A 110,572-nucleotide genomic window follows, 5' to 3' on the forward strand; every position below is an offset into this window, starting at 1 on the left:
GTCCTCGGTGACCACTGCACAGCTCCAACAAGCGCCCGGCGAGCGGACCTTTGTTCGACTTCGCCTCATGTCTGCGGCTGGTGGGAAGCGGAAAGGCCGCTTTCAGGCTCCAACACAAAGAAAGCAGACGCGGATGAGCGCCGGAGCTAGTTCCCACGCAACCCGCGAGACATGAGCATAGACCGATGCAGACTGCGCCGAAAAGACGCTGGCGCAACGTTGCAGACTCCCTTCCGACCACCGGCGATGGGTCTTGACCAGCTTGGTTTTGCGGCAAAGGCAAGCCACAAGAGCAGGATGAGCTTGCTCCTTCAGATCCTCGCCGCCATTTCGCCCCAGGCTCCCTCCGCCAAGGCCCCCATCGCCAAGGCCCCCATCGCCATGCCGGCACCAGCTGCCACCCAAACGAGGTGGCCCGCTCGTGAAGCCGATTTCCTGATCCGGGACTTCCGTTTCGGCACCGGTGAGCGCCTCTCTAATCTGCGCACTCATTATACCACCCTGGGGAGTCCACACCGGAACGCCGAGGGCGAAATCGACAATGCGGTGATGGTCCTCCATGGTACTGGCGGCACCGGGAAGCAGTTTCTTCAGCCGCAGTTTGCTGATGAACTCTATGGCCCAGGCCAGCCGCTCGACATCAATCGCTACTGGATCATTCTTCCAGACAACATCGGGCATGGCGGCTCTTCGAAGCCGTCCGATGGTATGCGCATGCGCTTTCCAAGGTATGACTACGCTGACATGGTCCGAGCGCAGCATCTGCTTCTGACCAAGGGGCTCGGCGTCCGGCGGATGCGGCTGATTATGGGCACGTCCATGGGCTGCATGCATAGCTTCCTGTGGGGCGAAACCTGGCCTGATTTCGCCCACGCGCTCATGCCGCTGGCCTGCGAACCGATAGAGATCGCAGGGCTCAATCGTGTTTGGCGCCAGCTTCTGATCGACGGCATCAAGGCTGACCCGGCTTGGGCTGGCGGCGAGTACAAGACCCAGCCATTGCATGGCCTGCGGACCGCCGCGTCTATGCTGCTGGTGGCAGGCGCAGCACCGCTCAACCTCCAGGAAGTCTATCCCACGCGTGAGGCAGCGACCCGATACGCACGCCAGCGGATCACCGCATCATTGAAAGGTTTGGACGCCAATGACTTGATCTATCAGGTTGAGGCATCACGGACCTACAATCCATGGCCGAAGCTTGAAAGTATCAAGGCGCCGCTGACATGGGTCAATTCAGCAGACGACTTCATCAATCCGCGTAACCTCAACATCCCCCAGCGAGCTATCATCCGAATGCCGAATGCTCGCTTCCGGCTGATCCCCGAGACAGATGAAACACGTGGACACGGCACTCATACATGGGCTCGGTTCTGGAAATCAGACCTTACCGATCTGCTCAAGCGATCCGAGAGGCCAGCGCGGGTCCAAAGGTGAGCGGCGGCGCCCTTCGCAGCATGTGACGCCGCCAACGTCTGCGATTGGTGGAAAGCGGAACGGCGGGTTTTGGGAGCAGGCAAATCTATAGCAGACGTTCGCCCAGACGAAGTTTCAGCCGGCTCAAGCGCAAAGCAGCCAGTTCGCCCCGCAGCTCGCGGAGCAATCGACTGCACTTATCGAAGTGGACGCGAGCACGCTCAACAAGTTACCTCGCTTATCATGAAGCACGAGCAGGAAGCGGACCTCCCCTATCTGAAGAAGGTCGTTGGAGCGTCGATGGCCGGTACGGTGGTCGAGTGGTACGAATTTTTTCTCTACGGCACCGCCGCAACGTTGGTGTTTGGCAAGCTGTTCTTCCCTGCAACGGGCAACGAGTTAGATGGCGTCATCGCCGCCTTTGCGACCTATGCAGTGGGCTTTGTTGCGCGCCCGCTCGGGGGGGTGGTATTCGGACACATCGGCGACAAGATCGGCCGCAAGTCGCTGCTCCAATTTAGCTTGGTTCTGATCGGCATCTCGACCTTCTTGATGGGCTGCCTACCAAGCTTCGCCACCATTGGTTACTGGGCTCCGGCTCTGCTTGTCCTGCTTCGCTTCGTTCAAGGCTTCGCGCTGGGCGGCGAATGGGGCGGCGCGGTTCTGCTGGTTACCGAGCATAGTCCCAACCGCAGCCGGGCTTTCTGGGGTAGTTGGCCGCAGGCGGGCGTGCCCCTTGGAAACCTGCTTGCGACGGCGATCCTGCTCGTGTTGTCGGCAACCCTTAGCGAGGAAGCTTTCCTATCCTGGGGATGGCGCATCGGCTTCTGGCTCTCAGTCGTGATCGTGGCTATTGGCTACTACATCCGGACCCAGGTCTCGGACTCGCCAATTTTCAAAGCCGCTCGAAAGGAAGTCGAGCAGGAGGCGGTGGCTGGTTATGGGCTGACCGAAGTCTTCCGGCGCTATCCGCGGGGGGTATTCACGGCGATGGGCCTGCGGTTCGGCGAAAACATCCTCTACTACATGGTGGTAACCTTCTCGATCACCTATCTCGCCCATCGACAGGTGGACACGACACGCATTCTGACGCTGCTGTTTGCAGCTCACATTCTGCACGTAACCGCCATTCCCCTGGTTGGAGCACTCGCGGACCGGGTCGGCCGCAAACCGGTCTACATCGCTGGCGCGCTGCTCACCATGGCTTGGCCGTTCATCGCCTTTCCCATGTTTGACACTGGAGCCACTGCGTCCATCCTGGGCGCCATCATGCTCGGGCTGGCCATCCACTCGCTGATGTACGCTTCCCAACCGGCGATCATGGCTGAGATGTTCCCAACCCGCATGCGCTACTCGGGCGTGTCGCTTGGTTATCAAGTTACTGCCATTGTGGCCGGCAGCTGGGCGCCGCTGATCGGCACCGCGCTTCTACGCGAGTACGAGGCTTGGCAGCCTATCGCCTTCTACATTCTCGCTTCCGCGGCCGTGAGTCTCGCCGCAGCCCTCATAATGAGGGAAAGCAAAGGAGCTTCGCTGGAAGCGATCGACGAGGAAGACCGCAGGAAGCTACAGGCAGCATAATCAATGCTGCGCCCGATGTTGGCTCCGTGTCGCGCGAGGTCTCCTGAGCTGTGAGCCGTGTCTTGGCGGCCTTGTCACAGCGGCAAGTGTAGAGCAGCGATACGGCTCAACACGAGAATGCCAGTGGTGGCGGCTCTCACTGGACTTCTATCCCGTATGCGATAAGCCTACACTCGTCAAAAGGGGGAAAGCTCATGGGTCCGGTTCTGCGCGGCATAATAGCAGTTCTTGCGACCTTACCGTTCATCAGTTCGCCCCTGAGTGCGAGAACTCCTGATCGCTCGCAAATGGAAACTGCCGTTAAGTCCGAGCATTCCGCGAACATCAAACGGCTTCAGGACTGGATCGCAAACCCTACGATTGCGGCCGAGAAACTAAATGTCGACAAGGGCGCTGAATACATGCGCCAGATGCTGCTCGACGCGGGTTTTCAGCAGGCGAAAATCGTACCGACCAGCGGTGTTCCGGGCGTCTTTGCGACCCTTGATGCGGGGGCCCCGAGGACGCTCGGCATCTACTTCATGTACGACGTCAAGCAGTTCGATCCCAAGGAATGGTCCTCGCCGCCGCTCGAAGGTAGGATCGTTGATCGGCCAGAGGGCAAGGCGATCATGGGTCGGGGTGCGGTGAACCAGAAGGGGCCAGAGATGGCGTTTCTGGCCGCGCTCCGATCTTTCAAGCAGACTGGACGCAAGCTACCGGTCAACATCGTCCTCGTTGCAGAAGGGGAGGAAGAGATTGCTTCCCCGAACTTCAACCAGGTCATAGCGAGCCCGGATGTGCGCGCCGCTATGAGCAAGGCGGTGGGCGTCTTCATCCCGATGGCCGGGCAGGAGACGAACGGCGCAACGTCGATTGACCTGGGCGCGAAGGGCGCGATTGAACTGCAGCTCATCTCGAGCAGTGAAACTTGGGGCAGAGGGCCTGCCAAAGACATTCACTCGAGCATGATGGCCGTTGTGGAGAGCCCTGCCTGGCGACTGGTGAAGGCTTTGGACACACTGGTGGCGGATGACGGATATACTCCGGCGATCGATGGCTGGTTCGAAAATGTGACGCCGCTCACGGCTCGGCAGAAGGAGCTGATTGCCGAAGGCATTCGCAACTCCAACGAGGCGGAGATCAAGCAGCAGCTCGGCGTGAAGCATTGGATCAAGGACGAGGGTTTCCTCACCAGCGCCATCCGCTTGGCCCAGCAGCCGACAGTGAACATCCAAGGCCTTGTGAGCGGCTACACTGGACCAGGCGGAAAGACGGTCCTGCCCGGTCGTGCTGAAGCCAAGATCGACCTCCGGCTGGTGCCGAACATGACCAAGGATGAAGCAGTATCAAAGCTGAAGGCTCACTTGGCCAAGCGCGGGTTCAGCGACATCGTCGTCAATGTCAGTGGTGGGTACGGCCCGACCGAGACCGACGAGAATAGCCTTTTGGTGCGATCGCAGACTGCTGCTCTGAAGAAGGCCGGAGTCACCTATGCACTTAGCCCGCGCTTGGCGGGATCTTGGCCAGGAGTGACCTTCACTGGTCCCCCGCTGAAGCTGCCTGCAGTCGGGTTCGGTCTGGGCACCGGCGGCGCCGCGCACGCGCCCAACGAATGGTATCTCGTCGAAAGCAAGAACCCGAAGGTAGCGGGCTTCGACGAAGCAGCGATGTTCTATGTCGACTACCTTTACGAACTTGCCGAGGCAGCAGGCACCGCAGCGCGATAGGGCTCAAGGGCCTTCGGTCGCTCTGCCCCATACGTTTTCTTTCTGCCCCGTAGCGGACATCCAGGCTGAGCGTCTGACTTCAACGCGGCCGATCAGCTTGCACCTTCGTAGGGTGGCTTGATGGTGGAAGGCGGCTCGGCAGGCTTCGGGTCAGCGGCATCGAAAAGCCGACGCTCGCTCATGCGGATAGCTGGCGGCTACATTCTGCGCCTGACTGGTGTCCTGTTTCGATCACCGTCCAAGCTCCAAGTCTAGCTCGTCGGAACTCATTACCCCTGCATGAGCCTCCGCTGTACAGAACCGGACGTTCTCCAAGCGCCCGTGGGCCGATGCTCAAGCTGGCCTACCCGAACGCCTGTTTCTGGTGGTAAGCGGAACGGCTGCTTTCGGGTAAGTTGAGGCGAATAGCCGACAGTCGTTCATGTGGAGCAGGCGCCGGCTTAGCGTCCGTCCTGGACTTTCCGGTGCACCTCAGGGCTTTGATTCTCAGCACGTTGAAGGAAGACGGCCCGGTTCACCCTCCCGGCCCCGTCACCTTCGGGCAAGTAGTTCCCCTTGCTTGATCGCCAGTCTGGGCCGGCGAAGGGCACTGAGGTCCTCCAGTGGGTTGCCTTCCAAGGCCACCAGACTTGCTTCGGCACCCTCCACGAAGGTGCCGATGGCGCGATCGGGAAAGAGAACGCGTGCGCTGTCCTGCGTCGCAATCCGGAGCAGCTCATTCCTAGGAATAACGTTCAGCCGGTCCACGCTCTCGATCTCGCCCACGACGGACCCGCCGACATCATCTGAGCCAAAGACGATCTTGACTCCCGCCGCCCTCAAACGCCGAATGTTATCGACATAGTTGCCGCGAATGACAGGCGCGAGTTTGGGTGACTTCTCCAGAGCAAAGCGGGAGATGGCCGTCGTGGTGATGATTGTGACCCGTTGCTTTGCCGCGCCTGCGATCGACACATCGGAAAGACGATAATCCGCTGCCGCCTTGCCCCTGCCGATTTTGTATCCCGGCAGATGCGCGATGATGTCCGCGCCTCCGGCAACTGCCTTGGCGAAATCGTCTGCGGTCTCCGCGTGGGCAACTAGGCGAGCTCCGATCGCGTGAGTACGCTTGGCAATCTCGGGCACGAGGGCGGGATCCATGCCGTTCCTGCCGAACAGGGCCGGGTTCCTGCGATTGGCAGCGTAGTTAGCGCTGTCGATCAGCATGACCTTCACCAAGGCCGGTTTGGCTTTAGCGATCCGGTCCCACCGAGCGTCGAGATCGGCAAGGCTGTCGACAGCCCAATAAGCCTGATCCCGGATGTCTTCGGGCTTGGCCTCCATGCCCGCCGCCTTGTAGGAGTCGAGGGCCATGCCGAGCGGGTGGCCATCGGAGGCGGAGATAAGCGCTTCCACATACATTACGTCGACGGAACCTGGCGTCCCCAGGAAGCTGCGGAACGGACGGATGTCCTCGGGGTTGGCGCCCATCTGACCGCTGTAGAAAATGCCGCTGGCAAGATAGCCGGGAGCGATGCGGCCGGCTAGGAAGGCATTCTGGAGATCGTGGTTGTGCGCTTCGGCGAGCGGCGGGATGACATGGCGACCGCTAAGGTCGACCACCACATCCACCCGAGCAGGCCGGCGGCTCGTGAGCTTTCCTCCAACGGCGTACCACTCCATGGGCCCGAAACTCGACCCATCGAACCAGAACCCGCCTTTTAGGTGCAGGTTGGGCGCAGGCAGCGAACTGGGTGCTGACGTTGCATCATGGCTATAGCTAGGTGCCCCGTGCACCGCTGAGATCGGCAGGAGCAATCCCGCAAGGGCTGCGGCAAGGACCGAGCAATAGGACAAGGAGCGCATCGAAGTTCCTCACGATTATCGTGCGACTGTTCAGCCTCATCCCGGCGGCGCCGGAAAGGGGCTTGGCCTAGGCCGTGCCTTCGATGTCGTGAGCCGGGCTCGGCTAGCGACGTGCCAGGGCGAGCCGCTTCTCGAGCTCGGGACGGTAACTTCGACTCAGCGGGACACGCGCGCCGCTCTTCAGCTTCACGTCACCATCACCATTGCGGCGATCATCGATGTGGCTGACCTGGTCGACCCGCACCAGGGCCGACCGATGCACCCGCAGGAAAGCGGGACCGAGCCGCTGGGTCAGTTCGCCGATGGGCATTCGAAGCAGGTGGACGCTTCCGGCCGCATGGATGCATAGATAATGGCCGGCCGCGTCGACATGGTCGATCGAGGCCAGCGGCACGAAGGTGGTGCGACCTCCATCGCGAACCTCGATGTGATCGGGAACGGCGGGCGGGGGCACTTGAGGAGGACGGCCCAGCGATCGGCGGACCCGATCCAGCGCCCGAGCGAGTCCCTCGGGGCTTGCCGGCTTCAGGAGATAATCGAGCGCCTCCACCTCGAATGCCGGCAAGGCGTGCTGGGGAAAGGCCGTGAGGAAAACGAGCGCCGGGCGCGGCTTCGGCAGCCGCCTTGCAAGCTCGAGGCCATCCATGTCCGGTAGCTGAATATCGAGGAGGGCGAAATCGGGCGTGGCCGCGCCGATGAGCTCGATGCCTTGCGCGCCAGTAGCCGCTTCACCAAGGACTTCAATATCAGCATGGGCACCGAGCAAGCGCACGAGCGCCTCGCGGGCGAGGCTCGCATCCTCGACGATGACGGTCCGGATCATGGACCGCGTTCCGGAGCCTCGGTGAGCGGAAGCTCGAGCGCCACCTCGAAGCGGCCGTACTCGTCCGACGTGTTGAGCTTCGCCGCAGGACCATAGGAGGCGGCAAGGCGCTCACGCACGTTCCGCAGGCCCAATCCCAAGCCGGCGGACCTTGCGCTCCCCGCCGGCCGCGCGTTCGACACCAGCAAGGCCAGCCGCCCTTCCTCGACCTTCGCCGTGATCGACAGCCAGAGACCCGAGCTCATTCGGCTGAGGCCATGCGTGACCGCATTCTCGACGAGTGGCTGAAGTATCATGGCCGGAACCTCCGCCTGCCTGGCTCCGGGATCGATGGAGAGGCGGAGGTCGACTGGTGCAGGCAGCAGAATCCGATGCAACTCGAGGTGGTGCATTATCGTCCCGATCTCCTCGGACAAGGGGACGGCGCCCTGGTCGGAGGTGAGGCTGCTGCGGAGCACGTCGGCAAGGCGGCTGATTGCGGTTTCCGCCAGCTGCGCGTCGCGATGGGCGAGCTGCGCTATTCCTCCCAGAGCGTTGAAGAGGAAGTGGGGATCGATTTGCGCCCGCAGTGCCTCGAGCCGTGCTCGTGCGAGCAGCCGCTCCCTTGTTCTGGTCCGGTCGATGTAGACGATCGTCTGGCCCACCCCCATTACCGCCACGAATGTGGGTACGGAAAAGAAGCCGGTGATCACCGCCGCCCTGGCGACCTGCCCGGGATCGAACTCCAGCTGCTCCGTACTCAGAAGGGTGGCAAAGCTTTGGCCAAGGGCGCTCCCGGCTAGCGAGAGCAGCGGAAGCGCAATGCCTCCGGTCAGGATCAGCACCCCGAGGCTGCGCCCGTTTGACCCAGCTCCGAGCGGCGCACGCCATGCCACGTTCAGCAGCAGGCGGGTTGCCAGCATCCACGGCAGGAAGCCTAGAAGCACGAAGACGAAAGCGGCGGCGACATTCATCTCGCCGCCCGAGCTCATCATAAACGCCGGCGTATAGGCCATCGCAACGAGGGCCCAGGTTACCGCGATGACGCGGCGGGAGGGTACAAGATCGGAAGGCATCTCGTCGGCGATCACTCACGGTGACTAACAGACGCATTGCTCCACGGCCAAACGCGCCACCAACAGTACGATGCGTGCTGCAACGTTCGAGAGACCGACACCGCCCGCCTTCTAACCTGTTCGCGATGGCTCGAGCGGGCTGGCTTCGACCTATGCTTTGGTTGGTAGGAGCCTGAGCACTTCATCCTCTATGGAGTCCGGTAAGTTCTGCAGTGCTCCATCCAAAATCAGGCGAGCATAGCCGTGGATCATCGACCAGGCCGCGATGATGGAGGGATCAGGCACATGTGGAGCGGTTCGGACCGGGACTGCCTTACCCGTCGCTGCCCGTTCCAGAACGTTGAAGGCTATCCGGCCAGCTTCCAGGTAAGCGGCATCATCCGTTTTCAACAACTCGCGATTCCACATGATGGAGAAGATGGCCGGGCTTTGCTTCGCAAAGTCGATGTAGGCGGCACCGAGCGCCTGTAACCGGCACGAGGTCTGCGCAGCATCTCCGGCACGAGCGAGATGCTCGGCCATGCGGGAGAAGCCCTTCGCAGCAACAGCTGTCAGCAAGCCGCTTGCATCTTTGAAGTGGTGAGCTGGAGCGGCCGGCGAAACACCCGCCCGGCGCGCGGCCTCACGCAAAGAGAAGCCAGCCACCCCCTTCTCGGTGAGGATCTGCTCTGCGGCAAGAACCAGCGCGCTTTGGAGATCGCCGTGGTGATACGGGCGTGCATTGGACTTGACACTGTTAAGTTGAGCGGGCATCTGGTATCTATACGGTGTTCAGATGGAGTTGCAACTATGATCTCGATTGCTGCTGCCAGGCCCTCCGAAGCCGCTTCGCAAGCCCCTGTGGCCTTGGCGGGATCGATCGTCCTTTCGGGTGTGGCGGTCGTCGCCATGTCTGTCTTCAGCACAACGGAATCCCTGAGTGGCGACCTCCTGCACAGATTGGGTGTGCCGCTTCGCATGCTTGTGCTGTTCTCCTTGGCCACGGTCTGGCTTCGTGCAAGCCGCAGCAGCTGGCGGGCGGTTGGTCTGCGCAGGCCAGCGAGCATGGGCAAGGTCGCCCTTCTCGTGATCGCCGGCTACGTTTCCGTTGGTGCTGCGTTTGCCTTGCTGACCGGAGTTGTCCTTCCCATCCTCGGCCTCACACCTAAGACGGCAGAAGCCTTTTCGGGTCTGACGGGCAATACTGGCCTCTACATCTATCTTCTCGTCGTCGTCGCTTGGGGCTCGGCTGCGTTCGGTGAAGAGCTGGTGTTTCGTGGATTTCTGCAGAGCCGGCTCGAACTGGTCTTCGGCACGACCCGTGTTCCTGCCGTGCTGGCGGTGCTGACCCAAGCAGTAATCTTCGGAGCCCTTCACTCCTACCAGGGTGCTGGCGGCGCCATCACGGCGGGAACCACGGGTTTGATCATCGGCCTTGTGTACATCGCAGGCGGTCGCAATCTCTGGGCGCCCATCATTCTTCACGGTCTGATCGATACAGTGAGCCTCAGCGCAATTTATTTCGGCGTGGCTGGCAAGTGATCATGTCCAGGTTGTGCAGCTGTCCTGCCAGAGCCGACCCTCCGCTTACGGCCACTTGCCGACGCAGATGCTGGCCGCTGCTGGCCGCACCCCGACATCTGCTTCTGGTGGGAAGCGGAAGGCCCGCTTGCAGATCTTGAGATGCATGAGTGTCTGATCTTAGGTCGCGACTACGTTATCGTAGGTGATGCGCGGACGGAGGCGGGCATCGTCGCGTCGCGATCTCGATAAGGCACAGCATGGTCAAGTTCGAGAAAGTCCGTCACGCGAGCGTAGAACAGCGCGGGGTCCGACGGGTCCTGATCGATCCTCTCAACGCGCGCTACCGCGACATAGGCCTTACGGCCTCCGTAGGATCCGGTCTCGCGATAAAGGATCCAGTCGCCGATGAAGCGCTGGGCCACGCGGAGATAGATCCGAGGAAAATGGTAGCGCTCGGTGATGAGATCGTCGTAGCGAGAGGTGCCGCTTATCTCGAATACGCCCTTCATCCCAAACCTCGCGTTACCAACGGTCCAGATGACTTGTGCGGCGGGCGGGGCTCCATCGCAAGAACGGCATTGAGGGAGCGTCCGCGCGCCCTAATCGAATTGCATTGGGTAAGTCGAAGGCAGCTATGAGCCCACCGCCTCTGATTTCGGGCCTTTCAAATGACGATCCGGTCGGCGTGGGGCTAAGTCTCACTTACCGGTTCAGACTGAAGCTTCGCGACCAGTCGGTTGTTCCGCTTGGCGGCAACATAGCTTCGCCCAGGCTCTTCAGCTTCCGGAGAGGGCGCCAGGGGCACCCGAGCTTGAGTGGTCAAAGGCCGTCATCGTCCACGGATGTCCGGGCGAATCTCGGCATGTTTATAACCGAAGTATTACCGAGATTTGCGGCTCACCGCGCCTAAGGCACTGATTCTGCTGGTGACCCCTACGGGACTCGAACCCGTGTTTTCGCCGTGAGAGGGCGACGTCCTAGACCGCTAGACGAAGGGGCCAAAGCTTTGGCGAGCGGCGCATATGGCGAGGGTGGCGGTGCTAGTCAATCACGCGATCAGCCGGTCTGCAGGCACCTTGGCCTTCCCGAGTACCGCAGCGATGATCGCAGCAATCCGGTCCGCCGCATGGCCGTCGCCATAGGGCAGGGCGGGGGTGCTCATCCGGGCATAGGCGTGAGGGTCGGACAGTAGCCGCTTGGTCTCCGACAGAATTTTTCGGAGCAACTGCCGACCAGTAGCATGTTGCCGCTGACTACGCCCTCCGGCCGCTCGGTCCGGTCGCGCAGGACCAGCAGCGGGGTGCCGAGCGCGGGCGCTTCTTCCTGAATGCCGCCGGAATCGCTGAGGATCAGGCTTGCCGAGCGCATGGCGTCGATCATTCCGCCGTGGTCCAGCGGTGCACACAACCGCACGCCGTACAAGCCACCGAGGCGTTCGTGGATGCGAGCGGCCATTGCGGGGTTCGGCGGGACGAGGAAGTCGATGTCGATGCGGTTCTCCGAAGCGAGTTCGGCAACGGCTTGACTCACTCCATCAAAGGCGGCGCCCCAATTCTCCCGTCGGTGACAGGTGACAAGCAGCCGCGACCGCCCCTTGACGGCACTGAGGCGAGGCACGGGCACACGCCCGAGCCGGTGGCGAAGGGCGTCGATAGCGGTATTGCCGGTGACGTGGATGGCGCCTGGGACTGCCTCGGCCCGAAGGTTGGCCGCACTCGTCTCGGTGGGAGCGAACAGAAGTGCCGCGCTGCTGTCGATGGCGAACCGATTGCCTTCTTCCGGCCAGGGGAGGGTGAAGTCGAAACTCCTCAGACCCGCTTCGACATGGGCGACCGGAACGCCTCGTGCGAAGGCGGCCAGCGCTCCGCCCAAGGCGCTTGACGTGTCGCCCTGCACGATCACCAGCGCCGCTCCGCGAAGATGGGGAGCGCAGCGCTCAGCGACTTGCGCGGCATGCTCGTGAGGGTCGGGCTGGCCGGGGCAGGCGAGCCTGATCGTCGGGAACCGGTGAAGCCCGTAGGCGGCGGGGTCGAGACTGGGGTGCTGACCGGTCAGGAGCAAGGTCGGGGTGAGGCCATGCGCCTGTAAAGCCAGGACGACTGGCGCTTGCTTGATGGCTTCGGGACGAGTGCCGATGACGGCCAGGATGGTGCGCGCAGCAACAAGCGCTCCAGCAAGGAAACGCGATCCGGCCGGGCGGTCCTGCGGGACTAAGTCCGTTTTGGCAAGCGAAGTGGAGTGAACCTAGCGGAAGTTGTCGGCGTAGGCCTGCAGCTTCAGCGCCATCGGGGGCGCGGGAATGACGTGGTATTCGAACCCGTGCTTCTCGCAATAGGCGACTGCAGCGTCCCTGGTGTCGAACGACAGGCGCACCTGGGTCTTCGTATCGCCGGAGCCCGGCCAGCCCATCAGCGGATCGTGGTGCTGCGCCTGGGAGCGCTCGAACTCCAGCGACCAGGTGCCGGCCTTGGCGCGTCCGGACTGAGTGGTCTTGCGGCTGTTCTCGATGATGCGGGCGACGGTCATGAGGGGCGAAGTGGCGCAGTTTTCCCGATTGTTCAAGCCGACGCGCGCTTGGTGCGGAGCGTAGGCGGAGCGGCTGCCGGATCGTCCGGCCAGGGATGCCGGGGGTAGCGGCCGCGCATCTCCTTGGCGACGTCGCGCCAGGAGCCGGCCCAGAAGCTCGGCAGGTCGCGGCTGGTCTGGATCGGCCGGCCGGCCGGCGATGTGATGGCAAGCGTCAGCGGGACCCGGCCAGTCGCCAGCATCGGATGAGCGGTGAGGCCGAACAGGGCCTGGGCTCGGACTTCGACGGACGGCCCGCCGGGAGCGGAGTAGTCAATCGCGTGATGGCTTCCGGCCGGGCTGGCGAACTCGGCCGGAGCGAGACGGTCCAGGCGGCGCTTGCCTTCGTATTCGAGCAGGTTGTCGAGTGCGACGCGGAGTGCGGACGGATCAATGTCGCCGAGGCGGCGCTTGCCTGAAAAGAGCGGCGGGAGCCATTCGTCGAGACGCTCCAGCAGCGCCTCGTCATCAAGAGCAGGGATGCTCGGGTCGTGAGCGGCTGCAAACGCAGCCCGGTGGCGGAGCTGCCGAACAGTTTCGCTCCAGGGCAGGAGCGCCAGGCCGTGCTCGCGAACGCCGTCCAGCAGGGCCCGCTCGATGGCTGAGGGATCGGGCTTCGGGTCGGGGCCGCTGGCCAGGCGGATCGCGCCAAGCCGGCGGCTGCGGGTCGGTGTGACCGAGCCGGTTGCCGGATCGAAGGCGCCGTCGTGCCGGGTCTCGATGCGCTCGCCGAACAGGGCCAGGACGTCGGCTTCGTCGATCGCGGCGGCGGAGAGAATCCGGGCGCCACTTGCGGCTCCGGCGACTTCCGCGACGGCGAGCCATTGCGAGCGGGCTAAGGGCGAGGCGGGATCGAGCCGGAAGCCGCGGCCGCCGACGGACTGCCAATGCTCCCCGGATGGATCGCGGCGGCGGGAGAGGCGGTCGGGGAAAGCGAGGGCGGCGGCTTTGGCGATGTTCATTGCAGAACCGCTCGTCCCGAGCGAAGTCGAGGGGCGTTCTTCGGCGGAGTCGCCGTTCAACGCCCCTCCACTACGGCCGCTGGCCTCCGCTCGGGACGAGCGGGACTGATGCTCCCAACGCTTCGCCATCCGGCGTGCACCCTCCGCCCTTGGTGAACGATCGCCCATCCACCGGCGCCAGCGCAATTCCAGATCCGGCTCGTTCCCGCCAAGCCCGCGCTCGGTCAGCAAAGCGGCGGCCTCGGCAGCGGCCTGGCCGAAACCGCGACCGGTGGCTTCGATCAGCATGTGGGCGAGGCGCGGCTCGAGGGACAGCCGGGCGATGGCGCGGCCATGATCGGTCACCCGGCCGTCCGCATCGATCGCGCCGAGCGTGCGGAGGCGGGCGCGCGCTTCATCGAGCGCAGCGGGGGGCGGCGGATCGAGGAAGGGCAGGCGCGTCGGGTCACCCTCGCCCCAAAGCAGGCAGGTCAGCAGCAGGCTGGACAGGTCGGCCTCGAGAATTTCGGGCGGATCGTGCGCGGGGAGGGACGCGGTGGCGGCCTCTTCCCAAAGGCGGATGGCAACGCCGGGTCCCTGGCGAGCGGCGCGGCCGGCACGCTGGGTGATTGCGGCGCGGCTGGCCCGCTCGGTGACCAGGCGGGTGAGGCCGGCGCCGCGGTCGTAGCGGGGGCGGCGGGCAAGGCCGCTGTCGACCACGATCCGGACGTCGTTCAGCGTCACGCTGGTTTCGGCAATGCTGGTAGCGAGAACCAGCTTGCGGGTCTCGGGCGCGGGCTGCGCGAGGGCGGCGCGCTGGGCAGCGGGTTCGATGCCGCCGTGAAGCTTGTGGAGGATCACGTCCGGCGGGAGCGGGCCGAGGGCGGTGGCGGTGCGCTCGATCTCCGCGACGCCCGGGAGGAAGGCAAGGAGAGAGCCTTCTTGGTCGGCTAAGGCGCGGCGGCAGGCGGCGGCGACTTGCGGCTCAATTCGCACAGCCGGATCGCGGCCGACGTGGTGCAGAGCAAGAGGATAGCTCCTGCCCTCGCTCTCGATCCGCGGCGCATCGCCAAGCAGTCGCGCGAAGCGTTGGCTGTCGAGAGTGGCCGACATGGCGAGGATGCGCAGGTCGGGGCGGAGCGCTTCGGCGGCGTCGAGGGTCAGCGCGAGAGCGAGATCATTGTCGAGGCTGCGCTCGTGGACTTCGTCGAACAGGACGGCGGAGACTCCGGCAAGCTCCGGGTCGGCCTGGATGCGGGACAGGAACACGCCGTGGGTCATTGCGATCACACGGGTGGACCTGCCCGCACGGCTGTCGAGGCGGGTCTGGTAGCCGATCGTCTCGCCGGGATTCTGGCCGAGTTGCCGGGCCATGAACTCGGCCGCGGCGCGGGCGGCGAGGCGGCGGGGGACCAGGAGCAGGATCTGGCCACTGCACCAATGCTGGTCGAGCAGCGCCGGTGCGACCGCGGTGGTCTTGCCCGCGCCGGGCGGCGCGATCAGCAGCGCGCGCGGGCTGTCCGCGAGGGCGGCGAGCAGGTTGGCAAGGACGGCAAGGATGGGAAGATCCGCAGTCATCGCGCCCGCGAATGTTCACAATGTTCACGGTAACACGCTCGGATTTCTGCGCTTCGGCTTGGGAGCCTCAAAGGAAATTTCATGAAGCTTGCGCGATCAGCCTGCATGCCCGCCCTTTGGCAGATCGCGGGCCTGTAGGACAGGTGACTGTCCGCTATGGGTGGGAAGCGGACATCACGCGCTTCCAAATCGCGAGTTGCTGAGGACGTTTCTTAACCACAGCAGATGCACAGCGCGCCCCTACAGCCACAGGGGGCAGAAGGTGAGATTTTGGCGGATCGGTGCGTGTGCGCTGCTGTCGTCATTCGCGGCGCAAGCCGAAGCCGTAAGCACGATTTATGCAAAAGTCGGTGCGTGGGAGATTTCAGCGGAGCCACCGCGCTGCATCATGCAAGGCTTCTTCGGTGCCAAGGACGGGAAGAAAGTTGATGGCCTCACGATCCTCTATGCTGCCGACAAAGAGGGGGTCTTGCTGGTTTGGTCCAATAACTGGATGACGTATCTGCCCACCAAAGGCGAACTGGAGGTGGGGCTCGTTTTTGGGAAAGACGGCACGTCCGTCGATACTTCTTGGGGAAGCAGTCAGCTTCGCTACGAAAAAGTTGGCAACGATTACCTGTTCAGTCGCCCTTTCAAGGATGCAATGGAGGCTGAAAAGTTTCTTCGTGATCTGGCTGAAAGCCAGGTCATGGGACTAACTTTGGGTGGCACGTTGCTTGCCAGCTTCAAACTCAATGCCTCAGAAGCAATCACGAAGCTGCGTGAGTGTTCGTTGAGCGGTAGCAGCGTGCGGTGAAGCAACCGTTGCTGCCACAGCGTCGAACATCTGCTTTGGGTCGAAAGTGGGCGATGGAGAACAGCCAAAGCCGCTCGCGTCAGACCCCTTAGTGCCGCGCGAACACGGACGCCTTGCCGTTGGTGCCGATCAGCATGGTTGCATAAGGTTCGCGGTGGTTGCCGTGCTCCATGCCGGGCGAGCCCATCGGCATACCGGCAACGGCGATGCCGCGCGCGCTGGGCTTCTGCGCCAGCAGGCGCTTAATGTCGGCGGCGGGGACATGGCCTTCGATGACATAGCCGCCGATTGTCGTGGTGTGGCAACTGGCCACATTCGCGGGCACCTTCAGCCGCTGCTTGACCGCCACCATGTCGTCGGTGGCGACGGTCTTCACCGTGAAGCCGTGCTTTTCGACATGCTCGACCCACTTGCCGCAGCAGCCGCAGCTCGGGGACTTGTACATGGTCATGGTCGCAGCGTGAGCGGCCGCACCGACCGTGAGGGCGGCAAAGGCGATGGCGCCGAAAAGCGTTTTGCGGATGGTCATGACCCTCTCCCTTAAAGGAAATTCCTGCAGGTCCGATTAATAGGCTCGTGCCACCGCGAACTCGACCGCTTCGGTGAGCGCCGCTTTCGCCTTGCCGGCCGGGAAGGGGGCGAGGGCGTCGAGGGCCCGGCGGGCGTATTGGCGGGCGCGTTCGAGCGTGTCGGCGAGGGCCCCGGTGTCGCGCATCAGGACGATGGCGTGGGCGAGGTCCTCGTCCGCGACGCGGTCGCCGCCGATGGCCGAGCGCCAGAAGCTGCGGTCCTCGCTGCTGCCGCGGGCGTAGGCGAGGATTACCGGGAGCGTCATCTTGCCGTCGCGGAAGTCGTCACCGAGGCCCTTGCCCATCGTTTCGGCGTCGCTGGTGTAGTCGATCGCATCGTCGACCAGCTGGAAGGCGATGCCAAGGTTCTTGCCGTAGCTTTCCAACGCCAACTCCGCTTCCTCGCCGGCCTCCGCCACCACCGGCGCGATGCGGCAAGCGGCGGCGAACAGAGCAGCGGTCTTGGCCTGGATGATGCGGAGATACTTGTCCTCGTCGGTGCCGACCTGGCGCTGGGCGGTGAGTTGCTCAACCTCGCCTTCGGCAATGACGGCGCTGGCGTGGCTGAGGATCTTCAGCACCTTGAGGCTGCCGTCCTCGACCATCAGCTCGAACGAGCGCGAGAAGAGGAAGTCGCCAACGAGGACGCTCGCCGGATTGCCCCAGATGAGGTTGGCGGCGCGTTTGCCCCGCCGCATGCTGCTGCCATCGACAACGTCGTCATGCAGCAGGGTGGCGGTGTGGATGAACTCCACCGCGGCCGCGAGCTTGTGGTGGCGGGTGCCGGGATAGTCGAGGAGGGCGGCGCAGGCGAGCGTCAGCATCGGCCGCATGCGCTTGCCGCCGCCGGCGATCAGGTGACCCGCGAGCTCCGGGATCAGCGCCACTTCCGACTGCATGCGGTCGAGGATGATGGCATTGACGCCGTTCATCGCCGCGGCGGTGAGCTGCAGCATCGGGTCGAGCGACGGCGGGCGATTGGAGTGGAGCGGAGTGATGGTGGCGGTCACCGGCGCGGGTTAGGCCGGGTTGGGGGTCGGGGCAAGCGCCACGCGCCCGCGAGCGCGGCTTAACCCGACGGCAGCGTCAATCGCGCCAGCAGTCCCCCCAGATCCTCGCTCTCTTCCAGCGTGATCCGACCGCCGTAGATTTCCGCCACGTCGCGCACGATGGCGAGGCCGAGGCCCGTGCCCGGCTTGCCCGTCGTGTCGAGGCGCTTGCCGCGCGTGAAGAGTTCATTGCGCTGCTCTTCGGCGATGCCGGGGCCGTCGTCCTCGACGATGATATCGACCATCGGTGCTCGGTCTTCCACCGTCACGAACACGCGCCCATGACCGTATTTGGCGGCGTTCTCGACAAGGTTGCCGAGCATTTCGTCGAGGTCCTGGCGCTCCACGCGGACCTCGGCCTGCTTGTCGCCGGCGATGTCCACGGTGGCATGCTCGTACAGGCGGTCGACGGCGCGCTGCACGGCTTCGAGGCTGTCCCACACGCTGGCACGGGCTTGGGCGGAAGCGCGGCGACCGATGGCGCGGGCGCGGGCGAGGTGATGGTCGACCTGGCGGCGCATCACCGCGGCCTCGCGGCAGACGGTGGTGTCGAGGTCGGGATCGCGTGCGGTGGCGGCGTTGGTGAGAACGGTGAGTGGTGTCTTCAGCGCGTGGGCGAGGTTGCCGGCGTGGCGGCGGGCTTCCTCCGCCTGCGCTTCGTTGTGAGCCAGCAGCTGGTTGATCTCGTCGGTCAGCGGGCGGATCTCGTCGGGGAAATCGTCGGGAATGCGAGTTTTGCCCCCGGAGCGGATGGCGACCACTTCCTTGCGGACGCGGCGCAGCGGCCACAGGCCGTAGAGCGTCTGAAGCGCGGCCATGATGACGAGGCCGAGGCCCAGCAGCGCGAAGCTCCAGATGAGGACGGAACGAAGCTCGCGGATCTGGGCGTCGATGATCTCGCGGGTCTGGGCCACCTGGAAGCGCCAGCGCACTTCCGATCCCGGCAGGACGACGTCCCGCTCGATGACCCGCAGCGGTTCCTCCTGGAACTCGCCGCTGTCGTAGAAGCGCGGTTCGATCAGGTTGGGGGCGGGGCGCACCGCGAGCCGGCGGTCCCACAGCGAGCGCGAGGGAAAGGCGTCGGCACCTTCGCCGGAAATCTGGAAGTAGAGGCCGGAGTAAGGCTCAAGGAAGCGCTGGTCGGCGGGCGCGCGGGTGAAGCGGACCTCGCCGTCCGGCCCGATCTCCGAACTGGCCAGGAGCGCGTTCTTGAGCAGATAGTCGAGCTGCGAATCGAAGTTGCGGACGATGCTGGTGGTCAGCACCCGGTCGAGCGCGAGGCCGCCCGCGAACAGCAGGACGCTGATCCAGATTGCGGCGACGACGATCATGCGCCGCGTAAGGGAACCGGTACCGCGAACCCGCGCGGTCGGCGGCGATGCCGCGGTGCCCGCAGCCGCGGCGGGCGCGGCTACAGGCTCGGCATTCACGCGGCGACATCCTCCAGGCTGTAGCCGAGACCCCGAATGGTGGTGATCACGTCAGGGCCAAGCTTCTTGCGGATGCGGGTGACGAACACCTCGATGGTATTCGAGTCGCGGTCGAAGTCCTGGTCGTAGATATGCTCGATCAGCTCGGTGCGGCTGACCACCTTGCCCTTGTGGTGCATGAGGTAGCTGAGCAGCTTGTACTCCTGCGCGGTAAGCTTCACCGGCTCACCCGCCTTGGTCACCTTGCCCGAGCGGGTGTCGAGGCGGATGTCTCCGGCGATCAGTTCGCTGCTGGCGTTGCCCGACGCCCGGCGGATCAGCGCGCGGAGGCGGGCGATCAGTTCCTCGGTCTGGAACGGCTTGGCGAGGTAATCGTCGGCGCCGGCGTCCAGGCCGGCAACCTTGTCCGACCAGCTGTCGCGTGCGGTGAGGACCAGCACCGGCATGCGCTTGCCCTCCTTGCGCCAGCGGTCCAGCACGGTCAGCCCGTCGACTTCGGGCAGGCCCAGGTCGAGGACCACCGCATCGTAGTTTTCGGTTGAGCCGAGGTAGTGGCCGTCCTCGCCATCCGTGGCGAGGTCGACGGCATAGCCGGCGCCTTCCAGGGTCGAGCGGAGCTGCCGCCCAAGCGAAGGTTCATCCTCGACGATCAGCACGCGCATGCAAGTTTCCCTCTTCGTTCAGCTAGCCAAACACGTGCGAAGCTGAACGGTTGCTTGGCCGGAACGAAGTTGGGGTGGCGCAAGGAGCGGATCAAGGATGTCGGCGTTGGCGCTCGCCGTCGACCGGGACAGGCTCAGCGGTCGCCCGAGCGCCCCAGAATCCGGCCGGTCGCCGCGTCTACATCGACCCAGATCACCCGGCCACGGTTCATGAATTTCAGCCGATAGGTACGGCCGTTGAATTCAGGGCCGAGATAATCGGCATCGCCCATGAACGGCATGACCCGCCGCTCGATCTGCGGGAGGGGCATGGAGCGGCCCTCACGCAGCGCCTGCAGCGCCCGGTCCTGGTCGCGCGGACGGTCGGCCAGCGCAGGGGTGGCGAGCAGGCCTGCGCCAATGGCGGCGGCAAGAAGGGGACGGAACATCATTTGCAAAGCAACTCTCTGACGCCGTGATTAGCACAATGCATTGAATATCTTATGAACCGCAGAGCAGAAGTGCGTTCATGTGGCGGTGACGCAACGCCTTCGCTTCGCTAGAGAGCCGCGCCATGGCGGCACCAATCCTTAGTTATGAAGGTCTAGGCCTGATCCAGGGCGAAGGCTGGCTGTTCCGCGGGCTGGACGTCCATATCGGCCCGCGCGACCGGCTGGCGCTGATCGGCCGCAACGGTGCTGGCAAGACGACATTGCTGAAATGTCTCGCCGGGCTGATCGACACGGACGAGGGGCGGCGGACGCTGGTTCCGGGGCGCAGGGTGGTTCTGCTGGAGCAGGATCCGGCGATGGGAGCCTATCGCACGCTGGAAGAGTGGGTGCTGGCCGGCAAGGACGCGCCTGCGGCTCACGAAGCGGCGGCGATTGCGACCCAGCTCGGCATCGACCTGACCCGCGAGACGGCGACGGCCAGCGGCGGGGAGCGGCGGCGGGCGGCGATCGTCAGGGCACTGGCGCAGGAGCCGGACGTGCTGCTGCTGGACGAGCCGACCAACCACCTTGACCTTGCGGCCATCGATTGGCTGGAAGATTGGCTCAATCGCTTCAGCGGCGCTTTCGTTGTGATCAGCCATGACCGGACGTTCCTCACCCGGTTGACCAAGAGCTGCCTGTGGCTCGACCGCGGGAAGATGCGGCGGGCGGAGATCGGCTTCGGCGGCTTTGATGCCTGGACGGAGCGAGTCTATGACGAGGAAGCGCGGGCGGCGGAGAAGCTGGATGCCAAGCTGAAGCTGGAGCTTCATTGGCTGCAGCGGGGAGTCACTGCAAGGCGGCGGCGCAACCAGGGGCGGCTGGCCAAGCTCAACGAGATGCGGGCCACGCGGGCAGCGATGATCGGCGGGCCGGGCGTAGCGAAGCTTGGGCTGGCGCGGGATGACGTGAAGACCAAAACGGTCATCGACGCGGAGTGGGTGACCAAGCGCTTCGCTTCCAAGCCGTTCGTGTCGAGCGAAGTCGAGACACCTGCCGCGAGCACTGAGCAGCGTCCCTCGACTTCGCTCGGGACGAACGGAGAGCGTGGGGAGAGCCCGAACCGCACCATCATCAAGGACTTCACCCTGCGGGTGCAGCGCGGCGATCGGATCGGGATCGTCGGCGCGAACGGCGCGGGGAAGACCACCCTGCTGAAGCTGCTGACCGGCGAGATCCAGCCGGACGAGGGGCGGATCACGCAGGCAAAGACACTGTCCGGCATCGTGATCGACCAGCAGCGCAAGCTGATGTCGCCGGACAAGCGCGTGCGGGACGTGCTGGCGGACGGCGGCGACTGGATCGAGGTGCGCGGGGCCAAGAAGCACATCAAGGGCTATCTCAAGGAGTTCCTGTTCGATCCGTCGCTGACCGACGCGCCGGTGGGGTCGCTGTCCGGTGGGGAGCGGTCGCGGCTGCTGCTGGCACGGGAGTTCGCCCGCGACGCCAACCTGCTGGTGCTGGACGAGCCGACCAACGACCTCGACCTAGAGACGCTCGACCTCTTGCAGGAGGTGATCGCCGACTACGAGGGCACGGTGCTGATCGTCAGCCACGACCGCGATTTCCTGGACCGCACGGTGACGATCACGCTGGGGCTGGACGGCTCGGGCAAGGTGGATGTGGTTGCCGGCGGCTATGAGGATTGGGCTAAGCGGCGGGCGAGTTCCACGACGAAGACAGGGGCCAAAGCGGCTGGCGCCGCTCCTGGACCCCGGCCATCGGGTGCCCCTTCGTCGGGGAACAGGAAGCTGAGTTTCAAGGATCAGCGCGACCTGGATCGCTTGCCGGGCGAGATCGAGAAGATCGAGGCGGCCATTGAGGCGGACGAGGCCGCGCTCCACGACCCAGACCTCTTCACCCGCGATCGCGCGAAGTTCGAGCGCTTGATGAAGCACGTCGCCAAGCTGCGCGAGGAGAAGGACGCTGCGGAGATGCGATGGCTGGAAGTGGCGGAGATGGCCGAGGGGCTGGGGCGGTAGTGGTGGTCAACTGCATCGGTCGGAGCCAGTCACTTACCCCCCCAAACGATACTGCTTCAACAAATCATACAACGTCGGCCGGCTGATCCCGAGCAGCTTGGCGGCGCTGCTGATGTTGTGTTCGGTGCGGATGAGGGCCTGATGGATGGCGCGGCGGTCAGCGACCTCGCGGGCGGCGCGGAGGTTGATGGCAGCGGGTTCTTCTTCTTCGGCTGAGCCGGGGAGGTCGAGGTCGCTGGCGGCGACCAGCTTGCCGTCGGCCATGATGACGGCGCGCTTGAGGCGATTTTCGAGCTCTCGGACGTTGCCGGGCCAGGGATGGGCGTCGATCGCAGCGACCGCGTCGGGGGCCAGGCCGGTCACCCGTGGATTCATCTCGCGGGCGAAGCGGGTGGTGAAGTGCCGCGCGAGCAGCACCGCGTCGCCGGGACGCTCCGCGAGGCTGGGGATCTTCACCACGATCTCGGCCAGGCGGTAGTATAGGTCCTCTCGGAAGCGCCCGTCGGCGGTCATCGCGTCGAGATCCTGATGGGTGGCGCAGACGATCCGGGTGTCCACGGCGATCGGTGCCCGGCCGCCGATGCGCTCGATAACGCGCTCCTGGAGGAAGCGGAGCAGCTTGACCTGAAGGGGCAATGGGATGTCGCCGACCTCGTCGAGGAACAGGGTGCCCCCCTGCGCCAGCTCGATCTTGCCGGGGGTGGTCTTGACCGCGCCGGTGAAGGCGCCGCGTTCGTAGCCGAACAGCTCGGCTTCGAGCAGGTTCTCAGGGATAGCGGCGCAGTTGATGGCGACGAACTCGCCGTTGCGGCGCGGGCTCTTGTCGTGGACCGCGCGCGCAAGCAATTCCTTGCCGGTGCCGCTGGCACCGAGCAGCATGACCGACACGTCGGCGCTGGCGACGCGCTCGATCAGCCGGGCGACCTTGAGCATTTCGGGACTCGCCGAGATGATGGAGCCGAGCACGGTCGAGCCTGGTCCCGCGGCTTCGCCCAGGCGGCGGTTCTCTTCCTCGATGCCGTGGAGGTGGAAGGCGCGGGCGACGATCAGGCCGAGGTCGTCGATATCGACCGGCTTGCGGTAGAAGTCGTAGGCTCCGAGCGCGATCGCGTGGAGGGCGCTTTCCCGGGCGCCGTGGCCAGAGGCGACGATGACCTTGGTGTCCGGTTTGAGCGAGAGGATTTCGGTCAAGGTCGCGAACCCTTCGGTGATGCCGTCCGGGTCGGGCGGAAGGCCGAGGTCGAGGGTCACTACCGCCGGCTCGTGCAGGCGCACCGCGTCGACCGCCGAGGCTCGGTCGCCGGCGATGACCACGCGGTAACCGTCGTAGGCCCATTTGAGCTGACGCTGGAGCCCCTCGTCATCCTCGACAATGAGCAGGACGGGGAGGCTGGTTGCGGTGTCGGTCATGCGCTTTTCCTGAAGGAGCTGGCGGACGCTGCGGGAAGCTGAAGGGTAAAGCGGCTGCCTTGCCCGGGGCGGCTTTCGACGGTCAGGCGGCCGCCCATCGAGGCGATCAGCGAGCGGGCTTCGAACGCGCCGATGCCGAAACCGTTGGGCTTGGTCGAGGCGAACGGCTGGAACAAGCGGCTGCGGACGAATTCGGCGTCCATGCCGGTGCCCTTGTCGACGATCTCCACGGTCACCTGACGATCGGCGGGAACGACGCGGACGACGACCGGTTCGGTGAGCGGGCTGGCCTCGACCGCGTTCTGCAGCAGGTGACCGATCGCCTGTTCCAGCGCAACGGCGTCGCCGAGGATCTGGGCCGAGGTGTCGCCGATCAGCCGCACGTCGTGACCGCGGCGGTTGGCGGCGATCGCGCCCGAAAGGACGGAGCGGAGCGAAAACGCAGCCGCGGCCTGGAACGGCTGTGCGGTGCCCTGCGGAGCGAGCCGGGCGAGCAGGTCGTTCATCTTGCCCACCGAGGCCTTGAGCGTGGCGATCATGTCGGCGCGGAACTCGGGATTGTCGGCGTGGCGCTCGGCGTTGCGGGTCAGCAGGGACAACTGACTGACGAGGTTTTTCACGTCGTGAAGGATGAAAGCGAAGCGGCGGTTGAATTCCTCGAATCGTTGCGCGTTCATGAGCGCCTGCTGGCCATGCGCTTCGGCGAGGATGGAGGCGGCCTGGCGACCCGCGGTGCGGAGCAGGTCGAAATCCTCCCAGTCGAGCGCGCGGCGCAGTTCCGGGGCGGCAAGCAGCACCACCCCGGCCAGGCGGCCGTTGTGGATCAGGGGAATCCCGGCCCAGAGCCGGTCTTCTGCCAGCAGCGACGGAGGGATTGGAACGAGCAGGTCGCGCTCGCTGCCCCAGCGGTTGCGGTGGGCGTCGAGCTCGACAATGCGTCCGTCCGCTTCGAGCGAGCCCCATAGAGGATCGAGGTCGGACAATGAGGGCAGGCGCTCGGCCCAGTTCCAGCAGGCGGCATGATCCAGCCGGCCGCTTTCATCGGGGGCGATCAACAGCCCGGCGGGTGCATCGACGATGTCGGCGAAGGCCTTGACCACCCGCTCGCCCAGGGGAGGCGCGTCGCTCGCCGAGCGGCCGAGGGTGTCAGCGAAGCGGAGCCACTCGCTGCGGTAATCGTAGCGATGCTCGAACAGATGCTTGGCGAGCTTAACCTTGGTCCAGCTGCGCGCGCGGGCGCTGGGCAGCAGGACCATGGCGGCCACGGTCATGGCGGCGAGGACGGCGATCGTGAGACCCTGCGCCCAATTCGATTCGGTGCCGCGCAGGGCGGTGGCGAGGATCGCCATGACCGCGAAGTAGGAGCAGATGGCGAGCAGGGAGAGGGATTGGAAAGTGGCGGCGCGGGAGAGCTTGATGCGCCACCCTCCGGCGCCCTGGCCGCCCATGGCGAACAAGGGAGCGGACAGCGCCACCGCCGCCCCGCGCCACTCGGACAGGCTGCGGGCAAGGGATGGGTCGAGGTAGGCGACGGTGTAAAGGTTGAGGTCGTAGGTCCACGTCCAGGCCAGTGCGACCATGGCGAGGCGGATGGAGGTGCGGCTGGCCGGGGCGGCCTGGCCGTAGAGGTTGTGGACCAGCACCAGTGCACCGGCAGCGGCCGTGATCCGCAGGACGATGGCGGTGCCGGCGAGCATTGCCATATCGTCGACCAGCAGCGGGAGCAGGTCGACGATGAACTGCAGGCCGAGCACGCCCGCGACCGCGCCATAGACGAGGCGGACGCCATGCTGCCGCGCGCCCTCGTCCCGGCCGGTGATCGCCAAGGCGTGGAGCAGGCCGACCCAGACGAGATTGCGCGCGGTTTCGGCATGGCTGGCAAGCAGGCTGGCGGGATCGACGGCGGTCAACCAGGCCCAGACGGCGGTCAGCAACAATCCGGCGAGCAGCAGCCCTTGTCCCGCCGCGCGGACGCCGGAGCGAAGCTGCCACAAGAGCAGGGTCGCGAAGAGCACCGCGGCAAGCGCATGGCTCCAGAAGGGGAGGAGGCCGCTCACGCGGGGGGCAGTGTCAAGCGGGCCGACATGGCTGGCAGTGTCGGAGGAATTTACAAAGATTAGGTGAAGGGCAGGGCATCGTCATTCCCGCGCAGGCGGGAATCCATCTGCTGATCTTCCCACCTCAGAAACCTGCGGGAGGTGGACCCCCGCTTTCGCGGGAGTGACGGAAACCTAAGGCTAGCCCTTCTTCAGCACATCCATGGCAGCAAGGGTCATCGCCTCGGTGGCCGTGGAGATCACCGCCTCGGCGTCAGGCGCCCAGTAGGGGCTGTGCAGCGAGGGGAGCCTGGAGGCGTCACCCTTGGCTTCGTCCCACTTGGCCTTGGGGGTGCCGCCGACCCAGAAGATAAGGCTCTGGATGCTTTTATCGGCCAGCCAGAAGCGGCTGAAATCCTCGCCGCCCATGACTGCCGGGGTCTTGGTCACCCGCTGCGGTCCGAACGCCTCGCCGAACAGGGCCAGCGCGCGGGTGCTGATCGCTTCCGTGTTGAAGGTGGAGGGGGTGTACATCTCCTCGCGAACCGTAACGACCGGCATCCGATCGTCGGGCATTCCCGCGGCTATCGCCTCCCCGCGGGCGATCCGGCGGATGCCGTCGAGCAGCAGCTTGCGGACTTCCGGTGTGTAGCTGCGCACCGTCAGCTGCAGGCGGGCCTCGTCCGAGATGATGTTGTGCTTGGCCCCGGCCTGGAAGCTGCCGACGGTGACCACCGCCGGATCGGCGGGGTTGTTCTCCCGGCTGACCAGCGTTTGCAGGGTGGTGACGATCCGGCTGGCCAGGACGATCGGGTCTTTCGTGGTCTGCGGGTAGGCGCCGTGGCCGCCGACGCCTTTCACCGTGATGTCGACGCTGTCGACGTTGGCCAGTGCGTAGCCGGGAGTCACGCCGATCACCCCGGCCGGAAGAGCCGCGGCGTCATGAAACGCAAGTGCCACCGCCGGCTTGGGGAAGCGCGTGTAAAGGCCATCGTCGAGCATCGCCTTGGCGCCTTCGCCGGTTTCCTCACCCGGCTGCAGGATCATCACCAAAGTGCCGGACCACTGACCCTTCGAGGCCGCAAGGCGCCGCGCAGCGCCGAGCCAGGCAGTCATGTGCGTGTCGTGCCCGCACGCGTGCATCACTCCGGTCTCAACGCCGGAGCGCGCGGTGGCTCGGACCTTTGAGGCGAATGGCAGCCCGGTTTGCTCGACCACCGGCAGGCCGTCCATGTCGGCGCGGATCAGCAGCACGGGCCCCGGCCCATTCTCCATCACCGCGACGACGCCGGTCTTGCCGACTCTCTCGGTGACCTTGAAGCCGAGCTTGCGCGCCTCGGCGGCGAGCTTGGCCGGGGAGCGGACCTCCTGCATCGACAGCTCGGGGTTGGCGTGGAGATCGCGATAGAGCGCCATCAGCTGCGGCATGTCGGCCGCAACTGCTTCGCGGACGGTGGAGGCGGATGGGGGTGTCGCGACAACCGCGGCTGCGGCGAGGAGGAGCATTTTCATGGGTTGACGTTGTACGCTCAGGACAGCGCTGGTCCAGTGTCTTGGATCCGGCGAAGGATTTAGCGCGCCGGAACGATCTCCAGCACATCGACCACGCTTTCGAAACGCGGGTAGGGCATGACCAGGCGCCAGCGGTTCGGGCCGATCCTCTCGAGATGGCCGGCGATGTCGCGCTCGGCGTCGGCACCGTAGCGCATGGCGCGCGACTCGTCGCCGAGGACCAGGGTGCCAAGGAAGATCTGGCGTAGCTGGTCGTTGGGGAACAGCAGGCCGACCTGGCGCTGCGATCCACTGAGCTTTGCGAACCCCTGGAGGTCATGTTCCTGCCTAACCCGGCAGGAGAAGGGTTGGTAGGCGACGTACTCGAGCAGGCCGGGCGACCTGGCGCCCAGCTTGATCGTCCGGCAGCGATAGCTCCCGTTGGGAATGGCAGGATTGGGGAGCGCCGAATCGGGTTGCAGCAAGGCGCCCTCGGCGGCGATCGCAGGACCATGACCGGCTGCGTTTGCGGCCCTCAGCGCACGGGTCCAGGCGGTCCGCCAATCGCGCAGCCGCTCGCGGTCATCGCTGGTCGCGACCTGTCGCCAGTCGCGGAGATCGGGTGCGATGACCGACGGCCGAGGTGCGATCGTGCTGCAGCCGCCAATGGGCAGGAGGGCAGCGGCGACAAGAAGCGCGCGCATAGCCTTCGCCAGCGGGCTCACTGTGCCGTCCATCCACCATCCATGCTGAGATTGGCTCCGGTAATCGAGCCAGCTTCCGGCCGGCACAGGAACAGCGCCAGCGCCGCGACCTCGACCGGCTCGACGAAGCGCTTGGTCGGCTGGGCAGAGAGGAGGACATCGTTCATCACCTGCTCCTCCGTCATGTTGCGCGCCTTCATCGTGTCCGGGATCTGCTTCTCGACCAGTGGTGTCCAGACGTAGCCTGGGGATATGCAATTGACGGTGATGCCGTCCCTTGCGGTTTCCAGCGCAACCGCCTTGGTGAAGCCGGCGACGCCGTGCTTGGCAGCGACATAGGGCGCCTTGTTGGGCGAGGCGACCAGGCTATGGGCGCTGGCCGTGTTGATGATCCGGCCCCAGCCTTTCTGGCGCATCGACGGAATGCAGAGGCGGCTGGTGTGGAACACGGCAGAAAGATTCACCGCCAGGATTGCGTCCCACTTCTCCGGCGGGAAATCGTCCACTGGGGCGACATGCTGGATGCCCGCATTGTTGACCAGGATGGATGGGCTGCCGAGTTCGTCGGTGCACCGGGCGATCATGGCGTCGATCGCCTCGCGATCGGACAGGTCGGCGTCGCTGTAGCCCGCAAGGTCGCCGCTCAGCTTGGTCATTTCCTCGCGCAGCGTGTCGATCTCATCCTTGTCGCCGAAGCCGTTCAGCATCACCCGAGCACCCTCCGCGGCGAGGGTGCGGGCGATCGCAAGGCCGATGCCTGACGTGGAACCGGTAACCAGCGCGACCTTGTCCGTGAGCAGCATGAGCGACCTTTCGTGATTGGAACGGCACCGGATTGCCGCCTCGCTACGCTGCTCGCGACGACCAGTGCAACCGTTACGGCTCCCGAAGCATTTGGCTAGCAACAAACAGGAAGGGCCTGGCATGCGTCTTGGTGGCGGCAACGACGACGACTTTATCGACCGGACCGGACAGTCTGGCGGCGGTTCGATGCTTGGCGGCGGCGGGTTGGGCCTGTTGTTGCCGCTGATCGCCAGCCGCTTCGGCATTGTCGGCATTCTGGTCCTGCTGCTCGGCTATTGCGCCCTGTCCAGCCTGGGCGGCGGCGGAAGCATCCTGGGCGGCGGATCGGGCGCGCAGCAGGAGGCTGGCGGGAAGTCACGGCTGAACCCGGAGACTGCGAGCTTCCTGCAGGCGGTACTGTCCAGCACAGACGGAGTGTGGACCGCAGCTTTTCGCCAGAGCGGAGCAACCTACCGCGAACCGGAACTGGTCGCTTACAGGGGCGGCACGTCGACGGCTTGCGGGGCTGGCCAGGCGGCGATGGGACCGTTCTACTGTCCGGGGGACGCACGCATTTACATCGACCCGGAGTTCTTCAACGAGCTTGAAACCCGCTTCGCTGCAGCGGGCGATTTCGCCAAGGCGTATGTGATCGCGCACGAGGTCGGCCACCACGTCCAGAACCTTGAGGGCACTCTCGACCGCGCAAGCAGGGCGCAGGCTAGCGCCGGTCGGGCGGCGGGCAATCAGATCCAGGTCGGGGTGGAGCTCCAGGCCGACTGCTATGCGGGCGTATGGGCCGCCAATGCCAAGGCGCCAGACGGATCGAGGGCACTGGAGCCCGGCGACATCGAGGAAGGCATGCGTGCGGCCGAGGCGATCGGCGACGATACCCTGCAGCGGCAAACGCAGGGCCGGGTGGTGCCGGAGAGCTTCACCCACGGTTCCTCGGCGCAGCGTCAGGAAGCGTTGCAGCGTGGCCTGACGACGGGCAATCCGGCCTCATGCAACTATAACCGGGTGTAGCGCTCGGGTCCCCACCCGGCTCTCGCCCGCGATGAAGCTTAGAGCTTCACCAGCATCTTGCCGGTGTTGGCTCCGGTGAACAGGCCAAGGAAGGCGTCAGGAGTGTTCTCCAGCCCGCCAACAACCGTATCGCGGCTCTTGACCTGCCCGCTTGCGACCAGCGCGCCCATGTCGGCGAAGAACTCGCCCATGCGGGGCAGGTAGTCGGTGTAGATGAAGCCTTTGAGCATGATCCGCATCGCGATCACCCGCATGATGTAGCGGAAGCACATCGGCTCGGCGGCGTTGTAGCCCTCGATCATGCCGCAGATGGCGAAACGCGCGTCCTTGCGGGCGTGGGCCAGCGCCGCATCGAGATGGTCGCCGCCGACATTGTCAAAGTAAACGTCGATCCCCTTGGGCGCGGCCTCGGCCAGGCTTTTCACCAGCGGACCAGCCTTGTAGTCGATCACCGCGTCGGCCCCGAGGGAGCGGACGAAATCACACTTGGCGGGTCCCCCGGCCGAGCCAATCACCGTCATGCCCTTGGCCTTGGCGATCTGCACCACCGCTGATCCGACCGCACCCGCCGCCGCGGAGACGAAGACGATGTCGCCTTGCCTTGCCTGCGCGGCATCGAGCAGTCCGAAATAAGCGGTGCCGCCCGTCAGGCCGAGGTTGCCGAGGAAAGCCTGCGGCTCGACGCCCAGTTGCGGCAGCTTGTTCAGCGCGGTTGCGGGGAGCACTGCTTCATCGCGCCAGCCGGCCATGTGCAGCACCAGGTCGCCGGCAGCGAAGCCCTCCGCCCGGCTATCCACCACTTCGCCGACCGCTCCCCCCTCGAGCGGCTCGCCGACCTGGAACGGCGGAACATAGCTTTTCACGTCGTTCATCCGGCCGCGCATGTAAGGGTCGACCGACAGCCAGCGATTGCGGACGTGGACCTGCCCGTCTTCGAGCCGTGGCACGGGTGCGTCGCGAAGCTCGAAATTATCGGCAGTCGGCATGCCGTTCGGACGGCTCCTGAGGGTCCAGGCGCGGGGCATATCGGGTCTCCTTCGCGACGCCCTTACCGCCATTCCTGCGAACGCCGTAAGGAAAAAGCCCGACCGCCAGGGCGAGCGGCCGGGCTTCTCTTCGGCGCGGGATGGTGCGCCGGGACCTCAGGACTGTTCGGGCTTGCGCTCGTAGGTACCCGAGAAGCTGCGGTTCAGGTCGGTGCGGCCCTCGTCGCGGTCGCTTCCGCTGTCACGGTCGTCGTCCCGCGAGCCGCCGAACAGGCCGCTCATGATCCCGCCGGAGGAACGCTCATGATCCTCCTCGCGCTGGAGCTGCTGCCGGACCTGCTCCGCAGGTTGGCTGAGGATGACCTTGTCGCCTTCGACCTGCTCGAGCAGGCTGCAGGTGAAGGAGCGGTGGACGCCGCCCGCTTCGGGATCCTTGCGGTTCAGGATGACCTTGTCGCCACGGACCTTGTCGACTGTGCCGATTCGCTGCTGGTCGGAGCCGAGAACCTCCATGTCCTCGCGGATCGACTGCAGCATCTGCCGCTTGGTCTGCCGCTGCTGGCGCCAGCCGTGGAACTCGCTCTCGAACTTCGACTGATGCTCGCGGCGATATTCGTCATAGTCGCGGTCGAGTTCGCTCATCTGCCGCTGCCGCCACTCGCTATAGTGCGGATCGGTAGGGTGTCCGCCGAAGGAGTGGCTGTGGCTCGAGCGCTGGGAGTCCTCGTCGCCCCAGCCGCCGATGGCATAGCGGCTGCCCTGGCCGACGCCGCGGTTGCGGTCACGATCCTGGTCCTGGCTGAATTCCTGCCGGCCGTATTGCGAACGGCTGAAATCCTGGCCGCCCATGCCTGAGCGGTAGCTGCGTTCGCCGCCGCGGCCGTAATCGCCGGTCATCGGCCGGTAGTCGTCGTCGCGATCGAACCGGCTGCCGTAGCGATCCTGGTCGCGGCCGCCAAATCCGGAGCGGCTCGGGGGCGGTCCATAGCGGTCCTGACCACCGCGGCCGAAGCCGCCGCTTTCGCCGGAGCCGCGGTAGCCGCCGCCATATTCCTGCGGGCGGTCGCGATCCATCCGGGACGACTGGCCTCCGCTGAACATTGCGCTGCTACGGTCGCGGTGCGAGCCGCGCTGGGCGTCGGCATGCCGGCCCTCGTCAGGGTAACCGCGGGCACCGTAGCTCGCGCCGGGAGGGCCGCGGCGATTGTCTGGGTGGCGATCGTCGTCCTCGTCGCCGAACCAGCTCCTCACCTCGTCCGCCGCGCGTTCGAAAAACCCGCGATCGCCGTCGTCGTCGCCGCGCGGTCCGCGCCGCCGCTCATCGTCGTCACGCCAGCGACCGCGATTGTCGCCGCGGTTCTCATAACGATCGTACGCCATGGTCTGTCCTCCAAAGGGTTCATCGCAAGCGGCAGGGTGGCTGCCGATCGATGTGCGGAAAGAACGACCAAGCCGAACCCCCGTTCCGAAGGGGGAGGCGGGTGGAGACAAGGGAAGGGTGAGCGGAAAAGGACGGGGAAAGCAGCGTTGCGCAGCGACCAAAGCGCCGCTAAGGAGCGCCCGTCCGGTAGGCGGGGCTGTAGCTCAGATGGGAGAGCGCTGCAATCGCACTGCAGAGGTCAGGGGTTCGATTCCCCTCAGCTCCACCAGCCGCCGGCCTACTGACATCTTTGTAGGGAACATTCCCGTTCAGCCATCGCTTGAACGTCTGACTTGCAAGTTGGACGACATCATGGCGACGCGCTTCCGTGCCCCCGGACCGGGGCACTCCCAATTCCTGAACGAAGGTTTCCAGCAGGCTCTTGCGCACTGGAACCGTGAGCGGCTGGAGCCCGGGTTTCCCGGTGCCGCTGCCAGTCCCGCGATCGACCGCGACGCGCGAATGGCCCGGCTGGAGATTGGCTTCCTGGAAGAATTGCGCAGTGAGGTCGTGGCGGAGGCGGCGGCAGCGCCGACCGATGCCGCCGGCTTCATTGCCTGGTTCGAACAGTTGGAGGAGACCGGCCCGGGGCAGCACGATCCCCTGTTCCACTGGATCGCCAAGGAGGCGAGCCTGGAGCAGTTGTGCTGGTACCTGACGCAGGAAGCGGCCGGCGAGGCCGGGTTCGACGATCTGGTCGCACTGACCCAGGTCCGGTTGCCCGAGCGCGCCAAGCTTGAACTCGCGCGCAATTATTGGGACGAGATGGGTCGCGGCAACCCCAAGGGCATGCATGGGCCGATGCTCCACTACGTGGTGGAATCGCTGGGCCTGGAGCCGCAGATCGAAACCACGGTCTGGGAGAGCCTGGCACTGGCCAACGCGATGACCGCCATGGCTGCGAACCGCAACTATGCATGGCATTCGGTTGGAGCACTGGGCGCAATCGAACTGACCGCTCCGGCGCGCTCGGCGGCGGTGGCAAGCGGTATGCGGCGGCTCGGCCTCGAAGCCCGGCAGCGGCGCTACTTCGATCTCCATGCGGTGCTCGACGTCAAGCATAGCGAGGAATGGAACAAGGAGGCCATAACCCCCCTGGTCCACGAAGATCCGCGGCGGGCTACGGCGATCGCGGAGGGCGCGCTGATGCGGCTGAAGTGCGGCGAGCGCTGCTTTGAGCGATACCGGCGCGAGCTCTGGTGAGGGCATGGCGGGGGAGGACAACGCTACGGCCCTGCTGGCCGAACTGCTGAAGCTGCTCGACGAGGACGGCTACAGCTTCACCGCGATCACCCCAGCCACGCACGCCCGCGTGCTGGAGCGGCGAAGGGGCGAACTCGCCGGCGACCTGCGGGACGTGCTCGGATGGAGCATGGAGTTCGAGCGCGGGCTGCTGTCGGGACCGATCCTGACCCTGCTGGAGGAAAGCGACAGCATCGAGCAGGGCGACACCGGTCTGCGGAGCAAGCTCCGGGTGGCGGAGTTGGGCGGGCGCTTGTTCCTGCACTCGGCTTACCCGACGAGCGGAGACCAAGCGGTGTTCTTCGGACCCGACACCTACCGCTTCGTGCGGTTCCTCGAGCAGCAGCTCGCCGACGAACCGGTCGACTGCCTGGTGGATTACGGAGCCGGCAGCGGCGCGGGCGGGATCGCTGCGGCGTCTCTCGTCGAGCCGGCGCGGACGGTCCTGCTCGACAGCAACGCGCAGGCGTTGCGGCTGGCGGAGGCCAACGCGCTGGCGGCGGGCGCCTCTGTCGAGCTGGTGCATGGCGATACGCTGGCGGCAGTGGAGGGCGCCATCGACCTCATCATCGCCAACCCGCCGTTCATCGCCGACCCGGCGGGGCGGGAATATCGTGACGGGGGCGGGATCGGCATTGATGTTTCGCTGCAATGGGCGAGGGACAGCGTTGGGCGATTGGCGGAGGGCGGCCGAATGCTGCTTTATACGGGTTCGCCGATCATTGCGGGCGAAGACCAGTTGCTCGGAGGTCTTGCCGAGCTGGTGGACACGGCCGACTGCACGCTGAGCTACCAGGAACTGGACCCGGACATCTTTGGCGAAGAGTTGGAACAGCCCGCATATGCGCATGCGGGTGTGGAGCGGATTGCCGCTGTTGGAGCGGTGATCCGGAAGCCCTGATTCACCGCCGCGGGGCATAAGGAAAAGGGCCCCGCGGTTTCCCACGGGGCCCCTTCATCTGACACGATCTCGAGTTAGTCGTCGTTGCCGTTGTTCAGGAACGCCGGTGCGAACTCCGGGGCCGGGCCATCGTCGCGGTCGCTGCGCTCGCGGCGAGGGCCGCGATCGCCGCCGCCTTCGCCGCGCGGACCGCGATCACCGCGGTCTCCACGGGGACCACGATCGCCACCATCGCGACGCGGGCCGCGGCCGTCACGGCGAGGACCGCGATCGCCACGGTCGCCGCGATCACCACGGTCACCGCGCGGACGCTCCTCGCGGGGCGGACGAGTGTCCTCCAGCTCGGCGCCGGTTTCCTGGTCGACAACGCGCATCGACAGGCGGACCTTGCCGCGCTGGTCGACCTCCAGCAGCTTGACCTTGACCTCCTGGCCTTCGCTCAGGACGTCACGGACATTCTCGACCCGCTCGTTCTTGATCTCGGACACGTGCACCAGCCCGTCCTTGCCGGGCATGAAGGTGACGAACGCGCCGAAATCGACGAGGCTCGCGACCTTTCCGGTGTAGATCGTGCCGGGCTCCGGCTCGGCGACGATGCCGTGGATCCACTGGCGCGCCGCCTCGATCTGAGCGACGTCCGACGAGCTGATCTTGATCACGCCCTCGTCGTCGATGTCGACCTTGGCGCCGGTAGTTGCCACGATCTCGCGGATCACCTTGCCGCCGGTGCCGATGATCTCCCGGATCTTGTCCTTGGGAACGGACATGGTCTCGATCCGCGGCGCGTGAGCCGACAGCTCGCCACGGGTAGAGTCAAGCGCCTTGGCCATCTCACCCAGAATGTGGGCGCGGCCTTCCTTCGCCTGAGCCAGGGCGACCGTCATGATCTCCTCGGTAATGCCAGCGACCTTGATGTCCATCTGCAGGCTGGTGATGCCCTCGGACGTGCCGGCAACCTTGAAGTCCATGTCGCCGAGGTGATCCTCGTCGCCCAGGATGTCGCTGATCACGGCAAAGTCCTTGCCTTCCAGGATCAGGCCCATGGCGATGCCGGCCACAGGACGCTTCAGCGGAACGCCCGCGTCCATCATGCTCAGCGAACCGCCGCAGACGGTGGCCATCGACGAGGAGCCGTTGCTCTCCGTGATGTCGGACAGGACGCGGATGGTGTAGGGGAACTCCTCGTTCGACGGCAGCATCGGGTGCAGCGCGCGCCAGGCGAGCTTGCCGTGACCGACTTCGCGGCGGCCCGGCGCACCGAAGCGGCCGACTTCGCCGACCGAGTAGGGCGGGAAGTTATAGTGCAGCATGAAGCGCTGGTAGGAGAGGCCCTCCAGACCGTCGATCATCTGCTCGGCGTCCTTGGTGCCCAGCGTGGTGGTGCAGATCGCCTGCGTCTCGCCGCGGGTGAACAGCGCCGAACCGTGGGTGCGCGGAAGGAAGCCGACCATTGCCTCGATCGGGCGGACAGTCTTGGTGTCGCGGCCGTCGATGCGGCGGCCTTCCTTGAGGATGGCGCCACGGACCACGTCGGCTTCAAGCTTCTTCACCAGCTTCAGCGTCGCGAGATACTGGGCCGGATCGCTCTGCTCCAGGTCGGCAAACGCGTCACGAGCCTTGGTGCGGGCTTCGTTGATTGCGTTCTGGCGGTCCTGCTTGCCGGTCAGCTTGTAGGCGGCTTCCAGGTCGGGGCCGATGACGTCGCGCAGCTTGGCAAGCGTCGCGGACTTGTCCTCGATCAGGTCGAGCTCCCATGGGTCCTTGGCAGCCTGCTCGGCGAGGTCGATGATCGCGTTGCAGACCTTCTTCGATGCCTCCCAAGCGAAGACGACGGCGCCAAGCATCTGCTCTTCCGACAGTTCCTTGGCTTCGGATTCGACCATCATCACGGCGTTGCCCGTGGCCGCGACGACGAGGTCGAGGTCGCCTTCCTTGACCTGATCGTTGGTCGGATTGAGGATGTACTCGCCGTCGATCATGCCGACGCGCGCAGCACCGATCGGACCCATGAACGGCACGCCGGAGATGGTGAGTGCAGCCGACGCGGCGATCATCGCCACGATGTCCGGCTCGTTCTCGCCATCATAGGAGAGGACCTGCGCGATCACGAGGACTTCGTTGTAGAAGCCTTCGGGGAACAGCGGGCGGATCGGACGGTCGATCAGGCGGCTGGTCAGCGTTTCCTTTTCGGTCGCGCCGCGCTCACGCTTGAAGAAGCCGCCCGGGATGCGCCCGGCGGCCGAAAACTTTTCCTGATAGTGGACGGTCAGCGGGAAGAAATCCTGCCCCGGCTTTACGTTCTTCGCGGCCGTTACGGCGCAAAGGACCACGGTTTCGCCCATGGTGGCGAGAACGGCGCCGTCGGCCTGGCGCGCAACGCGGCCAGTTTCGAGCTTCAGCGTCTTTCCGCCGAGGTCGATTTCTACAGTCTTGATGTCAAACATATGAGTTCCTTTACCTCGTCGCCGGATGCGATCGAGGGCAGCTGTGACGGGCAAGCCGGCCTGTCAGCGGTTGGGGCGCTCGTTTCCGGCCCCGTGAACCTTCCACCGAATTGCAGAAAGCCCAGGTAGACAAAGGGCGCCGCGAGGGCGCCCTTGGGGTGTTACTTGCGAAGGCCCAGCTTGCCGATCAGGTCGGTGTAGCGCTGTGTGTCCTTGCGCTTCAGATAGTCGAGCAGCGAGCGCCGCTTGTTGACCATCATCAGCAGACCGCGGCGGGAATGGTTGTCCTTGGCGTGGGTCTTGAAGTGCTCGGTCAGGGTGACGATGCGGTCGGTCAGGATGGCGACCTGGACTTCCGGCGAACCGGTGTCCTCCGAGCCGCGGCCATGTTCCTTGATCAGTTCTTGCTTGCGTTCCGCAGTAATCGACATCGGGTGACTCCTTTGAACTAGATGTTGAACCCGCGGACGACCTGGAGGCCGTCGGCCGAAGCTTCCACCAGCGCCACTGGACGACCATCGTCGGTGGCAAGGTGCAGGCCCGGTTTCACGGGAAATCCGGTCAAACGCTGTCCGTGCCGAAGCAACTGCGCCTGATCGGGTGCGACGGGGAGGGCCGGGATGTCGTCCAGCCCCGCTTCAAGCGGGAGAACCGTCTCCGTCAGCCGCAGCCCCTTAGCCGCTTCGGCAAGAAAGTCCAGCGATATCGCCTGATCGAGGGTGAACGGACCGGCCTTCGTTCGGCGGAGCATGGCGACGTGACCGACGGTGCCGAGCGCCAGGGCGATGTCGCCCGCGAGGGAACGGATGTAGGTGCCCTTGGAGACGGTGGCGGAGAGGGTGACCTCAGTCAGCTTCTCCCCCGCGGTGGAGATGTCAGCACAGCTGACAGAGGGATCATCGCTCACACCTCCGGCGCTTCGCGCCTCTACGCCAAGGGGGAGAAGTTTGAAGACCGTCACGCGCCGCGATTTCAGCTGAACCTCTTCGCCCGCTCGCGCCAGATCGTAGGCGCGCTTGCCGCCGACTTTCAGCGCCGAAAATGCCGGTGGGACCTGCTCGATCTCGCCGGTGAACCGCGGAAGGATCGCCTCCAACTCGGCCAGTGTAGGCCGCATGTCGCTCGTCGCCACCACCTCGCCCTCAAGGTCGAGCGTGCTGGTCTGCTCACCGAAACGGATGGTGAAGTCGTAGGCCTTCCTCGCCTCCAGCATCCGGCCGGCGAGCTTGGTTGCCTCGCCGAGCGCGATCGGAAGCACGCCGGTGGCTAGCGGATCGAGGGTTCCGCCATGGCCGATCCGGGTTTTGGGCACGCCAGCCTGGCGCAGGATCCGCTTCACCGCCGACACGACCGTTGTCGATCCCATGCCCAGCGGCTTGTCGATCACCAGCCAGCCGGTGAGCGGGGCAGCGGTCACTGCAACTCGGCGCGGAGCAGGTCGGCAATCTGGTGGATGCCTTCCTCGGCCTGGAAGGCGCTGCGAACCCGTTCGAAGCCCGCCGTCCCAAGTCGACTGCGAAGCTGCGGCGAGCGGATCAACTCCTGGAGCGCGGTCAGCAGCCCGTCGCGGTCGCCGGGCTGGACCAGCATGCCGGTTTCGCCGCTGCGGATGAGTTCGGGGATGGCGGTGAACTGGGTGGAAAGGCAGGGCAGGGCCTGGCTCTGCGCTTCCATCAGGACGTTCGGCAGCCCATCCTTGTCCCCATCGTCAGCCTCCCGCGCAGGGAAGACGAACAGGTCGCTGCTGCGATAATATTCGATCACCGTCGCCTGCGTCTGCGGGCCGTGCCAGCGGAGGCGATCGTTGAGGCCGAGCTTTTCGGCGCGCGCCTTCAGCTCCGGGAGCAGCTTGCCGCCGCCGATATGGTCGAAGCGCCAATGCAGATCGGACGGCAGGCGGGCGAGCACGTCGATCAGCACGTCGAAGCCCTTCTTCTCCACGGCCCGGCCCACCGACAGTAGGCGGATCGGATCGGCTGGGTCGCTCCCGTCGCGCGGCGGCCGGGCGGGCGCATCCTCCGGGAAACGGCGCAGCGAGAGGCCGTGATAGATCAGCTTGATCTTGTCGGGATCGTCGGTGTGGCGCTGCAGGTCGTCGACCGCCGGGCCGTTGCAGGTGGTGACCCACCGCATCGACGCCAGCTTGTCGCGCTTTTCCAGGTCGGGGGTGGTCCAGATGTCCCGCGCATGGGCGCTGGCGGCGAGCGGCAGGCCGGTCATCGCGGCCACATAACGAGCGACGGTGCCGGGCTTATGAATGAAGTGGACGTAGATCAGCCGGCACTCTGGCGGCATTTCTGCCGCCAGCACCACCGCCTGAGCGAATAGGCGCAGCCGGCGTCCATACCTGCCCCATGGAGCTTCCGCCCGGAACAGATCGCGGGCCCGCTTGTAGCCCGGAGTGCCGCGCATCTTCCGCAGGGCGCGGAGGAAACGGGCGGGATCGTTGACCGGGAGGAAAGGGAGATAGTGCACCTCCGCCGTGAGCTCGTCATGAAGCGCGTGGCGCGTCGGCTCGCCATGCTTCAGCGACGCGACCCACAGCCTCAGCCCCTCCCGCTCGAGGCCGACCAGTTCCTGCGCGATGAAGGTCGTCGAAGTGCGCGGCCATGAACCGACAAGCACGCAAATCATTGGCTCCGGCTGCATCTGAGGAAATCCTGAAAAGCTTGCGGCGCAAGCGCGAGCGATGGGCAGCGCGCCGCGACGCCGCGGTGAGTTACACAGCCCGACGGGCAGTTGCCGCGCCGTCCTAGCGTCCGCTTAAACGGCTGAAAAGCCTTCCGGTCCGTCCAAGCACCCGCCGCGCCTCGGTGGACAGGGCAAGCGGCCACGGCCATATCCGCTGGCGAAGCGGCAGCGCCGCCCTGGGGAATGCCGTGCGGGAACCCGAGATCGATGCTAAGCGGGTGACCGTTCCTCCGCTGCTGAAGCGGCTGACCGTCCGCGAATACCTGCCGCTGGCGCTGTCCGTGGCAGCCTGGGTGATGATCGGGCTCGCCGTCGGCCATGCGGATGCGGTGCGACTGCTTGCGGCCAATACCCTGGCGCAGGGCGCGCGGGCGCTCTGCACCATGGAACTGAACCCCGTGCTGAAGGCGCGGATCTGGGCCGCGGACGAGGTGTTCAGGGCATCGCGGCGCACCGCGATCCGGATCGAGCTGGTCGGCCTGGCTGCGTCCGTGCTGATCATCCTACTGACTGCCGGCCTGTTGGAGTGGCGCGGCTATACGGTGGCCGCGGCAATGATGGTCATCCTGACCCTGGGGATCCCGGCGCGCCATCCTTTGAGTGTGTCCGTCATCAAGCGGGAGCGCGTCGCCCCCTGGCGCTTCGGAGCGGCACTGACCGGAGCGATCGGCACCGCTATCGTCCTGCTGCTCGGCCTGCCGTGGTGGGCCGCGGCGCTGGCGTTCGGCCTACGCGAATGGGGAGGGCTGCTGACCGCGCTGCTGATCGCGCCGCCGCGACGGCAGACGGTTGAGACGGTGGAGGAGCCGCTCACCTTCGCCGAAGTCGCGGGCCAGACCGAATCCACCGCGCGGCGGCGCCTTACCTACCGCATCGGCAAGAGCATGCTGGGCGCGGTGCTGGGACCGCTCGGAAGCGTTGCTGCTCGGACCGGCCGGGAAGTGCGCATCGACCACAAGATCTCGCGCTACATTCCGCGACATCGGCCCGGTTTCATCCTGTTCACCGCCGCCACTCTGGGCGCCGGGCTGTTCTTCATCTGGGTCAGCCGCGAACCGGCGACTTTGCTGCTGGGGGCGGCACTCACCAGGGTTGCGGCGTCCGGAGGAAGCGCGCTGCTGTGGTGGAACTATGCCTCGGCGAGCTTCGACGAAGAGGAGGACGACGAAGGCTAGCGCGCGAGCGCCAGGCTGAGCTGGCGTGCCTCGGTTTCGCGCAACCGAACGAAGAAGTGGCGGCGGCATAGGGCGATATAGCGGTCATTGCCGCCGATCTCGGTCTGCTCGCCACCGGTAACGGCGTGGCCTTGCGCATCGACCCGCAGGTTCATCGTCGCCTTGCGCCCGCATTCGCACACGGCCTTCAGCTCGACGAGAGAATCGGCCAGTGCCAGCAATGCGGCGCTGCCGGGGAAGAGGTTGCCAAGGAAGTCGGTGCGGAGCCCGTAGCACAGCACCGGCAGGTCGAGTTGGTCGCACAGCCGGCTCAGCTGCAGCACATGGCCGCGGGTCAGGAACTGGGCCTCGTCGATCAGCACGCAGTGCAGTGCCCGTCGCTTCAGCTCGGCTTCGACGCTGGCAAAGAGGTCGGTGTCCGGCTGGTAGGCGTTGGCCGGCACTGACAGGCCGAGCCGCGAGCCGATGATCCCGCTGCCCGCGCGATCGTCATGCGCGGCGGTCCACAGCATCGTCTCCATGCCGCGCTCGCGATAGTTGAAGTCGGCCTGCAGCAGGGTGGTCGATTTCCCCGCGTTCATCGCCGCATAGTAGAAATACAGTTTGGCCATCGCGCTACGGGCAGCTGCCGTCCGTGGTGGCGGCTTTGAAGTCGCTCAGCCGGACGGCCACGGCAGCTTCGCGCCAATATTCAAAGGTCGGCTTGCCGCCGGCCGGGAGGGTGCTGGCGCGCGTGGCGGTGGCGCGGCCGCTGCGGTCGAGCAGTTCGGCGCGATAGGTGTAGGCGACCTTGCCCTGGCTGCTGATCGTGAGGTTGGTGCCAAGCATCGTGCGGAGCGAGGCCTTGATCTCGCCTGCCTTGGCGGCGGCGTTGGGCTGCACCCTGCGGGCGCGAACCGGCTGTCCGCGCTCGACCGCGAAGATCCACGTTTCGCCCTGCTTCACGGTAACGGAGGCGGCGGCGGCGGTGGGGCCAACGGCGGTCAGCACAAGCAAGGGGAGCAGCAGCCTGGCGATCATCGTGCAGGGGTAGCCGAAGCGCTGGCGACAGGCCACTCGTCGCGGAGAATGGCGAACAGCACGGTGTCGCGGACGTGCCCGGTCCAGGTGATCCGATCCTGCCGAAGCAGGCCCTCGCGGACTGCGCCGAGCTTTTTCATCGCGGCCTGCGAGCGCAGGTTGCGGCGATCGACCCGGAACTCGACCCGGCGAATGCCGCAGGCGAAGGCGCGCTCCAGCATCATCGCCTTTACCCGGCGGTTGAACCCGGTGCCGCGCAGGTGCGGGCGGTAGTAGGTTCCACCGATCTCCAGCACCTGCCGCTCGGGATCGATGCCGAGGAAGCTGGACATGCCGGCCGGCTCTTCGCCGTCAAAGAGGACGAAGGTGCGGTTGGCCGGGTTCAGCCGGAGCTTGTCGATGCTCGCGTCGAAATGGTCCGGATCGAACGGAGTCGAGTAGATCGCCCAGATGTCGCGGTCCTCGGCGCAAGCGCTGCGCAGCGCGTCGCGATGATCATCGGTGAACGGCTCGGCGCGGCAGCCCTCGCCCGTCATTGCCTCGCTCAGCGCCGTCATTCCTCGCCGGTCAGGTCCTGCGCGACGTGCTCGGAGCGGAGCAGCGCGTCGATATGGGTGCCCTCGTCGAAACTCTCGTCGGCGATGAACTTGAGCCTGGCGGCATATTTCATCCGCACCCGGGTGGCGACCTCCCGCTGGAGGTAGGCGGTGTTGGTGCGCAGCGCCTTCAGCACCGCCTCCTCGTCCTGGCCGAGCAGCGGCTTCACGAACACGGTCGCGTGGCGCAGGTCGGGGGACATGCGCACTTCGGTCACGCTGACCAGATGGCTCTGCAGCGTTTCGTCATGCACGTCGCCGCGCTGGAGGACATCGCTGAGGATATGGCGCACCTGCTCGCCCACGCGGAGCAGGCGAACGGAGCGGCCTTCGGTGGTTTCGGTCTTGCGCATAACTCCCCTCCCGCTTGCGGGAGGGGTCGGGGGTGGGCACGACCAGCCTCAACTTGGATGGGGCCCACCCCCCAACCCCCTCCCTCAAGCGGGAGGGGGAGACGTTTAAAGCGTCCGCGCGCGTTCCTCGACCTCGAACACTTCGAGGCTGTCGCCTGCCTTGATGTCGTTCGTGTCCGCCAGCAGCACGCCGCACTCGAGACCGGCCACCACCTGCGCCACGTCATCCTTGAACCGGCGCAGCGAGGCGATGGTGGTCTTGGAGACGATGACATCCTCGCGGGTGAGGCGGGCGTTGAGGCCCTTGCGGATGACTCCTTCGAGCACCAGCAGGCCAGCGGCCTTGTCACGCTTGCCGGCCGGAAACACCTCCTGGACACGGGCGCGGCCGACCACGGTCTCGATGATCTCCGGACCGAGCTCGCCAGCCATCGCACCCTTAGCCCAGTCGGTCAGGTGATAGATGACGTCGTAGTAGCGGAACTCGACCTTGTTGCGCTCGCCGACTTCGCGCGCCTTGGCGTTCGGACGGACATTGAAGCCAATGATCGGCGCTCCGGTCGAGCTTGCGAGCGTCACGTCGCTTTCGGTGATCGCACCCACGCCAGAATGGAGCACACGGACCTTGATCTCGTCGGTCGACAGGCGATTAAGCGCGTTGACGATCGCTTCGGCCGAGCCCTGCACGTCGGCCTTGATGACCAGCGGGAACTCGATGGTGGTCGATGCCCGGTTGGCGAACATGTTTTCCAGGCTCATCGGAGCCGCGGTGGTCCGCTTGCGATCGAGCACGCCCTGGCGGTAGGCCGCGACTTCGCGGGCACGGGCGTCATTCTCGACCACCGTGAACTGGTCGCCTGCCGACGGCACGGCGCTGAGGCCGAGCACCTCAACCGGGAACGAGGGTCCGGCCTCCTTCACCTGGCGGCCATGATCGTCGATCATCGCGCGGACCTTGCCTGACGCTGCGCCGACGACGAAGATGTCGCCGACCTTGAGCGTACCGCGCTGGACCAGCACGGTCGCAAGCGGACCGCGGCCCTTGTCGAGCTTGGCCTCGATCACAGTGGCTTCGGCGGCACGGTCGGGATTGGCCTTCAGCTCCAGGATTTCGGCCTGGAGGTTGATCGCTTCGAGCAGCCCTTCGAGGTTGGTCTTTTCCTTGGCGGAAACCTCCACGTCCTGAACGTCGCCGCCCATCGCCTCGACGATGATCTCGTGCTGGAGCAGCTCTTCGCGAACTTTCTGCGGGTTGGCCCCCGGCTTGTCGATCTTGTTGATCGCCACGATCATCGGCACGCCGGCCGCCTTGGTGTGATTGATCGCTTCGATCGTCTGCGGCTTGAGGCCGTCATCGGCCGCAACCACCAGGACCACGATGTCCGTCACGTGGGCGCCGCGGGCGCGCATCTCGGTAAAGGCCTCGTGGCCTGGCGTGTCGAGGAAGGTGATGCGGTCGCCCGACGGCACCTTCACCTGATACGCGCCGATGTGCTGCGTAATTCCGCCGGCTTCGCCCGACACGACGTTGGCGCCACGGAGGGCGTCGAGCAGCGACGTCTTGCCGTGGTCGACGTGACCCATGATCGTGACCACCGGCGGCCGCGGTTGCAGCGTTTCGGCAGCATCGACGTCGGTTTCCGTCTGGATGTCCACGTCGGACTCGGACACGCGATTGATGCGGTGACCGAACTCCTCGATCAGCAGTTCGGCCGTATCCTGGTCGATCGTCTCGGTAATCGTGACAGGCGTGCCCATCTTGAACAGCGATTTGACGAGGTCGGCGCCGCGCTCGCCCATGCGCTTGGCGAGTTCCTGCACGGTAATCGCTTCGGGAACGTCGACATCGCGATACTGCTTGGCCGAGGGACCCTGCGACTGGTGGGCGCGCTTTTCCTTTTCACGAGCGCGCTTCAGCGCGGCGAGGCTCCTGGAGCGACTGTCGTCGCCACCGGCCAGCGCACGGCTGACGGTCAACTTGCCTGAGTGACGGCGGTCGTCGCCGCGGCCGCGCGCCGGGCGAGCCGGCTCCGGGCGGCGCGGCGGAGCGGCGGGCGGAGGCGCTCGGCGAACCGGCGTGAACTGCTGTCCTGTCGGAGCGGACGGCGCCGTTGCCGGCTGTGGCTCTTCTGCCGGTGCATCAGCCTGGCGAGCGGCCTCGGCTTCAGCCTCGATCCGGCGCTTGGCATCGGCCTCGGCCTGGCGTGCGGCCTCTTCCTCGGCCTTGCGATTATCTTCGGCCCGACGCTTCTCGTCTTCGGTGGAGTTGACCTTGGCCTGCTCCTCGCGCCGCCGAGCGTCTTCCAGCGCGGTCATGCGCGCTTCCTCGGCCTCGCGCATCCGGCGAGCCGTTTCCTCGCGGCGGGCGGCAAGATCGTCGACCGGCGAGCGGCGCTGGGGAGCGGCGGGAGCAGCGCGCGCCGGCTGGGGCGCGGGCGCCTCGACGGGTGCGGGCGCCGGCGCTTCGGCAGCGGGGGCGGGTGCCTCGCCCGGCTTGCCCAGGATGCGGCGCTTCTTCACCTCGACCACGACCGTGTTCGAGCGGCCGTGGCTGAAGCTCTGCTTCACCTTTCCGGTCTCAACCGTGCGCTTGATGCCCAGCGGCGGCCGGGTGCCCAGCTTCGGCTTGTCGGTCTGGTCGCTCATTTGGTTCCTTCGTTCGGTTCGTCAGTCGAGGCAGCAGCCGGGGCAGCGTCGCTGCGCCCTAACCCACCATCGGGATCAATGAAAGCGCGCCACCGGGCGAGCGCGCGGGCAACGCGCGTCGCGGCAGCGCGATCGGTCAGGGCCACATGTACCACATTTTCGCGCCCGAGGGCCATGCTCAACATGGTGCGTGGCGCGGGGATTACCAGACCGTGGCGATGGCCGCGCTCCTCGGCCCCACCCATCCGCCAAGCCTGGTCCAGCTTTCGGCGGCCGTCCTCGCCCGCGTCCGCGGCATGGAGGAGCAGGTGGACCTTGCCTGAGCGGGCCGCCGTATCGACCCGATCGGCGCCGTTGATCAGGGTCCCCGAGCGGGCCTCCATGCCGAGCCGGTCGAGCGCGTCGCGGCTGAGCGCGGCCTCGATCAGGGCGCCCAGCTCCGACGGGAGCGAAAGTTCGCCCGTCTTGAAGGCCCGGGACAATGCCGCCTTCAGCTTGCCCTTGGCGTTGGCGGCATCGAGCTGGGAACGAGACACGCCGATCCACGCCCCGCGGCCGGGCGCCTTGGCGCGCACGTCGGGCAGGACCTGCCCGTCCGGGCCGAGCGCAAGACGGATCAGCTCGTCCCGCGAACCATGCGCGCGGGTTAGGACACAGGTCCGTTCGGGCTGGCTGTGCTCCCGCGAGGGCGGGAGCCCAGCCTCTTTCCTGCTGGACTGGACCCCCGCCTTGGGTCCCATCGAAGTGGTATCTCGATGGGTGCCCTTCGCCGGGGCACGGTCTTCTACCGTGTCATTGCCCGTTTTCCGCAACCGCGTCCTCCTGCGATTGCGGCTCGTCGCCGGCAGGCTCGTCCTCGAACCAATGCGCACGGGCGGCCATGATGATCTCGTTGCCCTGCTCGTCGGTCAGACCGTACTCCGCAAGTACGCCGCCCTTGTCCTCGGCGCGCTGCGGCGCATTCTCCGCGCGGCGGCGCGGCTCGGGGCGCTTCTTCTGCACCAGCTCGTCGGTGGCGAGGTCGGCCAGGTCGTCCAGGGTGCGGATCCCCGCCTTGCCGAGCGTCACCAGCATGGCTTCCGTCAGGTGTGGAAGCTCGGCCAGTGCATCTTCGACGCCCAAACCGCGGCGCTCTTCGCGAGCAGCGGCTTCGCGGCGTTCAAGGGCTTCGCCCGCACGGCTCTGCAATTCAGACGCGATATCCTCGTCCAGGCCCTCAATGGAAGCGATCTCGTCGGCTTCGACGTATGCGACCTCTTCCAGGGTGGTGAAGCCCTCGGCGACGAGCAGCTGGGCCAGCGTCTCGTCGACGTCCAGCTCCTCCTGGAACATGGTCGAGCGCTCGACGAACTCGCGCTGGCGCTTCTCGCTGGCGTCGGCTTCGGTGAGGATGTCGATCTGCGAATTGGTCAGCTGCGAGGCGAGGCGGACGTTCTGCCCGCGCCGGCCGATGGCGAGGCTAAGCTGGTCGTCGGGGACCACCACCTCGATCCGACTTTCCTCCTCGTCGATGACGACCCGGCTGACGGTCGCCGGCTGGAGCGCGTTGACGACGAAGGTCGCGGTGTCCTCGCTCCACGGGATGATGTCGATCTTCTCGCCCTGCAGTTCCTGCACGACGGCCTGGACGCGGCTGCCCTTCATGCCGACGCAGGCGCCGACCGGATCGATGGAGCTGTCGTGGCTGATGACGCCGATCTTGGCGCGGCTGCCCGGATCGCGCGCAGCGGCTTTGATCTCGATGATGCCGTCGTAGATTTCCGGCACTTCCTGCGCGAACAGCTTCTTCATGAAGTCGGGGTGCGCACGGGACAGGAAAATCTGCGGACCGCGCGTCTCGCGGGCGACCTTGAGGATCAACGAGCGCACACGGTCGCCGACTCGGACCATCTCGCGCGGGATCTGCGCATCGCGGCGGATCACGCCCTCTGCGCGGCCGAGGTCCACGACGACGTGGCCGAATTCCACGCGCTTGACGACGCCGGTGATGACCTCGCCGACCCGATCCTTGAACTCTTCATGCTGCCGCTCGCGCTCGGCGTCGCGGACCTTCTGGAAGATGACCTGCTTGGCGGCCTGGGCGGCGATCCGGCCGAACTCGATCGGGGGCAGCGGATCGACGATGAAGTCGCCCACCGACGCGCCCGGCTGCAGCTTCTGCGCGCCCCTGACGTCGACCTGCTTGAAGTGATCGTCAACCTCTTCGGTCACTTCCAGCACCCGCCACAGACGCAGGTCGCCGGTTTCGCCGTCGAGCTTGGCGCGGATGTCGTTCTCGGCACCGTAACGGGCGCGGGCGGCGCGCTGGATCGCGTCCTCCATCGCCTCGATCACGATTCCGCGATCGATCAGCTTTTCGCGCGCGACGCTGTCGGCGATGGCAAGCAGCTCAGCCCTGTTGGCGGTCGGTGCTGCGGGCGCGCCGGAAGCAGCGGTGGTGGCCATGTCTTCTAGTCCTCTTGCGTCTGAAAAGTATCGGCGCCTTCGGTGCTGATGGGCGCGGTGGCGTTGATGAGCTTGTCGGTCAGCAGCAGCTTGGCCGAGTGAATGGCAGTGAACGGAATTTCACGAACCCCCTTGGGCGAGGCGATGCGGACGGTCTCGCCCTCGATGCCTTCGATCGTGCCCGACACCTGCTTGGCTCCATCCACCACTTCACCAAGCTTGAGGCGGGCCTCATGCCCGGCCCAATCGCGATAGTCGGCAAGGCGGGTCAGCGGACGGTCAATGCCGGGCGAGGAAACTTCGAGCCGATAGCCACCCTCGATCGGGTCGCGGCCCTCCGCCTCGAGCGCGTCCAGCTTCTCCGAAATCCGGCGTGACAGGGTCTCGCAATCCGCCAGGTCGAGCTGGCGCGTATCCGGACGCTCGGCCATCACCTGCAACGTCGGGTCGGACGTGCCGCCGATCATCGCGACGCGCACGAGGTCGAAGCCGAGCGCCTTGGCCTCGGGTTCGATCAGTGCAGTCAGCGCGCTCTGGTCCATCCTCGTCCTTCGAAAATCCATGTCCCCTCGCGCCGCACCGGAACCCCGGGCGGCCTCAGGAGCATCAGCGATGTCGAGAGGAGGCCGCCATATAGGCGGAAGGCGAGTGGCAGGCAAGCACGATCGAGACGCTTTGCGGCTACCGTGCGCCCCATGGCGGCGGCGGTGCGGAAACGGACCTCGTCAGGTCGAACTCGACGCGAAAGAAGCGGTTGGGCCGGCGCAGCTCGTAGGCGAAGGTCCGCTCGGGTTGCACTTCCACGGCCCAGACATTGTCCACGCCTGTACGGTTGCCCTCGCGCACAAGCAGCGCCTTGGTGAACGCGTCGGCCGGAAAGGTCTGACGCTGCACGCTGCCGGCACCGGCGGAGTCGCCGCCATATTGCGTCACTCGGTCTTCGCTGCCGTCGGCGTGGCGATGATCGTGCTTGAGGCGCAGGGCGCGCCCTTGGCGCGTGATGACCCAGGTCCGTGAGCGGTCCTCGCCCACATGGAAGGGAATGCGGATCGCGCCGGCCGAGCATTCGCGGACGTGCATTACCAGCCGCTTGCCCGCGAACGCCTGGTCGGCCGGGACGGACGGACTGACGATCCTGCCCTCGAACGCCTTGCCGCACAGGGCGGTCAGCCGGTCGAAGAACCGGTCGCCGGGTGCTTGCTGCGGAGTGGTTGCGCAGCCGGCGAGGAGCGCGACTGCGGGCGCAAGGAAGGCTCGGATCATGCGCCGGTCTAGCGAGCGGAGGCGGGTCCCGCCAGCGCGGCATTCTCCGCCCGTATGCGGACGAACAGGACAGCCGCGTTCAGCAGCGTGAAGACCGCCGCCACCTGCCACAGGCCGAACACCAGCGGCAGCACGGCGATTTCGCCGATAACCACCAGATAATTCGGATGCGAGACGAAGCGGAACGGTCCGCCTGTGACCAGCGGCGCGCCCGGCAGGACGATGATCCGAGTTGTCCAGCGTGGGCCAAGCGTCCGGATCACCCAGATACGCCCAAGCTGAAGGAGCGCGAACAATGCCAGCAGCGGCCAGTGGATCGGTCGTCCCGGAGCGAGCCACCATAAGGCCGTGAGCCAGGATGCATGGACCCCGACGATCAGCGGATAATGGCCCGGGGCGAACTCACGCGCTCCGGCGGCGAGCAGGCGCGCCGTGTTGCTCCGCGCCAGCGCCAGCTCGGCCAGGCGCTGCAGTGTAACGAACGCAAGGATCGCGATGGCCGGCCACATCAGGCGGGCCGCTCCAGCAGCATGCCGGCACAGGTGAAGCCGGGGCCGAATGCTGTCATCAGCGTCTTCGCCGGCAATCCGCGGTCGATCAGCGCGCGAAGCACGAACAGCACGGTCGGCGCGCTCATGTTCCCATGCTCGCGCAGCACCGATCGCTCGAGGTCGAGGCTGCCGGGGTTCAGGACGAGAGCGGTCTCGATCGCCTCGACTACCTTTGCGCCGCCCGGGTGGCAGCAGAAGCGGCCGATTTCGCCGCGGGTCACGCCGAAGGTCCGCTCCATCTCCGCGACGGCGCCGGCGAGTTCCGCGGTGACGAACGGCGGGATGGCTCGGTCGAACACCACGGCAAAGCCAGGATCCTCCACCCGCCAGCCCATGATCCCGAGGGTGTCAGGCCATTGCCGCTCGGCCGATGCGGAGATCGTGGCCAGGCCAGGACCTTCGTCGCCGACCACGGCTGCCGCAGCCCCGTCCCCGAACAACGCCGTCGCCACAAGGGAGGCGGGATCGTCGCTGTCCAGGCGGATCGAAATGGAGCAGGTCTCCACAGTGACAAAAAGCCAGCGGCTGCCAGGCTCCGCGGCGGCCAGGCGAGCGGCGGTGGCAAGCCCGCTTACCCCGCCGGCGCAGCCGAGCCCGAACAGGGGCACACGCTGGATGTCGGGGCGCAGGCCCAGCTTCGGCCCGGCTCGCGCCTCCAGCGACGGAGTGGCGATGCCGGTGGTAGAAACTGAAACCACTCCGTCGATGTCGGCAGGACACAGACCGGCCTGATCGATTGCGCGCCTCGCTGCGTCCAGGAACAGCGCCTCGGCCGCCTCAAGGTAAAGCCGGTTGCGAGAGGTCCAGCCGTGGTCTCCGGCGTACCAGTTCAATGGGGCAACCGTCTGCCGTCGATCGACCCCTGCGTTGTCGAACACGCCCTGCAAACGGTCGAACAGGGCGGGCTTGCCTGCGAACAGCCTGCGCGCAGTGTCCTTGGCGTCGCCTTGGGACAGCGGATGCGGCGCGACCGCGGTTGCGAGCGACTGGAGCGAAATGGCCCGCAAAACTGTTTCCTCGGTGCAGCGCCAGCGACTGCGTTCACAGAGGGATGTTGGATGACGTTCAAGCCGTTTCAAGCCGCTGCCGCACTTTGCGTTCTCGCCGCCTGCTCCGCCGGCGAGTCCCGCAGCAACGCGGCCGAACAGGGCCGGCAGGCAGCGCGGCCGGCAGATCGGCCCTTCGCCGTCGTGGACGTTGCGCGGTTCGACACCCCGTGGGCGATGGCGTTCCTGACCGGCAGCGGCCGTCCGTTGCTCGACCTCGCATTGGTCAGCGAGAAGGCAGGGCGGCTCTGGCTGGTGGACAGCAGGACCGGACGCAGGTGGCCGGTCGGCGGTGTTCCGCCGGTCAAGGTGGCGGGGCAGGGCGGCCTTGGCGATGTCGTGGTGCATCCGGAGTTCGTGGTGAACCACCGCGTCTACCTGAGCTTCGTCGAGGCTGGCCGAGGTGGCACCAGCGGAGCGGCGGTCGGCTATGGCACGCTCGACCTGCGCAACCGCGAACGCCCCGCGCTGCGTGACTTCCGGGTGATTTGGCGGCAGCAGCCCAAGGTTTCGGGGGACGGCCATTTCTCCCACCGGATCGCCTTTGCGCCGGACGGGAGCATGTTCGTCTCGTCCGGCGATCGGCAGAAGATGGCGCCGGCGCAGGATCGCAGCAGCGACCTCGGCAAGATCATCCATATGACCGCCGAAGGCCAGCGGATCGGCGGTGCGTTCCACACGCTGGGCCACCGCAACGTTTTGGGCCTGGCCTTTACGGCGGACGGACGGCTGTGGGCGAACGAGATGGGCCCGAGGGGCGGCGACGAGGTCAACCTCATCGAACGCGGCAGGAACTACGGCTGGCCGCGGGCCTCTTACGGGAGCCACTACGACGGCGCGCCCATCCCCGACGAGCACCGCAGCCGCGGCTTCGAGGAGCCAAAGGTCTGGTGGACCCCGTCGATCTCGCCGGCCGGGATGATCATCTATTCGGGGGACCTGTTCCCGCAATGGAAGGGCGACATCCTGATGGGTGCGCTGTCAGGCCAGGCGCTGATCCGGGTCGACGTGAACGGGGCGGCAGCAAGAAAGGGCGACCGATGGGACATGGGCGAGCGCATCCGCGAGGTCGAGCAGGGGCCTGGCGGTGAGGTCTACCTGCTGGAGGATGGAGGGCGGCTGCTTCGGCTGACGCCGGCCTGAATCTCAAGAATTCGCCTAACCATCTCCGGATCGTCGAGAAAGTATTGGACACACATGCTGGCGGGCATGAGGCCGCTGTCGTTCGCACGGGCAAAGGCGCTGCACAGTGCGGGTTCATTCGGCGGCCGTCCGGAGGTGAACGCCATGACCTTCCGGACGCCTCTGGTCCCGAAATATTCGCAGCTGTTGCCGGGTGATCCGATCCAACTTCCGTCCGGGAGTTGGGTCAGACGCGGATAGATCAGGATTTCGACCTTTGGCACTGCTCCGCTCAGCGGCCTGATAACTCGGTAGCGCAGCGGCTCGAACAGCGTTGTGCCTCTATCGATGCGTTCGACCTCCGCCAAAATGAGGCTGCGGCCGGCGTAGAAGAGTGCCCGTTCCTCACGCTGGGCGGCGCTGAGGTCGGCGGGGTCGTCGCACTGGCAAGCGACGGCGGCGGAGGGCAGCACGAGCAGGGAGGCAGCCAGGAGAGCGCGGATCATCGCCGGCTCAACGGCTCGCACGGCGTCAGGTTGCCGCGGTTCGCCTGTAACGCAGATAGTAGGGACGGCGGCCCTCGCGGCGGGACTTGGCGCCGTAACGGGTTTCAATCCAGCCGCCGGAGGGTTCGAGAAAGTCGCTCGGCTTCTCGGCCAGCCACTCGAACTGGTGGACGTGGCGCTGCATCACCGTCAGCGTCCATTCGAGATAGACGGGGTGGTCGGTGGCAATGCGGAGATCGCCGCCGGGCTTCAGCTTGGCCGCGAACAGGTCGATCGGGCCGTCGTTGGCCATGCGCCGCTTGGAATGGCGAGCCTTGGGCCAGGGGTCAGGGTGCAGCAGATACAGCATCGTCAGCGCGCCGTCGGGTACGCGCCGCAGCACCTCCAGCGCATCGCCCATGTGCAGCCGGACATTGCCCAGGTGCTGGTCACGGATGTGGCCGAGCGCGGTGGCGACGCCGTTGAGGAAGGGTTCGGCACCGATGAAGCCGTGATCCGGCAGGAGGTCGGCGCGGTACGCGAGGTGCTCGCCCGAGCCGAACCCGACCTCGAAGTGCAGCGGCCGATCCTCGCCGAACAGGGCGCGGGCTGTGATGTCACCCTCGGGCGGGACCGCGATTTGCGGCAGCAGGCGGTCAACCAGGTCTTGCTGCCCCTTGCGCAGCTTGTGTCCGCTGGAGCGGCCGTAGAGCCGGTTGATGGTTGTCGGATCGCCAGGTTTGTGCGCGGTCATGCGGTGCGGCCTAGTCGTTGCAGCCAAGGTTCAGCAAGCGCGGTGCAGGATCGCACGCCATGCACAAGCTCATGTTCGTCGCCGGGCCGCTTGCGCTGGTTGCCGCCACTCCGGCTGCGGCCACACAGGGGATGACCTGCCGCACCGCCAGCGGACCGCTGCTGGAGCTCAGTCTGGTGTTCGGCGCACGCCCGAGCGTCATGCACCCGCAGCTGGTCATCGCCGGACGTCGCCTGCCGGTCGTGGTGGCGCAGAGCTGGATCGAGGATCCGGAGATCAGGGTCGATCTCTACGATCCGCAGCTGCTGCGCCACGAATTGCGGCTCAAGGTCCGTCGGAATGGCTTCCTGTTCGACGGCTCCGTGTGGCGGGGTGGGCAGCGGCGCTGGGTCCGCTGCCGCGAAAGCTAGACCGCCAGAGCCGCCTTCAGGTCATCGACCAGGTCGGTCTTCTCCCACGGGAACAGGTCGCCTTCCGCCTTGCGGCCGAAGTGGCCGTAGGCGGCCGTCGGGCCGTAGATCGGCTTGTTGAGGCCGAGGTGGGTCCGGATGCCGCGCGGGGTGAGGCGACCGAGCTTTTCGATGCGGCCGATCGCCGCTTCCAGCTGGTCGTCGCCTACCGTGCCGGTGCCGTGGGTGTCGACATAGAGCGACAGCGGCTCGGGCACGCCGATGGCGTAGCTCAGCTGGATGGTGCAGCGCTTGGCGAGGCCAGCCGCGACGATGTTCTTGGCAAGGTAGCGAGCCGCATAGGCAGCGGAGCGGTCGACCTTGGTCGGATCCTTGCCGCTGAACGCACCGCCGCCGTGCGGAGCAGCGCCGCCGTAGGTGTCGACGATGATCTTGCGCCCGGTCAGGCCCGCGTCGCCGTCCGGGCCGCCGATCTCGAACGCGCCGGTCGGGTTGATGTGGTAGACGGTCTCGTCGGACAGCAGTTCGGCCGGAAGGACGTCCGCGACGACCTGCTTCACATAGTCCTTGAGCTGCGCTTCTTCGGCGCCCTCATGGTAGCCCTTGGCGTGCTGTGTGGAGACCACGACGGTGGTCGCAGCGACTGGCTTTCCGTTCTCATAGCGCAGGGTCACCTGGCTCTTGGCATCCGGCTCCAGAAAGGGAGCGGCCCCCGAGTGGCGGTCAGCGGCCATCCGTTCAAGGATCTTGTGGCTGTAGTAGAGCGTCGCCGGCAGAAAGTCGGGGGTCTCGTCGGTGGCGTAGCCGAACATGATGCCCTGGTCGCCCGCGCCTTCGTCCTTGTTGCCGGTCGCGTCCACGCCCTGCGCGATGTGCGCCGACTGGCCGTGCAGGTGGTTTTCGAAGCTGGCGGTCTGCCAGTGGAAGCCATTCTGCTCGTAGCCGATGCGCTGCACGGTGTGCCGGACTACCTGCTCGATCTCGTCACGCACTCCGGGCGCCCAGCCGTGGGTGTCGGCGAACTGTTCGTTGTCGAAGGCACCCTTGCAGCGAATTTCGCCGCCGACGACGATTCGCTGGGTGGTGACGAGCGTCTCGCATGCAACGCGCGCTTCCGGGTCCTTGGCCAGGAACAGGTCGACAATGGCGTCGCTGATCTGATCCGCGACCTTGTCGGGATGGCCTTCGGAAACGGATTCGGAGGTGAAGAGATAGTTCTGGCGCATGGGTGTGCGTGTCGTCCTACGGGTTGGCCGGCGAACCGGGATATAAGGATATAAAGAAGTCCTTATGTCCGCCTGTAGCGACGCTGTCCGTCCACCACAACCGCCGAAAGCAGAAGAAGCACGGCAAGCAGCATCGGTAGCCAATTGCCGGTCCGCGAGAAGAGTGTCGGATCAGCCGGCGGTGGCAGGGTTGAGTCGATCACGCCGGCAGTGCGCCACGGGATCGAATGCAGCAGCTGCCCACGCGCATCGACCAGCGCGCTGATCCCCGTCGGGGTGGAGCGGACCACCGGCAGGCCCTCTTCAGCAGCGCGCAGGCGCGCCTGGGCAAGGTGTTGCGGCGGGCCCCATGCGCCGAACCAGGCGTCGTTCGACGGGTTGAAGATGAAATCCGGTCGGTTGCGGCGGTCGACGACTTCCCCGGAGAAGATGATTTCGTAGCAGACCTGAATGCCCGCACGGCCAAAGGCGCCGAGCTCCAGGGTGCGCGGGCCCGGACCGTAGATGGTGTCCCCTTGGCCTGGCGCGAGCTGCGACAAGCCGATTGCCGACAACAGCGGGCGCATGGGCAAATATTCGCCGTATGGGACGAGGTGCGCCTTGTCGTAGCGGCCCAGCACGCGGCCAGCCGCGTCAAGGCCGAACACGCTGTTGGTGTTGCCGACGATCTTGTCCTGATCGTCGGCGATCAGCGCAAAAGCTCCGGTCAGGAGCACATCGCCGGAGCGCACGGAGCGGACTGCCCGAGGGATGGCCGGGAGCAGATAGGGCAGGGGCCGCTCCTGCTGGTCGAGGATCTGGAATGGCTCCGGAACCGCGACTTCCGGCCAGAAGAGCAGGCGCGGCGGCGGTGCTCCGCCGGAGGACAGGTTGGCGAGGCGGGTAAAGGCTTCGTCGGCAAGCCCCTCACGCCATTTGTCCTCCTGGCCGATGTTCGGCTGAACGATGCGGATTGCCGGGCTGGACAAGCGGGGAGCCGCTGATCCCGGGCCGAAGTTGGTCAGCCGATGGTGCTCTTCGGCCGGAGGTAGGGCAAGAAGCACAAGCAGCAGCGCGAGCAGCGTTCCACCGGTGCGCCAAGAGCGGCGGGCGAGCAGCCAAAGCGATCCGCCGACGAGCACGACAGTCACGGACAGCCCGAACGTTCCGATGAACCTGATCGCGTTCAGCCAAGGCGTATCGGCGAAGGCAACGCCGACCGGATTCCACGAAAAGCCCGTGAAGATGGTCGCGCGCAGATACTCGGTCACCGCCCAGCCACCCGCCAGTGCCAGGACCAGCGCCAGCCGGCTCGCCTGCCCGAACCGCCAGGCCAAGCCGACGGCGAGCATCGGATAGACCGCCAGGTAGAGCGAGAGGAGCACCACGGCGACCCGACCCAACCAGGCCGGCATCGCCGCCTGGTAGGTGAAGGCGGTCGCGATCCAGTTGAGGCCGAGGACGAACTGGCCGACCCCGAAGCTCCAGCCAACCAGAAGCGCGCGCTTCATGGAAGGCGCGCGGCCGACCAGTTCGCACAGGCCGGCAAAGGCAAGCGGCATCAGCGGCCACAGGCCCACCGGCTGGAAGGCGAAAGCGGACAGAGTTCCCGCGACCAGCGCGAGCCCGAATGACGTCAGGAGGGTGGGCGAATGTTCACAATGTTCACGGTAACGAGCCCGGTTTTCCGGGAAAGTGACAACCGGATCCTGGGCACGGGACACATGGTCGGGATGGTCAGCGAGCGACATGGCAAGCGCTATGCGTCAAGGACGGCGGTGTAGGACAGCATCTTCATCGGAGCGGTGTGTTCAGGCCTCAACCGGCGCGGCGCTTTCAGGCGCATGCAGCCGCAGCCGGAGCATCTTGCGGGCGTCCGCATCCACCGACTCCAGCCGCCAGCCGCTGGGATGCTCGACGGATTCACCGGGCTGGAGGATTCGTTCGGCGAGCATGAAGGCGAGGCCGCCAAGGGTGTCGACCTCGTCATCCTCCGCGATCAGTCGGGCGTCGACTTCCTTGGCCAGATCGTCGAGTTCCAGCCGCGCGTCGGCTTCCCACAAGCCTTCGTCGAGCATGACCAGCATGCCCTCGGCCTCTTCGTCATGCTCGTCCTCGATCTCGCCGACGATTTCCTCGACCACGTCCTCGATCGTGACCAGCCCTTCCGTGCCGCCGAATTCGTCGACCACGATGGCGAGGTGCACGCGCTGGGTCCGCATCCTGGCGAGCAGGTCGAGCACACCCATGGACTCGGGCACGAACAGTGGGTCGCGCAGCAAGCCGGCAACGGTCCGGTCCTTCGCCGGATCGACAAAGGCCATGAAGACGTCCTTGATGTGGACCATGCCGATCACTTCATCCAGGCTGTCGGCGTAGACCGGCAGGCGGCTGTGGCCCGCGTCGGCGAACGCCTTGACCAGTTCCTCGAAGCTGATGGTCTGCGGCACGGCGATGATCTCGCCCCGGGTCACCGCCACTTCACCCGCGGTTCGGTCGCCGAAGTGAAGCAGATTGCGGAGCATCTGCCGCTCGAGCGGGGAGAGGTCGCCGGCGACTGGCCGGTTGTCCTCGGCCTCGTCGATCGCTTCCTCGATCTGGTCGCGCAAGGTCAGTTCGGAATCATCGCCGAACAACAAGTGGCGCATTCCACGCCACAGCCGCGACCCGCTGTCGGGGGAGGTGGCCATCAGGCGGCCTCCTCATAGGGATTGCGGATGCCGAGCCGTGCCAGCGCCCGCACTTCGCGCGCTTCCATGTCCCCCGCGTCCGCGTCGTCACCGTGGTCATAGCCGAGCAGATGCAGCGTCCCGTGGACCAGCAGGTGCGCGGCATGGTCGGCGAGCGGGATCGCCTTGTCCTCGGCTTCGCGGACGCAGACGCCGCGGGCAAGGACGATGTCGCCGAGCATCAGCTCGGGCCCATCCTGTGCGGAAGAGGTCAGCTCTTCAGGCTCGACCAGCGGGAAGGACAGCACGTTGGTCGGCTTGTCCTTGTCGCGCCACTCGGCGTTGAGCTGGCGCACTTCTTCGTCGCCGGTCAGGCGGACTGAGATCTCGACGGGGCGCTCGCCCTCGGCGAGGGCCGGGAAGCGACTTTCGGCGATGGCGGCGCGGGCAGCAGCTTCGGCGAGCTGCTCCCACCCGGTGCTACTGTCCCACTCCCCATCGGCGTCGATGGCGACTTCGAGCATCATCGGCCCGGACCCTCATAGGCATCGACGATCCGGCCGACCAATGGATGGCGGACCACGTCGGCCGAGCTGAAGCGGACGGTGGCGATGCCCTTGACGTTCTCCAGCCTCGATACCGCGTCGTGGAGGCCTGACTTGGAGGGGTCGGGAAGGTCGACCTGGTTGGGGTCGCCGCAGATCACCATTCGGGCTCGCATGCCGAAGCGAGTGAGGAACATCTTCATCTGCGCCGGCGTGGTGTTCTGTGCCTCGTCGAGGATGATGAAGGCGTCATTGAGCGTCCGGCCGCGCATGAAGGCGATCGGCGCGATCTCGATCTCTCCGCTGGCGATCCGCCGTTCGACCTGCTCGGTCGGGAGCATGTCGTACAGGGCGTCGTAGAGCGGGCGAAGGTAGGGATCGACCTTCTCCTTCATGTCGCCAGGCAGGAAGCCGAGCCGTTCGCCGGCCTCCACCGCGGGGCGCGACAGGATCAGCCGATCGACCTGGCCGCCGATCAGCATCGCCACGGCCTGCGCCACGGCGAGATAGGTCTTGCCGGTGCCTGCTGGGCCGAGGGCGAAGATCATGTCGTCGCGGGCGAGCGCTTCCATGTAGCTGCCCTGCACCAGCGAGCGCGGCACGATGGTTTTCTTGCGCGTGCGGATCATCACCTGCGGGGGTGCCGAGGCGGTGTCGGCGATGATCCCGTCGAGACGGCGCTGAGCGGCCATGCCCATGACGCTCTCGACCTCGGCCATGTCCACGTCGTGCCCCTGGTCGAGGCGACTGTAGAGCCCCATCAGCACGTCACGGGCGCGAGCGGCGCTGTCCGGCTCGCCCTCGATCTGCACGCGGTTGCCGCGCGCGGCGATGTTTACGCCGAGCCGGTCCTCGATCGCAACGAGGTGACGGTCATACTCCCCGAACAGCGGACCGAGGAGGTAGGGCTGGTCGAACTCCAGCTCCAGCCGGGCGCGCTCTGGGAGGGGGGCGGCGACCATGTCGCGCTTGCCCATCAGGCGGCCTCGGCGCGGGCGATCACGCCGCCCAGGCTGTTGGGCAGCGCTTCGGTGATCGCCACTTCGATCATCGAGCCAACGGGCGCGTCGGTGGTGACGAACACCGATTGCAGCCACGGCGACTTGCCGATCATCTGGCCCGGGCGGCGGCCAGGCTTTTCGACCAGGACCGGAACGGTCTTGCCGATCGTCGCCCGGTTGAAGGCGGTGCTGTGCTCGGCGATCCGCGCCTGCAGGCGCTGAAGCCGTTCGTCCATGACGGGCTGGGGTATCTGGCTCTCCATCGTAGCCGCCGGCGTTCCCGGCCGGGGCGAATATTTGAAGCTGAATGCAGACGCGTAACGCACTTCGTCGACGATTTGCAGCGTCCTTTCGAAGTCGGCCTCCGCCTCGCCGGGGAAGCCGACGATGAAGTCGCCCGAAATCGCGATATCCGGCCGCGCGGCACGAACTCGCTCGATGATCCGGAGGTAGCTGTCGGCCGTGTGGCTGCGGTTCATGGCGTGGAGGATCGCGTCGGACCCGGACTGTACCGGAAGGTGGAGGTAGGGCATCAGTTCCGGCACGTCGGCATGGGCGGCGATCAGCGCCTCGCCCATGTTGACCGGGTGACTTGTCGTGTAGCGGATCCGCTCCAGCCCGCCGACGCCGGCGAGATGGCGGATCAGGCTGGCGAGGTCGCGGCCGCCCTCTTCCCAGGCGTTGACGTTCTGGCCGAGCAGGGTGATCTCGCGTGCGCCGCCTTCGACCAGCTGCTCCGCTTCGGCGGCGATGTCGGCGAATGGCCGGCTGATCTCTGCTCCACGGGTGTAGGGCACCACGCAATAGGTGCAGAACTTGTCGCAGCCTTCCTGCACGGACAGGAAGGCGCTCGGGCCGGAGCGGCGCCGGCGGGGGAGGGCGCCGAACTTGGTGGCGGCAGGCATGTCCGTGTCGACGCTCGGGCGGCCGGCAGTGGCGGCGGCGATCATCTTGGGCAGGCGGTGGTAGGCCTGCGGGCCGACCACCATGTCGATCAGCTTGGACCGTCGCCGCGCTTCCTCACCCTCGGCCTGGGCAACGCAACCGGCCAGCGCGATCAGCGGCTTGCTGCCATCCTCGCGGCGAAGGCGGCCGACGTCGGAATAGGCCTTTTCCGCTGCTTTTTCCCGGATATGGCAGGTGTTGAGGACGACCAGGTCGGCATCCTCGCCGTCGGAGGCGGGGCGCATGCCCTCGGCGCCGAGCAGCTCGGCCATGCGCTCGCCGTCGTAGACATTCATCTGGCAGCCGAAAGACTTGATTCGGAAGGTGTTGGGAGAGGTCATGAAGGCCGCCCTATACGGCAGCCGGCGCGACGCCGCTAGGCGCGAGAGCGGCGGCGATGGCGTCGTGAGCGGCCCGGGCGAGCTGTTTGCGATCCGTCGAGGGCGGCAGCGGCTCCAGCAGCCTGACAATCACCTCCGCCGAGCCGCGCCGCCCCATGATCTTGAGGAAGTTCGCCTTGCCATTCTCGCCTTGGGTCCAGCCGAAATCCGGGGCGCTTTGTCCGTAATCAATGGCGACCGGGCGAACTGCGATCCCAGAGGGGGGCGGTGCGACGGCCGAGAGCAGCGAAGGTCGGAAGGGCAGAAGCCTGCCCCCATCGCCGACCGTGCCTTCCGGAAACAGGGTGAGCGGCCTGCCGCTGCGGAGCGCATCGATCATCGCCGCGGCCTGATCCCCGATCCCGCGGCGGTTGGATCGTTTCACGAAGACGGTGGCGTTCTGGATGCACAGCCAGCGCATGACGGGGTGGCCGGCAAGCTCGTCCTTGGAGACGAACGCGCAGCCGGTGGCGGAGGCGAGGGCCGGAATGTCCAGCCAGCTGACATGATTGGACACGAGCAGCGTGTACGGCGCCACCGGGCTGCCGACCGTGCGGACGCGAATGCCAGCGATCCGGCAAACCCCGGCGAGGAAGCGGCGGGGCCATCGGGAGCGACCCAGCGTCTTGCTGACAAGGTGGAGCGGAGCGCAGACCAGCAGCCAAAGAACCAGCAGCTCTACCCGCAGGACCTGCAGGAGCAGCGAGGGCCGGCGCTCAGCGGTGGCGGTCGAGAGCGACGCCGTAGAGCTCCATCCGGTGATCGACGAGGCGGTAGCCGAGCTTCTCCGCGACCCGCTTCTTCAATGCTTCGAGTTCTTCGTCGTGGAACTCGATCACCGTACCGCTTTCGACGTCGATCAGGTGATCGTGGTGGTCGTCGGTCACCGCTTCGTAGCGGGCGCGACCATCGCCGAACTCGTGCCGCTCGAGGATCCCGGCTTCCTCGAACAGGCGAACCGTCCGGTACACGGTGGCAATGGAAATCTTGGGATCTATGGAGGAGGCGCGGGCATGAAGCGTCTCGACGTCCGGATGATCCTCGGATTCCGAGATGATGCGAGCGATGGTCTTGCGCTGTTCGGTGATGCGCAGACCCTTCTCAGCGCACAGGGCCTCAATATCGATCGTGCGGTGCATCGGGATCATGCGACTGAGTTAGGACGCGCGGGGGTTGCCGTCAAAGAGGAAACGTCATCCCGGCGAGATGCCGGGATGACGCGAATGGTCACTTCGCCTTGGCGGGCGTCCGCTTGCGCTTGGTGCCCAGGCCGATTGACTTCGCCAGGGTGCGGCGCTGTTCGGCATAGTTGGGTGCGACCATCGGATAGTCGTTCGCAAGGCCCCACTTCTGCCGGTACTGGTCCGGCGTCATCTGATAATGAGTCATCAGGTGCCGCTTCAGCATCTTGAGTTTCTTGCCGTCTTCCAGGCAGACGATGTAGTCCGGCTTGACCGACGAGCGGACCGGCACCTTGGGCTCCGGCTTCGGCTCCGGAGCGGCAGGCTTGTTGCCGAGACCCGCAAGGGCCGAGTGAACATTCTGGATAAGTTGAGGAAGATCGTTGACGGCAACACTATTGTTGCCGACGTGAGCCGCGACGATATCCGCGGTCAGCACCATCAGCGTGTCTTCGCCATTGTCATTGTCGTTCATTGGTGTCGTCCTCCCCCGAGCATAGGATGGGCGGAAAACCACAAGCGGCTTTCTTCGGAAAGCCCTAGATTAGTGACAGAGGACTGACAAGCGACACTGGCTTAATTCAGGTCAATCAAACGATGCTGGACGAACCATGGTCAATGCATCGTGAAGCACGCCGTCTGAGCCTTTGTAATATTTGCTTCGACGCCCCTGAATCTCAAAGCCATGCCTGTGGTACATTTCCACCGCGGGATTACCGTCACGGACTTCGAGGTGGAGGCGCCGGGCACCCGTAGAGCGAGCTTCTAGAATGAAGCGGTCGAGCAGCGCGCTTCCGACCCCCCGCCGCCGAGCTTGAGGAGAAACCGCGAGCAACATCAGTTCGGATTCGTCGGCCACGGTGCGCGCAAGCGAAAAGCCGATCGCCGTGTCGCCATCCCTGGCGATGATCATGCGGACTCCTCGCATCGGGAGGATGCCGGCGCATTGGGATCGGGTCCAGGCTTCCCCGTAGCGATCGTCGAAGGCCACGCTCATTACGTCCATGACCTGGTCGAGCTCCGACCAGCCGGCCGGCGCGAGCTGGACTGGCGCAGGCTGGATCAGAGTCATGCGGCCTTGGGCCGGGCATCGGGAGCCCGGCCGTAGATCGGCTGGGCCCGCAGGGTTCGGAGGCTGTCCGGAAGCGCAAGGGCGGCGGACGCGCTCGGCAGCCGATCGAGCGCCTGGCCACGGCCGCGGGCCTGGACCAGCACGGCCGCACCGGGGCCAACTACCAGGTCCGAAGCGACGGTCGCCGCGGCCGCTTCGGGCTTCAGGTTAAGTAGCGGGCCCGTGGGCTCGCGCACGCCTGCCGCGAATTCCTGTACGAACAGTTCGCCGTGTCCGCCGATCATCGCGGCGGCGACCGGCTCCTCGCTCGGAGCCGCAAGCGCCAGAAGGGCGATCGACGACAGCCCGTGGACCTGCGCGCTCCAACCGATCGCCATCCCGTGCGCCGCCGCAATTCCGACGCGCAGGCCAGTGAAGCTGCCTGGGCCGCAACCGACCAGGATCCGGTCGGCGCGGTGCCCGGCGAGAAGGTCGGCAATCATCGGCATCAGCCGCTCGGCGTGGCCGCGGCCAATCACTTCGTCCGCTGTGCCCAGCAGCTCGCCGTCCGGTCCGAACAGCGCGGCCGTGCAGGCGGCGGTCGACGTATCGAGCGCAAGGATCATTCCGGTTCCGAGCATCGTTCCGGACTTGGGCACAGGAAAGTTGCGGGGGCAAGACCGATCGCTGACACGCCACGGCCTAGACCTTCGCCGGGGGTCAGATTGCTTCCACCGTTTCCACTTCGGGAACGTAATGCCGGATGAGGCTTTCCACGCCCCGCTTCAGGGTGATGGTGGAAGAGGGGCAACCCGAACAGGCACCCTGCATTGCCAGGTACAAGGTCCCATCCTTGAAGCCGCGGTAAATGATGTCGCCACCATCCTGCGCCACGGCCGGCCGGACCCGCGTTTCAAGCAATTCCTTGATCTGCTCGACGATCTCGGCATTCGCCGGATCCTCGTCGATCGCCGGAGCGTCGTCGATGAAGATTCCGGCCGCGCTGCCCGGCCGGAACAAGGGCGCGCCACTCGAGAAATGGTCGAGCAGGATCTGGAGCACGTCGACTTCCAGCCCACGCCAGTCGACGCCCGGCTGGGCTGTGACGGAGATAAAGTCGCGGCCGAAGAACACCCCTTCCACTTCGCCGGTTGCGAACAGAGCAGCCGCCAGCGGCGATGCCTCGGCGGCCTCGGCCGAGGGGAAGTCGCGGCTGCCGCCGTCCATCACCGGCACGCCGGGCAGGAACTTGCGGGTGGCCGGGTTCGGCGTGGTTTCGGTCTCGATCAGCATGGTCGCGATGTGGCCCCGCGCATCGAAGCGATCAAGTGCCGATGGGGGGCAGGCCGGCGATGACCCAGGCGGTGAGCAGCACCGCCATCACAAGGCAGGCGACCAGCCGCTTCGGGCTGGCAGGAACCAGCGGCTCTGCTCCCGGCAAGTGCCGCGCCGAACCGTTGATCATCGCACCGGTCAGCGGTTTGTTGCGGAGCAGATGGTAGAACAGGATGACGCTGACATGGAGGATGATAAAGCCGAGCAGCCCGTTGAACAGCGCTTGGTGCACGTCATGCGCGAGCTCTGCGGTTTCGAAGCCGACCAGATGGTTGAGCGGCGCCGAGACGAGCCCATCCTCGTCGGACAGGAGCAGGCCGAAGCCGACCTGCGCCAGTAGCAGGGTCAGGAGCGCGACAACCGACAGGGCGCCCAGCGGCGTATGCCCGACCCGCCGCCAATCGCGGGCGCGGTGGAGATACGCCACCACGCCCCGCGGCCCGGTGACGAAATTGCTGAAGCGGGCGGTCGAGCTGCCCGCGAACCCCCAAAAAATGCGGAACAGCAAAGCGAACAGAACCGCATAGCCTGACCACAGGTGCCACTCGATCCGTTGATTCTCGGCCGACCACCAGGAAAAGGCGATCAGCGCAACCAGGCTCCAGTGGAACATGCGGATCGGCAGGTCCCAAACGGGTACGGCGAGGGCCGCATCCTGAATCGTCTCACCCCGTTCAGCGGGATCAATGCTCTTCACGGAAGCGGTCGTGGCAGCTCTTGCAGGTTTTGCCGAGATCAGCGTGAGCGGCCTTCATCGCGCTGAGGTCACTGCCCGACGCCGCTTGCTGAAACGCCGCTGCCGCTTGGCGGAAGTCGCGCATGCCGGCGGCGAATTGTTCCGGCTGCTTCCAGATTTCGGATTTCGCCTCGGTCTTGCCGATGTCCGGGCCAGTGCCCGGCGGGAACCAGCTTTCGGCCTTGGGAGCAAGCTCGTTGATGGTCGCTGCGGCAGTCTTGACGGCGGCAGCGTCGCCCGAGTCGAGCCCCTTCTTGGCGGCGCGCATCGCCTTGCCGATCTTCTCGTAGTTTTCGTGCCGTTCCTTCATCAGCGCCAGCGCCTGCTCCTTCTGGAGCGGAGTGGCCGGAGCTGCCGCGACATCATTCTCCACCGCCTGGGTGGCTTCGTTGCCGGAGCTGTTGGCCTCGGCAAGGGCCTGGTTGCCGTCCTCGGCAGTCTGGGCGCAGGCGGACAGAAGCGCAGCGACAGCGGCGGTGACGAGCATTTTATTCATGCGAACAGGCCTCCAGTGGATGGCAGAGACGAAATAGCTGCGAGTGGTTGCCGGATCAGGCGGGCGGCGTCCAGCTGTCGTCGATCATCTTGATCAACGCGGAAAAATCCTTCGAGGCTCCGCCGCGTTCGACGAACCGCTGGTACAGTTCTTCGGCCTCGCCGCCCATTGGGGTGTAGGCATCAACGCCCCGGGCGGCTTCCATGGCGAGCTTCAGGTCCTTGAGCATCAGCGCCGCCGCAAACCCGCCGTCGTAATTGCGGTCGGCCGGAGTCTCCGGGCCGACGCCGGGCACCGGGCAGTAGCTGGTCATCGACCAGCTCTGGCCGGACGCCTTGGACGAGATATCGAAGAACACCTGCGGGTCGAGGCCGAGCTTCTGCGCCAGCACGAACGCTTCGCAAGTGCCGGCCATGGTGACGCCCAGCAGCATGTTGTTGACGATCTTGGCCGCCTGGCCAGCGCCGGGTCCGCCGGCATGAATCACCGCCTTGCCCATCTTGTCGAGAAATGGGCGCGCCTTGGCGAACCCGTCTTCCGAGCCGCCGACCATGAAGGTGAGGGTGCCCGCGTCGGCCGCGGCGATGCCGCCGGAGACGGGCGCATCGACCATCGCGTAACCCTTGGCTTGCGCCTCCTCCTCGACGGTGCGCGCGGTGCCGACGTCGATGGTCGAGCAGTCCATCAGGATGGCGGTTTGGGGCGCGTTGCCGAACACCGACGAGCGATAGACCTCGGCGACATGCTTGCCGGCGGGCAGCATGGTGACGACGGCATCGGCATCGCGCACCGCCTCGGCCGCATCGCTGGCGCGGGTGCAGCCCTTGCTTGTCGCGCGGGTCAGCGCGTCGTCGCTGAGGTCGAAGGCGCGGACCTCATGCCCCGCCTTGGCCAGGTTCGCGGCCATTCCGCCGCCCATGTTGCCCAGTCCGATGAATGCGACTTTTGGCATGTGCTGGTTCCTCGTCATTGCGAGCGAAGCGAAGCGATCAGTTCACCTCGGCTCGATCAAGTCACTGGATTGCGTCGTCGCTGCGCTCCTCGCGATGACGATTAACGCCCCGTCCATTTCCCCGGCCGCTTCTCGACGAATGCGGCCATGCCTTCCTTCTGGTCCTGGGTCCCGAACAGCCCGTGGAACAGGCGGCGTTCGAAGCGGATGCCCTGCGCGAGAGGCAGCTCCAGCGCGGCGTTGACCATTTCCTTGGCGGCAATTGCCGCCAGCGGAGCCATGGCCGCGATCTCGGCGCCGGTCTTGAGCGCTTCCTCCAGCAGGCTCGCGGCCGGAACCACTCGCGCAACGAGACCGGAGCGCTCGGCTTCCTCCGCGCCCATCATGCGGCCGGTCAGGCACATCTCCATGGCCTTGGCCTTGCCGACGGCGTGCAGCAGGCGCTGCGATCCGCCCATGCCGGGCGTAACGCCGAGCTTGATCTCCGGCTGGCCGAACTTCGCGGTGTCGGACGCGATGATGAAGTCGGCCATCATCGCCACCTCGCACCCGCCCCCGAGCGCAAAGCCGGACACGGCCGCGATCCACGGCTTGCGGGTGGCGGTGACCTGTTCCCAGCCCGCGAAGAAATTCGACGAGTACATGTCGGCGAAACCCTGGGCCTGCATCTCCTTGATGTCGGCGCCGGCGGCGAACGCCTTCTCGGAGCCGGTCAGCACCAGGCAGCGCTGGCTTTCGTCGGCATCGTAGGCCGCGAAGGCGGCGATCAGCTCGCGCAGCACCTCGCTGTTAAGGGCGTTCAGCGCTTGCGGGCGGTTGAGCGTGACCAGCGTAACCGCATCGCGCTGTTCGACCAGGATTGTGTTGTAGTCGGGCATGATGATCCTCAGGCTTGAGGGAAGGGCGTCCATTCCTCACCGGCAGGCAGCGGCGCGAACAGGCGGTCGAGCATGTCGTCGGTGACTTCCTCCGGCGCCGCCGGCTCCCAGTTCGGCGCGTTGTCCTTGTCGATCAGCAGCGCGCGGACGCCTTCGAGGAAGTCGTGCGTCTGCACGACGTGGCTGGCGAGCGCATATTCAGCCCGCATCTCGTCCGCGAAGTCGGTGCGGTCCGCCCCCTGTGCGAGCAGCCGGAGCGAGACCTTGCACGACAATGGGCTCTTGGACCTGAGGGTCGCCAGTTCCGTGTTCGCCCAGTCCCCATCGTCCGCCTCCAGAGCCGCGATCACGTCCTCCAGCCGGTCCGACGCGAACAGCTTTGCGATCGGGATGACGTTGGCGGCGATCCGAGGGTCGGGCAGGGTTGCCGTGAAGCTGCCGATCGCCCCGCCGATCCGCGCCGGCGTCTTGGCGATGCGTTCGATGAGGTCGGGCAGACACGACTGGTCGACGTAGTGGGTGGCAAGTTCCAGATACTTGCATTCGGCGCCATCCAGTCGGGCGCCGGTCAGCGCCATGAACTGGCCGACCCGGCCGGGCAGGCGCGACAGGTACCAGCCGCCGCCGACATCCGGGAACAGGCCGATGCCCGTCTCGGGCATGGCGAAGCGGGTGTTCTCCGTCGCCACCCGGAAGTCGCACGGGAGGGAGATGCCGACCCCGCCGCCCATGGTGATGCCGTCTATGATGGCTACCGTCGGCTTCGGGTAGGTGAACAGCAGGTGGTTGAGGCGATACTCCGCGTGGAAAAAGGCCTTCGCGTCGGCCGCGTCCTTCGCCCCGGACTTGGCGAGCATCACCACGTCGCCGCCAGCACAGAAGCCGCGGCCCTCGGCATGATCGATGACCACCGCCTTGACCCGCGAGTCCTCGCGCCAGGCGAGCAGGGCCGCCGACATCGCCTCGCACATCTCGCGGGTAAGGGCGTGAATCGCCTTCGGGCGGTTCAGGCGGATACGGCCGACCGGGCCTTCGATGGAGGTGAGGACGTCAGGGGTCATGTTAAAGGGAAAGTCCTTCGAGGCGGGCTCTCGACAGGCTCCGCCTGCTCAGTCCTTTCTCAGGATGAGCGGCAGCATAATTGATCCGCTCATCCTGAGAAAGGACTGAGCGAAGTCGAGGACGTGTCTCGAAGCACATCACTGCCGCAACATTTCGCGCGACGTGATCATCCGCATCACCTGGTTGGTGCCCTCCAGGATGGAATGCACGCGCAGGTCGCGCCAGAAGCGCTCGATCGGATAGTCCTGCAGGTAGCCGTAGCCGCCGTGAAGCTGCAGAGCCCGGTCGGCAATCGAAGAACCGTTGTCGGTCGCCAGCCGCTTGGCCATGGCCGCGAACTTGGTCTTGTCGGGTGCGTTGGCCGTGACCTTGGCGGCGGCGACGTAAAGCAGCCAGCGGGCGGACTGAAGGTCGGTTTCCATGTCGGCCAGCATGAACTGGGTGTTCTGGAAATCGGCAACGGCGGAGCCGAACTGCTTGCGCTCCTTGGTGTAGCTGACCGCTTCGTCCAGGCAGCGCTGAGCCCCGCCGAGCGAGCAGGCACCGATGTTGAGCCGGCCGCCGTCCAATCCCATCATCGCGATCCGAAAGCCTTCGCCTTCGCCGCCGACGCGGTTGGCCACCGGCACCCGGACCTCGTCGAAGTTCACCTGCGCGGTCGGCTGCGAGTGCCAGCCGAGCTTCTTCTCCTGGGCGCCGAAGCTGACTCCCGCCATGTCCTTTTCGATCACCAGGCAGCTGATGCCCTTGGGCCCGTCCTCGCCCGTGCGGACCATGGTGACATAGATCTCATTCTCGCCGCCCCCGGAGATGAAGGCCTTGGACCCGGAGACCACATAATGGTCGCCGTCCAGCACCGCCTTGGTCTTGAGCGCCGACGCGTCGGAGCCGGACGACGGCTCAGTCAGGCAGTAGCTGCCGATCCGCTCCATGCTGATCATCGACGGCAGATATTTCTGCTTCACCTCGGCCGAGCCGAAGCGGTCGATCATCCAGCTTGCCATGTTGTGGATCGAGATGAACGCGCTCGTCGAAGGGCAGCCATAGGCCATCGCCTCCATGATTAGGGCGGCTTCCAAACGGCCAAGGCCGATGCCGCCCGACTCCTCGCTGACGTAGATGGCGCCGAAGCCGAGCTCAGCCGCCTCCCGGATCGTGTCGCGCGGGAAGATATGCTTCTCGTCCCACTCGGCGGCGTTGGGCGTGATTTCGGCAGCGGTGAATTGCCGCGCCATCTCCTGGATCTGGAGCTGGTCGTCGGTGAGCTCGAACTGATGCATGGCCGCGCCCCTAGCAGAGGGGTGGCGCTGCGTGGAAGTGGCTTACGCGCAGCGGGTGTAACGAAAAGCCTTGGCGTCCTCGGCGCGGGTCAGCCTGTCGCCTTCCCGGGTGAGGGTAATGACCTTGTCCCACGCCATCCCCTCACCGGTGAAGTGGTACAGAGCGGAAAAAGCAGTCGCGATCGCGACGCGCTGTTCCTTGAGCGTTCCCACCGATTCGTAGAAGCGCAAAGTCTTGTCCCCGATCGTCAGCAGCCCCTTTGCGTCGCTCCGTCCAGGCTCACAGTCGGCCGGGACCATGCCCCAGCGGCCGTGATAGCGGACCGGGATGGAAGGGGTAAGGGCTTCAACTGCAACTGCGTTGCCGGCCTGATTGCCCGCGTCCGCCGCAGCATCGTCCGGCGGCTCAGGCGCGACCAGGTTGTTGGCTGGGAGGGCTTCCAGAGTGACGTTCTCGGCGCCCTTGGCAATCGGATCGCCATCCTTCGACGGGCGCCCACCGATCGCACCGCTTTCGGCGATGGCTTCCTGGCTGTCGCTCCGGTCGACCGAGGGCCGGCAGGCGGAGCAGAGGAGGATGCAGACGAGAAGGTTCGCCGTCTTACGCATCCTGGATCAACGCTTCGGCCTCGATCTCGACCCGCCATTCGTCGCGAAGCAACGCCTTCACAACCACCATGGTGGCGGCGGGACGGACGTCACGGAAGACCTCGCCATGGACTGCACCCACGGCGTCGGCGTCAGCCGGGTCGGTGATGAACATGCGAGTGCGGACCACGTCGGAGGCTGTGCCGCCAAGCTCCTCGATGGCACGGAGGATAATTGCGAAGCAACGCCTCGCCTGGGCGACCGCGTCGCCTGGACTTGAGGAGCCGTCAGTTTCCACGGGCGCAGTTCCGGAAACCATGATCCGATCACCCACCCGGATCGCCCGGGAAAAGCCGTAGAACTGCTCGTAGGGAGAAGTGCCCGACGTGCGCTCAGCTTCGCTCATCCTGAGTAGCCGCGCAGCGGCGTGTCGAAGGACGGTACTTCAATACGGAGGCTCCGCCTCCTACTCAGCATGAGCGGTTCTGTTGTCATCCCATCGTCGGAATATGGAACGCCCCCATGTCGCCGACGTCCGCGTTGCCGTCGGGCCAGCGCTGGGTGATGGTCTTGGTCTTGGTCCAGAAGCGGACGCCTTCCATGCCATGCTGGTTGATGTCGCCGAAGCCGGAGCGCTTCCAGCCGCCGAAGGTATGGTAGGCGACCGGCACCGGGATCGGCACGTTGATCCCGACCATGCCCACGTTGACCCGCGCCGCGAACTCGCGGGCGGCGTGGCCATTGCGGGTGAAGATGGCGACGCCGTTGCCATACTGATGCTCGCTCGGCAGGCGCACCGCAGTCTCGAAGTCGGGGGCGCGGACCATCTGCAGCACCGGGCCGAAAATCTCTTCCTGATAGGAGCGGAAGTGCGGCTTGACGTGGTCGAACAAGGTGGGGCCAACGAAGAAGCCTTCCTCATGTCCTTGCAGGGTGAAGCCGCGGCCATCGACGACCAGCTCGCCGCCCTCGTCGGCGCAGGTCTGGATCCAGTCCTCGACACGCTTCTTGTGCGCGGCGTTCACCACCGGGCCGTAATGGGCCTCGGGATCGGTCGAGATGCCGACGCGCAGCCCCTCGATCGCCGGGACCAGCCTCTCGCGCAGGGCGTCGGCCGTGCGATCGCCGACCGGCACCACAACCGGCAAAGCCATGCAGCGCTCGCCCGCAGAGCCGAAGGCCGCCCCGGCGAGGTCGTTGACCACCTGATCGAGGTCGGCGTCAGGCATGACGATTCCATGGTTCTTGGCCCCGCCGAATGCCTGGACGCGCTTCCCGTTCGCGGTGCCGCGCGAGTAGATATAGTGGGCGATGTCGGACGAGCCGACGAAGCTGATCGCGCGGATGTCGTCATGGTCGAGGATGGCATCGACCATCTCCTTGTCGCCATGGACGACGTTGAGAATGCCGTCGGGCAGGCCCGCTTCCTTCATCAGCTCGGCAAGGCGCACAGGAACCGAGGGGTCGCGCTCGGAGGGCTTGAGGATGAAGGCATTGCCGCAGGCGATGGCGACTCCGAACATCCACATCGGGATCATCGCCGGGAAGTTGAACGGCGTGATGCCGCAGACGATGCCGAGCGGCTGGCGCATGGAATAGACGTCGATGCCGGGACCGGCGCCCTGCGTGTACTCGCCCTTGAGTGCGTGGGGGATGCCGCAGGCGAACTCGATCACCTCGAGCCCGCGCTGGATATCGCCCTTGGCGTCGGCAACGACCTTGCCATGCTCGGAGGCGAGCAGTTCGGCCAGCTCCTGCATGTTCGCTTCGACCAGCGCCTTGTAGTTGAACATGACGCGGGCGCGGCGTTGCGGATTGGTCGCGGCCCAGCCGGGCAGGGCGGCATTGGCGGCGTCGACCGCTTTCTGGAGGTCGGCCGCAGTGCCGAGGCGAACGCTGGCCTGGACCTGGCCCTGCGAAGGGTTGAAAACCTCGCCCTGCCGCTCGCCCGAAGCGAAGGTGGAGCCGCCGATGAAATGGTCGATGGTGCGGAGCATGGAAAACGCGTCCTCGTGCCTGAGAATGATCGCGGCTCCCCTAGACCCCGCTTGCTCCAAATGCCAGTTGGTGGCGGACGAGGAGACATGTCCATGCGCCTGTTCGCTTTTTTGCCGCTCGCCCTGCTGTCCACCAGCGCCCTTGCCGTTCCGCTGCTGCCCACGCCCGAGGTGATCGTCGGCGATGCAGTCATGCAGGTGCAGCAGCAGCGCCTGCGCCGCGACATCGAGAAGATGGTGAGTTTCGGCACGCGTCACACACTCTCGTCGCAGACCGATCGCAAGCGCGGCATCGGCGCCGCGGTGCGCTGGGCCGAGGCGGAGCTGAAGAAGAACGGCCTTACGACCTTGCAGACCTGCGACACGGTGACCGGTCGGCGCGTGCCCGCCCCGACCAGGGTCTGCAACGCGGTCGCCATCCAGCGCGGGACCGAGCGGCCGAACGACGTGGTGATCATCACCGGCCACATCGACAGCCGGGTCACCGACGTGATGGACTTCACCAAGGATGCGCCCGGCGCCAACGACGACGGCAGCGGGACTGCGGCGGTGCTGGAGGCAGCCCGGGTGCTGTCCAAGCGCAAGTTCCCGGGCACGATCGTCTACGCGGCTCTATCGGGCGAGGAGCAGGGGCTGCTCGGCGGCAAGATCCTGGCCGACTATGCCAAGGCCCAGGGCTGGAACGTGGTCGCCAACCTTAACAACGACATCATCGGCAATTCGTGCGGCTCTGATGGGGTGTGCAACGACAAGCAGGTCAGGGTCTTTTCCGAAGGCCCGCGCTGGCAGGGGCGGGAGGCGCTCGCCGCGCAGCAGCGCAGCCTCGGCGGGGAGAATGACGCGCCGTCACGCAACCTGTCGCGCTACCTCGACACGCTGGCGGAAAAGTATCCGCAGATTGGCCTGGACGTCATGCAGGTGTGGCGCAACGACCGGTTCGGACGGGGCGGGGACCACACGGAGTTCCTCAACGCCGGCTATCCGGCGGTCCGCTTCTCGGTCGCGGTGGAGAATTACCACCACCAGCACCAGGATCTGCGGAAAGAGGGTGGCGTCGAGTATGGGGACACGATCGACAAGATGGACTTTCCGTATCTGACCAAGGTGGTGAAGCTGAACGTCGCTGCGCTGGCGGCGCTGGCGAGTGCCCCGCCGCCGCCGGAGCCCACGATTGAGGGGGCGGTGAGCACGGACACAACGGTGCAGTGGCCCATCGTCTCAGGCGCCGTGAGCTACGTCATCCGGTGGCGGCGCACCGATACGAACCAATGGGAGAAGAGCAAGCCGGTGAAATTCGATAGGGGCGCGACCGTTTATCCCTTGAGTCCAGCGGGCAAGCAGGGCGTCTTTGTCCAAGAGTCGCTTCGAGGCATCCGCGTCGACGACTGGGTGTTCGGCGTCTCGTCCGTAAGCGCCAACGGCTTCGAAAGCCCAGTCGCCTCGGCGGTGCCCGGCGGTGCGTTCAAGCCTTATGTGGCGCCTCCGCCCCCGCCGGCGCAAAGGTGACGAAGGCGGATGCTGAAACAAGTTCAGCATGACGATTGTTGTTGCTCCGAAAGGAGCTTCACATGGCCGGTGGCTGGACGCGCGATGGCGCGGTGCAGGATCAGATCGAGGACACGGTGAAGGACGCGGTCCTTCGCGCCCGGGCGCTCACGCCGGCGGGGGAGAGCGCGAAGGAGTGCGACGATTGCGGCGAGCTTATTCCGAAGAAGCGTCGCGAGGCCCTGCCCGGCGTGCGGACCTGCGTCGCCTGCCAATCGGTGCGGGACAAGGCCGTGCAGCACTCCGCCATCAACCGTCGCGGAAGCAAGGATAGCCAGTTGCGCTAGCGGCGTTTACTGCACGTCATGCCCCGCAAACCCGCCCACGCCGGCCTGCCCTCCCGCCAGCAAATCCTCGACTTCATTCAGCAGTCCGGCAGTCCAGCCGGCAAGCGCGAGATCGCGCGAGCCTTCGGGCTGCATGGGCATGACAAGATCCTGCTCAAGGCCTTGCTCAAGGACATGGCGGACGAGGGGCTGATCGACAGCTCGCCGGGCCGGGCGTTCCACAAGGCGGGCGGGGTGCCCAAGGTGACGGTGCTCCGCATCGTCGCGGTCGAGGACGGTGCGGTCGCGGTACCCGACAATTGGCAGGGCGAGGGGCCCGCGCCCAAGCTGCGAGTGATCGAGAAAGGCCGTCGCTCGGCACTGGCGCTGAACGATCGGATCCTCGCCCGGACGGAGGAACGCGGGCAGGGGCATGTTGCCCACCTGATGAAGAAGCTCGGCCGCTCGACCGAGCTGGTGATGGGCGTGGTCCACCAGGAGGGGGAGCGCTTCTGGCTGAAGCCTGTCGACAAGCGCGAACGCCGCGAGCTGCCGATCAGCGACCTTGGCCAGGCGCAGGTCGGCGACCTGGTGCTGTGCGAACCGTCCGGCCGCCCTCCCCGGGTATCAGCGCGTGTGGACGCGATTTTGGGCGATCCTTTCGCACCGCGCAGCTTCAGCCTGATCGCGATCCACAAACATGGCCTGCCGCACGCGTTCAGGGACGAGACGACCGAGGAAGCGAGGCGGGTTTCAAGCCTCCCGCTCGGTGACAAGCGCGAAGACCTCCGCCACCTCCCGATCGTCGCCATCGACCCTGCCGACGCCCGCGATCACGATGACGCGATCTGGGCCCAGCCCCGTGAGGATGGCGGCTGGAATGCGATCGTCGCCATCGCCGATGTCAGCTTCTACGTACGCCCCACCAGCGAGCTGGACCGCGAGGCCCGCCGCCGCGGCAACAGCGTCTATTTCCCCGACCGTGTCGTCCCCATGCTGCCGCACGAGCTGTCGTCCGACATCTGCTCGCTGAAGCAAGGCGAGGACCGCGCGGCGATGGCCTGCCATCTGGAGATCGCAGCCGACGGGACGCTGCAGAAGTGGCGCTTCTCGCGCGCGGTGATCCGGGTGGCGGCGAACATCGCCTACGAGGATGCGCAGGCGGCGATTGATCGGCACAACGAGCAACTTTCCCGCTCGTCCCGAGCGCAGCCGAGGGGCGCCGAAGAGAGTGCAGCCGAACGCCCCTCGACTACGCTCGGGACGAGGGGCGTGGTGGAAGTCTCCTCCTCGCCCTGCTCCATGCCCGAGATCGAACCCACGCTCCCACCAGTCGCTCCCGAGCTCATCGAAACTGCGCTCAAGCCCCTGTGGGGCGCCTGGGCCGCACTTCTCGCCGCGCGCAACCGGCGCGAACCGCTGGAGCTCGACCTTCCCGAACGGCAAGTCGTGCTCGACGAAAAGGGCCGCATCGCCTCCGTTGCGCCGCGCGAGCGGCTCGACGCTCACCGCTTGGTGGAAGATTTCATGATCGCCGCCAACGTGGCCGCGGCCAAGGCGCTTGAGGCGAAGAAGACGCCGGTCATGTATCGCGTTCACGAGGCGCCGGGACGTGAGAAACTGGTGGCGCTGAAGGACTATCTCGCCACCTTCGACATGGAATTCGCGCTCGGGCAAGTGGTCAAGCCCGCGACTTTCAACCGCATCATCGACCGGGTCGGCGACAGCGACTCTCGGCCGGAGATCATGGAGCAATTGCTGCGCACCCAGACGCAGGCCCGCTATTCGCCGGAGAACCTCGGCCACTTCGGGCTGGCGCTCGGCTCCTACGGCCATTTCACCTCGCCGATCCGCCGCTACGCCGACCTTCTGGTCCATCGTGCCCTGGTCAGCGCGTACCGCCTTGGCGAAGGCGGACTACCGCCGGAGGATGCCGAGCGCTTCACCGAGATCGGCGAGAGCATCTCGCAGCTCGAGCGCCGGGCGATGGAGGCGGAGCGGGAGACGATCGACCGCTATGTCGCAGCCTACCTGTCCGACCATGTCGGCGAACTCACCGACTGCCGGATCACGGGTGTGCAGCCGTTCGGCTTCTTTGCGACAGTGGAGGGGCTTGGCGGGGACGGGCTCGTGCTCGCGCAGAACCTCGGCAACGAGTATTTCCGCTACGACGAGGCTTCGCGTGCCCTGGTGGGGGAGGATAGCGGGGAGGAATATCGCGTCGGCCAAAGGCTCAAGCTGCGGCTGGTCGAAGCCAATCCGGTCAGCGGCGGCCTTCGTTTCGAACTTCCCGAAGGCGGCTATGCGCCCGCGCAGCCGCGCCGCGACCGGGTGCGCCGCCCGCCCCAAGGCAAGCGGGGCCGTCCCACCAACATCCGGCACCAGGGCAAGCGGCGGTAGGAACCGCAACCGACTGGCGGGCATTCTTCGCGCATGACCCAGCCACGGCACAAGATCGCGATCCTTGTCGGGAGCCTTCGCGAGGGCAGCATCAACCGCAAGATCGCCCGCTCGATTTGCGCCATCCGCAACGATGGGCTGGAGTGCGAGATGGTAGGGATCGGCGACCTGCCGCTGTACAATCAGGATTACGACAACTCGCCGGACGAGCCGGAAAGCTACGCCCGCTTTCGCGAGCGCATCCGCGCGGCGGACGGGATCTTGTTCTGCACCCCCGAATATAATCGCAGCGTTCCCGGAGCGCTCAAGAATGCGGTTGATGTCGGCTCGCGGCCGTATGGATCGAGCGTGTGGAACGGAAAGCCGGCCGCGATCGTCAGCGCCTCACCCGGCAGCATCGGCGGGTTCGGGGCCAACCACCAGCTGCGCCAGGCCTGCGTGTTCCTCAACATGCCAGTGATGCAGCAGCCGGAAGCCTATCTTGGCCATGTCAACGACGACAGCTTCGGCGAGAACGGCTTGCTGAAGGACGGACCCTTGAAGCAGCTGGTCGAGAAGCTCGCTCACGCCTTTCACGACTGGGTCGACACAATCGTGGAGGCCCGCGCGCACTTGGCGGCGCGGCGCGGCTAGGTCACCCTGGCCCGTTCGCGGAAGTGTGGCTGGTCGTAGGCGCGGTTGCCGAGCACGTGGCGCAGCTGATCGGCCGCGCGCCAGACCTCCTCGAAGCTGTTGTAGAGCGGAGCGAAGCCGAAGCGCAGCAGGTCGGGGGCCCGGAAGTCGCCGATGATCCCCCGCTCGATGAGCGCCTGCATCACGGCGTAGCCGTCCGGGTGGGCGAAGCTGACGTGGCTTCCGCGAACCTCTGGCTCGCGGGGACTCGCCAAGGCCAGGTCGGGACACTGTTGCTCGACCTGGCTGATGAACAGCTCGGACAGGGCGCGCGACTTTTCAAAGACGGCGGTCATCTCGACGCCTGCGAACGTGTCGAGGCCCGCTTCCATGGCGGCCAGCGCAAGGATCGACGGGGTGCCCGAGAGATATCTGGTCATGCCCTTCGCGGGCCGATGGACGGGCTCGAACGCGAACGGCGCGGCATGCCCCATCCAGCCGGAGACGGGCGAGATGATCTCGGCCTGCAGGGACGTGGGAACATAAGCGAATGCAGGAGCGCCCGGACCGCCGTTCAGATATTTGTAGCCACAGCCCACCGCGAGATCGCAGCCGTCGGCGAAAAGCGACAGCTCCAATGCTCCGGCGCTGTGGGAAAGGTCCCACAGCGTCAGCGCACCGGCCACGCGTGCGGCGGCGTTGATTGCAGCCATGTCGTGCCTTTGGCCGGACCGGTAGTCGACGTGGGTCAACATCACCGCCGCGACCTGCTGGTCGAAGGCATGGACGATGTCGGCGGCAGGAACGGCCTTCACCTTCAGCCCCTGCATGGCCGCGAGACCTTGGGCGACATACAGGTCGCTCGGAAAGTTGCGGTCTTCCGTGAGGATCACCGTTCGCCCGGGCCGCGCAGCGACCGCCCCCGCGAGCAGCTTGAACAGCAGGACGGAGGTCGAATCGGCGATGATCAGTTCGTTGGGCTCTGCGCCGACGATCGACGCCAGCTTTGCGGCGATCCGGGCCGGCCAGTCGATCCAGCCATGCTTGTTCCAGCTGGTGATGAGGTCTTCGCCCCATTGCCGCTCCGCGACCTCCGCAAGCCGCGCCGGCAGGACTGCGGGGAGCGCGCCAAGGCTGTTGCCGTCGAGGTAGACGACACCGTCCGGAAGCCGGAACCGTTGCCGGGCAAAGGCCAGCGGATCGGCGGCGTCGAGTGTTCGGGCCTCGTCGAGCGTCACAGCTTCGGCAGCGTCACTCCGCGCTGGCCCTGATATTTGCCGGCCCTGTCCGCATAGCTCACCTCGCAAGGCTCGTTGCCCTGGAGGAACAGGAACTGGCAGGCGCCTTCGTTGGCGTAGATTTTTGCGGGGAGGGGGGTCGTGTTGCTGAATTCCAGCGTGACATGGCCTTCCCAGCCGGGCTCCAGCGGAGTCACGTTCACGATGATCCCGCAGCGGGCATAGGTCGATTTGCCGAGGCAGATCACCAGCACGTCGCGCGGCACCCGGAAATATTCCACGGTGCGCGCCAGTGCGAAGCTGTTGGGCGGAATGATGCAAACGTCGGTCTTGCGGTCGACGAAGCTGTTGGCGGCGAAGTCCTTGGGATCGACCAGCGCGTTGTCGACGTTCGTGAAGATCTTGAATTCGTCGGCGACCCGCGCATCGTAGCCGTAGCTCGACAGGCCGTAGCTGATGCAGCCGTCCCGCCGCTGCGCCTCCACGAACGGCTCGATCATGCCGCCAGACTGGGCTTGGTCGCGAATCCAGCGATCGGAAAGGATGCTCATGGGCGAGGAGGGGTAGCGGGCGCTTCCGGGTTCGTCATCCCCGCGAATGCGACGAACTGCCTGCCGCGGCGAAATCGGCGCAAAACCGGCGCCCACATCAAGTTACGCGCGGGTTTTCCACAGCCCCTTCCACGAAAATCGGACCGAGCCGTCTTTTCGGCTGGCGGGACCGTCATATAGTGCGCCTCACATGGCCGAAATCCTCAGACATCCCGGAGCCGGCGAACCGCCGGAAGCCCCCTCGCTCCCGCAGAATGTGGAAGCCGAAGCGGCGCTGCTGGGCGCGCTGATGCTCGACAACCGGTTGGTGGAAGACATCCAGCTCAAGCTCCGGGCCGAGCATTTCTTCGAGCCGCTCCATGGGCGGATCTACGAGGCGATTCTCCGGCTGACGGACCGCAACATGGTTGCGAACCCGGTTACGCTGCGGCCGCTGTTCGAAGCGGACGAGGCGATGAAGGAGGTCGGAGGCGCGGCCTATCTCGCTCAGCTGACCGGCTCCGGCGCCGCGATCATCGGAGCGCGCGACTTCGCGCAACAGCTGTACGACCTTGCCCTGCTGCGCAGCCTGGTCGCGGTCGGGCGCGACATGGTCGAAGGCGCCCTCGATACCAGCCACGACGTGCTCCCGCTAGACCAGATCGAGCGAGCGGAAACCGAGCTTTACAAGGTGGCGGAGCAGGGCGGCGGCGAAGGCAAGGTCAAGCCATTTGCCGAGGCAAGCCGACTAGCGCTGGAGACAGCGGAAAAGGCGCTGAACTCCGGCGGCCACCTGTCCGGCCTGACGACCGGCCTCGACGGGCTCAATTCCAAGATCGGCGGCCTTCACAAGTCTGACCTGATCATCGTCGCGGGGCGCCCGGGCATGGGCAAGTCGTCGCTGGCGACGAACATCGGCTTCGCTTGCGCCCAGCGCTACCTGCGCGACCAGGAGGATGGGATCGAGCCGGCCAAGTCGGCGGGCGGACCGGTGGCCCTGTTCAGCCTGGAAATGTCGGCCGATCAGCTCGCGACCCGTATCCTGGCGGAAGAGTCGGGCATCAGCTCCGAGAACCTCCGCATGGGCAAGATCAGCCAGGCCGAGTTCCGCAACCTTGCGAGGGCGGCGGGCGAGCTCAACGCGCTGCCGCTGTACATCGACGACACGCCCGGACTGACGATCGCCGGTCTGCGCGCGCGGGCGCGGCGGCTGAAGCGGCAGAAGGGCATCGGCCTGGTCATCATCGACTATCTCCAGCTGCTTCAGGGCAGCGGACGTTCGTCGAGCGACAATCGCGTGCAGGAGATTTCCGAGATCAGCCGCGGCCTGAAGCAGCTGGCCAAGGAACTGGATGTCCCGGTGATCGCCTTGTCGCAGCTCAGCCGTGCGGTGGAACAGCGCGAGGACAAGCGGCCGCAATTGTCCGATCTGCGAGAGTCCGGCTCGATCGAGCAGGACGCGGACATGGTCTGGTTCGTCTACCGCGAAGATTATTATATCCAGGCGAAGGAGCCGAAGCGGCCCAACGAAGGCGACGATTCCAAGGTGTGGGAAGCGCACCAGCAGTGGCAGCAGGATATCGAGCGGGTCTATGGCCTCGCCGAATTGATCATCGCCAAGCAGCGCCACGGCGCTACCGGCAAGGTTCGCCTGCGCTTCGACGCGCGGATCACCAAGTTCAGCGACGCCGCGGACGAATCGTACCTCCCCGAAATGCGCGGATAGGTCCCGGGGGTGGGGTGCGGGTCGGCCGGGACAGTCCCTCCCGGCCGGCCCGCTACAGCGTGAAGCGCGCCGGTACACTCCCTCGCGTCACAAAGGAGGCGGAATAGCGCAGGCCTTCGCCGCTGACATCGCATTGCAGGTGATTTCGTCGGGAACCGAGCCCGGTGAACACGCAGGACCCGAGCACTGCCGCCGGTCGCGCGACGTTCTTGGACGAGACAGTGACCTGCACGACCTTGAGCGTCGTTTGCTGCCCCTGGGCGTGCCCCGGGCGACCCTTGAAGCTGATGAGGCTTCCGTCCGCCAGGCCGAACACGAAGGAGATTTCCCGGTCCGGGTAGAGGATGCCGATCATGTTCGGCGTGCAGGCCTTGGTGAGGACCCGGTTGGCCACCACAAGCGAGCGGCACTCGCCGGCGATGACGCTGATGTTGGTGCCTGCCCGGCCGTCAGGAGCGGCCGGAGTTTGGGCGAGGGCCAATGCTGGAACGCCCGCTGTTGCGCCGGCCAGCCAGCGCACCCAACAGGTTCGGTTCCAGGATGTTCGTGGTGGTCTCAGCCGCCGCCTCCCCGTGAAGAGTCGCTGTCTTCACGCGGGCAAACCCGGCGCTGGTCAGGCTCGTTCCGGGTCGGCGATGGCGTAGGTCGTAAAGCTTAGGGGGAGCAAGCCCAGGGCAAGCGGTTAGCCCAGCACTTCCAGCACGGCTGCGAAGGCGATCGGGTCGCGGGGAGAAAAGGTCGGACGTGAGTTGGTCTTCGGAAGCATTGACTTGGCTCGCGTGCCGCGTCGAGCGGAGCGAACCGGAGGATTGTTCTGCATTAAGTCTCTCGTGAAAGGGCTGGATCGATCTCGGCGGCGGGGTCGCCCGCCTTCCGTGCCGCATCCGTCGCCCGGTAAGTCTGTGTCCGGCGGAGCCGGTCGGCCATGTGGTCCCATGCGCTGGCGGCGCTGAGGCAGCGGTCGCGCACGTTCGTAAGTGTGGTGCTATCGGCCTGCTGCCGGCATTCGGCGGCGCGTTCCTGATAGAATTCGAGCGTCGACATGGCCTCTCCTACTCTGCTGGAAAGCTCCCCCGCACGGGTGCGCGGGGGAGCGGTAGAGCAGTTAGGCGCTCTGGAGGTTCACGGCGCTGGCGCGGCCGCGACGATCTTCTTCCAGCTCGTAGGTCACGCGCTGATCGCGATCCAGGGTGCGCATGCCGGCGGCTTCGACGGCGCTGATGTGCACGAATGCGTCAGCTGTGCCGTCTTCCGGCTGGATGAAGCCATAGCCCTTGTCGGCGTTGAAGAATTTGACGGTTCCGGTGATCATGATGGTTTCCTTCGTGGCGGGAGACCGCCAATCGGCCTCCCATGCTAGGAGAAGCGAGAGAGCGAAGGAAAAAGGAGCCGCAAAGCGCCAGAGACCGTCCGATTGCGACTAGTAGCGAAACCGATATATACTGTTCCGGCACTTTTGCAATGTTTGCGGCTCCCCGACATGTAAGCGGGGGCATTTGCACGGGCGGTCAGAAGCGCCCATGGCACCATAATGATCGAACGCCATCTCGCAAAGCTTCGCGCCCGCGACGACATCAGCGCGGAAGAGGAGGAGGCGATCCGCTGGGCGGTAGCGGACTATCGGGAGTATCCTTCCCGGAAGACGATCATCCCAGCGGAACAGGAGCTGACCTTCAGCACTCTGCTTCTGTCGGGCATGCTGGCCCGGTTCAAGGACCTCCGCAGCGGCGGGCGGCAGATCACCGAACTTCACGTGGCAGGCGATTTTGCGGACCTGCACAGCTTCACGTTGAAGCGTCTCGACCACGCCGTCGAGACGCTGGGCCCGTGCAAGGTGGCGCTCGTGCCCCACGATCGGCTGCGTGAGATAACGGTGCGTTACCCCCACCTGACGCGGGTCTACTGGTTTACGACCAACCTCGATGCGGCGATTCATCGCGAATGGGTATTTTCCCTGGGCCAGCGCAGGGCGCAGCAGAGAATGGCACAACTCTTCTGCGAGATGCACATCAAGCTTTCGCTCGTGGGCCTCGTCGAGAACGGCAGCTATGACCTGCCTCTCACTCAGGAGGAGCTGGGCCAGGTGCTGGGGCTTACCTCCGTCCACGTCAACCGAACGCTGCAGCTGCTGCGGGAGCAGGGCACCGTCGAATTTCGCAGTGGCCGGGTCACCATCTTCGACGTGGAGCAACTGCGGCATTCCGCCGAGTTTGATCCGTCCTATCTATACCTTGAAAAGCGCCCCCGGTAAGCGACCAACGCAGCGAGGTGCGGAACTTTACTCCTGGCTGCTCAGCCGTTTGGCCGCTCCCTGCCACTCCGAGCTGGCGCGCGGATTTCCGAGCTGAGCCGCCGCTTCAGCCCTTGCCTCGGCATAATCCGCGGAGCAGTCTGGAAACTCTGCCTTCGCGATTGCCACCCTGGCCGCGACCGCGTCCGGTTTCTCCGCACGAGCTGCTCGGGCGGCAGGCGGCGGAGTCAATTCATCCAAGCGCTTTCGATACATCTCGGCCATGCGCCGGTGAACTCCGGCGGCTGCCGACCCGGCGCATTGTTGCGCCAGCCGCTGTTCGGCCTCGATGCGGGTTTCCAGGTATGCCCGGTCGTCTTCATTGCTCATCCCTGCGTTCTGGAGCCACGGGTTCCGGCCGCAAATAACGCAGATTAGTCGGCCGCCGTGCTCAATCCTCCAGCATGTTCGGGTCGCGCAGGCCCTCGCTGATGCTGGCGCGGGCGATCTCCGCTTCACTGCTGGTAACTGGGTAGGCGCAGTAATCGGCAGCGTAGAAGGCGCTGGGACGATGATTGCCCGACAGGCCGATGCCGCCGAACGGTGCATTGCTCGGGGCGCCGTTGGTTGGCTTGTTCCAGTTGATCACTCCGGCCCGCACGTTGGCCCAGAAGGTATCGTATTGCTCGGGCGAGCCGCCGACCAGGCTGGCGGCCAGGCCGAAGCGGGTGCGGTTCGCCTCGTCGATCGCCGCGTTGAAATCGGGCACTCGGATGAGCTGCAGGGCCGGTCCGAACATCTCTTCGTCGGGCAGGTTCTCGATGCCGGTCACGTCGATCACCGCGGGTGTGAGATAGGGTCGTTCCTCATAAGGACGGTCGAGCCGGCGGATCACCTTGCCGCCCTTCATCATCAGCCCCAGGAACTGTTCCTGCAAATGATCCGCGGACGCATTGTCGATCACCGGGCCCATGAACGGCTGCGGATCGGCATGGGGATGATCGACGATCAGCCGGTCGACCAGCTTCAGAATTGCGGCGACGAGGTCGTCCGCCTGGCCTCCATCCTGCACGATCAGGCGCCGCGCCGCGGTGCAGCGCTGGCCAGCGGAGAGAAAGGCGGACTGGACCGCGATCGTCGCGGCAGCGCCGATGTCGCGCGCGTTCCATACCACCAGAGGGTTGTTGCCCCCAAGCTCCAGCGCGAGGATCTTGTGCGGCGTATCGGCGAACTGGCGATGAAGCGCCATCCCGGCCCGTGCGGAGCCGGTGAACAGCAGCCCATCGATGCCGTCCTGCCCAGCCAGCGCACGACCCTCGTCGGGACCGCCGATCAGCAGCCGGATGACGCCATCCGGAACCCCCGCCTCCCGATAGCAGTCGACCAGCATCGCGCCGGTCCCCGGCGTCTTCTCCGAGGGTTTGAACACCACCGCGTTGCCTGAGATCAGGGCGGGAACGATGTGCCCGTTCGGCAGGTGCGCGGGGAAATTGTAGGGGCCGAGCACGGCCAGCACGCCATGCGGCTTGTGGCGGACCGCGACCTTGCTGCCCAGTGCCGCCTCCAGTCTGCGGGTCGGCGTGCGTTCGCCATAGGCGTTGATACTGATCTCGACCTTGTTGACGACCGCCGCCACCTCCGTCTTCGCTTCCCACAGCGGCTTGCCGGTTTCCCGCGCAATGAGGTCGGAGAACTCCGCTTCGCGGGTGCGAACGACATTGGCGAAGCGGCGAATCGTCTCCATGCGGAAGGACACCGACTGCGCAGCCCAGCTGGCCCAGCTGTCGCGGGCGGCCCCGACTTCCGCCGCCGCATCGCCAGTCTCGGCCGACCAGAGTTCGTGTCCCGTCGCCGGTTCGGTTGAGATCAAAGTGGTCATTGAGCCTCCGCTGGTCGGCTGCGTCGGAGCATGGGCACGGGGGCCCGTCAAGCGACCTTCGGCTGACCAAATTAACCAGCCTGAGCGAAGCGCATCCTCCGCGCAGGACGAGTGTTACACTTCACCCGGCTGAGACATGGCTTCGCCCATGCGCCGGACGGCGGCGACCTTCGCCTCGAACGGTTGCCAATCGTCGGCTTCCGCGATCGCGGCCCAGATCGCCTCGACCTCGTCGATATGCATGGAGCAGGGATTGGCGTCGGACCAATATGAATGCTCGGCCGGCTGCTCGCGTCCGCGCAGGGCCGCGGCAAGTTCTTCGAATTCGGTCGACTGGTAAGTCGGGTCGGCAGGCACCCTGCCGCCGCGCCAGTCGAAGAACAGGCGGTCGATGCCGACCCGTTTCGTTTCCAGGGCGCCGACGATCGCACGGGCAAGCTCCCGGTCCGCCTCTTCGCCAGCCAAAGCGACACCCAGGCGCCTCACCAGGGCTTCACCGAGCGCGGCATGGAAGCGACCGCTCCAATCGGCCAGGATGTCGGACAGCGGCGGCGCTTCCGCCAGGAAGGCCAGGCAGCCGGCGAGCTGGGCGACGTCCCACTGGATCGCCTCGGGCTGGCGGCCAAAGGCGTAGAGGCCGGAATGGTCGAAGTAAGCGGCGGTGAAGCCCGGATCCCAATCGGGCGTGAAGCGCCACGGGCCATAGTCGAAGCTTTCGCAGGACATGGCGATGTTGTCGCTGTTCAGCACGCCGTGGACGAAGCCTGCGGCGATGTAGGAGGCGGCAAGCCTGGCGGTTCCGCTCGCCACGAGGTCGAACAGCCGCACCGCGTTGGCCCCATCGTCCTCGACCGGCTCCTCGTTGTAGAGGCTGGCGAGGCAGTAGCGGGTCAGGCGCGCGAGGTTCGCCGCATCTTCGAAGAAGGCGAAGCGCTGGAAGGTGCCGATGCGGACATGCCCATGGCCGAGGCGCGTAAGCACGGCCGAGCGGGTCGGGGACGGTTCATCACCGCGGACCAGCGCTTCCCCAGTTTCGAATACCGCGAAGGTCTTCGACGTGTTGACGCCAAGGGCTTCCAGCATTTCGGTCGCAAGCACTTCGCGGACTGCGCCCTTGAGCGTCAGCCGGCCGTCACCGCGCCGGCTCCAGGGCGTCTGGCCGGAGCCCTTGGTGCCAAGGTCGAGCAGGCGGTCTCGCCCGTCGCGCAACTGGCCGAACAGGAAGCCTCGGCCGTCCCCCAGATCGGGATTGTACTGGCGGAACTGATGCCCGTGATAGCGCAGCGCCAGCGGCTGCGGCAGGTTGGCGGGGAGCGGCTCGAAGCGGTGGAAGTGGGCGGACCACTCCGCGTCGCTCAGCCCGCCCAGCCCGACCTCCTGCGCCCAGCGTTCGTTGCGAAACCGCTGGACCGCTTGGGGAAAACGGGCGGGTTCGACGGGATCGTAAAAGGCTGGTCCCAGTTCCAGGATCGCTGGATCGGGGCGGTAGGCTTGCGTCGGGGGCATGGCACGGAGATAGGGTAGATCGGACCAGGGGGAAACCGCATGGCTGCATTCGAGGACCGATACATCACAAGTGCCGATGGCCTGCGGCTCCATTACCGCGACTATCCCGGCCCGGCCGACCAGCCGCCGATCCTCTGCCTGCCGGGGCTGACCCGCAACAGCCGCGATTTCGAGCCGGTCGCGGAGCGGTTCGCTGGAGACTGGCGGATCATTGCGCTGGACTTTCGCGGCCGCGGCGGGAGCGATCCCGACCCGCAGCCGGAACGCTACATGCCGCGCACCTATGTGGCCGACGTGCTCAAGCTGCTCGACCAGTTGGGCATCGCGGACGCCGTGTTCTTCGGCACTTCGCTCGGCGGGATCGTCACCATGGTGCTCGCCTCAACGGACGAGGAACGGATCGCGGGGGCAATGATCAACGACGTCGGCCCTGAGGTAGACCAGCGGGGGATCGAGCGCATCCGCGGCTTCGTCGGCCACCCGCGGCGGTGGGACGACTGGGAGGCAGCCGCGCGCGCCTTTGCCGAGGTGCAGGCAGACGTCTTCCCGGCATGGAAGCACGACCAGTGGCTCGCCTTCGCCCACCGCGTCTGCCGTGAGGATCAAGGCGGAGGCATCGTGCTCGATTACGACATGGCCATCTCGCAGCCGTTCAATGAGGCCAACGAGAGCAGCCAGTTCAACCTCTGGCCCTTGCTCGACGGCCTCAAGGGCAAGCCGGTGGCCGTTCTTCGGGGCGAGCTGAGCGACCTGTTCTCACAGGAGGTCGCGGAGCGGATGGTGCGGGAGTTGGGCGAGCAGGCCGAACTGATCACTGTCCACAACGTCGGTCACCCTCCGGCGCTGGACGAGCCGGAGTCGGTTGCCGCCATGGAGCGCCTGCTCGGGCGGGTGCGAACGGCGGTCCGCACGGGAGCTTAGGCCGTCAGGCGCTTCAGCTTGTCTAAGGCAGGCGCGTCCTGTTCCTCCAGCGCGATGGTCGACTGGAACTCGCCCTTGCGATCGAACAGCAGCACGGCCGCTGTATGATCCATCGTGTAGCCGTCTGGCGCGTCGTTGTCCGGCGCCTTGGCTGCATAGGCGGCGTGCTGCTTGACGACCTGCTGGACCTGAGCCGGGGAGCCGGTGAGGGCGATCACCGGCGTATCGAACATCTGCGTATAGGCTCGCATCTCCGCGGGCGTGTCGCGCTCCGGGTCAACCGTGACAAACACGATGTTGAAGGAGTCGGCGCCTCCCCCGAGCCGCTGACGAAGGTTCGCAAGGCGCGCGAGGGTGGCCGGGCAAACGTCGGGGCAATGGGTAAAGCCGAAGAACAACGCGTAGGGCTTGCCGGCCAGCGCCGTGCTGGAGAAAGGGTTGCCGTCGGCGCCGGTCAGTGTGAACGGTCCGCCCACCATGAAGTCCAGGCGGGACGACTGCGCGGTCGATCCGGGACCATTGCCGCGGGTCGCGAGCAATATGGCAAAGCCGATCGCCGCTAGGCCCACCAGGAGCCAGATGGCGATCCGCACTTTCTGTAGCGGCGTTCGGGCCGGCTTAGTGTCGGTGTTCATCGGCAGCCCGGAAGGTCAAGGGCTGGACCGGAACGGACGTGCGGACCACGCCCGCCCGCTGGAACCGCAGCGTCAGCGGCAGCTGCCGGCCAGCCCGCAGGGGCGCCTTGAGGCCGGTCAGCATCAAATGCATTCCGCCAGGCTTCATGGCGACTGCCCGGCCCGGTGCAATCTCGAGAGATGGCAAGGGTCGCATCTGCACGTTGCCTCCGGCGAGGCGCGTCTGGTGAATTGTGGCCTTGGATGCCGCGGGGGTCGAAACCGCGACCAGCCGGTCTCCAGCAGCGGCCGCATTGTGGATCGACAGGTAGGCGGCGGTGCGATCCTGGCCCGGGATGCTGGCGCGGGCCCAGCCGGAGACATGCACCTGCGGCGCCTTGGCCGCGACCGGGGCGGCGAGGACGAACAGGAAAATTGCAGCGCGAAGCATGGCGGCCATGTAAGCGCCGGGAAGGGGCCGCGCTAGTCCGGGCGGGTCCAGATCCATCCGCCGGCGCAAAGCCCGACAATGGCGGGAACGAGGCCGAGCGGGACGGGGAGAGCGATTAATCCGGTGAGACCGCTCACCGCCAGCGCGATCGTCGCGGCGGCCTTTCCGCGGCGACTGATCGCGCGCCGCTCACGCCAGGCAAGGATGTGCGGCCCGGCTACCGGGTGGCGCAGCAGCCAGCGCTCGAAGCTCGGGCTTCCGCGCGAAAAGAAGAAGGCCGCGACGATCCAGAACACTACCGTCGGAAGCAACGGGACCACGATCCCGATTGCGCCGATCAGCAGGAACAGCCAGCCGCACAGCCACGATGCCGCCCGCAGCATCGTCAATCTTCAGGCGCGACGGTGACGGCGATCCCATCCAGCACGTCGGTCAGTCGAATCTGGCAGGAGAGGCGGCTGTTCGGCTGGCGGACATCTGAGAAGTCCAGCAAATCATCCTCGTCGTCGCCGATCGGCGGAAGACGGGCGATCCAGTCCTCGGCCACGTAGACGTGGCAGGTGCCGCAGGAGCAGCAGCCGCCGCACAGCGCCAGGACCTCCTCGATTCCGCCGCCGCGAAGGCTCTCCATCAGCGACCGGCCGGCGGTGCCGACGATCTCCTTGGTGCGGCCATCGCGCGTCGTCACGGATACGGTAGGCATGACCACTGCCTTACGGAGGCGGACCGCGAGGGGAAAGTGTCGTTGAGCACCGCCTCGTCTTCTGCTCTGAAGGGGCGGTGAGCAATGCCTGGGATTTCGCCATCGACCGCGGTGGCACCTTTACCGACATCGTCGCGCATGGCCCGGGCGGTCAGCGGCGGGTGGTCAAGCTGCTGTCGGAGAACCCTGACCACTACGCCGACGCGGCGCTCGAAGGCATCCGCCGCGTCCTGCTCGAAGAGGGCGGCGAAGTGCGGACGGTGCGGATGGGAACGACGGTGGCGACCAACGCACTGCTGGAACGCAAGGGCGAGCGGGTAGCCCTGGTGACAACGCGCGGCTTCGCAGACTGCCTGCGGATCGGTTATCAGGCCCGCCCCGACATCTTCGCGCGGCACATCCGCTTGCCAGCGATGCTCTACGATCGTTCCGTCGAAATGGACGAGCGGGTCGGTGCCGATGGGACGGTGCTGGAGGCGTTGGACGAGACGCGGGCGCGGGACGTTCTGGGGAGCTTGCAGCGGGACGGCTTTGACGCTGTCGCCATCCTGCTGATGCACGGATGGGCCTTTCCAGCGCACGAAGCTGCGCTGGCGCGCATCGCGCGGGAGCTTCGCTTTTCGCAGGTATCGGCCAGTCACGAGGTCGCGCCACTGATCAAGCTGATCGGCCGCGGCGACACGACAGTGGTGGATGCCTATCTCTCCCCGGTGCTGCGCCGCTACGTTGAGCGGGTTTCGGCCGGCCTGCCCGACGGAACGGACCTCCACTTCATGCAGTCGAACGGAGGCCTGACGCGCGCGGGAGCGTTTCGGGGCAAGGATGCGATCCTGTCGGGACCGGCGGGCGGAGTGGTCGGCATGGTCGCGGCCTGCGCCTCGCACGTGCCGCAAGGCGAGGAGGCGCGACTGATCGGCTTCGACATGGGCGGCACCTCGACCGACGTGTCGCACTATGCGGGGCGGCTGGAGTTGGCCGAGGAGAGCATCGTCGCCGGAGTGCGGATCAGGGCGCCGATGATGCAGATCCACACGGTGGCCGCGGGCGGAGGATCGGTGTGCCGCTTTGACGGCATGCGCTTCCGGGTGGGGCCCGAGAGTGCGGGGGCACGACCCGGCCCGGCATGCTACCGCAACGGGGGTCCGCTGACCGTCACCGATTGCAATCTGTTCCTCGGCCGAATCCTAGGCGAGGAGTTTCCGGCCGTGTTCGGCCCCTCCGGCGACCTGGCGCTCGATCTGGATGCGTCGCGCGCGCGGCTGCAGGAGGTGGCGGACGCGCTGGGCGGAGCCAAGTCGCTGGAGGAGATCGCGGAAGGCTTCCTGGCGATCGCCGACGACAACATGGCCGCGGCAATCCGCAAGATCAGCATCGCACGAGGCCATGATGTCACCCGTTACACCCTTGCCTGCTTTGGCGGTGCGGGCGGGCAGCATGCGTGCCGGGTCGCCGACGCGCTCGGGATGGAGCGCATCCTGATTCACCCGCTTGCGGGGGTTCTTTCAGCCTATGGGATCGGCCTGGCGGAGGTGAAGACAATTCGCGAGCAGAGCTGGCTGCGGCCGTTGGGGAGCGATCCCGCCGAGGAGCTGGCGGCGCTCGAGGAGGTCGCCCGAATTGCCCTCGTCCAGCAGGGAGTCGCGGCCGAAGACATTTGCCTCGAGCGCCGCGCCCGGCTGCGACTGGCGGGGAGTGACACGGCGTTGGAACTGGTGCTTGCCGCGCCGGAGGAGATGCGAGAGGCGTTCCATGCGCTTCACCGCCAGAGGTTCGGCTATGCGGATCGCGACGGCGAGGTGATCGTCGACGCGCTTGTGGTGGAGGCTCGATCCTCTCAGGCATCTGCCGGTGACGGGGACCATTCGCAGGATGGTGGAGGGGTTGTTCCCGTCGACAAAGAACCCTTACGCCAGCGCTCCGCCCTGCGACCTCTCCGCGAAATCGCCGGGAGGAGTATATTTGGCCGCGACCAGCTCGGCTCCGACCCCGTTGCTGGCCCGGCGCTCATCCTCGACCCGTCCTCCACCACGGTCGTGGAGCCCGGCTGGAGCGCGGTACTGGCGCAGGACGGCACGCTCATCCTCACCCGCACCAAACCGGCTGAGCGCGCCGCCGCCATCGGCACCGAGGTTGATCCGGTCCGCCTCGAGATCTTCAACAATCTGTTCATGGCCATCGCCGAGGAGATGGGGGTCGCGCTGCAGGCGACGGCCACGTCCGTGAACATCAAGGAACGGCTGGATTTCTCCTGCGCGCTGTTCGATGCCGGCGGGGCGCTGATCGCGAACGCGCCCCACATCCCGGTCCATCTCGGCTCAATGGGCGAAAGCATTCGCACGATCATCGAAAGCCGCGGCGAGGGTCGTGATGGGCGGGGCATCCGGCCGGGCGACGCTTATGTCCTCAACGACCCGTATCGCGGCGGAACCCACCTGCCTGACATCACGGTCATCGTGCCGGTTTTCACCGAAAGCGACGGGGAGCGCCCGTTCGCGTTCGTCGCGGCGCGAGGGCACCATGCGGACGTCGGCGGCATCGCTCCCGGCTCCATGCCCCCCGACAGCCGCACGATCCACGATGAAGGAGTGCTGATCAACAATCTGCTGATGGTCGACGAAGGGGAGTTCCGCGAGCAGGAGATGCGCGCGGTGCTGGCTTCGGGATCGTGGCCTGCACGAAAGCCCGACCGCAACATCGCCGACCTGAAGGCGCAGCTTGCAGCCTGTACGCGCGGGGCCGAGGGGCTCGGGCAGGCGGTACGCGACAATGGGGCAGAGGTCGTCGCGGCCTACATGGACCATGTCCTCGCCAACGCCGAGGAGTCAGTACGCCGGCTGCTCGACCGGCTGGAGGATGGTGAGTTCGCCTACGAAATGGACAATGGCGCCGTGGTCCGGGTCGCCATCCGCATCGACCGCGCAAATCGCGGCGCGACGTTCGACTTCCACGGGACGAGCGAGCAGCTGCCCAGCAACTTCAACGCTCCGCGCTCGATCACGCGGGCAGCTGCCCTTTACGTTGTCCGAACATTGATCGACGACGCAATCCCGATGAACGACGGCTGCCTCCGTCCGATCCAGCTGATCGTCCCGGAGGGCTGCATGCTCAGCCCTTCCTTCCCGGCGGCGGTTGTTGCCGGCAATGTGGAGACCAGCCAGGTGGTAACGGACGCCCTCTTCGCCGCGACCGGCCGGCTGGCGCCATCGCAGGGGACGATGAACAACTTCACTTTCGGCAACGAACGCCACCAATATTATGAGACCATCTGCGGCGGGTCCGGCGCGGGAGCGGACCACCACGGCACCAGCGCGGTGCAGACTCACATGACCAACAGCCGCCTGACCGATCCGGAGATCCTCGAAACCCGGCTCCCGGTCCGGCTGGACCGGTTCGCAATCCGCCGCGGCTCCGGCGGAGCTGGGGCTCACCATGGCGGCGATGGGGTGGAGCGGGCGGTGACCTTCCTCCAGCCGATGCGCGCCAACATCCTCGCCAATCGCCGGCGTGTCCCGCCGCGTGGGCTAGCCGGCGGAGCGGATGCCCAGCCGGGCCGCAACTGGATCGAGCGGACGGACGGGTCGGTGGAGGAGCTCGGCGCAACCGCGTTCGTCGACATGCAGGTGGGCGACCGCTTCGTCATCCAGACGCCGGGTGGGGGAGGGTATGGCGCGCCCAATCCGAGCGGAGACGCGCAATGAGCAACTATCTCCCTCTCCTCGGCATCCTCGTCGTCGTGTTCGGCTTCGCGCTGAAGCTCAACCCGATGCTGGTGGTCACCACCGCTGCGATTGTCACCGGACTCCTCGGCGGCATGGACCTGGCCGAGGTCGTCTCCACCTTCGGCAAGGCGTTCAACGACAACCGCATCATCGCCATCGTCTGGATCGTACTGCCGGTGATTGGCCTGCTGGAACGCTTCGGCCTCCAGCAACGCGCCGCGGCGGTGATTCGCTCGATGCGTGGCGCCACCACAGGGCGGCTGCTGATCCTCTACCTGCTCTACCGCCAGGTCACCGCGGCGATCGGACTCCATTCGACGGCTGGCCATCCGCAGACCGTCCGTCCGCTGGTCGCCCCGATGGCTCTCGCCGCAGCCGAACGGCAGCACGGCGAACTGGAGCCGGAGGTGGCCGACACGGTGAAGAGCTATTCCGCGGCTACCGACAATGTGGGCCTGTTCTTCGGCGAGGACATCTTCTTCGCGATTGGCTCCATCGTCCTCATTCAGCAGACGCTGGCGACCTACGGCTACAATCTTGCGCCGCTGGAGCTGGCGCTGTGGGCCATCCCCAGCGCGATCGCGGCTTTCCTGGTGCACGGGGCGCGGTTGCTGATGCTTGACCGGACTTTGGCCAGTCATGCCCGGCGCAGCCCTGACGCGCCGGCTCGAATGTCCCGCGACTACGCTCGGGACGAGCGGAGAGGGGACGCATGATCACCCTCCAGTGGCTCTATGCGCTGGCGGGGGCGATGTTCGCGGCATTCGCCCTGCTCAGCGCACTCGATCGCGACCATTCAAAGCGCTTCGGCAATGCCGCGTTCTGGGGCCTGATGGCCTTGAGCCTGCTGGCGGGCGACCGCCTCGGCGACTTCGGCAACGGCATACTGGTCCTCGGGCTTGCCGGGCTTGCCGGCTTCGGCTTCATCGGTCGGAGCTCGCCTCCGACGAGCAGCGTTGAGCAGCGCCAGGCCTGGTCCGAGCGGTACGGCAATCGCCTCTTCCTCCCAGCGCTGATCATCCCGGCGACAGCGCTGTTCGGAACCCTGCTGTACAATTACACGCCGCTCGGCACCTCCGGCTGGATCGAGCCCAAGCGCGAGACCTACGTCTTCCTCGGCCTCGGCGTGCTGCTCGCCATTGCAACCATCTTCGCCTGGCTGCGCCCGCCAGCCCTGGCGCCCTTGCAGGAGGGGAGGCGGCTGATCGACGCCATCGGCTGGGCCGCGGTGCTGCCGCAGATGCTCGCCGCGCTCGGCGTGCTGTTCGCGGCCGCTGGCATCGGCGAGATCATCGGATCGCTCACCCGCGCCGCAATCCCGGGCGGAAGTGTTTTTCTGACGGTGCTGGTCTTCGCGGTCGGAATGGCGCTGTTCACCATGATCATGGGCAATGCCTTTGCGGCTTTTCCCGTCATGGCCGCGGCCATCGGCGTGCCGCTGCTGATCCAGACCTATGACGGGGACCCGGCAGTGGTCGGCGCGGTGGGCATGCTGGCGGGTTTCTGCGGTACGCTGATGACCCCCATGGCCGCCAACTTCAATCTGGTGCCCGCCGCCCTGCTGGAGCTGCAGGACCAATATGGCGTGATCCGAGCGCAGGTGATGACCGCGTTGCCGCTGCTGTTGGTCAACATCGCCATCATCTACTGGGCGGCGTTCCGGTGAGCGTTCCCCCGCTGGATGCGGAGTGGGCCGGCCGCTTCGCCCGCATCGCCTTGAGCCATGTCGGGCAGGAATATCCCCACAAGCTCGACCATGTCCTGCTGGGCGATGAGGATGCGCGCCCGCCGCGCGAGCTCCACCCCATCTTCTTTGGCAGCTTCGATTGGCATAGCTGCGTCCACGGCTGGTGGACCCTGCTGACGATCCGCCGCCGCTTTCCCGACCTCCCCGAAGCCGCAGCGATCGCCGACCTGGCGGACGGCAGCTTCACGCCGGCCAAGGTCGCGGTGGAACTCGCCTACCTCGACCGGCCCCAATCGGGCGGCTTCGAGCGGCCGTACGGCTGGGCCTGGCTGCTTGCCCTGCACGGGGAAGCGGAGCGGCATGGCGGCCAAAGCTGGGGCAGGGCACTTGATCCGCTCGCCTGCGCGTTCGCCGAGCGGTTCAAGAGCTACCTGTCGAAGCTGACCTATCCGATCACGGTTGGAACCCACTTCAACACCGCCTTCGCGCTGACGCTGGCTCATGAGTGGGCCATGGACCGCGACGCCGAACTGCTGCGGATCGTCGAGGAATGGACGGAGCGCGTTTTTGGGCCAGAGCGCGAGTATCGCGGCTGGGAGCCGGGAGGGGACGAGTTCCTCTCCCCGGGGCTCAGCGTCGCGCTGCTGATGAGCCGGGTGCGCGAACCCGAGGGGTTCACCTCCTGGTTCGAGGGGTTCCTGCTCGACGGCGGTGCGGTCAACCGTTTCACGCCGGCCTTCGTGTCCGACCGCAGCGACGGCAAGATCGCCCATCTCGACGGGCTGAACCTCAGCCGTGCATGGGCCCTTCGCGCGATCGCCCGCAAGATCGCGCCCAATCCCGGGCAGCGCCGTCTGGAACAACTCGCCGACGAACACCTGTCCGCCGCCCTCCCGCACATCGTCGGCGACTATGCGGGTGAACATTGGCTAGCGACGTTCGCACTGCTTGCGCTGCTTGCCGGCGAGCCTACGCCAGGCCGTGATAGCGCTTGAACCAATCGACAAAGCGGGGGACGCCTTCGTCGATGCTCGTGCGCGGCTTGAAGCCGTGATCACGCTCGATCGCACCGATGTCCGCGAACGTCTCGCGCACATCGCCCGGCTGCATCGGAAGCGGCTCAATCGTCGCCTTGCGCCCGATCGCCTGCTCCAGGAGCGCAATCAGTCGCATCAGTTCTTCGGATCGATGATTGCCGATGTTGTACAGCGCGTGCGGCGTGCTGCTCCCCCCTGCCTTGGGCCGGCCGTCATCGGCGGGTGGCGAGTCCAGGCAGGCGACCACTCCAGCGACGACGTCGTCGACATAGGTGAAGTCTCGCCGCATCTCGCCGTTGTTGAACAGCCGCAGCGGCTCGCCGTCGAGGATCGCCCTGGTAAACAGCCACATCGCCATGTCCGGTCGGCCCCAGGGCCCGTAGACCGTAAAGAAGCGTAGGCCGGTCGCGGGCAAGCGATACAGGCTTGCGTAACTCTCGCTCATCAGCTCGTTCGAGCGCTTGGTCGCGGCATAGAGCGACATCGGCTGGTCAGTCCGGTCTTCCACCCGGAAAGGGACGCTGGAATTCGCCCCATAGACCGAGGAGGACGAGGCATAGACCAGGTGTCGGACCTGCCGTGCGCGGGCGAGCTCCAGGATGTTTCCGTGTCCGACCAGGTTCGACTGCACGAACGATTGCGGATCGGTGATGCTGTGCCGCACCCCGGCTTGCGCTCCAAGATGCACGATGCTCTCGAAGTCGGTCTCCGCGACAGCTGCATTGAGTTGCTCCGCATCGGCGAAGTCAGCGCGGCGAAAGGAGAAGCGTTCCCCATGCTCCTGCCGAAGCGCATCGACGCGCGCTTCCTTAAGCCGGACGTCGTAATAGGGGTTGAGGTTGTCGATCCCGACGACCTCCTCGCCCTGCGCCAGCAAGGCCCGCGCTGTATGAAAGCCGATGAAGCCGGCCGCTCCGGTAACAAGGATCGCCATGCCGCTCTTTCCCAATTTCCGCAGCCGCGGTCCAGTGGGGCAGGTTGCTGGGCTGGCAAGCGAGGCCAGTGCATTGGAGGCCCGAGCCGGAATCGAACCGGCGTGCAAGGATTTGCAGTCCTCTGCGTAACCACTCCGCCATCGGGCCGACGGCAATGCGTGCCTCGCCCTTACCGGCTACCCAGCGGATTTCAACCCGCGCCGGTCGCTTGCGGTACCAAGCAATTGTTAACTGATCCGTATTAGCAACTATTGAACGAGATTTGAGAAGAGCGCGGAAATGCATCAGATCGTATACATCAGCACAGCTCGGATGCCGCTCAATGATCGGCAGCTGCGCGACATCCTCGCCACCTCGATCCGCAACAACGGCCTGGTCGACGTGAGCGGCCTGCTGGTGGTTGGCGGCACCCGGTTCCTCCAGGTGCTCGAAGGCCCGACACATGCGGTGCTCCAGACCTACGACAGGATCAAGCAGGACCATCGCCATTTCGCCTGTGTGGTCCTGAGCAGCGTCAGCATCTCAGAGCGGGCGTTCGGCGACTGGGCGATGGCGTTCCAGGACGGAGGCCTTCCGCGCGGCGATTCGCTGGTCGAGGTCGTGGAGGACCTCACCTCGCGAATGACTGACCGTAACCTGCAAGCGCAGTTCCGCAGCTTTGCCGAGCTTCACGCCGCCGCCTGACGGCCACCCGGCTCCCTTTCAGTTCTTCGACGCGCTCTTCTCGGGCACCACGACCACCTTATAGGCCTTGGCGGGGAGGAGGTAGCGCTCCGCCGCCTGCTTGAGAGCCGCGGGAGTGACCGCCTGATAATCGCGCAGCTGGCTGGTGATCGCCTCGACCCGCCGCGGGTCGGTGGCGGCGCCGGCGAGCTGGCTCAGCCACCAGCCATTCCCCTGTCGCTCGCGCTGCAGCCGCTCGGTCAGCGGCTTGACCGCTCGCTGCAGCTCATCTGCGGTGACCGGCGTGGTGCGGAGCTCCGTTGCGATCGCCTGCGCCTCCCGCAGGAAGGCGGGGAGGGCCGCGGGAGGCGCTTCCACCCGGCCGAACATGTAGCCGTAGTCCCTGAACGTATCGGACGATGCATGGCTTCCGACCGGACTGTACGACACCGCCTCCTTCTCGCGAATCCTGTCGTTCAGTCGCAGCTGGAAGACCGCGGCGAGGACGTTCAAGGTGCGGACCAGCCGGGGGTCGGCGTAAAAGCCGAGCGTCGGCCAGGCGATGAACGCCAGACCCTGATCCTCGCGGCCCTTGTGGGTCAAGGTTACCGGCTCCGGGGTGCCGGCCGGAAAGGCCAGCGTGGGCCGAGACGCGGCCTTCCCTGTGCGCGGCGGCAGCGCGCCGAAGGTCGCGGCCACCTGCCGGATGGCTTCGTCCGCGGTGATATCGCCGACGATCACCAGCTCTACCGGATCATTGGTCAGCGGTCCGGCAAGCAGCGCCCGGGCATCGCCGATGCTGCTCGCCGCCATTTCCCCCCGCGTCGGGGTCCGCCAGCGGGGATCGCCGCGGCGGAGGAGGGCATCGGCATCGCGGTTGAACACACCGCCCGGAGTGGATGCAAGCTGATCCTGGATGGTGCCCGACAGCGACCGCAGCCGGTCCCAGCCGGACGGCCCCCACCCCGGTTCGGCCACATAGGCCGCCAGCACCTGCAACTGGGTGGCGAAGTCGGCTGGGCGGGTAGAGCCGCCAAGCACAAAGGCATCGTCATCCAGGCCAAAGCTGCCGCTGTAGAGCTTGCCGTTCAGGGCTTCCCGCATGTTCTCCGCGCTGATCCTCTTGAGCCCGCCCATCGTGAAGCCGCCTGCGGCGATCGCCCATTCGGGGTTGGGCCTCGTCGGATCGAGGTCGAGCTTGCCGTCGCCGATCCGCGCCTGAACAAGGATCTGGTCCTTCCTGAAGTCGGTCGACTTGACGGTCAGCCGCACTCCGTTGGCAAAGCGAACGGCGGTCGCGCCGAGTTCGGCCAGCTCCCGCCGTTCGACGACCTGGCCGGGCGCCCCGAAGCCCGCGTAGGGCCAGGCCTGCGCCCGCTGGGCCGCAGGCGGCGCCACTGCCATCCGGCTGGCGTCGCGATATGCGGACAGCAGCGCCTGCTTGCCGCCTTCCGGCGGAGCGGGCGCAGTCATGTACAGCAGCGGGCCTGAGCCGCTGAACAGGCGGGCGACCGCCTGGTTGACCGTGGCCGGAGTGATGCCCCTGACCGCCTCCTCGAACAGGGCCAGCCTTGCTTCGGGCGTGGTCGGGGTGTTGTCGTCGTTGAGCGTTCCCACCAGCCCGTCGGCAAGCGCTCGCGTGCTGCGGGTCGATGCCGCGGAGACCGCACCGGTCAGGGCCGTGCGGCCCTGGGTGATCTCGCGGGCCAGTTCCGCGGGCGCGACGCCATGCCGCACCAGCCTGCGTTGCTCCGCATCGATCGCCGCAAGTGCCTCGCGCCACTCGCCGGGACGAGCAACTGCAATCAGCTGTGTCACGTCGCCCGTGTCGGCGAACTGGCTTTCACCGCCGTTCGCGGCCACGAAGGGCGCCTTGTCGGATGCGGCGATCCGCTCCAGCCGACGGTTGAATATGGCAAGACCCAGACCTTCGATCGTGTCCTTGATCCGTCGCGCACGGCTGTCCGGATTGGTGTCGGCCGGGCGGACCCAGCTCACCGAGACCCGCGTCGCCATCGCCGGGTCGACGAACAGGCCGGCATCGGCGCCGCGTCGGGCGACTTGCCCCTGGTCCGCAATGCGGCCAGGCTGGCCTTCGCCCTTCCAATCACCAAACTGCGTCCTGATCCTGGCTTCCATCGCATCGATGTCGAAGTCGCCGACCGCGACCAGCGTGGCATTTTCCGGGCGGTAGAAAGCATTGTAGAATTCCACGAAGCGGTCGCGCGGCGCCGTGCGGATCACCGTATCCGTGCCGATCGGAATGCGCTCCGGCAGCAGTTGGCCCGGGAAGAGAAAGCCGATTTCATGGATGCTCTGGCGCTGCTGCGGAGTGGACCGGGTGCGCTCCTCCGCGAGAATGATCCCCCGCTCCGAGTCTATCGCTTTCGCTTCAAGCAGGGCCTTGTCCGCCACTTCCCGCAACAGGAACAAGGCGGTGTCCACCGTCTCCTTGTCGGTTTCAGGCAACTCCAGCTTGTAGACGGTCTCCTCGAAATCGGTGGACGCATTGGTGTCCGGACCGAACTTGAGGCCGTTCCGCTCCAGCCGGCGCACGAACTCGCCTTCGGGCACGTTGCGGGTGCCGTTCAGCACCATATGCTCGAGGAAGTGGGCAAGGCCGCGCTGGTCTTCCCTCTCGTTCAACGAGCCGGTGTCGATCCGCAGCCGGAGCGAAGCTTCGCCGGGCGGCGTGGCGTTGCGCCGGATCACGTAGCGCATGCCGTTGGGGAGGATGCCGAAGCGCACCGCCGGGTCGGCCTGCAGCCCGTCGCCGACCTTCCATCCGCGCTGCAGGGTTCCGGCAGCGGTCGTCCGACTCTGCGCCGCAAGCGGTGCCCCGGCTCCGGCCAGGAACAGCGTCACGGCCAGGGCAAGACAGGAAACGTTCGTGCGGCGCATGTAAATCCCTCGGCAAAGCAGCGACTTGGCATCGGCCGAATGGCTTAGAGCGGCTTGCCCGCAGAGACGCAATATGATCTCTTCTCCCTCTCGATGCGCTTCACTCCCCGTTCGACGAACGGCGTCGCGGGAGCTTTGCGAGGCGCGATGGTCCGGTGTAAGGGTGATTGCAATGAGGCTGTCTTACTGCAATAAGACAGTGGAGAGACGGGGACCAGAATGGATTTCAGCGCCGCGCGCCGCGCGATGATCGACAGCCAGCTTCGCCCGCAGGCGGTGACCGATCCGACGGTGATCGCCGCGATGGCGATCGTCCCGCGCGAGGAGTTCGTTCCGGCCGCCTCGAAGCCGCTGGCCTACATCGACCGCAACCTGCCGCTTGGTGAAGGCCGGGCACTGCCGCCGCCGGTGACCCTTGGACGGATGCTGACCGAGCTTGCCCCCCTTCGCGGCGAGAAGGCACTCGTGGTTGGCGCCGCTTCCGGCTATGCGGCGGCGGTGCTGGCCGAGATGGGCCTGGATGTCGTCGCCCTGGAAAACGATCCGCAGCTGCTTGAGCAACTCGGCCGCCTTGCCGGGCGCATCAGGGTTGCATCAGGAGAGCTGGCGGCGGGCGTCCCCGATGCGGCACCGTTCGACATCGTGCTGATCGACGGTCAGGTCGAATATATTCCCGACGCTCTGATCGACCAGCTGAAGACCGACGGCCGGCTCGGTGCCTGCCTGCTGGAGAACGGGGTCGGCCGGCTGGTCGTGGGTCGCCGCTCATTCCATGGCTTCGGCGTCAAGTCGGTTGCGGACACGTCCGCGCCGCCGCTGCCCGGTTTCCAGCGGCCGCGCGTTTTCTCTTTCTAGGAGTACCCAAGCTCGTGACCCGCTTCCTGGCAACCGCGGCGCTTGGCGCGCTGACACTCGCAGGCTCCGCTTCCGCCGACACGCTCCGTGAGGCGCTGGTGTCGACCTACCGGACCAATCCCACCATCGCCGCCCAGCGCCAGTCGCTTCGCGCCACCGATGCGACCGTCGCCATTGCCCGCGCCGCGGGCCGGCCGCAGGTTCTGGCCAACGTCGGGCTCAACCGTGATCTTACCCGCTCGGGAATCCTCGACACCGGTCAGGGCAAGGGACCGACGGTGACCGGCGGCGCCGACCTCAGCGTGCCGCTGTTCCAGGGCGGCCGGGTACGCAACAGCGTCGCTGCGGCGCAGACGCGCGTCGCTGCCGGGCGGGCTTTGCTGCGTGCGGTGGAAGGCGACATCTTCACCGAAGCGGTCGCCGCTTACATGGACGTTATCCGCGACCGGGCGATCGTTGAGCTGAACCAGAACCAGGTCCGGGTGCTGACCACCAACCTGGAAGCGACCAGTGACCGGTTTGAGATCGGCGACGTCACCCGCACCGACGTCGCCCAGTCGGAAGCGCGCTTGTCGCTCGCCCGCTCCAACGTCGCCACGGCGCAGGCGCGGCTGGCCACCAGCGAGGAAAATTACCGTCGCGTAGTCGGCGAACGGCCCGACGCCCTCGCACCCCCGCCGCCGCTGCCGCCGCTCCCAGCGACGGCCGATGAAGCAGTGCGGATCGCTCTCGTCCAGAATCCCGATGTGATCGCCATCGTGCGGCAGGCCGAGGCCGCCGGCCTCGACGTCCGCACCGCGCGCGCCGACCGCCTGCCGACGCTGGCCGGCGTCGTGTCCGGCACCTACGTCAATGCGCTCGGCGGCGATCAGCCGGCCGGTCTGTCGCGATCGGGCACCGAGACCAGCGTCGGCCTGAACACGCGCATCCCGCTCTATCAGGGCGGGGCTCCGGCCGCGCGAATCCGCCAGGCGCAGGCCATTGAGGGGCAGGTTCTCGAGCAGGTGATCGGCACCGAGCGGCTGGTCGTCGCCAACACCCGCTCCGCCTTCGCCACCTACGATGCGGCACAGCGGGCGATCGCGTCCAACCAGGTTGCGGTGTCGGCCAACGAGCTGGCCCTGGAGGGGGCCCGGGCGGAGCGCAGTGTCGGCACCCGCACCATTATCGAGGTGCTGAACGCCGAGCAGGAATTGCTCAATTCGCAGGTCGCCCTGGTGAGCGCGCGGCGCGACGCTTATGTGGCCGGCTTCCAGCTGCTCAACGCCATGGGGCAGGCCGAAGCGGACGATCTCGGCCTTGAAGGTGGGCCGCTCTACGATCCGCTCGGCAATTACCGCCGCGTGTCGGGCAACTGGAACGACTGGGCCAACGACCGGCGGCACACGCCGACCTCCACCCGCACCGTCACTCCGGCGGAGCAACCGGCCGCGGTTCAGCCGACAGGGGTGACAGAGCCGCGCCGTTAGGGCTAGCGTTGCCCAATGGCTGATCCGCGCGAACCCTCGATGGAAGACATCCTTGCCTCGATCAAGAAAGTGATCGCGGAAGAGAAGGAGCTGCGCGCCGCCGCGCCGCCGCCGATGGCTGCCGAGGCGGAGGAGCCCGCAGCGGAGGAGGTGCTCGAACTCGACGAACCGGTCGTCGAGGAGCTGGCGCTGCCAGAGGTTGACCTTGGACCGCCGCTGGTTTCCGAGGATGCTGCTCAGTCCAGCCGCCAGAAGCTTGCTGCGCTGCAGGAGGTTGCCGCCACCGCGCCGCCGCCGCAGCCGCAGGCCAACCCGCTCGAACAGGTGGTCCGCGAGATGCTGCGCCCGATCCTCAAGGAGTGGCTGGATCAGCACCTTCCCGAAATCGTGGACGAGCATGTGAAGCGAGAGATTTCGCGCATCACGGGAGCGCAATTCTAAAATCCTCGTTTGCCGGGGAGGGGGCCCATCCGAAGAATGGTGGAGAGGGTTCTTCTGCTTGACGAAGAACCCCCTCCGTCAGCGCTTCGCGGTGCCACCTCCCCACGAAAGCGTGGGGAGGTTGACACCCTTGCGCTCGCCTCCCCCGCTGCTACCCCTGTGCGCCATGACGAAGCTTACCCTGCTTGCCGCCGTCGCGGCCGCCGCCCTTGCCCTTCCCACCGCTGCCGCCGCCCGTCCGATGACGGCCACGGACATGCACATGATGCACCGCCTCGGCGCGCCCGAAGTGTCGCCGGACGGCCGCACCGCGGTGTTCACCATCTCGGACACGGACCTGGCCGCCAACAAGCGCAACAACCGTCTGTATAGCCTGGACCTCGCCCGCAAGGGCACCGCGCCGCAGCCGATCGCGGGCGCGGAGGGGGCTCATGACGCCGTGTTCGGGCCGGACGGATCGCTGTACTTCCTCAAGTCGGTCGGCGAGCGCGACCAGCTCCACCGTATGCCACTCGGTGGCGCGGCGCAGGCCATCAGCGACTTTGGCGCCGCCGTGTCCGGCTTCAAGATCGCGCCGACGGGCGACCGGGTGATCGTCTGGGCCGACCAGAAGGATTGCCCCGACCTTGCCTGTGCCGCGACAACCTTTTCGGCCAAGCCGGAAGGCTCGGGCCGGGTCTACGATCAGCTGTTCGTCCGCCACTGGGACAGCTGGGCGGAGCCGGGCACCCGCTCGCGCATCTACAGCTTCCCGATCGAGAACGGGCGGCTGACCGGGGCAGGGGTCCGCGTCACCGGCGCGCTGGTCGGCGACACGCCGTCCAAGCCCTTCGGCGGGGGCGAGGAGATCGCCTTCTCCCGTGATGGCCGGACCGTATTTTTCGCCCTGCGTGAAGCCGGCCGGATCGAGGCGACCTCGACCAATCTCGACATCTTCGCAGCTCCGGCAGACGGAAGCGCTCCGCCGACCAACCTGACCGATGCCAACGATGCGACCGACACGCTGCCGGCCGTCTCCCCGGATGGCCGCACGCTAGCCTATGTCGCGATGGCGCGCCCGGGCTACGAGTCGGATCGTCAGGTCGTGATGCTGCGTGACTTGGCGTCAGGCGCCGTCCGTCCGCTTACGCAGGATTGGGATCGTTCCGCCGGCTCGATCAGCTGGGCTCCGGACGGCCGAAGCATCATCGTCGATGCGCAGGACACGCTCGACAATCCGCTGTTCCGGGTCGAAGTGGCGACCGGCCGCGTCACCCGCCTGACCCGCGACGGCACTGCCCATAATGCCCGCATCCTGCGGGACGGCTCGGTCCTTTATACCCTCAACAGCGTCCACAAGCCGGATGACCTGTTCCGCATCGACCGGCGAGGCCGGTCCACCCAGCTGACCAATGTCAACCGCGACCTGTTGGCGGAGCTCGACCCGGTCAGCTTCGACCGCTTCAGCTTCGCAGGCGCGAATGGCGACAAGGTGTGGGGCATCAAGCTCAAGCCGGCGGGCGTCACGGCCAAGCTGCCGATCGCCTTCGTCGTCCACGGCGGACCGCAGGGCAGCTTCGGCAATGGCTGGTCCTACCGCTGGAACCCTCGGGCGTTCGCAGCGCCGGGCTACGGTGTGGTCTCGATCGATTTCCACGGCTCCACCGGCTACGGGCAGGCCTTCACCGACTCCATCCGCAACGACTGGGGCGGCAAGCCGCTTGAGGATTTGAAGCTCGGCCTGGCTCACGCCACCAGCCAGGACCCGCAGCTCGACGCCGACAATGCTTGCGCGCTGGGTGCCAGCTACGGTGGCTACATGATGAACTGGATCGCCGGTCAGTGGCCCGACCGGTTCAAGTGCCTCGTCCAGCACGACGGCGTGTTCGACGCCCGCGCCATGGCCTACGAGACCGAAGAGCTGTGGTTCGACGAGTGGGAGCATGGCGGCAAGACATATTATGAGGACCCCGAGGCCTTCGAGCGCTGGAACCCGGTCCACCACGTGACCAAGTGGAAGACCCCCATGCTGGTGATCACCGGCGAAAAGGACTTCCGCATTCCGTACACGCAGGGGCTCGCCAGCTTCAGCGCGCTGCAGCGGCGGAACATCCCGTCGAAGCTGCTGGTGTTCCCGGACGAGAACCATTGGGTGCTCAAGCCGAAGAACTCGATCCAGTGGTACGGCGAGGTTCAAGGCTGGTTGGACAAGTACACCAAGGGCGGCGGAGCTGCGGCAGGCCAGCAGTGATCGTCATTGCGAGCAAAGCGAAGCAATCCAGTTCACCTGGAAGAACACTGGATTGCTTCGCCTTCGGCTCGCAATGACGGGAAGGGCACGCTAACGGGCTCGGGATGACCGACCTGCCGAAGACGTTCGAACCGGGCCCTATCGAGGCCCGCTGGTACAGCCATTGGGAAGAGCAGGGGCTGTTCCGCCCCGAGCGCGAGAGCGCCGAACCATTCACCATCGTCATGCCGCCGCCCAATGTCACCGGCTCGCTGCACATCGGGCATGCGCTCGACAACACGCTGCAGGACATCCTTACTCGCCGCGCGCGGATGCAGGGCAAGGACGCGCTGTGGGTGGTCGGCACCGACCACGCCGGGATCGCGACGCAGATGGTGGTCGAACGGCAGCTCGGCGAGCAGCAGCAGAAGCGCACCGACTTCACTCGCGACAAATTCGTCGAGAAAGTCTGGCAGTGGAAGGAAGAGAGCGGCGGCCAGATCACCCGCCAGCTGCGCCGCCTTGGCGCCTCGTGCGACTGGTCGAACGAGCGCTTCACCATGGACGAGGGGTTCTCGAAAGCGGTCACCCACGTTTTCATTGAGCTGCACAAGCGCGGGCTCCTGTACCGCGACAAGCGGCTGGTGAACTGGGACCCCAAGTTCCAGACCGCCATCTCCGACCTGGAGGTCGAAACCAACGAGGTTCCCGGCAAGTTCTGGACCCTGCGCTATCCGCTCGCCGATGGCTCGGGTTACGTCGAGGTAGCGACTACGCGGCCCGAGACGATGCTCGCGGACATGGCGGTCGCGGTGCATCCAGACGACGAACGCTACCGCGATATTGTCGGCAAGCAGGTCCGCCTGCCGATCACGGGGCGCCTGATCCCGATCGTCACCGACGAGCATGCCGATCCGGAGCTCGGCTCCGGCGCGGTGAAGATCACGCCGGGGCACGACTTCAACGACTTCGACGTCGGTAGGCGCTCAGGCTTCAAGGCCGCCGACATGCTCAACATGCTCGATGCGTCAGCGCACGTCTGCCAGACGCAGGACGGCCTTATCCCCGAGGACCTGCTCGGCCGAGAGCGTTTCGACGCCCGCCGCCGGGTGGTCGAGTTGCTCGAAGCGGAAGGCGCACTGGTCAAGGTCGAGGACCGCACCATCGCCACTCCCTTCGGCGACCGCTCCGGCGTGGTGATCGAACCATGGCTGACCGACCAATGGTATGTGGATGCGGCCAAGCTTGTGGGCCCGGTGCTGGAGGCGACGCGTTCGGGCAAGATCAAGATCGTGCCAGAGAGCTGGTCAAAGACCTGGTTCAACTGGCTGGAAAACATCCAGCCTTGGTGCGTGAGCCGTCAGCTCTGGTGGGGGCACCGGATACCGGCGTGGTTCGACGATCAGGGCAACGTCTTCGTCGCGGAAACTGAAGAGGAGGCTCGCACCAAAGCTGGCGACCGTCTGCTTAGGCAGGATGAAGACGTCCTCGACACCTGGTTCTCCTCCGCCCTTTGGCCGTTCGCCACGCTCGGCTGGCCCGAGCAGACGGCGGACCTCCAGCGCCACTATCCCAACGACGTGCTCATTTCTGGCTTCGACATCCTGTTCTTCTGGGATGCGCGGATGGCGATGCAGGGGCTGGAGTTCATGGGGGAGGTGCCTTGGAAGACCCTCTACCTCCACGGCCTGGTCCGTGATGCGCAGGGTCAGAAGATGTCCAAGTCGAAGGGCAACACGGTTGATCCGCTCGGCCTGATCGACAAGTATGGCGCCGACGCGCTGCGCTTCACGCTTGCGGCGATGGAGAGCCAGGGGCGCGACATCAAGCTCGATGAAAAGCGCGTCGAGGGCTACCGCAACTTCGCCACCAAGCTGTGGAACGCCGCCCGCTTCCTGCAGATGAACGGCGTCGGCGCGTCGCGGAGCATCGCGGCTCCGCAAGCCACCCTCCCGGTCAATCGCTGGATCATCGGCGAGGTGGTCGAGACGCTCGACAAGCTCAACAGGGCCTTCGAGGATCTCCGCTTCGACGGCATGGCCGACGCCATTTACCACTTCACCTGGGGCACGTTCTGCGACTGGTATGTGGAGCTGGTGAAGGGCGCCTTCGACGAGGAAACCAAGGCGGTCGCGGCCTGGGCGTTCGACCAGATCCTCGTGATGCTCCACCCGTTCATGCCCTTCGTCACTGAAGAACTGTGGCGCAACATGGCGGATGAGACGGACCCGCGGCCCTACGATTTGATCGTGGCCAGATGGCCGGAACCGCAGGCAAACGTCGACAGAGCTGCAAAAACGAAGGTCGGGCAAGCAATCGGGGTGATTGACGCGGTGCGGGCAATGCGCGCCGAGTTGAATGTTCCTTGGACCGCAAGCCTGACTCCTCACGTAATTACCGATGAGGCCAACCTTGCAGCCGCGGGCGAGGCAATTTCCGCAATGGGCCTATTTGCCTCGCAGCTTAAGCTGATGGCGAAACTTGATCCGGCCGTGGAGGTCAGCGCACCGCCACCCTCATCGGCGCAAATCGTTGTGAACGGCTCAACGATCGCCTTCCCACTTGAGGGTGCGATTGACCTCGACGCCGAGCGCGCGCGCCTCGCCAAGGCGATCGCCGCCGCCGAGAAGGACCGCGACAGCCTGGCCGCGCGCCTCGGCAACCCGAGCTTCACCGAGCGCGCCAAGCCGGAGGCGGTGGAGAAAGCCCGTGCCGACCACGCCGCCCGGGCGGCCGAGGCGGAGCGGCTCGGGGCTGCGCTGGCGCGATTAGGGTAGATCCTCAACCGTTCGCTGAGAGCGAACGGGTGTGGGGTCAGGCGCTGTCCGCCGGCGCCGCGACCCATACTGCCGAGCGCGCGACGCTAACCGTGACCGGCGTCTTGGCCGACAACTCGCCGTCGATGGAAATCTTCTGCGCTGGGCGGGCCCGGAGCTTCAACTCGCGGCCGTGGAACTCGGTCGTGGTCTGCTTGCGCGCGCGCAGCTTGAACAGGGTCGTGAACCAGCTCCAGGCGAGCCCGAACAGGCTGCGCCCGGTCACTGCCTGAACCACGATCTCGCCGCTCTGCAGGCTGGCATCCTCCACCAGCTCGACGCCGCCGTGAAACCGCCCGTTCGCGATGCGCGCCTCGGTTGCCCATACCTTTTGGACGGATCGCCCGTCGTCGATCGTCAGCCGGAACGGGCGGAACTTGAACGCGACCCGCACCGCCCACATCAGGTAGCCCACCATGCCGAGATATTTCTTGAGCTTGTGCGGCACCGTTTCCGCGATCATCGGCGACAGCCCCATCGCGGCTGCGTTGGCGAAATAATCGCCATCGATGCAGCCAAGGTCGATCCGCTTGCGCTTGCCCGTTGCAATCACCTGCACCGCGCCCGGCACGTCCAGCGGGATCCCGAGGGTGCGTGCGAAGCTGTTGGCGGTGCCCAGCGGCAGCAGCGCGAACACCGTGTCCGACCCGAGGAAATCATCGATGGTGGAAGACAGGGACCCATCGCCGCCGCCGACAATGATCATCGGTGCCCGGTCGGCCAGCGCCCGCTGCACGCAGCCGCGGATTTTCTCCGGATCCTTGACGGCGAACGCACCCGCCAATTGCACGCCGGCCTGCGTCAACTCCCTGCACGCTTCCTCGAACGCTTCCGCGCCCTTTCGGCTTTGCGCGTTGACAACCAGCACGGCCTGTTTCGGTAGCGCATCGGTTTCCATGGCGGGCTCAATGCTTGGCACAGCAACCGTATCCGTCATTCGCACGGAAGCACGACCTCATCTGCGAAACTAACGTCATTCATATAGAAGATGGATTCCCGCCGCCGGAGGATTGACGGTATGGGGTGTGCCATGAACCAGGCCTCCTTTCCTGCCGTCCGGATGCGGCGCGGCCGATCCAGCGCATGGATGCGGGCCATGCTGGCCGAGCATCGATTGCATCCGTCCGACCTGATCCTGCCGTTGTTCGTCTGCGCCGGCGAAGGGTGCGAGGAGCCGATCCCGAGCCTTCCCGGGGTGAGCCGCTGGACGGTTGACCGCATCGGCGCCCAGGCGAAAGCCGCAGCGGCGCTCGGCATCCCCTGCGTGGCCCTGTTCCCCAACACGCCGACGGCCCAGCGTAGCGAGCGGGCCGAAGAGGCGCTCAACCGCGACAACCTGATCTGCCGCGCGGTCAAGGCGGTGAAGGAGGCCTGTCCCGACATCGGCATCCTGACCGACGTCGCGCTGGACCCGTATACGGCGCACGGTCATGACGGGCTGGTCGACGATCGCGGCTGTGTGCTCAACGACGACACCGTCGCGGTCCTTGTTGAGCAGGCACTGGTCCAGGCCGAGGCAGGCGCAGATATCGTCGCTCCGTCGGACATGATGGACGGGCGGGTCGGAGCGATCCGCGCAGGGCTCGAGCGGGCAGGTCACTGCGACACGGCGATCATGGCCTATGCCGCGAAATACGCCTCCGCCTTCTACGGTCCATTCCGCGAGGCGGTTGGTTCGCGTGGGCTGCTGAAGGGGGACAAGCGCGGTTACCAGATGGACCCGGCCAACGCCGCCGAGGCGATGCGCGAAGTCGCGCTGGACGTGGCGGAGGGCGCGGACATGGTGATGGTCAAGCCCGGCCTGCCCTACCTCGACATCGTCGCCGCAGTCCGCCGCGATTTCAGCTTGCCGGTGTTCGCCTACCAGGTGAGCGGCGAATACGCGATGATCGAGCATGCCGTCGCGGCGGGGGCTGGGGAGCGCGATGCACTGATCCTGGAAACGCTGTTGGCCTTCAAGCGCGCCGGTGCGACCGGCGTCCTCACCTACCACGCGCTGGATGCGGCGCGCCTGATCCATGGCTGAGGTGGTCGCGGAGACGGAGCGCCTGCGGCTCAGGACCTGGGATGACGCCAGCAAGGCCGAGTTCGCGCGGGTGACGAACACGCCGGCCGTGATGCGCTGGCTTGGCGGCGTTGCCGATCTGGACAAACTGGCCGCTGCATTCGATCGGCTGGACCAGTATCAGACGGACTTCGGACACACATTCTGGGCGGTCGAGCGCAAATCTGACGGCGCCCTGCTTGGTTTCTGCGGACTGAAGCGGGTTAACTCGCCCGGCGGCGAAGCGCTTCATGGCACGTTCGAGATTGGCTGGCGCCTCCGTGAGGACGCGTGGGGCCAGGGCTACGCCAAGGAAGCGGCGATCGCTTCGATGGATTTGGCGTTCGACCATTACGGCGCAAGCCATGTGGTTGCACTCACCGTTCCGGGCAACCGTGACAGCCAGGGCCTGATGCGGCGGCTCGGCATGATCCGCCGTGAGGACCTCGACTTTGTCGACGAGCGCTTCCCGTTACCGTCGGAACTCAACCTAACGATCGTTCATCGAATAGACGCAGCCGACTGGCCGGCCGCGCGGGCGAAAGCCCTGGCCTAGAGCCGGCCTTGCGCGGCGGCGACGCGCTGGTGCTGGCGCCGGTCGATCGTTCCGATGGCGTCGGCGGCCGCCGCAAGCTGCGCCTCGTCCGCCGGCGACACACCCCCGCGGCTGTTGACCAGCGCGGTTCCGAGTGCATCAACGTCGGCGAGCGCCCGGGTGACCGGCGCCCGCTCGGCGATGGCGCCGGACAGGGCTTGCTGCGCCGCGATCCAGCTCTCGCTCTGGCGCGCGCCGGCAGTGGCGGCGAGCCGCTCCGCAGCGGCCATCGCCGCGTCGAACCGGCCTTCCGCGGCACGGGCCTGCTGCACCAGCATGGCGAGTTGCGCCCCCAGGTCCGCACTAGCCGGGATCGACCCGCTGCGATCCTCGACCGGCAGCCGCGGATCGATCGCCTCGGCCGGGCGCGGCGCAAGGGACGGAGCATCACTGGCGGAAGCACATCCGGCGAGGACCATCGGCAGCAGGAGGGCGAAGCGGTTCATGGCCGGGGTGTAGGCAACCGCCTGCTCGGGCGCAATTGCGGGCAAGGGCGACAACAGGGTTGCACCTCGCCGCCCATCCCCCTAAGTGCCCCCACGGCACGCGCCCGTAGCTCAGCTGGATAGAGCATCAGACTACGAATCTGAGGGTCGGACGTTCGAATCGTTCCGGGCGCGCCATTTTCCCTTCACCATGGTTCTCGAAGCGCCTCGCAGGCGCTCTGCGCCCGCCTGCACGTGGGTTACCCGCATGCGGGTCGTATCGGCCATCGTGGCAGCAAAGCAGTGGACGCTGTCCGGAGTCGGGACACCCATCGGCCCCGATAACTGATTGAATTAAGTGAGTTCATTAATTAAGTAACAGTCCGTAAACGACTCGCGCGGGGCGGGGCGTTATGTGCTCTACGATGCGAATAACGGAAACCTGTATTACGATGCCGATGGCAACGGAGGCGGCGCCCGGTCCTGATCGCAACCCTGACCGTGATCAACACGACCGTGGATGCGACGGACTTCTTCGTGATCTAGCGCTCGCGAAAGTTCTGCAAGCCGACACCGGCCCGATCGTCCGGGCAGGTGTCGGCTAAGCGGATCAGACGTCGCGGGCTTCGAGGTCGCCCAGCAGGGCCTCCGTGCGGACGAGCCGGCCCAACGGATCGTCCAGGGCGCCGCGGAGCAGCAGCCGGCCGTTCTTCTCTTCCACTTCCGCTGGTACCTTTGGCAGTGGCCCGCGCGGAGTGAGCGCAATGGCGGCGGGGCCAGCATCGACTTTCTCGATCCCAGCGCTGCGTGCCAGCACCCGCACCCGCGCGATTGCCAGCAAGCGCTGTGCATCTTCGGGAAGCTCGCCGAACCGGTCGGCAAG

Annotated in this window: 106 protein-coding genes and 4 tRNA genes (1 of these 110 cut by a window edge); 33 read left to right on the forward strand and 77 right to left on the reverse strand. The window is 66.2% G+C overall.

The annotated features are described in order from the left end of the window. Positions 1-246 precede the first annotated feature (246 nt). From ACFQPG_RS07790 to ACFQPG_RS07800, 3 genes are all read left to right on the forward strand, one after another. The gene (locus tag ACFQPG_RS07790; protein ID WP_380811766.1) at positions 247-1,434 is read left to right on the forward strand and encodes an alpha/beta fold hydrolase; all 1,188 of its coding nucleotides are present in this window, start codon (positions 247-249) and stop codon (positions 1,432-1,434) included. Between the two features lie 222 nt (positions 1,435-1,656). Next, entirely contained in the window at positions 1,657-2,994 is a 1,338-nt protein-coding gene (locus ACFQPG_RS07795) for an MFS transporter (RefSeq protein ID WP_380811768.1), read from the forward strand. A 287-nt stretch (positions 2,995-3,281) separates the two neighbouring features. Further along, positions 3,282-4,703 (forward strand): M20/M25/M40 family metallo-hydrolase, encoded by a 1,422-nt coding sequence (locus ACFQPG_RS07800; protein ID WP_380811770.1) that lies wholly within the window; start codon positions 3,282-3,284, stop codon positions 4,701-4,703. Positions 4,704-5,234: 531 nt separating this feature from the next. On the opposite strand, the gene ACFQPG_RS07805 is transcribed toward ACFQPG_RS07800, so the two are convergent. The 4 genes from ACFQPG_RS07805 to ACFQPG_RS07820 all read right to left on the reverse strand — a co-directional run bounded on the left by ACFQPG_RS07805 (position 5,235) and on the right by ACFQPG_RS07820 (position 9,179). Then, positions 5,235-6,314 (reverse strand): amidohydrolase family protein, encoded by a 1,080-nt coding sequence (locus ACFQPG_RS07805; protein ID WP_380811771.1) that lies wholly within the window; start codon positions 6,312-6,314, stop codon positions 5,235-5,237. A gap of 337 nt (positions 6,315-6,651) precedes the next feature. Continuing rightward, a complete protein-coding gene (locus ACFQPG_RS07810) occupies positions 6,652-7,371 on the reverse strand; it encodes a LytR/AlgR family response regulator transcription factor (protein WP_380811773.1) in 720 nt (239 codons plus the stop codon). Continuing rightward, positions 7,368-8,441 (reverse strand): sensor histidine kinase, encoded by a 1,074-nt coding sequence (locus tag ACFQPG_RS07815; RefSeq protein WP_380811775.1) that lies wholly within the window; start codon positions 8,439-8,441, stop codon positions 7,368-7,370. Before ACFQPG_RS07815 ends, ACFQPG_RS07810 begins: the two co-directional genes overlap by 4 nt. 135 nt (positions 8,442-8,576) lie before the next feature. After that, positions 8,577-9,179, reverse strand: coding sequence for a TetR/AcrR family transcriptional regulator (locus tag ACFQPG_RS07820; RefSeq protein ID WP_380811777.1), 603 nt, complete (start codon positions 9,177-9,179; stop codon positions 8,577-8,579). A 36-nt stretch (positions 9,180-9,215) separates the two neighbouring features. Between ACFQPG_RS07820 and ACFQPG_RS07825 the strand changes: the two genes are divergently transcribed. After that, a complete protein-coding gene (locus ACFQPG_RS07825; RefSeq protein WP_380811779.1) occupies positions 9,216-9,947 on the forward strand; it encodes a CPBP family intramembrane glutamic endopeptidase in 732 nt (243 codons plus the stop codon). 170 nt (positions 9,948-10,117) lie between these two features. Here the strand turns inward: ACFQPG_RS07825 and ACFQPG_RS07830 are convergent, their stop codons facing one another. From ACFQPG_RS07830 to hrpB, 5 genes are all read right to left on the reverse strand, one after another. Then, positions 10,118-10,438, reverse strand: a complete 321-nt coding sequence (locus ACFQPG_RS07830; protein ID WP_380811781.1) for a hypothetical protein — start codon at positions 10,436-10,438, stop codon at positions 10,118-10,120. 415 nt (positions 10,439-10,853) lie between these two features. Next, positions 10,854-10,929 (reverse strand) — tRNA-Glu (locus tag ACFQPG_RS07835). 158 nt (positions 10,930-11,087) lie between these two features. Beyond that, positions 11,088-12,077 carry a non-hydrolyzing UDP-N-acetylglucosamine 2-epimerase gene (wecB, locus tag ACFQPG_RS07840; RefSeq protein WP_380813076.1) on the reverse strand — a complete coding sequence of 330 codons (990 nt, stop codon included), beginning with the start codon at positions 12,075-12,077 and terminating at the stop codon, positions 11,088-11,090. Between the two features lie 96 nt (positions 12,078-12,173). Beyond that, positions 12,174-12,455 (reverse strand): ETC complex I subunit, encoded by a 282-nt coding sequence (locus ACFQPG_RS07845; protein WP_380811783.1) that lies wholly within the window; start codon positions 12,453-12,455, stop codon positions 12,174-12,176. A 32-nt stretch (positions 12,456-12,487) separates the two neighbouring features. Beyond that, positions 12,488-15,013 carry an ATP-dependent helicase HrpB gene (gene hrpB / locus ACFQPG_RS07850; RefSeq protein ID WP_380811785.1) on the reverse strand — a complete coding sequence of 842 codons (2,526 nt, stop codon included), beginning with the start codon at positions 15,011-15,013 and terminating at the stop codon, positions 12,488-12,490. Between the two features lie 262 nt (positions 15,014-15,275). Here hrpB and ACFQPG_RS07855 point away from each other — a divergent pair, with 262 nt between their 5' ends. After that, complete coding sequence (locus ACFQPG_RS07855; protein ID WP_380811787.1) at positions 15,276-15,809, forward strand: hypothetical protein; 534 nt, start codon at positions 15,276-15,278, stop codon at positions 15,807-15,809. Between the two features lie 88 nt (positions 15,810-15,897). Here ACFQPG_RS07855 and ACFQPG_RS07860 read toward each other — a convergent pair whose 3' ends face one another. From ACFQPG_RS07860 to ACFQPG_RS07880, 5 genes are all read right to left on the reverse strand, one after another. Beyond that, complete coding sequence (locus ACFQPG_RS07860; RefSeq protein ID WP_380811789.1) at positions 15,898-16,338, reverse strand: DUF411 domain-containing protein; 441 nt, start codon at positions 16,336-16,338, stop codon at positions 15,898-15,900. A 36-nt stretch (positions 16,339-16,374) separates the two neighbouring features. Continuing rightward, on the reverse strand, positions 16,375-17,388 hold the full coding sequence (locus ACFQPG_RS07865; RefSeq protein ID WP_380811791.1) for a polyprenyl synthetase family protein: 1,014 nt from the start codon (positions 17,386-17,388) through the stop codon (positions 16,375-16,377). Positions 17,389-17,447: 59 nt separating this feature from the next. Beyond that, the gene (locus tag ACFQPG_RS07870; protein WP_380813079.1) at positions 17,448-18,758 is read right to left on the reverse strand and encodes an ATP-binding protein; all 1,311 of its coding nucleotides are present in this window, start codon (positions 18,756-18,758) and stop codon (positions 17,448-17,450) included. A gap of 95 nt (positions 18,759-18,853) precedes the next feature. Further along, positions 18,854-19,519: a response regulator transcription factor gene (locus tag ACFQPG_RS07875; protein ID WP_380811793.1), complete on the reverse strand. Its 666-nt coding sequence runs from the start codon at positions 19,517-19,519 to the stop codon at positions 18,854-18,856. 134 nt (positions 19,520-19,653) lie between these two features. Continuing rightward, on the reverse strand, positions 19,654-19,950 hold the full coding sequence (locus tag ACFQPG_RS07880) for a hypothetical protein (RefSeq protein WP_380811795.1): 297 nt from the start codon (positions 19,948-19,950) through the stop codon (positions 19,654-19,656). A 122-nt stretch (positions 19,951-20,072) separates the two neighbouring features. Between ACFQPG_RS07880 and ACFQPG_RS07885 the strand changes: the two genes are divergently transcribed. Next, on the forward strand, positions 20,073-21,971 hold the full coding sequence (locus ACFQPG_RS07885) for an ABC-F family ATP-binding cassette domain-containing protein (RefSeq protein WP_380811797.1): 1,899 nt from the start codon (positions 20,073-20,075) through the stop codon (positions 21,969-21,971). Between the two features lie 33 nt (positions 21,972-22,004). On the opposite strand, the gene prsR is transcribed toward ACFQPG_RS07885, so the two are convergent. The 5 genes from prsR to ACFQPG_RS07910 form a co-directional block, all read right to left on the reverse strand. Further along, positions 22,005-23,381: a PEP-CTERM-box response regulator transcription factor gene (gene prsR / locus ACFQPG_RS07890; protein WP_380811799.1), complete on the reverse strand. Its 1,377-nt coding sequence runs from the start codon at positions 23,379-23,381 to the stop codon at positions 22,005-22,007. Then, positions 23,378-25,438: an XrtA/PEP-CTERM system histidine kinase PrsK gene (prsK, locus tag ACFQPG_RS07895; RefSeq protein WP_380811801.1), complete on the reverse strand. Its 2,061-nt coding sequence runs from the start codon at positions 25,436-25,438 to the stop codon at positions 23,378-23,380. Before prsK ends, prsR begins: the two co-directional genes overlap by 4 nt. A 180-nt stretch (positions 25,439-25,618) precedes the next feature. Beyond that, complete coding sequence (locus ACFQPG_RS07900; protein WP_380811803.1) at positions 25,619-26,929, reverse strand: amidohydrolase; 1,311 nt, start codon at positions 26,927-26,929, stop codon at positions 25,619-25,621. A gap of 59 nt (positions 26,930-26,988) precedes the next feature. After that, complete coding sequence (locus tag ACFQPG_RS07905) at positions 26,989-27,612, reverse strand: DUF4893 domain-containing protein (RefSeq protein WP_380811805.1); 624 nt, start codon at positions 27,610-27,612, stop codon at positions 26,989-26,991. Between the two features lie 17 nt (positions 27,613-27,629). Beyond that, positions 27,630-28,415, reverse strand: coding sequence for a 3-hydroxybutyrate dehydrogenase (locus tag ACFQPG_RS07910; protein WP_380811807.1), 786 nt, complete (start codon positions 28,413-28,415; stop codon positions 27,630-27,632). A gap of 121 nt (positions 28,416-28,536) precedes the next feature. Here ACFQPG_RS07910 and ACFQPG_RS07915 point away from each other — a divergent pair, with 121 nt between their 5' ends. Next, on the forward strand, positions 28,537-29,421 hold the full coding sequence (locus ACFQPG_RS07915) for a neutral zinc metallopeptidase (RefSeq protein WP_380811809.1): 885 nt from the start codon (positions 28,537-28,539) through the stop codon (positions 29,419-29,421). 38 nt (positions 29,422-29,459) lie between these two features. Here the strand turns inward: ACFQPG_RS07915 and ACFQPG_RS07920 are convergent, their stop codons facing one another. Both ACFQPG_RS07920 and ACFQPG_RS07925 read right to left on the reverse strand, forming a co-directional pair. Continuing rightward, on the reverse strand, positions 29,460-30,446 hold the full coding sequence (locus ACFQPG_RS07920; RefSeq protein ID WP_380811811.1) for an NADP-dependent oxidoreductase: 987 nt from the start codon (positions 30,444-30,446) through the stop codon (positions 29,460-29,462). A 117-nt stretch (positions 30,447-30,563) separates the two neighbouring features. Further along, positions 30,564-31,787, reverse strand: coding sequence for a DUF2171 domain-containing protein (locus ACFQPG_RS07925; protein ID WP_380811813.1), 1,224 nt, complete (start codon positions 31,785-31,787; stop codon positions 30,564-30,566). A gap of 193 nt (positions 31,788-31,980) precedes the next feature. Here ACFQPG_RS07925 and ACFQPG_RS07930 point away from each other — a divergent pair. From ACFQPG_RS07930 to ACFQPG_RS07940, 3 genes are all read left to right on the forward strand, one after another. Next, positions 31,981-32,056: transfer RNA gene (locus ACFQPG_RS07930), tRNA-Ala, on the forward strand. A gap of 83 nt (positions 32,057-32,139) precedes the next feature. Continuing rightward, positions 32,140-33,030 carry an iron-containing redox enzyme family protein gene (locus ACFQPG_RS07935; RefSeq protein ID WP_380811815.1) on the forward strand — a complete coding sequence of 297 codons (891 nt, stop codon included), beginning with the start codon at positions 32,140-32,142 and terminating at the stop codon, positions 33,028-33,030. Between the two features lie 4 nt (positions 33,031-33,034). After that, on the forward strand, positions 33,035-33,970 hold the full coding sequence (locus ACFQPG_RS07940; protein ID WP_380811817.1) for a methyltransferase: 936 nt from the start codon (positions 33,035-33,037) through the stop codon (positions 33,968-33,970). 74 nt (positions 33,971-34,044) lie between these two features. Here the strand turns inward: ACFQPG_RS07940 and pnp are convergent, their stop codons facing one another. The 4 genes from pnp to ACFQPG_RS07960 form a co-directional block, all read right to left on the reverse strand. Beyond that, positions 34,045-36,414: a polyribonucleotide nucleotidyltransferase gene (gene pnp / locus ACFQPG_RS07945; protein WP_380811819.1), complete on the reverse strand. Its 2,370-nt coding sequence runs from the start codon at positions 36,412-36,414 to the stop codon at positions 34,045-34,047. A 161-nt stretch (positions 36,415-36,575) separates the two neighbouring features. Beyond that, a complete protein-coding gene (rpsO, locus tag ACFQPG_RS07950) occupies positions 36,576-36,845 on the reverse strand; it encodes a 30S ribosomal protein S15 (protein ID WP_380811821.1) in 270 nt (89 codons plus the stop codon). Between the two features lie 17 nt (positions 36,846-36,862). After that, positions 36,863-37,780: a tRNA pseudouridine(55) synthase TruB gene (gene truB / locus ACFQPG_RS07955; protein WP_380813082.1), complete on the reverse strand. Its 918-nt coding sequence runs from the start codon at positions 37,778-37,780 to the stop codon at positions 36,863-36,865. A 47-nt stretch (positions 37,781-37,827) separates the two neighbouring features. After that, positions 37,828-39,039 carry a glycosyltransferase family 4 protein gene (locus ACFQPG_RS07960; RefSeq protein ID WP_380811823.1) on the reverse strand — a complete coding sequence of 404 codons (1,212 nt, stop codon included), beginning with the start codon at positions 39,037-39,039 and terminating at the stop codon, positions 37,828-37,830. A gap of 188 nt (positions 39,040-39,227) precedes the next feature. Here ACFQPG_RS07960 and ACFQPG_RS07965 point away from each other — a divergent pair, with 188 nt between their 5' ends. After that, positions 39,228-40,280, forward strand: coding sequence for a hypothetical protein (locus ACFQPG_RS07965; RefSeq protein ID WP_380811825.1), 1,053 nt, complete (start codon positions 39,228-39,230; stop codon positions 40,278-40,280). Here the strand turns inward: ACFQPG_RS07965 and ACFQPG_RS07970 are convergent. The 11 genes from ACFQPG_RS07970 to ACFQPG_RS08020 all read right to left on the reverse strand — a co-directional run bounded on the left by ACFQPG_RS07970 (position 40,277) and on the right by ACFQPG_RS08020 (position 50,161). Further along, on the reverse strand, positions 40,277-40,891 hold the full coding sequence (locus ACFQPG_RS07970) for a thymidine kinase (RefSeq protein ID WP_380811827.1): 615 nt from the start codon (positions 40,889-40,891) through the stop codon (positions 40,277-40,279). The genes ACFQPG_RS07965 and ACFQPG_RS07970 overlap by 4 nt on opposite strands. 4 nt (positions 40,892-40,895) lie before the next feature. Beyond that, a complete protein-coding gene (locus ACFQPG_RS07975) occupies positions 40,896-41,300 on the reverse strand; it encodes a hypothetical protein (protein ID WP_380811829.1) in 405 nt (134 codons plus the stop codon). After that, positions 41,297-41,857 carry a GNAT family N-acetyltransferase gene (locus ACFQPG_RS07980; protein ID WP_380811831.1) on the reverse strand — a complete coding sequence of 187 codons (561 nt, stop codon included), beginning with the start codon at positions 41,855-41,857 and terminating at the stop codon, positions 41,297-41,299. The genes ACFQPG_RS07975 and ACFQPG_RS07980 overlap by 4 nt, the downstream gene beginning before the upstream one ends. Then, positions 41,854-42,249 (reverse strand): 30S ribosome-binding factor RbfA, encoded by a 396-nt coding sequence (rbfA, locus tag ACFQPG_RS07985; protein ID WP_380811833.1) that lies wholly within the window; start codon positions 42,247-42,249, stop codon positions 41,854-41,856. Before rbfA ends, ACFQPG_RS07980 begins: the two co-directional genes overlap by 4 nt. A gap of 105 nt (positions 42,250-42,354) precedes the next feature. Further along, positions 42,355-44,895: a translation initiation factor IF-2 gene (gene infB, locus ACFQPG_RS07990; protein WP_380811835.1), complete on the reverse strand. Its 2,541-nt coding sequence runs from the start codon at positions 44,893-44,895 to the stop codon at positions 42,355-42,357. Further along, a complete protein-coding gene (locus tag ACFQPG_RS07995; RefSeq protein ID WP_380811837.1) occupies positions 44,892-45,635 on the reverse strand; it encodes a DUF448 domain-containing protein in 744 nt (247 codons plus the stop codon). The genes infB and ACFQPG_RS07995 overlap by 4 nt, the downstream gene beginning before the upstream one ends. A gap of 52 nt (positions 45,636-45,687) precedes the next feature. Further along, complete coding sequence (nusA, locus tag ACFQPG_RS08000) at positions 45,688-47,340, reverse strand: transcription termination factor NusA (protein ID WP_380811839.1); 1,653 nt, start codon at positions 47,338-47,340, stop codon at positions 45,688-45,690. Between the two features lie 5 nt (positions 47,341-47,345). Then, the gene (gene rimP, locus ACFQPG_RS08005; protein ID WP_380811841.1) at positions 47,346-47,882 is read right to left on the reverse strand and encodes a ribosome maturation protein RimP; all 537 of its coding nucleotides are present in this window, start codon (positions 47,880-47,882) and stop codon (positions 47,346-47,348) included. 139 nt (positions 47,883-48,021) lie between these two features. Further along, positions 48,022-48,603 carry a hypothetical protein gene (locus tag ACFQPG_RS08010; RefSeq protein WP_380811843.1) on the reverse strand — a complete coding sequence of 194 codons (582 nt, stop codon included), beginning with the start codon at positions 48,601-48,603 and terminating at the stop codon, positions 48,022-48,024. A gap of 8 nt (positions 48,604-48,611) precedes the next feature. Next, a complete protein-coding gene (locus tag ACFQPG_RS08015) occupies positions 48,612-49,112 on the reverse strand; it encodes an isoprenylcysteine carboxyl methyltransferase family protein (RefSeq protein WP_380811845.1) in 501 nt (166 codons plus the stop codon). Beyond that, a complete protein-coding gene (locus ACFQPG_RS08020; RefSeq protein ID WP_380811847.1) occupies positions 49,112-50,161 on the reverse strand; it encodes a type III polyketide synthase in 1,050 nt (349 codons plus the stop codon). The genes ACFQPG_RS08015 and ACFQPG_RS08020 overlap by 1 nt, the downstream gene beginning before the upstream one ends. Before the next feature lie 51 nt (positions 50,162-50,212). Between ACFQPG_RS08020 and ACFQPG_RS08025 the strand changes: the two genes are divergently transcribed. Then, a complete protein-coding gene (locus tag ACFQPG_RS08025; RefSeq protein WP_380811849.1) occupies positions 50,213-51,343 on the forward strand; it encodes a PQQ-dependent sugar dehydrogenase in 1,131 nt (376 codons plus the stop codon). Here ACFQPG_RS08025 and ACFQPG_RS08030 read toward each other — a convergent pair. Next, complete coding sequence (locus ACFQPG_RS08030; protein WP_380811851.1) at positions 51,295-51,828, reverse strand: hypothetical protein; 534 nt, start codon at positions 51,826-51,828, stop codon at positions 51,295-51,297. The two genes, ACFQPG_RS08025 and ACFQPG_RS08030, sit on opposite strands and share 49 nt — an antisense overlap. A 25-nt stretch (positions 51,829-51,853) precedes the next feature. Continuing rightward, on the reverse strand, positions 51,854-52,561 hold the full coding sequence (locus ACFQPG_RS08035; RefSeq protein ID WP_380811853.1) for a tRNA (guanine(46)-N(7))-methyltransferase TrmB: 708 nt from the start codon (positions 52,559-52,561) through the stop codon (positions 51,854-51,856). 59 nt (positions 52,562-52,620) lie between these two features. On the opposite strand from ACFQPG_RS08035, the gene ACFQPG_RS08040 reads away from it, so the two are divergent. Further along, on the forward strand, positions 52,621-52,971 hold the full coding sequence (locus tag ACFQPG_RS08040; RefSeq protein ID WP_380811855.1) for a hypothetical protein: 351 nt from the start codon (positions 52,621-52,623) through the stop codon (positions 52,969-52,971). On the opposite strand, the gene metK is transcribed toward ACFQPG_RS08040, so the two are convergent. From metK to ACFQPG_RS08145, 21 genes are all read right to left on the reverse strand, one after another. After that, complete coding sequence (gene metK / locus ACFQPG_RS08045; protein WP_380811857.1) at positions 52,968-54,197, reverse strand: methionine adenosyltransferase; 1,230 nt, start codon at positions 54,195-54,197, stop codon at positions 52,968-52,970. The two genes, ACFQPG_RS08040 and metK, sit on opposite strands and share 4 nt — an antisense overlap. 62 nt (positions 54,198-54,259) lie before the next feature. Next, positions 54,260-55,927, reverse strand: coding sequence for an apolipoprotein N-acyltransferase (gene lnt, locus ACFQPG_RS08050; protein ID WP_380811859.1), 1,668 nt, complete (start codon positions 55,925-55,927; stop codon positions 54,260-54,262). A gap of 60 nt (positions 55,928-55,987) precedes the next feature. Then, a complete protein-coding gene (locus ACFQPG_RS08055; protein ID WP_380811861.1) occupies positions 55,988-56,866 on the reverse strand; it encodes a hemolysin family protein in 879 nt (292 codons plus the stop codon). Then, positions 56,866-57,369 (reverse strand): rRNA maturation RNase YbeY, encoded by a 504-nt coding sequence (gene ybeY, locus ACFQPG_RS08060; protein WP_380813085.1) that lies wholly within the window; start codon positions 57,367-57,369, stop codon positions 56,866-56,868. The genes ACFQPG_RS08055 and ybeY overlap by 1 nt, the downstream gene beginning before the upstream one ends. Next, complete coding sequence (locus ACFQPG_RS08065; RefSeq protein WP_380811863.1) at positions 57,369-58,367, reverse strand: PhoH family protein; 999 nt, start codon at positions 58,365-58,367, stop codon at positions 57,369-57,371. Before ACFQPG_RS08065 ends, ybeY begins: the two co-directional genes overlap by 1 nt. Then, on the reverse strand, positions 58,367-59,677 hold the full coding sequence (gene miaB / locus ACFQPG_RS08070) for a tRNA (N6-isopentenyl adenosine(37)-C2)-methylthiotransferase MiaB (RefSeq protein WP_380811865.1): 1,311 nt from the start codon (positions 59,675-59,677) through the stop codon (positions 58,367-58,369). The genes ACFQPG_RS08065 and miaB overlap by 1 nt, the downstream gene beginning before the upstream one ends. A gap of 10 nt (positions 59,678-59,687) precedes the next feature. After that, complete coding sequence (locus ACFQPG_RS08075) at positions 59,688-60,254, reverse strand: lysophospholipid acyltransferase family protein (RefSeq protein ID WP_380811867.1); 567 nt, start codon at positions 60,252-60,254, stop codon at positions 59,688-59,690. A gap of 178 nt (positions 60,255-60,432) precedes the next feature. After that, a complete protein-coding gene (locus ACFQPG_RS08080; RefSeq protein ID WP_380813088.1) occupies positions 60,433-60,855 on the reverse strand; it encodes a Fur family transcriptional regulator in 423 nt (140 codons plus the stop codon). A gap of 88 nt (positions 60,856-60,943) precedes the next feature. Next, complete coding sequence (locus ACFQPG_RS08085; protein ID WP_380811869.1) at positions 60,944-61,372, reverse strand: MucR family transcriptional regulator; 429 nt, start codon at positions 61,370-61,372, stop codon at positions 60,944-60,946. Positions 61,373-61,483: 111 nt separating this feature from the next. After that, positions 61,484-61,969 (reverse strand): ribosomal protein S18-alanine N-acetyltransferase, encoded by a 486-nt coding sequence (gene rimI / locus ACFQPG_RS08090; protein WP_380811871.1) that lies wholly within the window; start codon positions 61,967-61,969, stop codon positions 61,484-61,486. Continuing rightward, a complete protein-coding gene (gene tsaB / locus ACFQPG_RS08095) occupies positions 61,966-62,589 on the reverse strand; it encodes a tRNA (adenosine(37)-N6)-threonylcarbamoyltransferase complex dimerization subunit type 1 TsaB (RefSeq protein ID WP_380811873.1) in 624 nt (207 codons plus the stop codon). The genes rimI and tsaB overlap by 4 nt, the downstream gene beginning before the upstream one ends. Before the next feature lie 79 nt (positions 62,590-62,668). Further along, complete coding sequence (locus ACFQPG_RS08100; protein ID WP_380811875.1) at positions 62,669-63,241, reverse strand: NifU family protein; 573 nt, start codon at positions 63,239-63,241, stop codon at positions 62,669-62,671. A gap of 31 nt (positions 63,242-63,272) precedes the next feature. After that, the gene (locus tag ACFQPG_RS08105) at positions 63,273-63,980 is read right to left on the reverse strand and encodes a cytochrome b/b6 domain-containing protein (RefSeq protein WP_380811877.1); all 708 of its coding nucleotides are present in this window, start codon (positions 63,978-63,980) and stop codon (positions 63,273-63,275) included. Further along, positions 63,967-64,515 carry a c-type cytochrome gene (locus ACFQPG_RS08110; protein ID WP_380811878.1) on the reverse strand — a complete coding sequence of 183 codons (549 nt, stop codon included), beginning with the start codon at positions 64,513-64,515 and terminating at the stop codon, positions 63,967-63,969. The genes ACFQPG_RS08105 and ACFQPG_RS08110 overlap by 14 nt, the downstream gene beginning before the upstream one ends. A 55-nt stretch (positions 64,516-64,570) precedes the next feature. After that, positions 64,571-65,467, reverse strand: a complete 897-nt coding sequence (gene mmsB / locus ACFQPG_RS08115; protein ID WP_380811880.1) for a 3-hydroxyisobutyrate dehydrogenase — start codon at positions 65,465-65,467, stop codon at positions 64,571-64,573. Between the two features lie 101 nt (positions 65,468-65,568). Then, positions 65,569-66,345: an enoyl-CoA hydratase gene (locus tag ACFQPG_RS08120; protein WP_380811882.1), complete on the reverse strand. Its 777-nt coding sequence runs from the start codon at positions 66,343-66,345 to the stop codon at positions 65,569-65,571. Positions 66,346-66,353: 8 nt separating this feature from the next. Continuing rightward, the gene (locus ACFQPG_RS08125; protein WP_380811884.1) at positions 66,354-67,406 is read right to left on the reverse strand and encodes an enoyl-CoA hydratase/isomerase family protein; all 1,053 of its coding nucleotides are present in this window, start codon (positions 67,404-67,406) and stop codon (positions 66,354-66,356) included. A gap of 138 nt (positions 67,407-67,544) precedes the next feature. Continuing rightward, complete coding sequence (locus ACFQPG_RS08130) at positions 67,545-68,687, reverse strand: acyl-CoA dehydrogenase family protein (RefSeq protein WP_380811886.1); 1,143 nt, start codon at positions 68,685-68,687, stop codon at positions 67,545-67,547. A gap of 42 nt (positions 68,688-68,729) precedes the next feature. Then, positions 68,730-69,296 carry a hypothetical protein gene (locus ACFQPG_RS08135; RefSeq protein WP_380811888.1) on the reverse strand — a complete coding sequence of 189 codons (567 nt, stop codon included), beginning with the start codon at positions 69,294-69,296 and terminating at the stop codon, positions 68,730-68,732. Then, on the reverse strand, positions 69,289-69,681 hold the full coding sequence (locus tag ACFQPG_RS08140; RefSeq protein ID WP_380811890.1) for a RidA family protein: 393 nt from the start codon (positions 69,679-69,681) through the stop codon (positions 69,289-69,291). The genes ACFQPG_RS08135 and ACFQPG_RS08140 overlap by 8 nt, the downstream gene beginning before the upstream one ends. A gap of 85 nt (positions 69,682-69,766) precedes the next feature. Beyond that, a complete protein-coding gene (locus ACFQPG_RS08145) occupies positions 69,767-71,272 on the reverse strand; it encodes a CoA-acylating methylmalonate-semialdehyde dehydrogenase (RefSeq protein ID WP_380811892.1) in 1,506 nt (501 codons plus the stop codon). 93 nt (positions 71,273-71,365) lie between these two features. Between ACFQPG_RS08145 and ACFQPG_RS08150 the strand changes: the two genes are divergently transcribed. The 4 genes from ACFQPG_RS08150 (at position 71,366) to ACFQPG_RS08165 (ending at position 76,116) form a co-directional block, all read left to right on the forward strand. Further along, entirely contained in the window at positions 71,366-72,778 is a 1,413-nt protein-coding gene (locus ACFQPG_RS08150; protein WP_380813091.1) for a M28 family peptidase, read from the forward strand. Between the two features lie 62 nt (positions 72,779-72,840). Beyond that, entirely contained in the window at positions 72,841-73,104 is a 264-nt protein-coding gene (locus ACFQPG_RS08155; protein WP_380811894.1) for a DksA/TraR family C4-type zinc finger protein, read from the forward strand. 18 nt (positions 73,105-73,122) lie between these two features. Then, positions 73,123-75,483, forward strand: a complete 2,361-nt coding sequence (locus ACFQPG_RS08160) for a ribonuclease R family protein (protein ID WP_380811896.1) — start codon at positions 73,123-73,125, stop codon at positions 75,481-75,483. Positions 75,484-75,516: 33 nt separating this feature from the next. Further along, positions 75,517-76,116, forward strand: a complete 600-nt coding sequence (locus tag ACFQPG_RS08165; RefSeq protein WP_380811898.1) for an NADPH-dependent FMN reductase — start codon at positions 75,517-75,519, stop codon at positions 76,114-76,116. On the opposite strand, the gene kynU is transcribed toward ACFQPG_RS08165, so the two are convergent. Next, positions 76,113-77,333, reverse strand: a complete 1,221-nt coding sequence (gene kynU / locus ACFQPG_RS08170) for a kynureninase (protein WP_380811900.1) — start codon at positions 77,331-77,333, stop codon at positions 76,113-76,115. The genes ACFQPG_RS08165 and kynU overlap by 4 nt on opposite strands. Beyond that, complete coding sequence (gene dcd / locus ACFQPG_RS08175) at positions 77,330-77,884, reverse strand: dCTP deaminase (protein ID WP_380811902.1); 555 nt, start codon at positions 77,882-77,884, stop codon at positions 77,330-77,332. Before dcd ends, kynU begins: the two co-directional genes overlap by 4 nt. Before the next feature lie 190 nt (positions 77,885-78,074). Here dcd and ACFQPG_RS08180 point away from each other — a divergent pair, with 190 nt between their 5' ends. Continuing rightward, the gene (locus tag ACFQPG_RS08180; protein ID WP_380811904.1) at positions 78,075-79,589 is read left to right on the forward strand and encodes a replicative DNA helicase; all 1,515 of its coding nucleotides are present in this window, start codon (positions 78,075-78,077) and stop codon (positions 79,587-79,589) included. Positions 79,590-79,641: 52 nt separating this feature from the next. On the opposite strand, the gene ACFQPG_RS08185 is transcribed toward ACFQPG_RS08180, so the two are convergent. The 3 genes from ACFQPG_RS08185 to ACFQPG_RS08195 form a co-directional block, all read right to left on the reverse strand. After that, positions 79,642-80,109, reverse strand: coding sequence for a hypothetical protein (locus tag ACFQPG_RS08185; RefSeq protein ID WP_380811906.1), 468 nt, complete (start codon positions 80,107-80,109; stop codon positions 79,642-79,644). A 299-nt stretch (positions 80,110-80,408) separates the two neighbouring features. Then, positions 80,409-80,633 carry a hypothetical protein gene (locus ACFQPG_RS08190; protein WP_380811908.1) on the reverse strand — a complete coding sequence of 75 codons (225 nt, stop codon included), beginning with the start codon at positions 80,631-80,633 and terminating at the stop codon, positions 80,409-80,411. Between the two features lie 61 nt (positions 80,634-80,694). Next, positions 80,695-80,901, reverse strand: coding sequence for a cold-shock protein (locus ACFQPG_RS08195; protein WP_380811910.1), 207 nt, complete (start codon positions 80,899-80,901; stop codon positions 80,695-80,697). A gap of 219 nt (positions 80,902-81,120) precedes the next feature. Here ACFQPG_RS08195 and ACFQPG_RS08200 point away from each other — a divergent pair, with 219 nt between their 5' ends. Further along, positions 81,121-81,840, forward strand: a complete 720-nt coding sequence (locus ACFQPG_RS08200; RefSeq protein WP_380811912.1) for a Crp/Fnr family transcriptional regulator — start codon at positions 81,121-81,123, stop codon at positions 81,838-81,840. Between the two features lie 27 nt (positions 81,841-81,867). Here the strand turns inward: ACFQPG_RS08200 and ACFQPG_RS08205 are convergent, their stop codons facing one another. The 3 genes from ACFQPG_RS08205 to ACFQPG_RS08215 all read right to left on the reverse strand — a co-directional run bounded on the left by ACFQPG_RS08205 (position 81,868) and on the right by ACFQPG_RS08215 (position 85,204). After that, positions 81,868-82,209: a hypothetical protein gene (locus ACFQPG_RS08205; protein WP_380811914.1), complete on the reverse strand. Its 342-nt coding sequence runs from the start codon at positions 82,207-82,209 to the stop codon at positions 81,868-81,870. 61 nt (positions 82,210-82,270) lie between these two features. Continuing rightward, positions 82,271-83,698 carry a succinylglutamate-semialdehyde dehydrogenase gene (gene astD, locus ACFQPG_RS08210; protein WP_380811916.1) on the reverse strand — a complete coding sequence of 476 codons (1,428 nt, stop codon included), beginning with the start codon at positions 83,696-83,698 and terminating at the stop codon, positions 82,271-82,273. A 114-nt stretch (positions 83,699-83,812) separates the two neighbouring features. Further along, on the reverse strand, positions 83,813-85,204 hold the full coding sequence (locus ACFQPG_RS08215; protein WP_380811918.1) for a protein adenylyltransferase SelO family protein: 1,392 nt from the start codon (positions 85,202-85,204) through the stop codon (positions 83,813-83,815). A 39-nt stretch (positions 85,205-85,243) separates the two neighbouring features. Between ACFQPG_RS08215 and ACFQPG_RS08220 the strand changes: the two genes are divergently transcribed. Beyond that, positions 85,244-86,125, forward strand: a complete 882-nt coding sequence (locus ACFQPG_RS08220) for an alpha/beta fold hydrolase (protein WP_380811919.1) — start codon at positions 85,244-85,246, stop codon at positions 86,123-86,125. Here ACFQPG_RS08220 and ACFQPG_RS08225 read toward each other — a convergent pair. The 4 genes from ACFQPG_RS08225 to ACFQPG_RS08240 are packed head-to-tail and all read right to left on the reverse strand — an operon-like array spanning position 86,122 to position 87,893. Further along, on the reverse strand, positions 86,122-86,760 hold the full coding sequence (locus tag ACFQPG_RS08225; RefSeq protein ID WP_380811920.1) for an SCO family protein: 639 nt from the start codon (positions 86,758-86,760) through the stop codon (positions 86,122-86,124). The genes ACFQPG_RS08220 and ACFQPG_RS08225 overlap by 4 nt on opposite strands. Continuing rightward, positions 86,744-87,199 (reverse strand): copper chaperone PCu(A)C, encoded by a 456-nt coding sequence (locus ACFQPG_RS08230; RefSeq protein ID WP_380811921.1) that lies wholly within the window; start codon positions 87,197-87,199, stop codon positions 86,744-86,746. The genes ACFQPG_RS08225 and ACFQPG_RS08230 overlap by 17 nt, the downstream gene beginning before the upstream one ends. Positions 87,200-87,222: 23 nt before the next feature. Then, a complete protein-coding gene (locus tag ACFQPG_RS08235; RefSeq protein ID WP_380811923.1) occupies positions 87,223-87,573 on the reverse strand; it encodes a YbaN family protein in 351 nt (116 codons plus the stop codon). A gap of 2 nt (positions 87,574-87,575) precedes the next feature. Next, positions 87,576-87,893: a 2Fe-2S iron-sulfur cluster-binding protein gene (locus ACFQPG_RS08240; RefSeq protein ID WP_380811925.1), complete on the reverse strand. Its 318-nt coding sequence runs from the start codon at positions 87,891-87,893 to the stop codon at positions 87,576-87,578. A 77-nt stretch (positions 87,894-87,970) separates the two neighbouring features. Here ACFQPG_RS08240 and ACFQPG_RS08245 point away from each other — a divergent pair, with 77 nt between their 5' ends. From ACFQPG_RS08245 to ACFQPG_RS08260, 4 genes are read left to right on the forward strand one after another with little or no spacing between them, the layout of a single operon-like run. Then, complete coding sequence (locus tag ACFQPG_RS08245; RefSeq protein ID WP_380811927.1) at positions 87,971-91,591, forward strand: hydantoinase B/oxoprolinase family protein; 3,621 nt, start codon at positions 87,971-87,973, stop codon at positions 91,589-91,591. Continuing rightward, entirely contained in the window at positions 91,588-92,328 is a 741-nt protein-coding gene (locus ACFQPG_RS08250) for a DUF969 domain-containing protein (protein WP_380811929.1), read from the forward strand. Before ACFQPG_RS08245 ends, ACFQPG_RS08250 begins: the two co-directional genes overlap by 4 nt. Then, positions 92,325-93,278: a DUF979 domain-containing protein gene (locus ACFQPG_RS08255; RefSeq protein WP_380811931.1), complete on the forward strand. Its 954-nt coding sequence runs from the start codon at positions 92,325-92,327 to the stop codon at positions 93,276-93,278. Before ACFQPG_RS08250 ends, ACFQPG_RS08255 begins: the two co-directional genes overlap by 4 nt. Then, complete coding sequence (locus ACFQPG_RS08260) at positions 93,275-94,294, forward strand: DUF2891 domain-containing protein (protein ID WP_380811933.1); 1,020 nt, start codon at positions 93,275-93,277, stop codon at positions 94,292-94,294. Before ACFQPG_RS08255 ends, ACFQPG_RS08260 begins: the two co-directional genes overlap by 4 nt. On the opposite strand, the gene ACFQPG_RS08265 is transcribed toward ACFQPG_RS08260, so the two are convergent. Together ACFQPG_RS08265 and ACFQPG_RS08270 are read right to left on the reverse strand one after the other, a co-directional pair. Then, positions 94,269-95,270 (reverse strand): SDR family NAD(P)-dependent oxidoreductase, encoded by a 1,002-nt coding sequence (locus ACFQPG_RS08265; protein ID WP_380811935.1) that lies wholly within the window; start codon positions 95,268-95,270, stop codon positions 94,269-94,271. The two genes, ACFQPG_RS08260 and ACFQPG_RS08265, sit on opposite strands and share 26 nt — an antisense overlap. Positions 95,271-95,344: 74 nt before the next feature. Further along, positions 95,345-95,418 (reverse strand) — tRNA-Cys (locus tag ACFQPG_RS08270). A 132-nt stretch (positions 95,419-95,550) separates the two neighbouring features. Here ACFQPG_RS08270 and ACFQPG_RS08275 point away from each other — a divergent pair. Then, complete coding sequence (locus ACFQPG_RS08275; protein ID WP_380811937.1) at positions 95,551-95,955, forward strand: BLUF domain-containing protein; 405 nt, start codon at positions 95,551-95,553, stop codon at positions 95,953-95,955. Between the two features lie 18 nt (positions 95,956-95,973). Here ACFQPG_RS08275 and ACFQPG_RS08280 read toward each other — a convergent pair whose 3' ends face one another. Next, positions 95,974-98,835 (reverse strand): M16 family metallopeptidase, encoded by a 2,862-nt coding sequence (locus ACFQPG_RS08280; RefSeq protein ID WP_380811939.1) that lies wholly within the window; start codon positions 98,833-98,835, stop codon positions 95,974-95,976. Between the two features lie 219 nt (positions 98,836-99,054). Between ACFQPG_RS08280 and ACFQPG_RS08285 the strand changes: the two genes are divergently transcribed. The 5 genes from ACFQPG_RS08285 (at position 99,055) to ACFQPG_RS08305 (ending at position 106,586) form a co-directional block, all read left to right on the forward strand. Next, positions 99,055-99,690 (forward strand): protein-L-isoaspartate O-methyltransferase, encoded by a 636-nt coding sequence (locus ACFQPG_RS08285; protein WP_380811941.1) that lies wholly within the window; start codon positions 99,055-99,057, stop codon positions 99,688-99,690. Between the two features lie 14 nt (positions 99,691-99,704). Continuing rightward, positions 99,705-101,159 (forward strand): TolC family outer membrane protein, encoded by a 1,455-nt coding sequence (locus tag ACFQPG_RS08290; RefSeq protein WP_380811943.1) that lies wholly within the window; start codon positions 99,705-99,707, stop codon positions 101,157-101,159. Positions 101,160-101,174: 15 nt separating this feature from the next. Next, on the forward strand, positions 101,175-101,600 hold the full coding sequence (locus tag ACFQPG_RS08295; RefSeq protein ID WP_380811945.1) for a DUF2497 domain-containing protein: 426 nt from the start codon (positions 101,175-101,177) through the stop codon (positions 101,598-101,600). Between the two features lie 166 nt (positions 101,601-101,766). Then, entirely contained in the window at positions 101,767-103,830 is a 2,064-nt protein-coding gene (locus ACFQPG_RS08300; RefSeq protein ID WP_380811947.1) for a prolyl oligopeptidase family serine peptidase, read from the forward strand. A 104-nt stretch (positions 103,831-103,934) separates the two neighbouring features. Further along, entirely contained in the window at positions 103,935-106,586 is a 2,652-nt protein-coding gene (locus ACFQPG_RS08305) for a valine--tRNA ligase (protein WP_380811949.1), read from the forward strand. A gap of 37 nt (positions 106,587-106,623) precedes the next feature. Here the strand turns inward: ACFQPG_RS08305 and ACFQPG_RS08310 are convergent, their stop codons facing one another. After that, the gene (locus tag ACFQPG_RS08310) at positions 106,624-107,523 is read right to left on the reverse strand and encodes a diacylglycerol/lipid kinase family protein (protein WP_380811951.1); all 900 of its coding nucleotides are present in this window, start codon (positions 107,521-107,523) and stop codon (positions 106,624-106,626) included. Between the two features lie 132 nt (positions 107,524-107,655). Between ACFQPG_RS08310 and hemB the strand changes: the two genes are divergently transcribed. Together hemB and ACFQPG_RS08320 are read left to right on the forward strand one after the other, a co-directional pair. Next, positions 107,656-108,651: a porphobilinogen synthase gene (hemB, locus tag ACFQPG_RS08315; RefSeq protein WP_380811953.1), complete on the forward strand. Its 996-nt coding sequence runs from the start codon at positions 107,656-107,658 to the stop codon at positions 108,649-108,651. After that, on the forward strand, positions 108,644-109,225 hold the full coding sequence (locus ACFQPG_RS08320) for a GNAT family N-acetyltransferase (RefSeq protein ID WP_380811955.1): 582 nt from the start codon (positions 108,644-108,646) through the stop codon (positions 109,223-109,225). The genes hemB and ACFQPG_RS08320 overlap by 8 nt, the downstream gene beginning before the upstream one ends. On the opposite strand, the gene ACFQPG_RS08325 is transcribed toward ACFQPG_RS08320, so the two are convergent. After that, the gene (locus ACFQPG_RS08325; protein WP_380811957.1) at positions 109,222-109,710 is read right to left on the reverse strand and encodes a hypothetical protein; all 489 of its coding nucleotides are present in this window, start codon (positions 109,708-109,710) and stop codon (positions 109,222-109,224) included. The genes ACFQPG_RS08320 and ACFQPG_RS08325 overlap by 4 nt on opposite strands. Positions 109,711-109,810: 100 nt before the next feature. Between ACFQPG_RS08325 and ACFQPG_RS08330 the strand changes: the two genes are divergently transcribed. Next, a tRNA-Arg gene (locus ACFQPG_RS08330) sits at positions 109,811-109,887 on the forward strand. Positions 109,888-110,299: 412 nt separating this feature from the next. Here the strand turns inward: ACFQPG_RS08330 and ACFQPG_RS08335 are convergent. Beyond that, on the reverse strand, positions 110,300-110,572 hold the 3' end of the coding sequence (locus ACFQPG_RS08335) for a TRCF domain-containing protein (RefSeq protein WP_380811959.1). It continues 2,910 nt past the right edge of the window; 273 of the gene's 3,183 nt are visible here — the last part of the coding sequence; its start codon lies off the right edge, out of view; it ends in the stop codon at positions 110,300-110,302.

Origin of the sequence: Sphingomonas sp. GCM10030256 (assembly GCF_042666415.1) — a bacterium.
Classification (GTDB): domain Bacteria; phylum Pseudomonadota; class Alphaproteobacteria; order Sphingomonadales; family Sphingomonadaceae; genus Sphingomicrobium.

What these genes read in the sequence shown, in the direction of transcription:
- ACFQPG_RS08310 (WP_380811951.1), bottom strand. Translation starts at nt 107,523, where the DNA reads ATGGAAACCGATGCGCTACCGAAACAGGCCGTGCTGGTTGTCAACGCG.
- astD (WP_380811916.1), bottom strand. Translation starts at nt 83,698, where the DNA reads ATGACCACTTTGATCTCAACCGAACCGGCGACGGGACACGAACTCTGG.
- ACFQPG_RS07880 (WP_380811795.1), bottom strand. Translation starts at nt 19,950, where the DNA reads ATGATGTTCCGTCCCCTTCTTGCCGCCGCCATTGGCGCAGGCCTGCTC.
- ACFQPG_RS08255 (WP_380811931.1), top strand. Translation starts at nt 92,325, where the DNA reads ATGATCACCCTCCAGTGGCTCTATGCGCTGGCGGGGGCGATGTTCGCG.
- metK (WP_380811857.1), bottom strand. Translation starts at nt 54,197, where the DNA reads ATGCGCCAGAACTATCTCTTCACCTCCGAATCCGTTTCCGAAGGCCAT.
- mmsB (WP_380811880.1), bottom strand. Translation starts at nt 65,467, where the DNA reads ATGCCAAAAGTCGCATTCATCGGACTGGGCAACATGGGCGGCGGAATG.
- ACFQPG_RS08195 (WP_380811910.1), bottom strand. Translation starts at nt 80,901, where the DNA reads ATGATCACCGGAACCGTCAAATTCTTCAACGCCGACAAGGGCTATGGC.
- infB (WP_380811835.1), bottom strand. Translation starts at nt 44,895, where the DNA reads ATGAGCGACCAGACCGACAAGCCGAAGCTGGGCACCCGGCCGCCGCTG.
- ACFQPG_RS07920 (WP_380811811.1), bottom strand. Translation starts at nt 30,446, where the DNA reads ATGCCCCGCGCCTGGACCCTCAGGAGCCGTCCGAACGGCATGCCGACT.
- hemB (WP_380811953.1), top strand. Translation starts at nt 107,656, where the DNA reads ATGAACCAGGCCTCCTTTCCTGCCGTCCGGATGCGGCGCGGCCGATCC.
- ACFQPG_RS08190 (WP_380811908.1), bottom strand. Translation starts at nt 80,633, where the DNA reads ATGTCGACGCTCGAATTCTATCAGGAACGCGCCGCCGAATGCCGGCAG.
- rpsO (WP_380811821.1), bottom strand. Translation starts at nt 36,845, where the DNA reads ATGTCGATTACTGCGGAACGCAAGCAAGAACTGATCAAGGAACATGGC.
- ACFQPG_RS08145 (WP_380811892.1), bottom strand. Translation starts at nt 71,272, where the DNA reads ATGCTCCGCACCATCGACCATTTCATCGGCGGCTCCACCTTCGCTTCG.
- ACFQPG_RS08240 (WP_380811925.1), bottom strand. Translation starts at nt 87,893, where the DNA reads ATGCCTACCGTATCCGTGACGACGCGCGATGGCCGCACCAAGGAGATC.
- nusA (WP_380811839.1), bottom strand. Translation starts at nt 47,340, where the DNA reads ATGGCCACCACCGCTGCTTCCGGCGCGCCCGCAGCACCGACCGCCAAC.
- pnp (WP_380811819.1), bottom strand. Translation starts at nt 36,414, where the DNA reads ATGTTTGACATCAAGACTGTAGAAATCGACCTCGGCGGAAAGACGCTG.
- ACFQPG_RS08200 (WP_380811912.1), top strand. Translation starts at nt 81,121, where the DNA reads ATGATCGAACGCCATCTCGCAAAGCTTCGCGCCCGCGACGACATCAGC.
- ACFQPG_RS08100 (WP_380811875.1), bottom strand. Translation starts at nt 63,241, where the DNA reads ATGCTGATCGAGACCGAAACCACGCCGAACCCGGCCACCCGCAAGTTC.
- ybeY (WP_380813085.1), bottom strand. Translation starts at nt 57,369, where the DNA reads ATGCTCGAAGTCGCCATCGACGCCGATGGGGAGTGGGACAGTAGCACC.
- ACFQPG_RS07845 (WP_380811783.1), bottom strand. Translation starts at nt 12,455, where the DNA reads ATGACCGTCGCCCGCATCATCGAGAACAGCCGCAAGACCACTCAGTCC.
- ACFQPG_RS08015 (WP_380811845.1), bottom strand. Translation starts at nt 49,112, where the DNA reads ATGTGGCCGGCCATCGCGATCCTTGCGTTCGTTACACTGCAGCGCCTG.
- ACFQPG_RS07910 (WP_380811807.1), bottom strand. Translation starts at nt 28,415, where the DNA reads ATGCTGCTCACGGACAAGGTCGCGCTGGTTACCGGTTCCACGTCAGGC.
- ACFQPG_RS08215 (WP_380811918.1), bottom strand. Translation starts at nt 85,204, where the DNA reads ATGCCCCCGACGCAAGCCTACCGCCCCGATCCAGCGATCCTGGAACTG.
- ACFQPG_RS08030 (WP_380811851.1), bottom strand. Translation starts at nt 51,828, where the DNA reads ATGATCCGCGCTCTCCTGGCTGCCTCCCTGCTCGTGCTGCCCTCCGCC.
- ACFQPG_RS08080 (WP_380813088.1), bottom strand. Translation starts at nt 60,855, where the DNA reads ATGCACCGCACGATCGATATTGAGGCCCTGTGCGCTGAGAAGGGTCTG.
- ACFQPG_RS08280 (WP_380811939.1), bottom strand. Translation starts at nt 98,835, where the DNA reads ATGCGCCGCACGAACGTTTCCTGTCTTGCCCTGGCCGTGACGCTGTTC.
- hrpB (WP_380811785.1), bottom strand. Translation starts at nt 15,013, where the DNA reads ATGACTGCGGATCTTCCCATCCTTGCCGTCCTTGCCAACCTGCTCGCC.
- ACFQPG_RS08160 (WP_380811896.1), top strand. Translation starts at nt 73,123, where the DNA reads ATGCCCCGCAAACCCGCCCACGCCGGCCTGCCCTCCCGCCAGCAAATC.
- ACFQPG_RS08225 (WP_380811920.1), bottom strand. Translation starts at nt 86,760, where the DNA reads ATGAACACCGACACTAAGCCGGCCCGAACGCCGCTACAGAAAGTGCGG.
- ACFQPG_RS07915 (WP_380811809.1), top strand. Translation starts at nt 28,537, where the DNA reads ATGCGTCTTGGTGGCGGCAACGACGACGACTTTATCGACCGGACCGGA.
- ACFQPG_RS08250 (WP_380811929.1), top strand. Translation starts at nt 91,588, where the DNA reads ATGAGCAACTATCTCCCTCTCCTCGGCATCCTCGTCGTCGTGTTCGGC.
- ACFQPG_RS07995 (WP_380811837.1), bottom strand. Translation starts at nt 45,635, where the DNA reads ATGGGACCCAAGGCGGGGGTCCAGTCCAGCAGGAAAGAGGCTGGGCTC.
- ACFQPG_RS08130 (WP_380811886.1), bottom strand. Translation starts at nt 68,687, where the DNA reads ATGCATCAGTTCGAGCTCACCGACGACCAGCTCCAGATCCAGGAGATG.
- ACFQPG_RS07875 (WP_380811793.1), bottom strand. Translation starts at nt 19,519, where the DNA reads ATGCGCGTGCTGATCGTCGAGGATGAACCTTCGCTTGGGCGGCAGCTC.
- ACFQPG_RS07795 (WP_380811768.1), top strand. Translation starts at nt 1,657, where the DNA reads ATGAAGCACGAGCAGGAAGCGGACCTCCCCTATCTGAAGAAGGTCGTT.
- ACFQPG_RS08125 (WP_380811884.1), bottom strand. Translation starts at nt 67,406, where the DNA reads ATGACCCCTGACGTCCTCACCTCCATCGAAGGCCCGGTCGGCCGTATC.
- ACFQPG_RS07935 (WP_380811815.1), top strand. Translation starts at nt 32,140, where the DNA reads ATGGCGACGCGCTTCCGTGCCCCCGGACCGGGGCACTCCCAATTCCTG.
- ACFQPG_RS08220 (WP_380811919.1), top strand. Translation starts at nt 85,244, where the DNA reads ATGGCTGCATTCGAGGACCGATACATCACAAGTGCCGATGGCCTGCGG.
- ACFQPG_RS08085 (WP_380811869.1), bottom strand. Translation starts at nt 61,372, where the DNA reads ATGAACGACAATGACAATGGCGAAGACACGCTGATGGTGCTGACCGCG.
- ACFQPG_RS08295 (WP_380811945.1), top strand. Translation starts at nt 101,175, where the DNA reads ATGGCTGATCCGCGCGAACCCTCGATGGAAGACATCCTTGCCTCGATC.
- ACFQPG_RS07905 (WP_380811805.1), bottom strand. Translation starts at nt 27,612, where the DNA reads ATGCGCGCGCTTCTTGTCGCCGCTGCCCTCCTGCCCATTGGCGGCTGC.
- ACFQPG_RS08055 (WP_380811861.1), bottom strand. Translation starts at nt 56,866, where the DNA reads ATGGCCACCTCCCCCGACAGCGGGTCGCGGCTGTGGCGTGGAATGCGC.
- ACFQPG_RS07980 (WP_380811831.1), bottom strand. Translation starts at nt 41,857, where the DNA reads ATGACGGCGCTGAGCGAGGCAATGACGGGCGAGGGCTGCCGCGCCGAG.
- ACFQPG_RS08155 (WP_380811894.1), top strand. Translation starts at nt 72,841, where the DNA reads ATGGCCGGTGGCTGGACGCGCGATGGCGCGGTGCAGGATCAGATCGAG.
- dcd (WP_380811902.1), bottom strand. Translation starts at nt 77,884, where the DNA reads ATGAGCATCCTTTCCGATCGCTGGATTCGCGACCAAGCCCAGTCTGGC.
- ACFQPG_RS08265 (WP_380811935.1), bottom strand. Translation starts at nt 95,270, where the DNA reads ATGGCGATCCTTGTTACCGGAGCGGCCGGCTTCATCGGCTTTCATACA.
- ACFQPG_RS08110 (WP_380811878.1), bottom strand. Translation starts at nt 64,515, where the DNA reads ATGAATAAAATGCTCGTCACCGCCGCTGTCGCTGCGCTTCTGTCCGCC.
- ACFQPG_RS07975 (WP_380811829.1), bottom strand. Translation starts at nt 41,300, where the DNA reads ATGATCGCCAGGCTGCTGCTCCCCTTGCTTGTGCTGACCGCCGTTGGC.
- ACFQPG_RS08300 (WP_380811947.1), top strand. Translation starts at nt 101,767, where the DNA reads ATGACGAAGCTTACCCTGCTTGCCGCCGTCGCGGCCGCCGCCCTTGCC.
- ACFQPG_RS08040 (WP_380811855.1), top strand. Translation starts at nt 52,621, where the DNA reads ATGCACAAGCTCATGTTCGTCGCCGGGCCGCTTGCGCTGGTTGCCGCC.
- ACFQPG_RS08135 (WP_380811888.1), bottom strand. Translation starts at nt 69,296, where the DNA reads ATGCGTAAGACGGCGAACCTTCTCGTCTGCATCCTCCTCTGCTCCGCC.
- ACFQPG_RS07830 (WP_380811781.1), bottom strand. Translation starts at nt 10,438, where the DNA reads ATGAAGGGCGTATTCGAGATAAGCGGCACCTCTCGCTACGACGATCTC.
- ACFQPG_RS08305 (WP_380811949.1), top strand. Translation starts at nt 103,935, where the DNA reads ATGACCGACCTGCCGAAGACGTTCGAACCGGGCCCTATCGAGGCCCGC.
- tsaB (WP_380811873.1), bottom strand. Translation starts at nt 62,589, where the DNA reads ATGCTCGGAACCGGAATGATCCTTGCGCTCGATACGTCGACCGCCGCC.
- ACFQPG_RS08205 (WP_380811914.1), bottom strand. Translation starts at nt 82,209, where the DNA reads ATGAGCAATGAAGACGACCGGGCATACCTGGAAACCCGCATCGAGGCC.
- ACFQPG_RS08180 (WP_380811904.1), top strand. Translation starts at nt 78,075, where the DNA reads ATGGCCGAAATCCTCAGACATCCCGGAGCCGGCGAACCGCCGGAAGCC.
- rimI (WP_380811871.1), bottom strand. Translation starts at nt 61,969, where the DNA reads ATGACTCTGATCCAGCCTGCGCCAGTCCAGCTCGCGCCGGCCGGCTGG.
- ACFQPG_RS07800 (WP_380811770.1), top strand. Translation starts at nt 3,282, where the DNA reads ATGGAAACTGCCGTTAAGTCCGAGCATTCCGCGAACATCAAACGGCTT.
- ACFQPG_RS07970 (WP_380811827.1), bottom strand. Translation starts at nt 40,891, where the DNA reads ATGGCCAAACTGTATTTCTACTATGCGGCGATGAACGCGGGGAAATCG.
- ACFQPG_RS08010 (WP_380811843.1), bottom strand. Translation starts at nt 48,603, where the DNA reads ATGATCCGAGCCTTCCTTGCGCCCGCAGTCGCGCTCCTCGCCGGCTGC.
- ACFQPG_RS07900 (WP_380811803.1), bottom strand. Translation starts at nt 26,929, where the DNA reads ATGAAAATGCTCCTCCTCGCCGCAGCCGCGGTTGTCGCGACACCCCCA.
- rimP (WP_380811841.1), bottom strand. Translation starts at nt 47,882, where the DNA reads ATGGACCAGAGCGCGCTGACTGCACTGATCGAACCCGAGGCCAAGGCG.
- ACFQPG_RS07870 (WP_380813079.1), bottom strand. Translation starts at nt 18,758, where the DNA reads ATGATCGTCGTCGCCGCAATCTGGATCAGCGTCCTGCTGTTCGCGGGC.
- ACFQPG_RS08325 (WP_380811957.1), bottom strand. Translation starts at nt 109,710, where the DNA reads ATGAACCGCTTCGCCCTCCTGCTGCCGATGGTCCTCGCCGGATGTGCT.
- ACFQPG_RS07825 (WP_380811779.1), top strand. Translation starts at nt 9,216, where the DNA reads ATGATCTCGATTGCTGCTGCCAGGCCCTCCGAAGCCGCTTCGCAAGCC.
- ACFQPG_RS07940 (WP_380811817.1), top strand. Translation starts at nt 33,035, where the DNA reads ATGGCGGGGGAGGACAACGCTACGGCCCTGCTGGCCGAACTGCTGAAG.
- rbfA (WP_380811833.1), bottom strand. Translation starts at nt 42,249, where the DNA reads ATGCGCAAGACCGAAACCACCGAAGGCCGCTCCGTTCGCCTGCTCCGC.
- prsR (WP_380811799.1), bottom strand. Translation starts at nt 23,381, where the DNA reads ATGACCGACACCGCAACCAGCCTCCCCGTCCTGCTCATTGTCGAGGAT.
- ACFQPG_RS08035 (WP_380811853.1), bottom strand. Translation starts at nt 52,561, where the DNA reads ATGACCGCGCACAAACCTGGCGATCCGACAACCATCAACCGGCTCTAC.
- ACFQPG_RS08275 (WP_380811937.1), top strand. Translation starts at nt 95,551, where the DNA reads ATGCATCAGATCGTATACATCAGCACAGCTCGGATGCCGCTCAATGAT.
- ACFQPG_RS08285 (WP_380811941.1), top strand. Translation starts at nt 99,055, where the DNA reads ATGGATTTCAGCGCCGCGCGCCGCGCGATGATCGACAGCCAGCTTCGC.
- lnt (WP_380811859.1), bottom strand. Translation starts at nt 55,927, where the DNA reads ATGTCGCTCGCTGACCATCCCGACCATGTGTCCCGTGCCCAGGATCCG.
- ACFQPG_RS07885 (WP_380811797.1), top strand. Translation starts at nt 20,073, where the DNA reads ATGGCGGCACCAATCCTTAGTTATGAAGGTCTAGGCCTGATCCAGGGC.
- ACFQPG_RS08150 (WP_380813091.1), top strand. Translation starts at nt 71,366, where the DNA reads ATGCGCCTGTTCGCTTTTTTGCCGCTCGCCCTGCTGTCCACCAGCGCC.
- ACFQPG_RS08065 (WP_380811863.1), bottom strand. Translation starts at nt 58,367, where the DNA reads ATGGGCAAGCGCGACATGGTCGCCGCCCCCCTCCCAGAGCGCGCCCGG.
- ACFQPG_RS07790 (WP_380811766.1), top strand. Translation starts at nt 247, where the DNA reads ATGGGTCTTGACCAGCTTGGTTTTGCGGCAAAGGCAAGCCACAAGAGC.
- ACFQPG_RS08165 (WP_380811898.1), top strand. Translation starts at nt 75,517, where the DNA reads ATGACCCAGCCACGGCACAAGATCGCGATCCTTGTCGGGAGCCTTCGC.
- ACFQPG_RS07810 (WP_380811773.1), bottom strand. Translation starts at nt 7,371, where the DNA reads ATGATCCGGACCGTCATCGTCGAGGATGCGAGCCTCGCCCGCGAGGCG.
- ACFQPG_RS07820 (WP_380811777.1), bottom strand. Translation starts at nt 9,179, where the DNA reads ATGCCCGCTCAACTTAACAGTGTCAAGTCCAATGCACGCCCGTATCAC.
- miaB (WP_380811865.1), bottom strand. Translation starts at nt 59,677, where the DNA reads ATGACCTCTCCCAACACCTTCCGAATCAAGTCTTTCGGCTGCCAGATG.
- ACFQPG_RS07860 (WP_380811789.1), bottom strand. Translation starts at nt 16,338, where the DNA reads ATGACCATCCGCAAAACGCTTTTCGGCGCCATCGCCTTTGCCGCCCTC.
- ACFQPG_RS08120 (WP_380811882.1), bottom strand. Translation starts at nt 66,345, where the DNA reads ATGCCCGACTACAACACAATCCTGGTCGAACAGCGCGATGCGGTTACG.
- ACFQPG_RS08230 (WP_380811921.1), bottom strand. Translation starts at nt 87,199, where the DNA reads ATGGCCGCCATGCTTCGCGCTGCAATTTTCCTGTTCGTCCTCGCCGCC.
- ACFQPG_RS08025 (WP_380811849.1), top strand. Translation starts at nt 50,213, where the DNA reads ATGACGTTCAAGCCGTTTCAAGCCGCTGCCGCACTTTGCGTTCTCGCC.
- truB (WP_380813082.1), bottom strand. Translation starts at nt 37,780, where the DNA reads ATGGGATCGACAACGGTCGTGTCGGCGGTGAAGCGGATCCTGCGCCAG.
- ACFQPG_RS08235 (WP_380811923.1), bottom strand. Translation starts at nt 87,573, where the DNA reads ATGCTGCGGGCGGCATCGTGGCTGTGCGGCTGGCTGTTCCTGCTGATC.
- ACFQPG_RS08320 (WP_380811955.1), top strand. Translation starts at nt 108,644, where the DNA reads ATGGCTGAGGTGGTCGCGGAGACGGAGCGCCTGCGGCTCAGGACCTGG.
- ACFQPG_RS07925 (WP_380811813.1), bottom strand. Translation starts at nt 31,787, where the DNA reads ATGGCGTACGATCGTTATGAGAACCGCGGCGACAATCGCGGTCGCTGG.
- ACFQPG_RS08140 (WP_380811890.1), bottom strand. Translation starts at nt 69,681, where the DNA reads ATGAGCGAAGCTGAGCGCACGTCGGGCACTTCTCCCTACGAGCAGTTC.